General features: G+C 65.8%; 105 protein-coding genes, 1 tRNA gene and 1 riboswitch (1 of these 107 running past the window's edge). Of the genes, 61 read left to right on the top strand and 45 right to left on the bottom strand.

Going from position 1 to position 109,726, the window contains the following annotated elements; translation table 11 throughout:
- The 4 genes from ACN0V4_RS18395 to ACN0V4_RS18410 all read right to left on the bottom strand — a co-directional run.
- A protein-coding gene (locus ACN0V4_RS18395) for a class I adenylate-forming enzyme family protein (protein ID WP_417678805.1) crosses the window boundary here: on the bottom strand, window positions 1-127 show its start. The gene continues 1,442 nt to the left of window position 1, outside the view; only the first 127 of its 1,569 coding nucleotides appear in the window; its start codon is at window positions 125-127; its stop codon lies beyond the left edge, outside the window.
- Window positions 128-189: 62 nt separating this feature from the next.
- Window positions 190-981, bottom strand: a complete 792-nt coding sequence (locus ACN0V4_RS18400; protein WP_417678806.1) for a TIGR03084 family metal-binding protein — start codon at window positions 979-981, stop codon at window positions 190-192.
- Entirely contained in the window at window positions 982-1,794 is an 813-nt protein-coding gene (locus tag ACN0V4_RS18405) for an enoyl-CoA hydratase/isomerase family protein (protein ID WP_417678808.1), read from the bottom strand.
- 13 nt (window positions 1,795-1,807) lie between these two features.
- Entirely contained in the window at window positions 1,808-3,583 is a 1,776-nt protein-coding gene (locus tag ACN0V4_RS18410; RefSeq protein WP_417678810.1) for an acyclic terpene utilization AtuA family protein, read from the bottom strand.
- 132 nt (window positions 3,584-3,715) lie between these two features.
- Here ACN0V4_RS18410 and ACN0V4_RS18415 point away from each other — a divergent pair, with 132 nt between their 5' ends.
- Window positions 3,716-4,336, top strand: a complete 621-nt coding sequence (locus tag ACN0V4_RS18415; RefSeq protein WP_417678812.1) for a TetR/AcrR family transcriptional regulator — start codon at window positions 3,716-3,718, stop codon at window positions 4,334-4,336.
- 31 nt (window positions 4,337-4,367) lie between these two features.
- Complete coding sequence (locus ACN0V4_RS18420; RefSeq protein ID WP_417678814.1) at window positions 4,368-5,525, top strand: acyl-CoA dehydrogenase family protein; 1,158 nt, start codon at window positions 4,368-4,370, stop codon at window positions 5,523-5,525.
- 40 nt (window positions 5,526-5,565) lie between these two features.
- Here the strand turns inward: ACN0V4_RS18420 and ACN0V4_RS18425 are convergent, their stop codons facing one another.
- The 4 genes from ACN0V4_RS18425 to ACN0V4_RS18440 all read right to left on the bottom strand — a co-directional run bounded on the left by ACN0V4_RS18425 (window position 5,566) and on the right by ACN0V4_RS18440 (window position 11,045).
- A complete protein-coding gene (locus tag ACN0V4_RS18425; protein WP_417678816.1) occupies window positions 5,566-5,973 on the bottom strand; it encodes a GFA family protein in 408 nt (135 codons plus the stop codon).
- Between the two features lie 164 nt (window positions 5,974-6,137).
- Window positions 6,138-7,259 carry an ABC transporter permease gene (locus ACN0V4_RS18430; protein ID WP_417678818.1) on the bottom strand — a complete coding sequence of 374 codons (1,122 nt, stop codon included), beginning with the start codon at window positions 7,257-7,259 and terminating at the stop codon, window positions 6,138-6,140.
- Between the two features lie 3 nt (window positions 7,260-7,262).
- Window positions 7,263-10,016, bottom strand: coding sequence for a ribosome-associated ATPase/putative transporter RbbA (gene rbbA / locus ACN0V4_RS18435; RefSeq protein ID WP_417678820.1), 2,754 nt, complete (start codon window positions 10,014-10,016; stop codon window positions 7,263-7,265).
- Window positions 10,017-10,025: 9 nt separating this feature from the next.
- Entirely contained in the window at window positions 10,026-11,045 is a 1,020-nt protein-coding gene (locus ACN0V4_RS18440) for an HlyD family secretion protein (protein ID WP_417678822.1), read from the bottom strand.
- 474 nt (window positions 11,046-11,519) lie between these two features.
- Here ACN0V4_RS18440 and ACN0V4_RS18445 point away from each other — a divergent pair, with 474 nt between their 5' ends.
- From ACN0V4_RS18445 to ACN0V4_RS18460, 4 genes are all read left to right on the top strand, one after another.
- Window positions 11,520-12,269 (top strand): TetR/AcrR family transcriptional regulator, encoded by a 750-nt coding sequence (locus tag ACN0V4_RS18445; protein WP_417678824.1) that lies wholly within the window; start codon window positions 11,520-11,522, stop codon window positions 12,267-12,269.
- Between the two features lie 131 nt (window positions 12,270-12,400).
- Entirely contained in the window at window positions 12,401-13,480 is a 1,080-nt protein-coding gene (locus ACN0V4_RS18450) for an efflux RND transporter periplasmic adaptor subunit (protein WP_417678826.1), read from the top strand.
- A complete protein-coding gene (locus ACN0V4_RS18455; RefSeq protein WP_417678828.1) occupies window positions 13,477-14,559 on the top strand; it encodes an efflux RND transporter periplasmic adaptor subunit in 1,083 nt (360 codons plus the stop codon). Before ACN0V4_RS18450 ends, ACN0V4_RS18455 begins: the two co-directional genes overlap by 4 nt.
- The gene (locus tag ACN0V4_RS18460; RefSeq protein ID WP_417678830.1) at window positions 14,556-17,603 is read left to right on the top strand and encodes an efflux RND transporter permease subunit; all 3,048 of its coding nucleotides are present in this window, start codon (window positions 14,556-14,558) and stop codon (window positions 17,601-17,603) included. Before ACN0V4_RS18455 ends, ACN0V4_RS18460 begins: the two co-directional genes overlap by 4 nt.
- A 382-nt stretch (window positions 17,604-17,985) precedes the next feature.
- Here ACN0V4_RS18460 and ACN0V4_RS18465 read toward each other — a convergent pair whose 3' ends face one another.
- Window positions 17,986-18,603: a response regulator transcription factor gene (locus ACN0V4_RS18465; RefSeq protein ID WP_417678832.1), complete on the bottom strand. Its 618-nt coding sequence runs from the start codon at window positions 18,601-18,603 to the stop codon at window positions 17,986-17,988.
- Window positions 18,604-18,895: 292 nt separating this feature from the next.
- On the opposite strand from ACN0V4_RS18465, the gene ACN0V4_RS18470 reads away from it, so the two are divergent.
- The 10 genes from ACN0V4_RS18470 (at window position 18,896) to ACN0V4_RS18515 (ending at window position 30,515) form a co-directional block, all read left to right on the top strand.
- On the top strand, window positions 18,896-19,426 hold the full coding sequence (locus ACN0V4_RS18470; protein ID WP_417678834.1) for an oxidoreductase: 531 nt from the start codon (window positions 18,896-18,898) through the stop codon (window positions 19,424-19,426).
- A 26-nt stretch (window positions 19,427-19,452) separates the two neighbouring features.
- Window positions 19,453-22,026, top strand: a complete 2,574-nt coding sequence (locus tag ACN0V4_RS18475; protein ID WP_417678836.1) for an ATP-binding protein — start codon at window positions 19,453-19,455, stop codon at window positions 22,024-22,026.
- A gap of 315 nt (window positions 22,027-22,341) precedes the next feature.
- Window positions 22,342-23,259, top strand: coding sequence for a glycosyltransferase family 2 protein (locus tag ACN0V4_RS18480; RefSeq protein ID WP_417678838.1), 918 nt, complete (start codon window positions 22,342-22,344; stop codon window positions 23,257-23,259).
- Window positions 23,260-23,658: 399 nt separating this feature from the next.
- On the top strand, window positions 23,659-24,750 hold the full coding sequence (locus ACN0V4_RS18485; RefSeq protein WP_417678840.1) for a BMP family ABC transporter substrate-binding protein: 1,092 nt from the start codon (window positions 23,659-23,661) through the stop codon (window positions 24,748-24,750).
- Window positions 24,751-24,903: 153 nt separating this feature from the next.
- Window positions 24,904-26,328 (top strand): ABC transporter ATP-binding protein, encoded by a 1,425-nt coding sequence (locus ACN0V4_RS18490; protein ID WP_417678842.1) that lies wholly within the window; start codon window positions 24,904-24,906, stop codon window positions 26,326-26,328.
- The gene (locus ACN0V4_RS18495) at window positions 26,321-27,433 is read left to right on the top strand and encodes an ABC transporter permease (protein WP_417678844.1); all 1,113 of its coding nucleotides are present in this window, start codon (window positions 26,321-26,323) and stop codon (window positions 27,431-27,433) included. Before ACN0V4_RS18490 ends, ACN0V4_RS18495 begins: the two co-directional genes overlap by 8 nt.
- Window positions 27,430-28,320: an ABC transporter permease gene (locus tag ACN0V4_RS18500; protein ID WP_417678846.1), complete on the top strand. Its 891-nt coding sequence runs from the start codon at window positions 27,430-27,432 to the stop codon at window positions 28,318-28,320. Before ACN0V4_RS18495 ends, ACN0V4_RS18500 begins: the two co-directional genes overlap by 4 nt.
- Before the next feature lie 42 nt (window positions 28,321-28,362).
- Entirely contained in the window at window positions 28,363-29,352 is a 990-nt protein-coding gene (locus ACN0V4_RS18505) for an isopenicillin N synthase family dioxygenase (RefSeq protein ID WP_417678848.1), read from the top strand.
- Between the two features lie 36 nt (window positions 29,353-29,388).
- Entirely contained in the window at window positions 29,389-29,778 is a 390-nt protein-coding gene (locus ACN0V4_RS18510; protein WP_417678850.1) for a VOC family protein, read from the top strand.
- A 53-nt stretch (window positions 29,779-29,831) separates the two neighbouring features.
- The gene (locus ACN0V4_RS18515; RefSeq protein WP_417678852.1) at window positions 29,832-30,515 is read left to right on the top strand and encodes a cysteine hydrolase family protein; all 684 of its coding nucleotides are present in this window, start codon (window positions 29,832-29,834) and stop codon (window positions 30,513-30,515) included.
- Between the two features lie 9 nt (window positions 30,516-30,524).
- Here the strand turns inward: ACN0V4_RS18515 and ACN0V4_RS18520 are convergent, their stop codons facing one another.
- The gene (locus tag ACN0V4_RS18520) at window positions 30,525-31,208 is read right to left on the bottom strand and encodes a GntR family transcriptional regulator (protein WP_417678854.1); all 684 of its coding nucleotides are present in this window, start codon (window positions 31,206-31,208) and stop codon (window positions 30,525-30,527) included.
- A 173-nt stretch (window positions 31,209-31,381) separates the two neighbouring features.
- Between ACN0V4_RS18520 and dctP the strand changes: the two genes are divergently transcribed.
- The 5 genes from dctP to ACN0V4_RS18545 all read left to right on the top strand — a co-directional run bounded on the left by dctP (window position 31,382) and on the right by ACN0V4_RS18545 (window position 35,545).
- Window positions 31,382-32,368 (top strand): TRAP transporter substrate-binding protein DctP, encoded by a 987-nt coding sequence (dctP, locus tag ACN0V4_RS18525; protein WP_417678856.1) that lies wholly within the window; start codon window positions 31,382-31,384, stop codon window positions 32,366-32,368.
- 86 nt (window positions 32,369-32,454) lie between these two features.
- Window positions 32,455-32,970, top strand: a complete 516-nt coding sequence (locus tag ACN0V4_RS18530) for a TRAP transporter small permease (RefSeq protein WP_417678858.1) — start codon at window positions 32,455-32,457, stop codon at window positions 32,968-32,970.
- Entirely contained in the window at window positions 32,967-34,259 is a 1,293-nt protein-coding gene (locus ACN0V4_RS18535; protein ID WP_417678860.1) for a TRAP transporter large permease, read from the top strand. The genes ACN0V4_RS18530 and ACN0V4_RS18535 overlap by 4 nt, the downstream gene beginning before the upstream one ends.
- Window positions 34,260-34,313: 54 nt before the next feature.
- Window positions 34,314-35,171: an alpha/beta hydrolase gene (locus ACN0V4_RS18540; RefSeq protein WP_417678862.1), complete on the top strand. Its 858-nt coding sequence runs from the start codon at window positions 34,314-34,316 to the stop codon at window positions 35,169-35,171.
- Window positions 35,168-35,545: a RidA family protein gene (locus tag ACN0V4_RS18545; protein WP_417678864.1), complete on the top strand. Its 378-nt coding sequence runs from the start codon at window positions 35,168-35,170 to the stop codon at window positions 35,543-35,545. The genes ACN0V4_RS18540 and ACN0V4_RS18545 overlap by 4 nt, the downstream gene beginning before the upstream one ends.
- Window positions 35,546-35,637: 92 nt before the next feature.
- Here the strand turns inward: ACN0V4_RS18545 and ACN0V4_RS18550 are convergent, their stop codons facing one another.
- The 6 genes from ACN0V4_RS18550 to ACN0V4_RS18575 all read right to left on the bottom strand — a co-directional run bounded on the left by ACN0V4_RS18550 (window position 35,638) and on the right by ACN0V4_RS18575 (window position 45,356).
- On the bottom strand, window positions 35,638-38,709 hold the full coding sequence (locus ACN0V4_RS18550; RefSeq protein WP_417678866.1) for a molybdopterin dinucleotide binding domain-containing protein: 3,072 nt from the start codon (window positions 38,707-38,709) through the stop codon (window positions 35,638-35,640).
- Between the two features lie 12 nt (window positions 38,710-38,721).
- On the bottom strand, window positions 38,722-39,846 hold the full coding sequence (gene nrfD / locus ACN0V4_RS18555; protein ID WP_417678868.1) for an NrfD/PsrC family molybdoenzyme membrane anchor subunit: 1,125 nt from the start codon (window positions 39,844-39,846) through the stop codon (window positions 38,722-38,724).
- 2 nt (window positions 39,847-39,848) lie between these two features.
- Window positions 39,849-40,598: a sulfate reduction electron transfer complex DsrMKJOP subunit DsrO gene (dsrO, locus tag ACN0V4_RS18560; protein ID WP_417678870.1), complete on the bottom strand. Its 750-nt coding sequence runs from the start codon at window positions 40,596-40,598 to the stop codon at window positions 39,849-39,851.
- Between the two features lie 435 nt (window positions 40,599-41,033).
- A complete protein-coding gene (locus ACN0V4_RS18565; RefSeq protein ID WP_417678872.1) occupies window positions 41,034-42,497 on the bottom strand; it encodes a hypothetical protein in 1,464 nt (487 codons plus the stop codon).
- A 451-nt stretch (window positions 42,498-42,948) separates the two neighbouring features.
- Window positions 42,949-43,563: a response regulator transcription factor gene (locus tag ACN0V4_RS18570; RefSeq protein WP_417678874.1), complete on the bottom strand. Its 615-nt coding sequence runs from the start codon at window positions 43,561-43,563 to the stop codon at window positions 42,949-42,951.
- Window positions 43,560-45,356, bottom strand: a complete 1,797-nt coding sequence (locus ACN0V4_RS18575; RefSeq protein ID WP_417678876.1) for a sensor histidine kinase — start codon at window positions 45,354-45,356, stop codon at window positions 43,560-43,562. Before ACN0V4_RS18575 ends, ACN0V4_RS18570 begins: the two co-directional genes overlap by 4 nt.
- Before the next feature lie 213 nt (window positions 45,357-45,569).
- Here ACN0V4_RS18575 and ACN0V4_RS18580 point away from each other — a divergent pair, with 213 nt between their 5' ends.
- Window positions 45,570-45,887, top strand: a complete 318-nt coding sequence (locus tag ACN0V4_RS18580) for a hypothetical protein (RefSeq protein ID WP_417678878.1) — start codon at window positions 45,570-45,572, stop codon at window positions 45,885-45,887.
- A gap of 125 nt (window positions 45,888-46,012) precedes the next feature.
- Here the strand turns inward: ACN0V4_RS18580 and ACN0V4_RS18585 are convergent, their stop codons facing one another.
- Window positions 46,013-47,092, bottom strand: coding sequence for a calcium-binding protein (locus tag ACN0V4_RS18585; protein ID WP_417678880.1), 1,080 nt, complete (start codon window positions 47,090-47,092; stop codon window positions 46,013-46,015).
- A 915-nt stretch (window positions 47,093-48,007) separates the two neighbouring features.
- Window positions 48,008-48,083: transfer RNA gene (locus ACN0V4_RS18590), tRNA-Thr, on the bottom strand.
- A 230-nt stretch (window positions 48,084-48,313) separates the two neighbouring features.
- Between ACN0V4_RS18590 and ACN0V4_RS18595 the strand changes: the two genes are divergently transcribed.
- From ACN0V4_RS18595 to ACN0V4_RS18620, 6 genes are all read left to right on the top strand, one after another.
- Entirely contained in the window at window positions 48,314-49,201 is an 888-nt protein-coding gene (locus ACN0V4_RS18595; protein ID WP_417678882.1) for a hypothetical protein, read from the top strand.
- A gap of 24 nt (window positions 49,202-49,225) precedes the next feature.
- Window positions 49,226-49,618 (top strand): winged helix-turn-helix domain-containing protein, encoded by a 393-nt coding sequence (locus tag ACN0V4_RS18600; RefSeq protein WP_417678884.1) that lies wholly within the window; start codon window positions 49,226-49,228, stop codon window positions 49,616-49,618.
- A 77-nt stretch (window positions 49,619-49,695) separates the two neighbouring features.
- Window positions 49,696-50,487, top strand: a complete 792-nt coding sequence (gene modA, locus ACN0V4_RS18605) for a molybdate ABC transporter substrate-binding protein (protein ID WP_417678886.1) — start codon at window positions 49,696-49,698, stop codon at window positions 50,485-50,487.
- A 3-nt stretch (window positions 50,488-50,490) separates the two neighbouring features.
- Window positions 50,491-51,189, top strand: a complete 699-nt coding sequence (gene modB, locus ACN0V4_RS18610; RefSeq protein ID WP_417678888.1) for a molybdate ABC transporter permease subunit — start codon at window positions 50,491-50,493, stop codon at window positions 51,187-51,189.
- Complete coding sequence (modC, locus tag ACN0V4_RS18615; protein ID WP_417678890.1) at window positions 51,186-52,274, top strand: molybdenum ABC transporter ATP-binding protein; 1,089 nt, start codon at window positions 51,186-51,188, stop codon at window positions 52,272-52,274. Before modB ends, modC begins: the two co-directional genes overlap by 4 nt.
- Before the next feature lie 893 nt (window positions 52,275-53,167).
- Window positions 53,168-54,076, top strand: coding sequence for a LysR family transcriptional regulator (locus ACN0V4_RS18620; RefSeq protein ID WP_417678892.1), 909 nt, complete (start codon window positions 53,168-53,170; stop codon window positions 54,074-54,076).
- A 72-nt stretch (window positions 54,077-54,148) separates the two neighbouring features.
- Here ACN0V4_RS18620 and ACN0V4_RS18625 read toward each other — a convergent pair whose 3' ends face one another.
- Entirely contained in the window at window positions 54,149-54,418 is a 270-nt protein-coding gene (locus ACN0V4_RS18625; RefSeq protein WP_417678894.1) for a DUF2312 domain-containing protein, read from the bottom strand.
- A 137-nt stretch (window positions 54,419-54,555) separates the two neighbouring features.
- Window positions 54,556-54,771: riboswitch (cobalamin riboswitch) on the top strand.
- Between the two features lie 140 nt (window positions 54,772-54,911).
- On the opposite strand from ACN0V4_RS18625, the gene ACN0V4_RS18630 reads away from it, so the two are divergent.
- From ACN0V4_RS18630 to ACN0V4_RS18655, 6 genes are all read left to right on the top strand, one after another.
- Complete coding sequence (locus ACN0V4_RS18630; RefSeq protein WP_417678896.1) at window positions 54,912-56,753, top strand: TonB-dependent receptor plug domain-containing protein; 1,842 nt, start codon at window positions 54,912-54,914, stop codon at window positions 56,751-56,753.
- Window positions 56,728-57,594 carry an ABC transporter substrate-binding protein gene (locus tag ACN0V4_RS18635; protein WP_417678898.1) on the top strand — a complete coding sequence of 289 codons (867 nt, stop codon included), beginning with the start codon at window positions 56,728-56,730 and terminating at the stop codon, window positions 57,592-57,594. Before ACN0V4_RS18630 ends, ACN0V4_RS18635 begins: the two co-directional genes overlap by 26 nt.
- Window positions 57,591-58,571: a FecCD family ABC transporter permease gene (locus ACN0V4_RS18640; RefSeq protein ID WP_417678900.1), complete on the top strand. Its 981-nt coding sequence runs from the start codon at window positions 57,591-57,593 to the stop codon at window positions 58,569-58,571. The genes ACN0V4_RS18635 and ACN0V4_RS18640 overlap by 4 nt, the downstream gene beginning before the upstream one ends.
- A complete protein-coding gene (locus ACN0V4_RS18645) occupies window positions 58,568-59,329 on the top strand; it encodes an ABC transporter ATP-binding protein (RefSeq protein WP_417678902.1) in 762 nt (253 codons plus the stop codon). The genes ACN0V4_RS18640 and ACN0V4_RS18645 overlap by 4 nt, the downstream gene beginning before the upstream one ends.
- Window positions 59,326-59,979 carry an adenosylcobinamide amidohydrolase gene (locus ACN0V4_RS18650; RefSeq protein ID WP_417678904.1) on the top strand — a complete coding sequence of 218 codons (654 nt, stop codon included), beginning with the start codon at window positions 59,326-59,328 and terminating at the stop codon, window positions 59,977-59,979. Before ACN0V4_RS18645 ends, ACN0V4_RS18650 begins: the two co-directional genes overlap by 4 nt.
- A gap of 72 nt (window positions 59,980-60,051) precedes the next feature.
- Entirely contained in the window at window positions 60,052-60,279 is a 228-nt protein-coding gene (locus ACN0V4_RS18655) for a hypothetical protein (RefSeq protein WP_417678906.1), read from the top strand.
- Window positions 60,280-60,365: 86 nt separating this feature from the next.
- On the opposite strand, the gene ACN0V4_RS18660 is transcribed toward ACN0V4_RS18655, so the two are convergent.
- Window positions 60,366-60,587: a hypothetical protein gene (locus ACN0V4_RS18660; protein WP_417678908.1), complete on the bottom strand. Its 222-nt coding sequence runs from the start codon at window positions 60,585-60,587 to the stop codon at window positions 60,366-60,368.
- A gap of 211 nt (window positions 60,588-60,798) precedes the next feature.
- Here ACN0V4_RS18660 and ACN0V4_RS18665 point away from each other — a divergent pair, with 211 nt between their 5' ends.
- The 4 genes from ACN0V4_RS18665 to ACN0V4_RS18680 all read left to right on the top strand — a co-directional run bounded on the left by ACN0V4_RS18665 (window position 60,799) and on the right by ACN0V4_RS18680 (window position 63,082).
- The gene (locus ACN0V4_RS18665; protein WP_417678910.1) at window positions 60,799-61,662 is read left to right on the top strand and encodes an MBL fold metallo-hydrolase; all 864 of its coding nucleotides are present in this window, start codon (window positions 60,799-60,801) and stop codon (window positions 61,660-61,662) included.
- A 117-nt stretch (window positions 61,663-61,779) separates the two neighbouring features.
- On the top strand, window positions 61,780-62,208 hold the full coding sequence (locus tag ACN0V4_RS18670; protein WP_417678912.1) for a YeeE/YedE family protein: 429 nt from the start codon (window positions 61,780-61,782) through the stop codon (window positions 62,206-62,208).
- A complete protein-coding gene (locus ACN0V4_RS18675) occupies window positions 62,208-62,639 on the top strand; it encodes a DUF6691 family protein (RefSeq protein WP_417678914.1) in 432 nt (143 codons plus the stop codon). The genes ACN0V4_RS18670 and ACN0V4_RS18675 overlap by 1 nt, the downstream gene beginning before the upstream one ends.
- An 11-nt stretch (window positions 62,640-62,650) precedes the next feature.
- Window positions 62,651-63,082, top strand: coding sequence for a TIGR01244 family sulfur transferase (locus ACN0V4_RS18680; RefSeq protein WP_417678916.1), 432 nt, complete (start codon window positions 62,651-62,653; stop codon window positions 63,080-63,082).
- Window positions 63,083-63,127: 45 nt separating this feature from the next.
- Here ACN0V4_RS18680 and ACN0V4_RS18685 read toward each other — a convergent pair whose 3' ends face one another.
- The 4 genes from ACN0V4_RS18685 to ACN0V4_RS18700 all read right to left on the bottom strand — a co-directional run bounded on the left by ACN0V4_RS18685 (window position 63,128) and on the right by ACN0V4_RS18700 (window position 67,969).
- Complete coding sequence (locus ACN0V4_RS18685; protein ID WP_417678918.1) at window positions 63,128-65,818, bottom strand: ATP-binding protein; 2,691 nt, start codon at window positions 65,816-65,818, stop codon at window positions 63,128-63,130.
- A gap of 13 nt (window positions 65,819-65,831) precedes the next feature.
- On the bottom strand, window positions 65,832-66,167 hold the full coding sequence (locus tag ACN0V4_RS18690) for a hypothetical protein (RefSeq protein ID WP_417678920.1): 336 nt from the start codon (window positions 66,165-66,167) through the stop codon (window positions 65,832-65,834).
- Window positions 66,164-66,544: a response regulator transcription factor gene (locus tag ACN0V4_RS18695; RefSeq protein ID WP_417678922.1), complete on the bottom strand. Its 381-nt coding sequence runs from the start codon at window positions 66,542-66,544 to the stop codon at window positions 66,164-66,166. Before ACN0V4_RS18695 ends, ACN0V4_RS18690 begins: the two co-directional genes overlap by 4 nt.
- 123 nt (window positions 66,545-66,667) lie before the next feature.
- Entirely contained in the window at window positions 66,668-67,969 is a 1,302-nt protein-coding gene (locus tag ACN0V4_RS18700; RefSeq protein ID WP_417678924.1) for a helix-turn-helix domain-containing protein, read from the bottom strand.
- Between the two features lie 229 nt (window positions 67,970-68,198).
- Here ACN0V4_RS18700 and ACN0V4_RS18705 point away from each other — a divergent pair, with 229 nt between their 5' ends.
- The 10 genes from ACN0V4_RS18705 to aat all read left to right on the top strand — a co-directional run bounded on the left by ACN0V4_RS18705 (window position 68,199) and on the right by aat (window position 77,731).
- Window positions 68,199-69,590, top strand: coding sequence for an ABC transporter substrate-binding protein (locus ACN0V4_RS18705; RefSeq protein WP_417678926.1), 1,392 nt, complete (start codon window positions 68,199-68,201; stop codon window positions 69,588-69,590).
- 133 nt (window positions 69,591-69,723) lie between these two features.
- Window positions 69,724-70,755, top strand: coding sequence for a branched-chain amino acid ABC transporter permease (locus ACN0V4_RS18710; protein ID WP_417678928.1), 1,032 nt, complete (start codon window positions 69,724-69,726; stop codon window positions 70,753-70,755).
- Window positions 70,756-70,758: 3 nt separating this feature from the next.
- Entirely contained in the window at window positions 70,759-71,955 is a 1,197-nt protein-coding gene (locus ACN0V4_RS18715) for a branched-chain amino acid ABC transporter permease (RefSeq protein ID WP_417678930.1), read from the top strand.
- Window positions 71,956-71,965: 10 nt separating this feature from the next.
- Window positions 71,966-72,721, top strand: a complete 756-nt coding sequence (locus tag ACN0V4_RS18720) for an ABC transporter ATP-binding protein (protein WP_417678932.1) — start codon at window positions 71,966-71,968, stop codon at window positions 72,719-72,721.
- Window positions 72,722-72,735: 14 nt separating this feature from the next.
- A complete protein-coding gene (locus tag ACN0V4_RS18725) occupies window positions 72,736-73,491 on the top strand; it encodes an ABC transporter ATP-binding protein (RefSeq protein ID WP_417678934.1) in 756 nt (251 codons plus the stop codon).
- A 129-nt stretch (window positions 73,492-73,620) separates the two neighbouring features.
- Window positions 73,621-74,487, top strand: a complete 867-nt coding sequence (locus ACN0V4_RS18730) for a glycosyltransferase family 2 protein (RefSeq protein ID WP_417678936.1) — start codon at window positions 73,621-73,623, stop codon at window positions 74,485-74,487.
- 42 nt (window positions 74,488-74,529) lie between these two features.
- A complete protein-coding gene (locus ACN0V4_RS18735) occupies window positions 74,530-75,069 on the top strand; it encodes a LuxR C-terminal-related transcriptional regulator (RefSeq protein WP_417678938.1) in 540 nt (179 codons plus the stop codon).
- Between the two features lie 144 nt (window positions 75,070-75,213).
- A complete protein-coding gene (gene accB / locus ACN0V4_RS18740; protein ID WP_417678940.1) occupies window positions 75,214-75,711 on the top strand; it encodes an acetyl-CoA carboxylase biotin carboxyl carrier protein in 498 nt (165 codons plus the stop codon).
- Window positions 75,712-75,720: 9 nt separating this feature from the next.
- Complete coding sequence (gene accC, locus ACN0V4_RS18745; RefSeq protein ID WP_417678942.1) at window positions 75,721-77,070, top strand: acetyl-CoA carboxylase biotin carboxylase subunit; 1,350 nt, start codon at window positions 75,721-75,723, stop codon at window positions 77,068-77,070.
- Window positions 77,071-77,098: 28 nt separating this feature from the next.
- Window positions 77,099-77,731, top strand: coding sequence for a leucyl/phenylalanyl-tRNA--protein transferase (gene aat / locus ACN0V4_RS18750; RefSeq protein WP_417678944.1), 633 nt, complete (start codon window positions 77,099-77,101; stop codon window positions 77,729-77,731).
- Here the strand turns inward: aat and ACN0V4_RS18755 are convergent.
- The 7 genes from ACN0V4_RS18755 to ACN0V4_RS18785 all read right to left on the bottom strand — a co-directional run bounded on the left by ACN0V4_RS18755 (window position 77,695) and on the right by ACN0V4_RS18785 (window position 83,832).
- A complete protein-coding gene (locus ACN0V4_RS18755) occupies window positions 77,695-78,066 on the bottom strand; it encodes a DUF2155 domain-containing protein (RefSeq protein WP_417679014.1) in 372 nt (123 codons plus the stop codon). The two genes, aat and ACN0V4_RS18755, sit on opposite strands and share 37 nt — an antisense overlap.
- A complete protein-coding gene (gene mlaD / locus ACN0V4_RS18760; protein WP_417678946.1) occupies window positions 78,066-78,563 on the bottom strand; it encodes an outer membrane lipid asymmetry maintenance protein MlaD in 498 nt (165 codons plus the stop codon). Before mlaD ends, ACN0V4_RS18755 begins: the two co-directional genes overlap by 1 nt.
- A 46-nt stretch (window positions 78,564-78,609) precedes the next feature.
- Complete coding sequence (locus ACN0V4_RS18765) at window positions 78,610-78,993, bottom strand: NADH:ubiquinone oxidoreductase subunit NDUFA12 (protein ID WP_417678948.1); 384 nt, start codon at window positions 78,991-78,993, stop codon at window positions 78,610-78,612.
- 145 nt (window positions 78,994-79,138) lie between these two features.
- Entirely contained in the window at window positions 79,139-80,767 is a 1,629-nt protein-coding gene (locus ACN0V4_RS18770; protein WP_417678950.1) for a PQQ-binding-like beta-propeller repeat protein, read from the bottom strand.
- A 112-nt stretch (window positions 80,768-80,879) separates the two neighbouring features.
- Window positions 80,880-81,239, bottom strand: coding sequence for a RidA family protein (locus ACN0V4_RS18775; RefSeq protein WP_417678952.1), 360 nt, complete (start codon window positions 81,237-81,239; stop codon window positions 80,880-80,882).
- Window positions 81,240-81,788: 549 nt separating this feature from the next.
- Window positions 81,789-83,057 carry an ATP-dependent Clp protease ATP-binding subunit ClpX gene (gene clpX, locus ACN0V4_RS18780; protein WP_417678954.1) on the bottom strand — a complete coding sequence of 423 codons (1,269 nt, stop codon included), beginning with the start codon at window positions 83,055-83,057 and terminating at the stop codon, window positions 81,789-81,791.
- A 142-nt stretch (window positions 83,058-83,199) separates the two neighbouring features.
- The gene (locus tag ACN0V4_RS18785) at window positions 83,200-83,832 is read right to left on the bottom strand and encodes an ATP-dependent Clp protease proteolytic subunit (protein WP_417678956.1); all 633 of its coding nucleotides are present in this window, start codon (window positions 83,830-83,832) and stop codon (window positions 83,200-83,202) included.
- Window positions 83,833-84,241: 409 nt separating this feature from the next.
- Here ACN0V4_RS18785 and ACN0V4_RS18790 point away from each other — a divergent pair, with 409 nt between their 5' ends.
- Window positions 84,242-84,589: an ArsR/SmtB family transcription factor gene (locus tag ACN0V4_RS18790; protein WP_417678958.1), complete on the top strand. Its 348-nt coding sequence runs from the start codon at window positions 84,242-84,244 to the stop codon at window positions 84,587-84,589.
- Window positions 84,590-84,688: 99 nt separating this feature from the next.
- Here ACN0V4_RS18790 and ACN0V4_RS18795 read toward each other — a convergent pair whose 3' ends face one another.
- The gene (locus tag ACN0V4_RS18795) at window positions 84,689-85,711 is read right to left on the bottom strand and encodes a zinc ABC transporter substrate-binding protein (RefSeq protein WP_417678960.1); all 1,023 of its coding nucleotides are present in this window, start codon (window positions 85,709-85,711) and stop codon (window positions 84,689-84,691) included.
- 114 nt (window positions 85,712-85,825) lie between these two features.
- Between ACN0V4_RS18795 and ACN0V4_RS18800 the strand changes: the two genes are divergently transcribed.
- From ACN0V4_RS18800 to ACN0V4_RS18810, 3 genes are read left to right on the top strand one after another with little or no spacing between them, the layout of a single operon-like run.
- The gene (locus ACN0V4_RS18800) at window positions 85,826-86,305 is read left to right on the top strand and encodes a Fur family transcriptional regulator (protein ID WP_417678962.1); all 480 of its coding nucleotides are present in this window, start codon (window positions 85,826-85,828) and stop codon (window positions 86,303-86,305) included.
- Window positions 86,302-87,096, top strand: a complete 795-nt coding sequence (locus ACN0V4_RS18805) for a metal ABC transporter ATP-binding protein (protein WP_417678964.1) — start codon at window positions 86,302-86,304, stop codon at window positions 87,094-87,096. Before ACN0V4_RS18800 ends, ACN0V4_RS18805 begins: the two co-directional genes overlap by 4 nt.
- Complete coding sequence (locus ACN0V4_RS18810) at window positions 87,093-87,893, top strand: metal ABC transporter permease (protein ID WP_417678966.1); 801 nt, start codon at window positions 87,093-87,095, stop codon at window positions 87,891-87,893. The genes ACN0V4_RS18805 and ACN0V4_RS18810 overlap by 4 nt, the downstream gene beginning before the upstream one ends.
- 8 nt (window positions 87,894-87,901) lie before the next feature.
- Here the strand turns inward: ACN0V4_RS18810 and ACN0V4_RS18815 are convergent, their stop codons facing one another.
- Window positions 87,902-88,084, bottom strand: coding sequence for a CTP synthetase (locus ACN0V4_RS18815; RefSeq protein WP_417678968.1), 183 nt, complete (start codon window positions 88,082-88,084; stop codon window positions 87,902-87,904).
- A 44-nt stretch (window positions 88,085-88,128) separates the two neighbouring features.
- Complete coding sequence (locus ACN0V4_RS18820; protein WP_417678970.1) at window positions 88,129-88,611, bottom strand: cytochrome b; 483 nt, start codon at window positions 88,609-88,611, stop codon at window positions 88,129-88,131.
- Window positions 88,612-88,779: 168 nt separating this feature from the next.
- Here ACN0V4_RS18820 and ACN0V4_RS18825 point away from each other — a divergent pair, with 168 nt between their 5' ends.
- Window positions 88,780-88,917: an entericidin A/B family lipoprotein gene (locus ACN0V4_RS18825; RefSeq protein WP_417678972.1), complete on the top strand. Its 138-nt coding sequence runs from the start codon at window positions 88,780-88,782 to the stop codon at window positions 88,915-88,917.
- A gap of 15 nt (window positions 88,918-88,932) precedes the next feature.
- On the opposite strand, the gene ACN0V4_RS18830 is transcribed toward ACN0V4_RS18825, so the two are convergent.
- Window positions 88,933-89,442 carry a PhnA domain-containing protein gene (locus ACN0V4_RS18830; protein WP_417678974.1) on the bottom strand — a complete coding sequence of 170 codons (510 nt, stop codon included), beginning with the start codon at window positions 89,440-89,442 and terminating at the stop codon, window positions 88,933-88,935.
- 289 nt (window positions 89,443-89,731) lie between these two features.
- The gene (lepA, locus tag ACN0V4_RS18835; RefSeq protein ID WP_417678976.1) at window positions 89,732-91,531 is read right to left on the bottom strand and encodes a translation elongation factor 4; all 1,800 of its coding nucleotides are present in this window, start codon (window positions 91,529-91,531) and stop codon (window positions 89,732-89,734) included.
- A 359-nt stretch (window positions 91,532-91,890) separates the two neighbouring features.
- Between lepA and ACN0V4_RS18840 the strand changes: the two genes are divergently transcribed.
- Window positions 91,891-92,202 (top strand): hypothetical protein, encoded by a 312-nt coding sequence (locus ACN0V4_RS18840; protein WP_417678978.1) that lies wholly within the window; start codon window positions 91,891-91,893, stop codon window positions 92,200-92,202.
- A gap of 42 nt (window positions 92,203-92,244) precedes the next feature.
- Here the strand turns inward: ACN0V4_RS18840 and hisD are convergent, their stop codons facing one another.
- Window positions 92,245-93,552, bottom strand: a complete 1,308-nt coding sequence (gene hisD, locus ACN0V4_RS18845) for a histidinol dehydrogenase (protein WP_417678980.1) — start codon at window positions 93,550-93,552, stop codon at window positions 92,245-92,247.
- 91 nt (window positions 93,553-93,643) lie between these two features.
- On the opposite strand from hisD, the gene ACN0V4_RS18850 reads away from it, so the two are divergent.
- Window positions 93,644-94,609 carry a LysR family transcriptional regulator gene (locus ACN0V4_RS18850; RefSeq protein WP_417678982.1) on the top strand — a complete coding sequence of 322 codons (966 nt, stop codon included), beginning with the start codon at window positions 93,644-93,646 and terminating at the stop codon, window positions 94,607-94,609.
- A gap of 159 nt (window positions 94,610-94,768) precedes the next feature.
- Here the strand turns inward: ACN0V4_RS18850 and ACN0V4_RS18855 are convergent, their stop codons facing one another.
- Window positions 94,769-95,218 (bottom strand): low molecular weight protein-tyrosine-phosphatase, encoded by a 450-nt coding sequence (locus tag ACN0V4_RS18855; protein ID WP_417678984.1) that lies wholly within the window; start codon window positions 95,216-95,218, stop codon window positions 94,769-94,771.
- Between the two features lie 53 nt (window positions 95,219-95,271).
- On the opposite strand from ACN0V4_RS18855, the gene ACN0V4_RS18860 reads away from it, so the two are divergent.
- On the top strand, window positions 95,272-95,964 hold the full coding sequence (locus ACN0V4_RS18860) for an NAD-dependent deacylase (protein ID WP_417678986.1): 693 nt from the start codon (window positions 95,272-95,274) through the stop codon (window positions 95,962-95,964).
- A gap of 88 nt (window positions 95,965-96,052) precedes the next feature.
- Here the strand turns inward: ACN0V4_RS18860 and ACN0V4_RS18865 are convergent, their stop codons facing one another.
- The 4 genes from ACN0V4_RS18865 to meaB all read right to left on the bottom strand — a co-directional run bounded on the left by ACN0V4_RS18865 (window position 96,053) and on the right by meaB (window position 98,525).
- On the bottom strand, window positions 96,053-96,550 hold the full coding sequence (locus ACN0V4_RS18865; protein ID WP_417678988.1) for a copper chaperone PCu(A)C: 498 nt from the start codon (window positions 96,548-96,550) through the stop codon (window positions 96,053-96,055).
- Between the two features lie 56 nt (window positions 96,551-96,606).
- Window positions 96,607-96,957 carry a hypothetical protein gene (locus tag ACN0V4_RS18870; RefSeq protein WP_417678990.1) on the bottom strand — a complete coding sequence of 117 codons (351 nt, stop codon included), beginning with the start codon at window positions 96,955-96,957 and terminating at the stop codon, window positions 96,607-96,609.
- Between the two features lie 121 nt (window positions 96,958-97,078).
- Window positions 97,079-97,372, bottom strand: a complete 294-nt coding sequence (gene rpmB / locus ACN0V4_RS18875; RefSeq protein WP_417678992.1) for a 50S ribosomal protein L28 — start codon at window positions 97,370-97,372, stop codon at window positions 97,079-97,081.
- A gap of 175 nt (window positions 97,373-97,547) precedes the next feature.
- Entirely contained in the window at window positions 97,548-98,525 is a 978-nt protein-coding gene (gene meaB / locus ACN0V4_RS18880) for a methylmalonyl Co-A mutase-associated GTPase MeaB (RefSeq protein WP_417678994.1), read from the bottom strand.
- 76 nt (window positions 98,526-98,601) lie between these two features.
- Between meaB and ACN0V4_RS18885 the strand changes: the two genes are divergently transcribed.
- A complete protein-coding gene (locus tag ACN0V4_RS18885; protein ID WP_417678996.1) occupies window positions 98,602-99,291 on the top strand; it encodes a DUF3108 domain-containing protein in 690 nt (229 codons plus the stop codon).
- Between the two features lie 32 nt (window positions 99,292-99,323).
- A complete protein-coding gene (hrpB, locus tag ACN0V4_RS18890) occupies window positions 99,324-101,792 on the top strand; it encodes an ATP-dependent helicase HrpB (protein WP_417678998.1) in 2,469 nt (822 codons plus the stop codon).
- Window positions 101,793-101,918: 126 nt separating this feature from the next.
- Here the strand turns inward: hrpB and argF are convergent, their stop codons facing one another.
- Both argF and ACN0V4_RS18900 read right to left on the bottom strand, forming a co-directional pair.
- A complete protein-coding gene (gene argF / locus ACN0V4_RS18895; protein ID WP_417679000.1) occupies window positions 101,919-102,845 on the bottom strand; it encodes an ornithine carbamoyltransferase in 927 nt (308 codons plus the stop codon).
- Between the two features lie 67 nt (window positions 102,846-102,912).
- Window positions 102,913-104,103 carry an aspartate aminotransferase family protein gene (locus tag ACN0V4_RS18900; protein WP_417679002.1) on the bottom strand — a complete coding sequence of 397 codons (1,191 nt, stop codon included), beginning with the start codon at window positions 104,101-104,103 and terminating at the stop codon, window positions 102,913-102,915.
- A gap of 504 nt (window positions 104,104-104,607) precedes the next feature.
- Between ACN0V4_RS18900 and ACN0V4_RS18905 the strand changes: the two genes are divergently transcribed.
- Window positions 104,608-105,198, top strand: a complete 591-nt coding sequence (locus ACN0V4_RS18905; protein WP_417679004.1) for a GcrA family cell cycle regulator — start codon at window positions 104,608-104,610, stop codon at window positions 105,196-105,198.
- A gap of 157 nt (window positions 105,199-105,355) precedes the next feature.
- A complete protein-coding gene (gene yghU, locus ACN0V4_RS18910) occupies window positions 105,356-106,222 on the top strand; it encodes a glutathione-dependent disulfide-bond oxidoreductase (RefSeq protein WP_417679006.1) in 867 nt (288 codons plus the stop codon).
- A 79-nt stretch (window positions 106,223-106,301) separates the two neighbouring features.
- Here the strand turns inward: yghU and ACN0V4_RS18915 are convergent, their stop codons facing one another.
- The gene (locus ACN0V4_RS18915; protein WP_417679008.1) at window positions 106,302-107,510 is read right to left on the bottom strand and encodes a pyridoxal-phosphate-dependent aminotransferase family protein; all 1,209 of its coding nucleotides are present in this window, start codon (window positions 107,508-107,510) and stop codon (window positions 106,302-106,304) included.
- Between the two features lie 169 nt (window positions 107,511-107,679).
- Between ACN0V4_RS18915 and ACN0V4_RS18920 the strand changes: the two genes are divergently transcribed.
- A complete protein-coding gene (locus ACN0V4_RS18920) occupies window positions 107,680-109,536 on the top strand; it encodes an ABC transporter ATP-binding protein (protein ID WP_417679010.1) in 1,857 nt (618 codons plus the stop codon).
- The last annotated feature ends 190 nt before the right edge of the window (window positions 109,537-109,726 follow it).

A 109,726-nucleotide genomic window follows, 5' to 3' on the forward strand; every position in this document is an offset into this window, starting at 1 on the left:
AGCTCAGCCGTGTGTCGCCGCAGACCACGGCCTCTTGCCGCGCCTTGTCGCGCGCCGCGGCGCGCACCATGTCGACGACGGACACATGGGCTTGGCCCTCCTCCGACGGGCGTTCGAATTCGATCATGGAAAGCTCCTCCCTGCTCCTCCGAGCGCGATCCTAGGGCGCGCTGCGCGCGAAACGCAAGATCACTGCGCGGTAAATCGCGTGCCCGGGGCGGGCGGAGCCTCCTTCCCGCCCGCAAAACATTGTGCGGTCGCCATCCAGCGGCTGGCCACGGGTCCGGAGACCACCAGGGCGGTGTCGCCGATGTTGCGGGTCTGGGTGACGACTCGGGCGAAATCCACCGCCGGGCCTTCGATCAGATCGGAGGCCTCCGGATCGCCGAAGTCCCAGATCGCGCCAGAGGGCGCGACCAGTCGCAGGCGCGGCATATGATCCGGCACCTCGAGCCCCTGCACCCTGTGCGACCAGCCGAAGGTATTGACGCCGAGGATCACGATATTGCCGATCCGATCCTGATCCTCCCGTTCCACCCCCAGCAGATCGAAGATCTCCTGCCCATGCGCCCAGGTCTCCATCTGCCGCGCGGTGATGGAGGAGCGGGCCGACATGTCGGGGCCCGCCCATTTCAACCGCAGCTTGGGATCGACGTCGGCCCAGCGGACGGCCATGTCGCGGAACTGCTCACGCCAGAGGTCATAAAGCGCCCGCCCCCGCTCCGGGATCGCGGCATTTTCCACCGCGCGCATGCCCTCGGCCATCATCCGGGGAAAGGCGGCGCCAATCCGCGCGGTGAAGCCGTCGGGATCGGTCAGCGACAGATCCGCCGCCCGGTTCCAGAACAGCAGATGCACGATCACATCGTTCACCGTCCAGCCCTTGAACTGGGTGGGACGGACCCAATCGGCCTCGGGCACATCCTTCAGCACCGCGGCCAAAGCTTCGCTTTCGGCCAGAAAATCCTGAACCTGCTGCATCTAATCGTCCTCTCCCTGGGCCCAGGCGGGCTTTCTCTTTTCGAAAAACGCGGCGATCCCCTCGCGCCCCTCCGCCGAGAGCATGCGATCCGCGAAGCTGTCGGCGGCGAAGGTGGCACGCTCTTCCGGCGTCTGTCCCGGCAAAAGCGCAAGCTGCGCCTTGATCGCGGCGACCGCGCCGGGGGCGGCGGCGGCCAGATCGGCGCGGGTGCGGACCAGCGCCGCCGCGATCCCCGCTTCGCCCTCAACCACCTCGTCGACCAGCCCCAGCGCCTGCGCCCGGGGCGCATCCATCATCGTGCCTGTCAGCATCAGGCGCCGCGCCACCACCATGCCGAGCCGGGCCACCAGATGCGGCGCGATCTGCGCCGGGGTCAGACCGATCCGGGTTTCCGACAGGGAGAATCGCGCGCCGGCCTCGGCGATCACCAGATCGCCGGTGGCGGCCAGCCCCAGCCCGCCGGCCATGGCGGCGCCCTCGATCACCATCACGGTGAATTGCGGCAACCGCGCCAGGGCGTTGAACATGGCACCGCCCTCAAGACTGGCGCGGCGCACCGCCTCGCGATCGGCCTGGCCCTGAAAGGCGGCTTGAAAGGCCTTGAGATCGCCACCGGCCGAGAACACCCCACCGCGGCCGCGAAAGACCACGCCCCGGATATCACGCCGGTCGGCCAGATGGCCGGCCAGCGCCAAAAGCTCGGCCGTGCGGGCGGCGGTCAGCGGGTTGCGCCGGGCCGGATCGTTGAACCAGACGGTGAGCCAGCGATCGGCCAGCTCCAGATCCAGCGTGTCGAATGCGGGCAGCTCCATCATCCCCTCCCCCTCAAGCGACATCGTTGACGATCAGCCCCGCCGGCAGGCGCACCGGCGTGGCCAGCAGCTTTTGGGCGAAGCCCTTGCCCTGCGCGTCGTTGCGCAGGCTGGCGATGCCACCACCGCCAAGCGCATTGTGCATCAGGATGTTCATCGCCCCGGTGCCGGGCAGGAAGAACCGGTCGATCCGCCCCCGGTTTTCCGCCGCGAAGACCTCGGCCACCCGCTCCGGCGTCAGCGCCGCCCAGATCCAGGGCAGATAGGCCGGATGGCGGGCGATCACCCCGATGTTGGAGGCATCGCCCTTGTCGCCAGATCGCGCCCAGGCCAGCTCAAGCAACGGTCGCGTGATCATCTGTTGATCCATCGGATCGGGTACTGCAGGCTCAGGCATCACCGGCAAGACGTCAGGGATCACCGGCGGACGCGCCGGGGTGAAGGGCACCGGCGCCCCCTCCAGCGTCACCTGAATACCCAAGTCTGCAGCATCGACGAGGAAGGAGAACAGCGCCACCACCGGCGAGGGTTTCGGCCGCCCCGCCCCGGTGAAGAAATGCAGCCCCGGCGGCGTCGCCAGACCCATCCCCACCGCCTCGCGCAGGAAGAGACCCACGGCGCGCGGATCGTCATGGCGCACGGCCAGCTTCAGCGCGATCTCCTGATACTCCCCCTCGCCCGACCGGCCGCCGAAGGTCTCGACCAGCGTCTCGCGGAAATCGGCTGCGCCCATCTTGCCAAGCATGCCGCCGACCCGCTCCAGCACCGCACCCGCATAGGCGCGCGCCTTCGCCTCGGCCTCCATCCCGTTGAAGAACAACACATGCCCGCCGCGCCAACCATCCTGCCAGGTGACCGAGACCTTGAGCCGCCCGCTGGGTGCCCGCCCCTTGGCGCCGGTGACGCGCACCCGATCCGGCGCGTCCTGCACCAGCTCCACACCGGAGAAATCGCAGGTGACATCGGGCAGCAGATAGGCGCGCGGATCGCCGATTTCATAAAGCATCTGCTCCCCCACCGTCGCGGGGGTAACAAGGCCGGTAGTGCCCACGGGCTTGGTCAGGGTGAAACTGCCGTCGCGCGTCATCTCCACCACCGGATAGCCGATCCGGGCGATATCGCCGGCCTGCCGCCAGTCGGTGAAATTGCCGCCGCTCGCCTGCGGGCCGCATTCGATCAGATGCCCGGCAAGCGATCCGGCCGCCAGCAGGTCGACCTCCTCCGGCCCCCAGCCGAACCAGGCCATTGCCGCTGCCAGCGTCAGCGCGCTGTCGGCGCAGCGCCCGGTGATGACGATATCCGCCCCCGCCCGCAGCGCCGCCGCCACCGGCCCGGCACCCAGATAGGCATTGGCCGAAACGATCCTGTCCGCTGCCGGCATCGGCGCGCCGCTGAACATCTCGGGACAGCCGGCATATTCGCCGATCCGCGGCAGCAGATCGTCGCCCTCGACCACCGCGACCTTCAGCGCCAGCCCGGCCTTGGCAATCTCGGCCCTGAGCGCGGCGGCGCAGGCCATCGGGTTCACCCCGCCGGCGTTCGACAGGATCTTCACCCCGGCCTCGGCGATCCGCCCCAGGTTGGGCGCCATCGCCTGGGTGACGAAATCGGTGGCATAGCCAAGCGCCGCGTCCTTCTGCCGGGCGCGTGCCAGGATCGACATGGTGATTTCGGCCAGATAGTCATAGACCAGCGCGTCGAGCCCCGGCACCCCCAGCAATTGCGCGGTGGCCTGCGGGCTCTCCCCCCAAAACCCGCAGGCCCCGCCGATCCGCAGGACATCCTCCATCAGCCTCTCCTCCCCGTGGTGGCCGTCCCGCGGCCTCTCCTCCCAATTCGGACTTTACAGACCGAACGTTCTGTTTGTAAGTGAGTCCAGACGGCCCGGTCAACCGGGGATTTGCGCGAAGGGAAACCGCCGATGCCGGCCCAGGAGAAAGACAGCCCCAACCGGCAGGACCAGCGGTCTGAGGCGACGCGCAAGCGCATCTGCAAGGCGACGATCGCCTGCCTGGATCGCCATGGCTATGCCGAGACCAGCTTTGCCCGGGTACAGGAACAGGCCGGCCTGTCGCGCGGCGCCATCACCCACCATTTCCCCAGCAAGGAATCGCTGGTCGCCGCCACCGCGATGGAGCTTTTGGCCAATGCGCTGGAGCCGGTGGAACAGCGCCGGACCCAGGCCGCGCCGACGCCGGTGCGCGACCTGATCCTGCAGGCCTGGGACCGGGTGGTGAACTCCTCCGGCGGGCGGGCGATGGTGGAAATCCTAGTGGCTTGTCGCAGCGACCGCGCCCTGCATGCCCAGCTGGAGGACCAGCTGCACGACTGGGACCGACAGAGCCGCGCCTCGATCACCCGCAATTACATCGGCGAGGATGCCGAGGACGCCGAACTTCTGTGGTCGATCACCCGCAACTTCCTGCGCGGGCTGATCCTGCACGAACAGTTCACCGGCGATCCCGCCTATCTGGCGCGGATGGTCGACCGCTTCGCCCGGATGATGGAGGCCGAGCTGCACCCCCTGCCCCCGGACAAATGACTTCACCCCGCGAGATGGAGGAGATCGCGACGTGACCCTGAATTCCCCTTTCATGACCCCGGAACGCGCCGAGTTCCGCGCCAATCTGGAGCGGTTCTTCGCCGCCGAAGTCCGCCCCAATGTCGAGGCCTGGGAGGCGGACCGCCATGTGCCCCACGACATCCACGAAAAGCTGGGTGCGCTTGGCGTCTTCGGCTTCGGCGTGCCCGAGGAATATGGCGGGCTCGGCTTCGACGACCCTTTCCTGCGCTGCGATTATGGCGAGATTTCCTCGGGCTGCGGCGCCTCGGGCTTCGCGGCGGCGGTGGGCGGCCGGGTGATCTCGGTCGGGCCGATGGTGCGGTTTGCCCCCGAGGCCTTCAAGCGCGAGGTTCTGCCCGAGATCGTTGCCGGCCGCATCGGCTCGGCGCTGGCGATCACCGAACCGGGCGGCGGGTCGGATGTGGCCAACCTGCAGACCCGGGCGGAGCGGCGCGGCAAGGGCTGGGTGTTGAACGGCTGCAAGACCTTCATCACCGGCGGGATGGAGGCCGACTGGTTCGTCGTCGGCGCCCGCACCGGTGGCCCGGGGCTTGCCGGTATCTCGTTGTTTCTGGTGCCGGCGGATGCGCCCGGCTTCACCCGCGCCTCGATCGGCGACAAGATGGGCTGGCATTGCTCGGATCAGGCGACGCTCTATTTCGATGATTGCGAATTGCCGGCCGAGGCGCTGATCGGCCCGGAAAACAAGGGCTTCATCGCCATCATGGGCAATTTCAACTATGAACGGCTGGGGATGACGGCGGGTTGCCTCGGCATGATGCGGCTTTGCTTCACCTCCGCGCTCGATTGGGCGCGGGAGCGGCGGACCTTCGGCAAGCGGCTGATCGAGCATCAGGTGATCGCCCATAAGTTCGCCGAAATCTCTGCCCGGGTCGACCTGACCGAGGCCTATCTGGAACGCATCTGCTGGAGCATGACGCAGGGGGATATGCCGGTGGCCGAGATCTGCAAGGCCAAGGTGCAGGCCACCAAGGCGCTGGAATTCGTGGCCTCCGAGGCGATGCAGATCTTCGGCGGGGCGGCCTATCTGCGCGGCAACCCGGTGGAACGGGTCTGGCGCGAGATCAAGGTGATGGCGATCGGCGGCGGGTCTGAGGAGATCCTGCGCGATCTGGCGGTGCGGCAGATGGGGTTGCTGGAGGCCTGAGCGCCGGGGCGGCGGGTCACCCCCGCCCCCGAAGGGCCCCCTAGCCCGGGCGGCAGTCCAGCTGTTGCACCCGTTCCAGATGGTCGTCCCAATCCGCGCGGCTCTCGCAGAAGATATGCGCGTTCGGCCGGATGCTCACACTGCTGTCGAGCGATCCGGCGGGCACCATCATGCCAGCGCCATTGTCCCGAACCCCTGGCAGAGCGGAGCCGCATTCCATGCAGAAGCTCTTTTCAAATCGTGTCCCGGCGACCTTGAAGGTCTTGATCCGGTCCTCCCCCGACAGCCAGGTGAGGGTTGCCGTGGAGGAGAACAGATTGGCCGCATGGGCCGATCCGGTGGCCTTGCGACACCTCGAGCAGTGACACAGGAAGAACTTCTCGAAGTCACCCGAAATCTGAAACTCGACCGCGCCGCACAGGCAGCTCCCCGTCGTCAAATCTGTCATGAGCCAGCCCTTCCTTTCCGCAATGCAAAACTGAATGCCGCGCAAGCGTCGGGACTGAATAGGATCTCACGCCCGTTTCGGCAATCGAAGAACATGCCGACCCCGCGCTCCCTGGCGCGACGGGGGCAAGGCGCCACCTGCCCGCCCCCAAAGATGAGCCAAGATCAGTTCGCCAGCACCTTGCGGAACCGCGCGATCACCACGACCAGGAACACCACCCCCATCCCCGCCATTGCCGCCATGCTGCCCGCCACCAGGGAAAATCCACTGCCGCGATAAAGCACCGACTGCGCGAATTCCACGTAATGCGGTGAGGGGCTGATGATCTTCATCGTCAATCTCAGCCAGGCGGGCATCGATTCCATCGGGGTGATGCCGCCCGACAGCAGGAACATCACGATGATCACCGGGATCACCAGCAGGCCGAACTGGCCCATGTTCTGGGTGAAGCTTGCCAGCAACAGACCCAGGCTGCCCACCGAGATGACATAGATCGCCGCGCCGCAGACATAGAGCAGCGGCGAGCCCGCCACCGGCACCCCCATGCCCCATTGCACCACGAAGAACAGGCTCGCCACCGAGGAGGCGAGAATGACGATGCCGGTTGCGAGGATCTTGGAAAACACGATCTCATGCGGGCGCACCGGCATCACCAGCACATGTTCGATGGTGCCATGCTCGCGCTCCCGGATCAGCGAGGAGCCGGCAAGGATCAGCGTCAGGATGGTGACCGAGTTCATCAACTGCATCACCGAGGTGAACCATTTCGAGGTGAGGTTCGGATTGAAGCGGTTGCGCATCACCACATCGACCAGCGACGCGCTGGTCGCCGACGGATAGAAGAACTTGGTGATCTCATCGGCCAGGAGCTGCTGCATATAGGCCGCCCCATTGCCCGCCTGGGCCACCGCCGTGGCGTCGATCAGCAGCATCAGCGACACGTCCTTGCCTGAGCGCAGGTCGTATTCGAACTTCGGCGGGATCGAGACCACCAGCACATAGTCGCCATTGGTCTGCGCCTCGGCCGCGCGTTGCGGGGTGATCACGGCCGGGCTGGTGAACAACGGCGGCCGGATCGCCTCGATCAGCCGGCGCGACAGCGGGCTGTGATCCTCGTCCACCACCGCGACGGAAAGATCCCTGATCTCGGTCGAACCGGCATCCGACACCATCCAGGTCGCCACGGTGAAGACATAGAAGATCAGCACCAGCATGATCTTGTCGCCGCGGATCGCGCGCAGCTCCTTCACCGTCAGGCGCATCGTATTGAGGAAGGATTGCAGCATCGTTCAGGCCTCCTGCTTGCGGGTGGCGAGAACCGCGAGCGCCAGATAGAGCAGGGCAAAGCCCGCGATCACCAGCGCGTTGACCGTCAGATCGGACCAGCCGAAGCCCTTGACGAACGACCCGACGCTGGCCGGCTGATACCAGGCCCCGGGGAACGACAGCCCCAGCATCCGCCCGCCCCATTGCAGCGAGGAGACCGGCACGATCAGCCCGGAGAAGTTCACCGTGGGGATGATCGCGATCACCGCCGTCGCGAAGACCGCCGAAACCTGGGTGCGGGTGAAAGACGATATCAATTGGCCAAAGCCGGTGCTGGCGCAGACATAGATCAGCGAAATCGCCGCCAGCACCGGCAGGCTGCCGGTGAAGGGCACGCCGAAGACCCAGCGCCCCATCGCCGTCAGCATCCAGAAACTGCCCCAGGCGATGACGATATAGGGCAATTGCTTGCCGACCAGAAACTCGGGCCGCGTCACCGGGGTCGAGCGGAAGTTGGCGATGGTGCCGGTCTCCTTCTCGCGCACGACGCTGATCGCCGACATGATCGCCGGGATCAGCATCAGGATCAGCATCATCATCGACGGCACCATGGCGTTGGCACTCTTGAACGCCTGGTTGAACAGATAGCGCGTCTCGATATCGACCGAGACGGTGCCGCTGGTGCCAAGCTCGGCCTTCACCTCGTCCGAGAACTGGTTCAACAGCCCCAGCGCATAGCTGCGCGCGGTCTGGGCGCGGAACGGCATGGCGCCATCGACCCAGAGCAGCACCTCGGGGTTCTGCCCCTGGCGCAGCTTGCGACCGAAGCCATCGGGAATGTCGAGCGCGATGGCGATCTCTCCCGTGCTCATCCGCCGGTCGAGATCGGCGGGCGCCATGATCTCGGGCCTTTCGCTGAACTGCTTGATCGAGGTGAACTGTTCGGCCAGCAGCCGGCTTTCCGGCGTGCGGTCCTGATCGAAGACGGCAAAGCTCAGCTTGTCGACGTCGAAGGAAATGCCATAGCCCATGGTCAGCATCAGGATCAGCGGCCCGACGATCGCGAAGAACAGGCGGATCGGGTCGCGCAACAGCTCCAGCGTCTCGCGCCAGCAATAGGCCCAGAGCCGCGTTGCCGACCGGGCCAGCGCGCCCTGCCCGCTGCGCTCCCGGTCATAGGCCGACAGATCGGCCGGTGCGCTGACCGCCTCCTCCGGCTGCTCGGCCTGAAGACAGTCGATAAAGGCCTCTTCCAGCGTCGCCTTGCCGCGCCTCTCGACGATCTCGGCCGGCGCGCCGACCTCCAGCACCCGACCGGCATGCATCAGCGAAATGCGGTCGCAGCGCTCTGCCTCGTTCATGAAGTGGGTCGAGATGAAGATCGTCACGCCGCGGTCCCGCGACATCCTGATCAGCGCCCGCCAGAAGGCATCCCGCGCCACCGGATCCACCCCCGAGGTGGGTTCATCGAGGATCAGGATGCGCGGCTCGTGAATGGTCGCCACCGCAAGTTGCAGCCGCTGCCGGATCCCCAGCGGCAGGCTCTCGGGCATCGATTGGGCGACCTCTGTCAGCTCGAATTCCTCCAGCACCGCGGCCACCCGGGCGGCACGGCGCTGCGGCGGAATTTCGTAAAGCTCCGCATGCAGCTCAAGGTTCTGCGTCACCGTCAGTTCGGTATAGAGCGAGAAGCTCTGTGACATATAGCCGATGCGCAGCCGGCTTTTCATGTCCGAGGCGCGCAGCGGTTCGCCGAACAGCCGGGTCTCCCCCTCGGTGGGGTCGAGCAGCCCGGTCATCATCTTCATCGTGGTCGACTTGCCGCAGCCGTTCGAGCCGAGAAAGCCGAAGATCTCGCCTTCGGGAATCACGAAGCTGACGTTATCCACGGCGGTGAACTTGCCGAACCGCTTGGTCAGGTTGCGCGCCTCGATCGCCGGCAGGCCATCGCCGTCGGCAGGGCGCGGCGGCAGCACCACCGGGCCTTGATCCTCGCCCCGATCCTCCGGCGGCAACAGGCTGACAAAGGCCTGCTCCAGCGTCGCGGCGCCGGTCTGGCTGCGCAACTCGGCCGGGCTGCCCGAGGCGATCACCTTGCCGTCGTTCATCGCGGCGAGCCAGTTGAAGCGCTCGGCCTCCTCCATATAGGCGGTGGCGACGATCACGCTCATGTTCGGCATCCGCGCGCGCAGGGTGTCGATCAGTTCCCAGAACTGACGGCGCGACAGCGGGTCCACCCCGGTGGTGGGCTCGTCCAGGATCAACAGATCGGGGTCATGGATCAGCGCCGAACAAAGGCTCAGCTTCTGCTTCATCCCGCCCGACAGCTTGCCGGCCGGCCGATCCGGGAAGGGCGCGAGGCCAGTGGCCTCGAGCAGCATCTCGATCCGCGCGGCGCGCTCCTCGGCCTTTTGGCCGAAGAGGCGGCCGAAGAAATCGAGGTTCTCGCGCACCGTCAGGGTCTGCGACAGGTTTCGCCCCAGCCCCTGCGGCATATAGGCAACCTGCGGGGCATTCGCGCGCCGGGCAGCAGAATTGGCGATATCCTGGCCCAGCACCTGGATATGGCCCGCCTGCAACCGCCGCACCCCGGCGATCAACGCCAGCAGGGTGGATTTGCCCACCCCATCCGGCCCGATCAGCCCGGCCATGCAACCCGCAGGCACCTTCAGCGTCACATCACTGAGCGCATGGACCGCGCCATACCGATGGGTGACGCCCGACAGTTCGGCGATCCAGGAGCCGGCGGCTCCAGCGCGGGGGGTGTCAGCACTCATCCCGGTGCCTTACTTGGGCAGCTTGATCTGAAGATCGGCAGGCCACGGGGCCTCGGGATCGGTGCGGACAAAGCCCAGCCCCCGCACGCCGACCTTCACCTGATCTTCGAATTTCTCCAGCAGTTCACGCGGAATCGTCAATTTGACGCGGAACACCAGCTCTTCACGCTCCTCCTGCGTCTCGACCGCCTTGGGGGTGAACTGCGATTCCGGCGCGATGAAGGTGACCCGGGCCGGGATCACATACTCCGGCACCGGATCAAGGATCAGCCGCGCCTCGTCATTCACCGCCAGCGGCCCGACCACCGGCGCGGTCAGATAGATGTTCATATAGACCTGCGTGAGGTCCAGCATGGTGAAGATCGAGCTGCCCGCGGCCACCACCTCGCCCGGCTCATGCAGACGATAGAGCACCCGCCCCTTCAGCGGCGCCCGGATCGTCAAATCGTCGAGCGAGACGTTCAGCCGCTCCACATCTGCCTCGCTGGCGGCGATCATGGCATCAGCGTCGGCAATCTGGGCCTTGGCCGAGGCAAGCGACGCCTCTGCCGCCTTCAGCGTATTGGTGGCATCGTCCAGCACGCTGTCGGCGGCATGGCCGTCAGCGTTCAACTGGCTGATCCGCTTGTAATTGGTCTGCGCCACCGACAGCGCACTTTCGGCCTGCATCACCGCCGCCTCGGCGATCTGCTTAGACGCCCGCGCGCGCAGCACCGTCGCCTTGGCGGCGTTGAGCTGCGCCTGCGTGTCGCGATCGTCGATCCGCGCCATGACCGCGCCGGCCTCGACGATATCGCCCTCATGGGCGATCACCTCGGTCAGCCGGCCGGCGTATTTGGTGGCGACATCGACGCTCTGCGCCTCGAGCCGACCGTTCGAGCTGGCGATATTGTCATAGCGGTCCTTGCCGCCGAAGCGATGCAGCAGCTTCTCAAAGCTCGATTCCGCCCGGAGCGGCACCGCCTGAAACACCAGTGCGCCCCCCAGAAGAGCGATGCCGAGAATGCGGCTGAAAGTCATTCGTGCCATGTGGGATTTTCCTTCATGCGGGTCGCGCAGGGATCATGTGCCAAAAGGGGGACGGGGACAGTGCGGCCTTCCGCCGCTGGACGGCTCAGGACCAAGCGCTCGCCCGTGCCGCAACCGGGCAAAAGACAGTGGGCAAAGCAACCTCGACATCCGACAAGCTACCATCAAACACTGCCTCATCCCGATGAGAGCTCGGCTGCTCCCCCCGTGCTTTTCGCCATGGTAACGCGCCTCTTCCAGCAAAGTCGATCCTTGGCGGCCACTTTCGAACATGCGTTTTAAATGAAAGTGAAAACAATAGGAAAAGGTCTTGGATTGCCACTCCGAACCGCACGTCACAGAGTACCGAACTGCCCATCAAACCGACAAACCTGCAAGACGCGCCATCCCCTCGAGTAATCCATATTGACACTATTGTCACCATGACGCATTCGTCGCGATGAAACAAGCAACAACTCCAGATCTGACGTCTCCATGCCCGACACCTTCCGGCATCCGGCCACTTTGTGCTATACGGATGCCCTGCCCGAACCCGACGCGACCATGATCCCGGCGGAGGACCATCGCACCCGCACCGCCGCCCGCCGACGCGAGACCATGCGCCGGCGGCTGCTGGAAAGCGCCATGCTCGTTTTCGCCGAAAAGGGCGTCGACGCCTCGGTGATCGACGATGTGATCTCGACCGCCGGCGTGTCACGCGGCACCTTCTACAAATACTTCAAGTCGAACCGCGACCTGATGGTCGCCGCCAACGAGGAACTGGGAAAAGAACTGCTGACCCAGGTTCTCGACCGGGTGGCCGGGCTGAGCGATCCGGCCGAGCGGCTGGCGCTCGGGGTGCGGCTGTTCATCGAGACCGCGCTCGCCTATCCGCTGTTCGCCCATTTCACCCGCTCTGCCGGGATGGCCAGTGTCGGGCCGCGGTCGCTGCTGCTGGACTATCTGCCCGATCACATTCGCGACGCCACCGATCAGGGCCGTTTCTGCCCGATGCCGCTCGAGGTGTCGCTCGATCTGATCTCGGGCGGGGTGCTGTTCTGCATCGCGCACAGCATCGAGGGCTCGGGCGACGATCTGCAAAGCCGGCACATGGTCGCGGCACTGATGCGCGGTCTCGGTGTTCCCGCCGACGAGGCCTGGCGGCTTGCCGACCGCGAGGTGGCGCCGATGGAGCTGCCCGAAGACAGCCTGCTGTGTCAGTCGAACCTGCGGTACCGACCGTAGGGTACCGGAGGCTGCGACGTAAAATGAGTGCCGAGCGGACCCGAAAGGCTGCTCCCCCCGAACCGGAATGCTACTGTGAAAGATAATTTCAGAAGGTCGGATTCGTCCGCCGCCAACCGCGGGAGACACCCATGAACCGAATGACCGCGCTGCCTCTGGCGCTGTGGCTGGGCATGGGGCTTGTCCTCATGACGCCGCCGGCCGGCGCCGAACAGCCGCTGCCCATCGAAACCGCCACTGCCCACGCCGCCCCGCTGGTCCTCAAGTTCGAAATCTCCGGCACCATCGAGGCGACCGAGAATGTGCCGGTCAGCTTCCGCAGCGGCGGCCGGGTGATCGCGATCAACGTGCAGGTCGGCGATCACGTCGATGCGGGCGAAATCCTCGCCACAGTCGACCCGACCCAGGCCGAGGCCTCCGAGCGCTCCGCCGAGGCGCAGCTTGCCGCCGCCATCGCCTCGCTCAACCAGGCCCAACTGGCCTATGACCGGGCCAAGGGTCTGGCCGAACGCGGCGCCGGAACCCGCGCCGATCTGGACGCCGCCAATCAGACGCTGCTGGCCGCGATCTCGTCGCGCGATCAGGCCGAGGCGACGCTCTCCAAGGCCCGCCAGGCAGTCAGGGACACGATCATCCACGCCCCGGCCGCCGGTATCGTCACCGACCGTTCGGCCGAACCCGGTCAGGTCGTCAGCGCCGCCCAGCAGGTCCTGACCCTGGCCCGCGACGGCCTGCGCGAAGCGGTGTTCTATATCCCCGACCTGCCTGAGATCGACGGTTTCATGGGGCAAAAGCTGCAGTTGCGCACCCTCGACGGGCCCGAGCGTGTCTTTGGCGCCACCGTCTCGGAAGTGTCGCCCCTGGCCGACGAGAACACCGGAACGGTCGAACTGAAGGCCAAGCTCGACGACAGCGAAACACAGCCGGGGCTTGGCGTCGCGGTTTCCTCCACCTTCGAAATCGCCGATGCGGTCTCGATCAGCCTGCCGTGGTCGGCGCTGGCGGTCAAGGACAGGGCGCCAGCCGTCTGGGTGATCGACCCGGACAGCCACACGGCCAGCCTGCAGCCGGTGACGATCCTAACCTATACCTCTTCGACCATCGAGCTGCAGAGCGGCCTGGCAGACGGCACCGTCGTCGCCACCGCCGGGTCGAATCTGCTCTATCCCGGGCGCGTCGTGCGCTCGCTCCCGTCAGGAGAGACCGAATGACCCGCAGATGGTTTGTCACCACGGCACTGTCGCTGGCGCTGGTGGGGCTGAACCTGCCCTCTGCCGGTGCGGCCGAGGAGGTTGCCGCGACCGCGACCGCCCGCCCGGTGGTGACCGAGATCGTCGCCAGCGAGGCCACCCGCCTGCGCAGCTTTCCCGGTGTGATCAAGGCGACGGTGGAGACCACCCTGGCGTTCCAGACCTCGGGACGGATCGCCACCCGCCCGGCAGAGCTGGGCGATGTGGTCAAGGCCGGAGAGGTGCTGGCGACGCTCGACCAGATCACCCTGGCCGAGGACGTGACCAGCGCCGAGGCTGCCCTCAAGGCCGCGCAGGCGGAGGCAGAGCTGGCAGCCCAAAGCCTGGCCCGCGCCGAAGAGCTGAGCCGCCGCGGCGTCGCCTCGACCGCGCAGCTTGAATCCGCCACCGCCCAGCGCGACGCCACCGCCGCCAGCGTGCGCGCCGCCGAGGCCGAGCTCAGCAGCGCCGAGGATGCCGAACGCTATGGCACCCTGCGCGCGCCCGCCGACGGCGTGGTGATCAAGGTCGAGGCCGACCCCGGCACCACCGTGTCGCAGGGCACCCCGGTTCTGACCCTGGCCACCGAGGCCGGGCGCGAGGCGGTGATTGACGTGCCGACCGAGGTCTTGGCGCTCCTGCAGCCGAACGCCCGCTTCTCGATCCACGCGCGCAGTCCGAACGGCCCGCCGGTGCCCGGCAAGTTGCGGCTGATCGAACCGGTCGCCGACAGCTCGACCCGCAGCCACCGGCTGCGCATCACCATCGAGGGCGACGCCCCGAGCCTGCGGCTGGGGTCGCTGGTCACCGCCACGCTCGACGTGCCGACCGCCCCCATGCTCACCGTTTCGAAAAGCGCATTGTTCGAAGGGGCCACGGGCCCGACGGTCTGGCGCGTCGGCCCGAACCGGACCGCCGAATCCGTTCCGGTCACCCTGGGCGCCGACCTTGGCGGCCGTGTCATTGTTACCGCGGGCCTCACCGCCGGGGACGAGGTGCTGATCCGCGGCATCCACTCGGTTCAGGCCGGCCAGACCCTTGGAAAGAGGATCGAAGAATGAAGGGGTTCAACCTCTCCGACTGGGCGCTGAAGCATCGCTCTCTGGTCTGGTTCATGATCATCGTCTCGCTGATCGCGGGAACGTTTTCCTATATGAACCTCGGCCGCGAGGAGGATCCCTCCTTCACCATCAAGGTGATGGTGGTCAACGCCTTTCTGCCCGGCGCCACCGCCGAGGAGACCCGTGAACAGGTCACCGACCGGATCGAGAAGAAGCTGCAGGAACTGCCGAACCTGAAATACACCCGGTCGGAGACCTTCCCGGGCAGCGCCGTGGTCTATGTCGAGTTGCAGCCCGAGGTGCGCGGCCAGGAGGTCACCCAGACCTGGCTGAAGATCCGCAACATGATGAACGACATCAAATCCGATTTCCCCTCGGAATTCGCGGGCTTCGCCTTCAACGACGGCTTTGGCGACGTCTACGGCAGCATCTATGCCTTCACCTATGACGGCTTCTCGCCGCAGGAGGTCAAGGATAGGGTCGAAGATGTCCGGTCGGCGATCCTCACCTTGAAGGACACCGGCAAGGTGGAGCTTGTGGGCACCCAGGCGCCCGAGGTCCATGTCGAATTCTCCACTCGCAAACTGGCGGCGCTGGGGCTCGACCGCGCCTCGGTGCTCGATACGCTGGCGGCGCAGAACGCCATCGTGCCCTCGGGCGTGATCCAGACCGAGGACGAGCAGATCGCCGTGCGCGTCAGTGGCCGGTTCGCCTCGGCCGAGGAGCTGGCCAATGCGCCGCTCAGGGTCGGCGATACCTTCTTCACCCTCTCGGACGTGGCGACCGTCACCGCCGGCTATGCCGATCCGCCCAGCGCCCTGTTCCGCTATGACGGCCAGAATGCGGTGGCGCTGATCGTCGGCATGCGCCAGGGCGCCAATATCCTGCAGTTCGGCGAGGAACTGGACGGGATGATGGAAAAGGTCGCCCGAGACCTGCCCCTGGGCATCGAGCTGCACAAGGTCGCCGACCAGCCCAAGGTGGTCGAGGAATCGGTCGATCACTTCCTGCGCGCCCTGATCGAGGCGGTGGTGATCGTTCTGGCGGTCAGCTTCGTGTCACTGGGGCTGCGGGCCGGGCTGGTGGTCAGTATGGCGATCCCGCTGGTGCTGGCGATGACCTTCGTGATCCTGGAAATCATGGGGGTGACGCTGCAGCGGATTTCGCTGGGCGCGCTGATCATCGCCCTGGGGCTGCTGGTCGATGACGCCATGATCTCGATCGAGACGATGATCTCGCGGCTGGAAATGGGCGAGAGCCTGACCAAGGCGGCCTCCTATGCCTGGACCTCGATCGCCTTCCCGATGCTGTCGGGCACGCTGGTGACCGTGGCGGGCTTCATCCCGATCGGACTGAACTCCTCCCAGGCGGGGGAATATACCATTTCGCTGTTCTACGTGATCGCCATCTCGCTGATCCTGTCCTGGATCGTCGCGGTACTGTTCGCGCCGCTCTTGGGGGCGACCTTCCTGCCGGCGAAGTGGAAGCATCACGAGGTCAAGGCCGGCCGGCTGCGGCGTGGCTTTCACCTGGTGCTGCGCGCCGCGATGCGGGCGAAATGGCTGACCATCGTGATCACCATGGCGCTTTTCGGCCTGTCGATCTGGAGCATGCGCTTTGTCGAACAGCAGTTCTTCCCGGCCTCCGACCGGCCTGAGCTGCTGGTCGACATCAACCTGCGCCAGAACAGCAGCATCGAGGCCACCAACCTCGCCATGACCGATCTGGACCATTGGCTGGCCGGGCGGCCCGAGGTGGACTTCTGGTCGACCTATGTCGGCCGGTCGGCGCCGCGCTTCCTGCTGTCGCTCGATGCGCCGACGCCGGCGCCCTACATGGGCCAGATCGTGATCATGTCCAAAGGGATCGCCGAGCGGAACGCCCTGCGCGACGCGATCAACGCCTATGCGGCGGATCGGCCGGGGATCGACATCTATCCCAAGCTGATCGAACTGGGGCCGCCGGTCGGCAAGCCGGTGCAGTATCGCGTCTCGGGGCCGGATCGCTCGGTCGTGCTGGATCAATCGCGCACGCTGGCGGCGTTGATCTCGCAGGACGAGCGGCTTGGCAATATCACCCTCGACGAGGGCGAACCGGTCCGGGTGGCCCGGGTGGTGCTGGATCAGGAGCGGCTGCGCAAGCTCAGCCTGACCCAGACCGATGTCGCCCAGGCGCTGGCCATGCTCTACAGCGGCAGCAGCATCACCGAACTGCGCGACGGCCAGACCCTGATCGACGTGATCGCCCGCGGCAGTGCGACCGATCGCGCCTCGGTCGCGGCGCTGGAATCGCTGCAGCTCAGCGGTTCTGACGGCACCCCGGTGCCGCTGACCGCCTTCGCCCGGCTGGAGTGGGAAAATGAACCGCCGGTGATCCACCAGCGCGACCGGCTGCCGACGATCACCGTCAAGGCCGCGGTGTTGACCAAGGATCAGCCGCCGACCCTGGTGGCCGCCCTGGCGCCCGAGGTGGAGGCCTTCGCCGCCACCCTGCCCGCCGGCTACAAGATCGTCACCGCCGGGGTCGCCGAATCGAGTTCGGAAAGCCAGGAGCCGATCGCTGCGGTGGTGCCGCTGATGCTGCTGATCATGCTGTCGCTGGTGATGATCCAGATGCAGAGCTTCCGGCTGATGTTCATCGTGCTGGCGGTGGCGCCCCTGGGGTTGATCGGGGTGGTCGCGGCGCTGGTGCCCTCGGGCGCGCCGCTGGGCTTCGTGGCGATCCTGGGCGTGCTGGCGCTGGTCGGCATCCTGATCCGAAACTCGATCATCCTGGTGGAGGAAATCCAGGTGCTGATCGAGAAGGGCCGCTCGCGCTGGGACGCGGTGTTCGAGGCCTCGGACAGCCGGGCGCGGCCGATCCTGCTGACGGCGGCGGCGGCCTCGCTGGCGCTGATCCCGATCTCGCGGCAGGTGTTCTGGGGGCCGATGGCCTATGCGATGATGGGTGGTATCATCGCCGGCACGCTGATCACCCTGCTGTTCGCTCCGGCGCTCTATTGCGCGGTCTTCCGGGTCAAGCACGGCCCCGAAGACCAGCACTGACAAAGGCTGGCCCCGGCGTGGCAAAACGCGCCGGGGCCGGTCGCAGACCGGCCCGACGGGCACGCCTCGTCCTCCTTCCCGACAGATACTGAGAAATTCGCCCGGTCCGGCGCCGTTACACGGGTAAGGGTTCAACTTGGGCACATCGGCCCCGAACCGGGCGTGAGGTCGTCGTCTCCGGTTCCCGGGCCCGGAGCGATCGACCTCTGCTAATCTGCGGCGCTCGCTTGGGATCGGGACCGCAGGGGACACCGACAAGCTGCGATCCGCCGGTCTCCCTGTCAGCACCCTAGCAATCCAGGCCAAGACGCGCAGCCGCGCGAAGGGATGACCCGACGCCCCACCAGGACAGCCCCCCTATCCTTTCGGAGAGGGCGAAGGCTCAGAACAGCCCTTGATCCTTGGCGATCATCGCCGCCTGGGTCCGGTTCGCGGCGCCGATCTTGCGATAGAGCGTCTTGACGTGCAGCTTCACCGTCGGTTCGCGAATATCGAGATCGCGGGCGATCTCCTTGTTGGACTTGCCCTGGGTCAGCCCCTCCAGCACCTCCAGCTCGCGCGAGGAGAGCAGTTCAGCCAGCGGATGCGCCGGCGTCTCCTCCTCTGCCGGGCGCAGGAAATCGAGCGGCGCGTATTGTTCGCCCAGCGCCATGAACCGCACCGCATTGACCAGAGACCGCGCCGACAACGTCTTTGGCAGGAACCCCGCCGCCCCCGCAGCCAGGGCCTGTTCGGCCACCTCGCGGTTGGCGGTGCCCGAGATGATGGCGACGCGGTGGTGGCCCGGGATCTGCATCATCCTGGTCAGCCCTGACAGCCCGTTCATTCCCGGCATGGAGAAATCCAGCAGAACCAGATCGAACCCGTCCCCCTCACGCAGCATGCGCTCGGCCTCGTCGAAATCGGCGGCGGTGGCGGTCTCGATCCCCTCCTCGTTCTGGAAATAGAGAACCAGCGTATCGCGCAACAGCATGTGATCGTCGGCAATCAGTATTCGCATGCCTTCCCCTCCTGTCGGCGCATCCTGCGGCACCGGATCGTTCCTGGGATCAGTCCCGAGATCAATCCCCAGCCCACCCTGAGCAGCCATCTTCTCAGCCGCCGCGCTCATGCGTCAATCGAAACAATCGCCCTCCGCGGCGGCGCCTGTCGCCAGTGAACCGTGGAAAAACGGCAGAAGAAGGGCGACCGCGAAAACCTCCTATCCGTTTGGATAGGGGCCCTCTGCCGATGCCCCACCAATGGCGGTGCATTCCATGTTATGATCCCTCCTAAGTTGTACGGAGTTTAAGATGCCCCATCGCCCCTTTCAGGTCATGCTTGCCCTGCTGCCCCGCCTCATTCTTGTCATGGCGCTCTCTCTCCCCCTCCGCGCCGTGGCGCAGGATCTCGCCCCCCCGCGGGGCGAGGTCCTGCTCACCATCTCCGGGGCGATCTCTCAGACCAATGTCGGGGGGACCGCCCAATTCGACGAAGCCCTGCTGGAGACCTTGGGGCCAGTGACCATTGAAACCTCCACCATCTGGACCGATGGCGTGCAGCGGTTCACCGGGGTGCCGCTGGCCCGGCTGATGCAGGCGGTTGGCGCCACCGGCAAGACTCTCAAGGCCACGGCGATCAACGATTATGCGATCGACATCCCCAAATCCGACTGGGTCGAGGATGGGCCGATCGTGGCCTATCTGCGCAATGACAAGCCGATGTCGGTGCGCGAGAAGGGGCCGTTGTGGATCGTTTACCCTTATGACACCAATCCCGCCTATCAAGGCGAAGTCACCTATTCGCGCAGCATCTGGCAACTGGACCGCATCACCGTGGAATAGGAAAGTCACCAGCCCGGGATGACAATATGATCCCCCCCACCATCTCCCAGGGCAGAGCATCACGGACGCGCAACAGTGCGGTGGCGCTGGTGCTCGTGTTCTGCATCGCGCTGATCGGCGGCATGTCCTGGATGGTACTGCGCGAGCTGGATTCGCTGTCGCAAGCCAATTCGGACAATCTGCAATGGAGTCTCGCCCAGGCAGATGTGGAGTTCCTGCAATTCCGGCTGGAGCTGGAGCAGGCGCGGACCGATCCCGCCCGGCTCGATCAATTGCGCCGGCGCTTTGACATCTTCTATAGCCGAATGGCGACGCTGGAAAATGGCCAGGTGTTCCGCACGCTGCGCGCGGATCCGACCTATGATTTGCCGCGCAGCCGCGTGCGCAGCTATCTCGACCAGACGATTCCCCTGATCGACGGGCCGGACGAGGTGCTTTTTGCAGCGCTGCCGCGGCTGGCCCAGGAATCGCACGGGATCGCGGAGGATGTGCGCGACTTCTCGCTAAAAGGGCTGTCCTCTTTCGCGCAGATCACGGACGAGCGCCGCAAGAACCTGATCCGGACCCTGCTAACGATCGCAACGGTTCTGGCGGTGCTGCTGGCGGTTCTGGTGCTGCTGACGATTTCCTTTTTCCGGCTGGCTCGACTGGCACAGACCCGCGCGAAAGAGGTGCAGCGCACCGCCGGCAGGCTCAGGACCATCGTGGAAACCGCCCTCGACGCCATCGTGGTGACGGATACCTGGGGCATCATCCGGGAATTCAACCCCGCCGCCCAGCGCATCTTCGGCTATTCGCGCGAGGAGGCGCGCGGCCAAAACGCCATTGATCTGCTGTTTCCCTCCGAGCTGGCTGAAAGCCTGCGCCGAGGCGAATTGCGCTTCCTCGATCGGGAGCGCGCACCCGAAGCGCATGAAAAACAACTTGAGATCACCGCCATGGACAGGTCCGGCCGTCGCTTTCCGGCTGAAATCTCGATCGACCGGGCGGAGGCGGATACCGAGCGGCTGTTCGTCGCCTATCTGCGCGACATCTCGCGCCGGAAGGCGGCGGAAGAGGGGCTGACCATCGCCCGCGACCGCGCCCTGGCCGGCGAACGGGCCAAGGCGGAATTCCTCGCCGTCATGAGCCACGAGATGCGCACGCCGCTCAACGGGCTGCTGGGCTCGATGCAGCTGATGCGCGATCACAGCCTCACCGAACAGCAGAGCGCGCTGCTCGACCGGATGCAATCCTCGGGTCGGCAGCTTCTGGGGCTGGTCAACGACGTGCTCGATCTGGCCAAGTACGAGGCCGGAAAGATGCGCCCCGAACACCGGCCATTCTCGCTTCCCCAGTTGCTGAACGGGGTGGTGGAGACCGCGGCGCCAATGGCGGCGCAAAACCGCAACAGCCTGAGCTGGCGCCCGATCGGCCCGATGTTGGAGGGCGCGATCGGTGACGCCAGGCGGCTCAGGCAAGTCCTGCTGAACCTGGCCGGCAATGCGGTGAAATTCACCCGCGACGGCACCGTCGAGATCGAGGTGGAGACGCTGAGCGACGGCCACACCGTCGAATTCCGGGTGATCGACAGCGGCATCGGCATCGCCGAGGCGGATCTGGAGCGGATTTTCCACGACTTCGAGACGCTCGATTCCTCCTATGCCCGTCAGGCCGGCGGCACCGGGTTGGGGCTGGGCATCGCCCGCCGGCTGGCACAGATGCTGGGCGGCGAGATCGGCGCCGAAAGCGAGCCCGGCGAAGGCAGCCTGTTCTGGCTGCGGGTGCCCCTGAAGCCAGCCGAAGTCCCGGAGGACACCGCCCAGGCCGCCCCTCCCCCGGTCAGGCCCGCTCTGCCGCCGCTTGACGTACTGCTGGTCGAGGACAATGAGATCAACCGCTTCGTCGCGCGCGCGATGCTGGAGGCCGATGGCCATCGGGTGACCGAAGCCGCTGACGGCCGCGTCGGTGTCGAACTGGCGGGCCGCCGGCGCTTTGATGCGATCTTGATGGATATCTCCATGCCGGTGCTGGACGGCACCCAGGCGACACGCCAGATCCGGGCCGGCAGCGGCCCTTCGGCACGGGCGCCGATCATCGCGGTAACGGCCCATGCCCTCCCCGAGGAGATCGCCCGCTTCCAGGACGCCGGCATGACCCATTGCATCGCCAAACCGCTCGACCGCGATGAGCTGGCCGATGTCCTCGCCCGCGCCACCGCCGGAGAGCTGCCGGCACCGGTCGCGCCGCCGCCCAGCCCCGGCGATGGCGCGCTTCTGGATACCGATCAGATCGCCACCCTCTGGGCCGGGCTTGGAGCCGAGGGCGGCAGCCATCTCTATCGGCGCTTCCTGGCCGAAACCGACCAGATCATCGCCGCATTGAGCCGTCCCCATCCGGATCGACCGAGCCGGGCAGAGCTGACCGAACTGGCGGAGATCGCGCATAAGTGCGCCGGCTCCTGCAGCACCTTCGGGGCGCAGGCCCTGCGTCAGGCGCTGCAGCGGATCGAACTGCTGGCGCGGCGCGGTGAGCCGGTCCCACCCGAGGATCTGACCGCGCTGGTCGAACTCTGGACGCGCAGCCGCCAGGCGCTCGAATCCTGGCGCCGCGCCGCCTGAGCCCTTTTCGGGCCAAGATCGGACAAGGGCCATATCCTTTCGGATAGGAAACCGACCACTTGCGCCCTTCTCCTCTCCCCCCGCGCAGAGGAAACCGGCGCCGCCCCGGGGTAAAAGGGACCATGCCGAATGAACGGCACCACCCCAAGGACAGCGACTGCCATGATGACCTGTGATCGCCTCAGCCCCCTCGACCGCCTTCCGGCGGTCTCCGGCCTGCCCGCAGCGGCAGACCGGACGAGGAGACATCCGGCCATCGCGGCAGTCGCCCCTTGGGCTGGCTTCCCCTTTTCCCTTTCGCAAGGATGATCTGAAATGCAGACCCTGCCCTTCACCATCGTCATCCCCTGTTTCAATGACGCCGCAACGCTGGAACGCACGCTGAAAAGCATCCGCTTTCAGACCCACCCGGATTGGGAAGCGCTGATCATTGACGATGGGTCGACCGACGCCAGCCGGGACATCGCCGCCGCTTACGTCGATCGCGACTGCCGCTTCCACCTGCTCCGCCACGCCGGCGCCGGCAAATCCCACGCCGTCAACGTCGCCCTGACCCAGGCGCGCGGCGAGCTGATCGCCTTCTGCGCCCCTGGTGACATCTGGGAGGCCAGCAAGCTGGCGCGAATGGAACGGATCTTTGCCGATCCCAGCATTGATGCGGCCTATGCCCGGGTGGTCTTCTTCGATGGGCCGCTGCCGCGCGGCCTGTCCAAGGCCGAGGAAGACGATCTGACCGTTCAGATGCTGCTGACCGAAGACCCGGTGGCGACCCTGTCGAACATCGTGGTGCGCCGCGCGGTCTTCGCCGCCACCGGCGGTTTCGACACCCTGCTGCCCGAGGGCGAGGATATGGAATGGCTGATCCGCCTGTGCGGCTACGGGTTCAGGGTGGTCGGCACGAAGGACACGCTGGTGCATTGCCCGATCGAGACCCGGGAATTCTCGGACCACCTGATCGCCCTGCGCGCCGGGCGCGAGGCGGCGCTGGACACCGCGCGGCGCTTCGGCCATCCCCCCAATCCCCGCGGCGAGGCGATCCATCTGCGCTATCTCGCGCGGCGGGCGCTCAGGAACGGGGCCCCGGTGCGCGATGTGCTGCAGTTGGCGCTGGCCGGCATCGGTGCCAGCCCGGCCGGGTTCTTTTCCGACCTGCGGCGCGGCCTGCTGACCTTGACCGGCGCGCTGACTGCGCCGCTGCTGCCGCCGGCCCTGCGCCGCACGCTCTTCGCCTGACCCTCTCCCTTCCCTGCGCCCGTCCCGGGGCGCGGGACCGCCCCCCAGGGCTCAAGGACCGCTCGCCCCCAGTCGAGCGGTCCTGATGGTCTTCCGCCGCCACCTGTGCGATCAGACGGCAACCTTCCCCGAATCCGATTCTCCGATCCCTCCCCGCCCTGCCGCCGGCAAGGAGGAAGGCGCCCGGCGCTCATTTTTTGACCGATTGGAAAAAATGTTAATGATCAGGGGGCGCAAAGCCCCGCGATTCATTTGACGTATAAAGAGCTCTTGGCTGAGGTCAGCGGGCCGGGTCCGGAAAGACCGGCCATCCAGTCACCCCAACCGCATCAGCAGGATGCGGAGCCAATACGCGCGGCCGATGCCGCGCGCCCAACGATATATCGCAGGGATAGCTCTATGACCATCTTTCGTTCCGTCCTGAAGCTTGCCACGGTCGGCGCCCTCGCCACCGCGCAGCTCGCCGGCGTGGCCCAGGCCAACGACTTCGCCGCCACCGGCAACCCGAAACCCGCCGTCATCCTGTTCGGCCCGAGCAATGACGGCGGTTGGTCACAATCGATCGACGAGGCGCGCAAGAAGCTTGAGAAAGATCTGGGCATGCGCATCCCGCAGGCCGAGGAAATCCCCGAATCGGCAACCGCCATCCGCCCGGCGGCCGAGCTGTTCATCGAGCGCGGCTCGAACATCATCATCGGCTCCGCCTTCGGCTATTCCGACACCTTCAAGGAACTGGCCGAACAATATCCCGATATCGTCTTCATCAATCCGGCCGGCACCACCAACGGGCCGAACCTGAAAAGCGTCTACGGCCGCACCTATGAGACGCAATATCTCTGCGGCATGGTGGCCGGCGGGCTGACCAAGTCGAACAAGATCGGCTTTGTTGCCGCCAACCCCTTCGGCCTGGTGAACTGGACCGTCAACGCCTATCTGCTGGGCGCCCGCCAGGTGAACCCCGAGGCACAGCTGAGCGTCGTCTTCACCGGCGCCTGGGGCGACCCGGTCAAGGAACGCGCCGCCACCGAGGCGCTGATCGAACAGGGTGTCGATGTCGTTGGCCAGCACGTCGACACCCCCACCCCGCAGATCGTCGCCGCCGAACATGGCATCTATGGCACCGGCCACCACCGCGACCTGTCGGAATTCAGCAAGGCCACGCAATGTTCCTCGGTCTGGACCTGGGATCGCTTCCTGAAGCCCGAGATTGAAAAGATCTCGGCCGGCAATTTCGAACCGGCGCCCTATGGCGCCTTCCTGTCGATCGCCGAGGGCGGCGGTGACATCGCCTGCTGCGGCGACGCGGTCTCGGCCGAGCTGAAGGACAAGGTCATGGCCGAGCGTGACGCCATCATCGCCGGCAAACAGATCTTCGCAGGCCCGCTGAAGGACCGCGACGGCAAGCTGCGCGTCGAAGAGGGTGCAGTGCTGGGCGATGCCGATCTCTGGGCGATGGACTGGTTCGTCGATGGCGTGACCGGCGGGAAGTAATCCCCGCAGTCCCCGAAACGATCAAGCAGACCCGGCCCGCATCGCGCCTTTGATGCGGGCCAGACCTATAACGAAAGTACGCCTGAGATGACCAACGCGTTGAGCCTGCGCTCCGTGTCAAAAAGTTTCGGGGGGTTCAAAGCCCTCGACGGCGTGGATTTTTCCGTCGCGCCGGGCGAGGTGCACGCGCTTCTGGGCGAGAACGGCGCCGGCAAATCCACCCTGATGAACATCGCCTGCGGGCTCTATGCGCCCGACGACGGGCAGATCGAACTGGACGGCCGACCGGTCACCATCTCCGGCGCGCGCGATGCGGCGGCCAAGGGGATCGGCATGGTGCACCAGCATTTCAAGCTGGTCCCGGCCTTCACGGTTCTGGAGAACCTCCTTCTTTTCAACCCCGGGCGCCCGCCCGCCGAGGTCGCGCAGCAGGCGCTGGATCTGGCCGGGCGCATGGGGTTCCAGATCGACCTTGAGGCGCGCGTCGGCACGCTCGGGGTTTCGGAACAGCAGCGGCTCGAGATCCTCAAGGTTCTGGTCGCCGGCGCCCGCATCGTCATCCTGGACGAACCCACCGCGGTTCTGGGCGAAGACGACGGTCGCGCGCTGATGCAGTTGATGCGCGGGCTGGCGGAAAGCGGCAGCGCGGTGATCCTGGTCACCCACAAGCTGCACGAGGCGCTTTATCACTCCGACCGGATCACCGTGATGCGGCAGGGCCGCAAGATCGCCGAGACCCTGCCCAAGGACATGGACCCGGCCCGGCTGACCACGCTGATCGTCGGCGAGACCATCGTCGAGGAACCCGAACCCTCGCCCCATGTCGGCGGATCGCGTATCCGGCTCAATGAGGTGAAGATGGCCGGCGACGGTGGCCGCAAGGGGCTGATCGACGTCAGTTTCGAGGTCAAGGACGGCGAAATCTATGGCATCGCCGGCGTGTCCGGCAACGGCCAGAACGAACTGGCCGAGGTGCTGATGGGTCTGGGCCTGCCCGAGGCGGGCTCGATCGAGATCGCCGGCCATGGCGATGTCACCCACGCAGGTCCGGCGCACCGGCGCCGCAACGGGCTCGCCTGCATTCCGGTTGACCGCTATCGCCACGGGCTGGCCGGCGGGGTCAGCATCGCCGACAATTACGCCGTCAACGGCGCTCTCGCCGGCCGCTATGGCAATTGGTTGTGGTTCAACCGCCCCAAGGCGCGGGCCGAGGCGCGCGCGGCGATCAAGGCCTTCGACGTGCAGGGCGTGCGCAGCCTCGGGCAGAAGGCGGCGCTCCTGTCGGGCGGCAATGCGCAGAAGCTGGTGATCGCGCGGGAATTCCAGGGCCACCCCAAGGTGGTTCTGGCCCATAGCCCGTCGCGCGGGCTTGATGTGCGGGCCGGTGCCGCGGTGCACGACCGGCTGCGCGCGGCCCGCGACGGCGGCGCGGCGGTGATCCTGATCAGCGAGGATCTGGATGAAATCCTGCTGCTGTCGGACCGCATCGGCGTGCTTGCCGGTGGCCGGCTGGTGGCCGAATTCAAGGCCCCGGCGAACCGCGCGGAAATCGGCGCGGCGATGGTGACCCATGACTGATACCCAGATGACCGCCCCCGTCCCCCCGGCACCGAAGACCCGCCTGCGGCTGGTGCCGCTGCTCGAGCCGCGCCAGAGCATCGCCGAACGGTTGCGGATCGGCGTCTATGTCGGCAGCCTGCTGTTGGCGACTCTGATTTCCGTGCTGCTGCTGGCCGGCGCCGGCGTGCCGCCCGGCGATCTGGGCACCGAGATCATGAACACCGCCTTTTCCAGCCCGCGCGCACTGGGATCGGTACTGGCGCAGATGGCGCCGCTGGTGGTCGCGGGGCTTGCCACCGCCATCGCCTTTCGCGCCAATTTCTGGAACATCGGGCTTGAGGGGCAGATGATCCTTGGCTCGATCTTCGCCTCCTATGTCGCGATCCACAACATCGGCCCGGCGGAAACGCGGCTGCTGCTGATGGCGGTGGCGGCGGCGCTTGGCGGCATGATCTGGGTCGCCGGCCCCGGTCTTCTGAAGATCAAGCTCGGCGTCAACGAGGTGATCACCACACTCCTGCTGAACTACGTCGCCTTCAACCTGCTGCTGCACCTGCTTTACGGCCCGTGGAAAGACCCGGTCAGCGCCTTCCCCCATACCGAGCAATACGAGGCCTTCGAGAAGCTGCCGCAGCTCGGCTGGATGAACCTGACCTGGGCGCTGCCGCTGTCGGGGCTGCTGGCGCTGGTGTTGTGGTGGGTCTATTCGGCCTCGCGGCTGGGCTATCTGATCGACCTGATGCGCTCGAACGCCACCATGGCGCGCGCTGTCGGCGTTCCGGTCCTCGGCCTCTCGGTCGCCTCGATCCTCGGCTCGGGCGCGGTGGGCGGGCTCACCGGCTTTGCCATCTCGGCCGGGATCGAAGGGCGGATGACCCAGGATTTCTTCGTGGGCTATCTGTTCTCCGGCGTGCTGATCGCCTTTCTGGGCCGCAACCACCCGCTGGGCGTGGTCATCGTCGCCTTCTTCATGGCGGTGCTGATGCTTTTGGGCCAGAGCCTTCAGGTCTTCTTCGGCGTGCCCTCGGCGCTGGTGCAACTGGTGCAGGCGATCTTCATCATCTGCGTCGCCGGCTCGGAATTCTTCCTGACCTATCGCATGAACTGGCGGAGCGCGGCATGAGTGACTTTCTGCTCAACTGGCTGATCAATATCCCCGGCTTTGCCGCCCCCTTCGCGATTGCCGCGCTGGGGCTGATCATCACCGAACGCGCCGGCGTTCTGAACCTAGCCGCCGAAGGCCTGATGCTGGCCGGCGCCCTGGCCGGCGTCGGGTTGATGATCCATGGCGCCAATCCCTTGCTGGCGCTTGGCGGCTCGATGCTCGCCGGCATGGCGATGGGGCTGATCTTCGCCATCATGGTGGCGAGCTTCCGGATCAACCACGTGATCTCGGGCCTCGCCCTGGTGTTCTTCGCCGAGGCGCTGACCAGCTATATCGCCTCGGCCGAGCGCTGGACCAACAAGGCGATCCAGGGGCTGGAGCCGATCTTTTTGGGCCAGGACGTGATCGTCTATGTCACCCTTGTGCTTTGCGCCCTGACCGTCTGGATGCTGAACAAGACCCGCTTCGGCCTGACCCTGCGCGCCGTGGGTGAAAATCCCGGCGCGGCGGACGCCGCCGGCATCGACGTGACCGCCACCCGCTTCGCCGCCATCCTGATCGGTGCCGCGCTGATCGGGCTTGCCGGCGGATACCTGACGGTCGCCGTCTCGCGCATCTGGGTCGACGGCGTGGTCGGCGGCCGTGGCTGGATCGCCATCGCACTGGTGATCTTCGCCCGCTGGCAGCCCTGGCGCGCGCTCCTTGGCGCCATTCTCTTCGGCTGTATCGAGGCGCTGATCCCCCGCATCGCCGCCGCCGGCTTCGATGTGCCCCGCTACTTCCTGCAAATGACCCCCTATCTCGCAACCCTGGCCGTCATGATCTGGGCTGCCGCTCGCGGTCGTGACCGCTGGTCACAGCCGGCTGCCCTTGGCCAACACCACATAAGGGAGGAGCGGGGCTGATCCTCCCGCCCCTCCCCCACCAACACGGAGAAGGAAACACCCATGATCATCTACGAACCCCCGCACGCGGCGACGGAAATCCCGCTGATCGACCTGACTGACAGCTTTTCCGACGATCTGGAAAAGCGCAAGGCGGTGGCCTGGGAAATCCACAAGGCCTGCGTCGACACCGGCTTTTTCTACATCAAGAACCACGGCATCCCGCAGGAGGTGATGGACGCCCAGCTCAAGCTGGCGGCCCAGTTCTTCGACTTGCCGATGGAAGAGAAGATGAAGCTCGATTCCGTCCAGCAGCACTCCACCCGCGGCTACGAGCCGATGGCGGCGCAGACCCTCGACGAAGGTTCGCCGCCCGACCTGAAGGAGGGCTATATGTCCTCGGTCGAGGCGGGCCCCGATCACCGCTATACCAAGCTGGAAGTCCCCGGCACCGGCGCGAACCAATGGCCGAACGAGGCCTTCCCCGAGTTCCGCCCGCAGTATGAGGCCTATGTCGAGCGGGTGCTTGATCTCGGCCGTCATCTGGCCCGGATGGTGGCGCTGTCGCTGGAGCTGCCCGAGGATTACTTCGACCAGGCGCTGGAAGAACCGCTGCACTATTGCCGCATCCTGAAATACCCGCCGATGCCGAAAGATGCGGCCGCCAATCAGCTCGGCGCCGGCGCGCATACCGATTGGGGCCTGCTGACGCTGCTCTTGCAGGATGACATCGGTGGGCTCGAGGTGCGCAATGCCGACGGCCAATGGATCTCGGCCCCGCCGATCCCGGGCGCCTATATCATCAACCTCGGTGAAATGCTGCCGGTGATCACCAACGACCGCTACAAGGCCACCTATCACCGGGTGCTGAACAACAAGACCGACAAGACCCGCTATTCCAGCCCGACCTTCTGCGATCCGGAGTATTTCTACAAAGTGGAATGCGCCCCCACGATCCTGGAACACGATGGCTATGCCAAATACCCGGCGATGACGGCGGGCGAGCATCTGCGGGCGCAGTTCGAAAAGAGCTTCGGCATCGCCGCGAAATAAGCCTGAGCCCCAATAAGCCTGAGCAAGGAAAGACCAATGAACCTTCTGATGCAGGTCAGCCTGTTTTCCGAAAACTTCATCGAACTGTCGGAGTTCTATCGCGACTGCTTCGATCTGACCGAGAACGAGGGGCTGCGCTCCGACGTCTTCCGGGGCTACATGTCCGGGGAGTGTATGGTGGGCTTCAGCGCGCTGGCGGCCTATGAAATGCTGGGGCTGGAGCCGCGCAAGCCGGGCGACGGCGACCAGACCGCCTTCACCTTCAAATGCGACAGCAAGGAGGCGCTCGACGCCATCGTCGAGAAAGCCAAGGGGCTGGGCGCCACCATGGTGCAGGAACAGTTCATGACCTATTACCACTGGTACATGGCCGTGATGCGCGACCCCGATGGCAACGCCATCCGGCTGGCCTGCACCGAGGTGTAACGCGACCGGGGGCGGGCCATCGGCGCGCCCCCTCTCCCCGAAAGGACAAGATGATGAAGGCCCTCGTCTACGGCACCGAGAAAGAGATCCCCGATGATGTCTTCTCAGAATGGGTATCGCGCCCGGATACGGCGGTGATCTCCATCGACATGCACGAGGGGCATCTCTCGACCGATCCGATGTGCCCCTGCCCGGCGCCGCGCGGGCGCGAGATCATCGAACCGGTGAATGCCTTTCACCGCGCCGCCCGGGCGCTGGGGGTGCCGGTGATCCATGTGCGTTCCGTCCTGCGCGCGACCGGAGAGGACGATCTGAAAGGCGCTCATCCCGCGGCCTGGCGCACCCTCTTCCCCCTGACGGTGGGCGAGATCCCCGGCATCGACCAGCACGCCATCCAAGGCACCCGCTGGAACGACTTTTCGACCGAGGTGCTCGACACCGACCTGATCGTCGAGACCAAGCGGCGGCTGTCGCCCTTCTATCCCACCGATCTGGATTTCCTGCTGCGTTCGATGGGCGTCAAGCGCGTCGTGCTGAACGGTGGCATGACCGATTGCTGTGTGCTGAACGCCACCTTCGACGCCTCGAACATCGGCTATCGCGTCTGCGTCGCCGCCGATCTGGTGCGCGGCACCAACGAGGAGATGGAACAGGCCGCGCTCAAGATCATCTCGTTGCACACCGGGCTGGTGATGCAGTCGGAGGACATCCTGCGGGTCTGGGACGCCACCGCCTGAACGGAGGCCCTAGCCTCCCACAGTCTCCATCTGCGCCAGCATCAGCCGTTCCACCGCCGCCATGGTGCGCGACAGGTGATCGGTCATCAGCGCCAGGGCGCGCGTCTCGTCGCGGGCGATCACCGCGCGGGCGATCTCGGCATGTTCGGCGTTGATGTCGCGCACGTCCGCCTCGGACCGGCGGAAATTCAGCAGTCGCAGGTTGCGGTAGCGTTCGGAATGATCCATCAGCATGTCCCAGATCCGCAGCTTCCACTCCGAGCCACAGGCGGCGACCAGAGTGCGGTGGAACTGACGATGCAACCGCTCCCAGCGGATCGCGGTCTCCATATCCTCTGAGCTGACCGGCATCGACGCCCGCGCAAGCAGGTGTTCGGCGCGCAGAATCTCGGCCTCCCATTCCTCGTCGCCGCGCTGCATCGCCCGCGACAGGCACCAGCGTTCCACATCCAGCCGGGTTTCCAGCAGATCGTGCAATTCCTCCATCGAGGCGTCGCGCACCCGGGCGCCGCGATTGGCCTCGGACAGCACCAGCCCTTCGGAACTGAGCCGCACCAGCGCCTCGCGGATCGGGGTCAGCCCCAGCTTGTAGCGCGCATTCAGATCGGCCACCCGCAACCGCTGCCCGGGGGCAAGCCTGCCCATCAGGATTTCGGTTCTGAGCATTTCATAGGCGCTGGCTGGCTGCGGCATCTGACCCATTCAGATTTTGTGTTGACTCATAGATTTTATAAAATCATACATTTTCGATGTAAAGAACGAACATTCGGGAAATCACCGATTCCAACGAGAACGAAGGGCGCCGAAGGCTCACACCGACCGCGCCCCTTCGCGACCATCCAACCCAACCCGGAGGATAGATCCCCATGCCCCCCTTCAAGAAAATCACCGCCCTCGCGGCCGCAGCCGTGATCGGCCTCGCCGCCCCGGCGCTGGCCGAGATCAAGATCCGCATCTCGACCGCCGGGCCGGGCGGGGCGCCGCTGACCACCATGTTCGAAGAAATCAAATCCGGCATGGAAAGCCAGTTTCCGGGCGACTTCGACATTTCGGTCCACCACTCCAGTTCCCTGTTCAAACAGGGGACCGAGCTGCCGGCGCTGATGCGCGGCAACCTCGAAATGGCCTCTCCGGTCACCTTCGAGATCGAACAGCAACTGCCGGAATACGGGCTGCTCGGCGCCGCCTATCTGTTCCGTGACAGCGATCACATGCTGGAGGTTTTCCGCGGCCCGATCGGCGACAAGTTCTATCACGACGTGGAGGACAAGACCGGCGTGGTGATCCTGGACACCGCCTATCTGGGCACCCGCACCGTCAACCTGCGCAAGCTGCGCGACGTGAAGGGCCCCGAGGATCTGAAGGGCGTCAAGATGCGCATGCCGCCGGGACCGGCGTTCCAGACGCTGGCCAAGGCGCTGGGGGCCACCCCGGTCTCGATGCCCATCACCGAGGTCTATCTGGCGCTGAAGACAGGTTCGATCGACGGTCAGGACAACCCCACCAACCTGACCCGCGACTGGAAGTTCCAGGAACAGACCGAACAGGTGATCCTGACCAAGCACCTGGTGCAGCCGGTTTTCGTCGCCATTTCGAAAAAGACCTGGGACCAGATGACGCCCGAACAGCAGGATGTGATGCGCAAGGTCACCAGCGCCGCCGTTCAGAAAGAGATCGAGGCGACCCTCGCCGACGAGGCCAGCGCGGTCGAGACCTTCAAGGCGGATGGGCTGACCATCACCGAAGTCGACACCGAAGCCTTCCGCAAGGCGGTCTGGGCCGAATACGAGAAGGAAGGGCTGACCAAGAACTGGGTGCCCGGCCTCGCCGAGGACATCGCAGCGGTCAAGTGATCGCGCCCTGAGCAGTGACGGGCCCGGAGCCATCCTCCGGGCCCGATCCGTCCGCGCCTCTCGCAGTTACCGGAGCCCCGCCCGCCATGATCAAATCCCTTTCAACCCGCCTGTCGCGGCTCGCCTCGGGCCTGGCGACGCTGGCCATGGTGGCGATGTTCGCCATGTTCATCTATGGCGTCACCATGCGGCATCTGTTCGGCCAGCCGCAAACCTGGGTGGACGAGGCCGTCACCCTCACCGCCACCTGGCTGGTGTTCTGGGCCGGCGCCTTCGTGCTGAAATGGCCTGAATATATCTCTTTCGACGTGGTCTATCGGCTGGTGCCGCCCGCCGGGCAACGCGCCATGGTGATGCTGGGCGCCGCCGGTTTCGTCGCGGTCATCGCCGTGTCGATCTATGGCATCGTCGATTACGTGATGTTCATGAAGATCTCGACCACCGACATGATGGGTCTCAGGCTCGACCGGGTCTATTCGATCTTCGTGGTGTTCCTGGTCGCCATCGCGATCCGCCTGCTGATCCTGCTGGTGCGCCTCTGCTTCGGCGACTGGCGCGCGGTGCTGAGCAATCTCGACGCGACGCCGGAGGAGGTGCTGTGACCTACGGGCTTTGGATTCTCGCCGGCTGCTTCGTGCTGGGCGCGGTGCTACGGCTGCCGCTGGCATTGTCGATGTTCGCCGCCGGCGCCGTCTATTTCCTGGCGACGGGTCAGGATGTCGGGCTGCTGGCCGATCAGGTGATGGGGCAGATGACCGGAATTTACGTGCTGGTCGCCATCCCGATGTTCATCCTCGCCGCCAATGTGATGAACATGAGCGGCATCAGCGAAAGGCTCTGGGCGGCGGCCGATGCCATCATGGGCCGGTTTCGCGGCGGCACCGGTCATGTCACCGTTCTGGTCAGCATCATCTTTTCCTCGATGAGCGGATCGGCCGTCACCGATGCCGCCGGCCCCGGCATCGTGTCGATCCGGATGATGCGCCAGATCGGCAAGTTTCCCGGTGAGCTGGCGGTCGCCGTCGCCGCCGCTGGTTCGGTGATCGCCTCGGTCATCCCGCCGTCGATCCCGCTGGTGATCTATGCCATGCTGTCGGGCTCCTCGGTCGGCGCGCTGTTTCTGGCCGGGATCGTGCCCGGGCTGCTGATGGGCGGCGTCATCATGCTGACGGTAGCCGCCGTCGCCAACCGCCACGGGCTGCCACAGGGCCAGAAGGTCACCCTGCCCGAGGCGCTGCCGCGGTTCGGCCGCGCCGCCATCCCGATGACCCTGCCCGTGGTGCTGTTGGGCGGCATCTGGAGCGGCTGGTTCAGCCCGACCGAGGCGGCCGCCGTCGCGGCGCTCTGGGCGATGGTCCTGGGGGTGGCGGTGCTGCGCAGCCTGAAGGCAGGGCAGCTCAAGGCCTCGTTCGAGGAATCCGTCCGCCAGACCGCCGCGACCATGCTGCTGATCGCCTCGGCCTTCGTGGTGAACTATGCCATCGCCAACGAAGGTCTGGCCGAGGCGCTGGTGACGCTGATCGAAGGCCTTGAGATGTCGCAGCTCCAGTTCATGCTGCTGGTCAACCTGATCCTGCTGGTGCTGGGCTGCTTCCTGGACGGATCGGTGATCCTGCTGGTGATCATCCCGCTGCTGCTGCCGACGGCGCGGGCGCTGGGGATCGACCTGACCTATTTCGGCGTGGTGGCGATCATCAACTTCATGATCGGGCTGATCACCCCGCCCTACGGGTTGGTGCTCTTCGTGCTCGCCTCGCTGACCGGGGTGCCGATCCAGAAGATCTTCCGCGCGGTGGTCCCCTTCTTCCTGGCGCTGATCGCGCTGCTCGCGGTGCTGATCCTGGTGCCCGAGATCGTGCTCTTCCTGCCGCAGGCCTTCGGCTATCACTGACCGCCTGCCGGGCGGTCTCCGCCCGGCAGCAAGATCCAAGAAAAGAACAAGATCATGACATTCGACCTGATGCCGCAACCGCCGCTGCCCTTCCCCGCGGCCGAGCTTTACGCCGCCCAGGCGCTGGCGGCCTCCACCGGCCCCTGGCCCGGTGTCACCGCCCATCGCGATATCACCTTTGGCCCGGAACCCTGGCAGCGGTTCGATGTCTTCGCCCCCGAGGCGGCTGGCCCGCTCGACGTGATCGTCTTCCTGCATGGCGGCGGCTGGACCAATGGCTACAAGGAATGGTGCGGGCTGATGGCGCCGGGAGTGGTGGCGCAGCAGGCGATTCTTGTCGCCCCCACCTATCGGCTGGCGCCCGACCATCGGATGCCGGTGATCCTGGCCGATGTCGCCACCGCCTTGCGCGAAATCCACGCGCGCATCGCCCAATTCGGAGGCAACCCGGCCCGCATTTTCCTGGCCGGCCATTCCGCCGGCGGCCATCTGGCGGCAGAAATCGCCCTGCGGCCCACGCTCTGCATCGCTCATGGGTTCGACCATGGCGCGCTGAAAGCCTGCCTGCCGGTCAGCGGTATCCTCGATCTGCGCGGCGACAGCCCCACCCCCGGCAGCCTTGAGGCGCGGGTCTATGAGATGGTGCTCGACGCCCCCGCCGACGATTGGGAGGCAAGCCCGCTCGCCTGGATCGACCAGATCGCCCTGCCGATGCATTTCACCTGGGGGAAACGGGACAGTGCCAGGGTCCGGGCCTCGAACGACAAAGCGCGGCAGCTCTTGCAGTCCCGCCCCGAAGTTGCCAGCTTCGCCGAGGATGACACCGACCATTTCGGCACCCACCTGGCGCTGATCGACCCGGCGCACCGCTGGTATGGGGTGCTGAAACAACTGAGAGAGAGCTGCGCATGAAACAGATCCTGACCGGCGGCCTGCCCGAACCCGGCCAGCCCTTCACCTGGGGGGTGAAATCCGGCGACATGGTCTATACCAATCACGGCCCCGTCCAGCAGGACGGCAGCATTCTGCAAGCCGGGATCGAGGAGCAGGCGGAGCTGACCATCCAGAACCTCAAGGCGGTTCTGGCCGAGGCCGGCGGCACCCTGGACCATGTGTTGCAGGTGCAGATCTTCCTGATCGAAGGTGAGGACATGAAGACCGTCGATCAGGTCTATCGCCGTCACTTCACCGCGCCCTATCCCAACCGCGCCACCGTGGTGGTCAAGGAACTGGTGGCGCCCGGCATGCGGATCGAGATGATGGCCACCGCCGATCTGACCGCCTGAGCCACAAGCCATCCCCGCCCCCTCTCCTTCCGGGGGCAGGTCGCAGGCGCGGCGCGCGATCCCCTCGCGCGTCGCGCCACTTGTTTTGGGGCTCAGATCCGTTCGATCCGCGCCGGCAGCCCCTGCCGCACCGCCGTGCCCGAAACCGGATCAACCCAGACGCCGGTCATCGCACGGGTCGGATCGACCATCCCCATGTCGTTCAGCAACACCCCGGAGGCGAGCCGCGGATCGGCCGGCCAGACATCATCGTCGATCGTGATGTCCTGGGCGCCGAACCCCTTGTGACCATAGCCATGTTCGATCGCCACGGTGTCGGGGGCGATGCCGTCGCGCACCACCGCCACGCTTTCCAGGCTGCCGCCCGGCGTGGTCAGCCGCACCATGTCGCCATTGGCGATGCCATGCGCCTCGGCCAGGGCGCGCCCCACCACCACGGGGTTGGAGGCGACGATCCTGAGCAGCGCCTTGGCCCCCACCGAATAGGAGTTCTGCAAGGGGGACTTGAAGCTCATCACCTTCACCGGCCAGTCGGCGGCGGGATAATGATCGGCCACCTTCGAGCCATCGGCGAATTCCGCCTCGAACCAGATGGGCGCGCCGGACATCCGCTTGCCGGTGGTGGCGCGGCGGAAGCTGCCCAGCCCCTCGTTCCAGACCTGCATCGCCGCACCGAAGGCATAGGTCGCCTTGTCCCCCTGGTAGGAGCGTTCGATATTCTCGTAGCGCCCGCCCTTGGCATAGATGGTCGCCGCCCGGCGCCATTCCTCGGGTTTCAGCACCGCCTCAAGATCGGCGCGGATGCGGGCGACGTTCGACAGCGCCAGATCCTCGTCGGTCGCCTCGGGCACCGGCGTCTTGCCGATCATCGCCACATTGGCGGCGCCGCGCAGATACCAATCCTCGGCCCGGTTCAGCGGGTGCAGGGTGCCATCGGCATCCGGGATCGCCTGATCGCCGAAGCCCGGCAGCCCCATCTGCTTGGCGGTGCCGATCAGGAAGGTCTCGAGCCCCACCCGCTGGCCTTCGGCGTTCTTCTCCATCTTCGGTTCGATCACCGGCCAACGCGCCGTCGTCGCCTTGGTCGCCACCCCGCCCCAGGGCTTGGTGAAGCCCCAGGTTTCATACATCACCGAATCCGGCACGATGTAATCCGAGATCGCCGAGCTTTCGTTGATGAAGGGGTCGATCGAGATGATCAGCGGCACCACCTTCGGGTCTTTCAGCTTGTCCACCACATGCGAGATGCCGGGGACGCCATAGACCGGGTTGGTATTGCGGAAGATCAGCGCCTCCGCCCCATAGGGGTAGTGGTTGACCATCGAGCTGATCCACTCGGTCGCCAGCCCCGGCGCCTGCGGATACCAGGGGCCATCGGCGGGATAGGCCTTGCCCGCCTCTTTCTTGGCCTTGAATTCGCTGGTCTTCTCATAAGGCACGTTGCGCCCGATCGGCAGGCCCTTGGGCGTCACCATGCCGGGGAACTCGGCCAGATCATAGGCCGGCCCCTTGTTGTCGGGGAACCAGCCGCCGGCGATCATGGTGCCGCCCTTCCAGTTCAGGTTGCCGATCAGCGTGTTGATCATCATCAGCGCATAGGTGTTGTAAAAGCCCGAGCCCGACATCATCCCGCCGTGGGAGTTCACCGCGGCCTTGCGGCCGTGGCTGGTCAGCTCGCTCGCCAGCCCCTCGATGGTGGCGACGGGGATGCCGCAGGCCTCGGAATACTCGGCCAGCGTGCGGCTCGCCGCCGCCTCGCGCAGCAGGGTCAGAGAGGTCTTGACCGCCACCGGCCCCTTGGCCGTCTCGACCATGCCGTCGAAGAACAGGGGCGCCGCCTCGGCCCCCGCCGGCACCGGGCCGGCAGCGGAGGCGATCAGGAAGGGATCGGCATCGGAATAGGCGTCGCCCTCCACCGCCAGCCCGATGTCGGAGCCGCGCAGGAAGCGGCCATAGCGGGGATGGCCCTCCTCGACGATCACCAGATGGGTAGCGTTGGTCCAGTTCACCTCTCCGGCGGCCTCGGCCGCGGCGGCACCGGGCTGGGCGAGATAAGCGTGGTTGATCCGGTCGTGATCGAACATCCAGCCGATGATCGCCATGGCGAGCGCCCCATCGGTGCCCGGCTTGATCGGCACCCAGCGCGACCGCTCGCCCGAGGGCCCGTTCTGCGCGTTGTTCAGCACCGGGTCGACCACCACATAGTCGAGCTTGCCATCAGAGCGCGCCTTGGCGATCAGATTGCCCACCCGCTTGAACGGGTTGCCGGCATTGCCCGGGGCGGTGCCCACGAACATCACGAATTCGGCCTCGAGGAAATCCGGCTTGGCATGGGGCATTCCCTTGACGTCGCCGAACATCGCCCCCGATCCCGACCGATAGGCGCCGCCGCAATAGGCGCCATGGCGGACGAAGTTGGTCGAGCCATAGCTTTGCTTCAGCCAGCGCAGCAGCAGGTTGTCGCGGCCGTCATCGACGCAGTTCATCACCACCAGCCCATTGGCGCGCGGCCCGAACTCGGGCGCGCCGGCCTTGATCGGAGTGTCGAGATCGCGGATCTCGCGCAGCCCGGCGACAGGACCTTCCCCGAAGAGATCGCCCCCCTCGACCACCTCCTCGACCAATTGTTCGAAGCTGATCGTCTGCCATTTGCCCGACCCGCGCGGCCCGACCCGTTTCAGCGGCTTCAACACCCGGCGCGGATTGTCGACCTGCTGCAGCACCGCATTGCCCCGGCCGCAGGCGGTGGAGCGGTTGGTGAGCCCCTCGCCCTTGCCGGTCTGCGCCATCGCCAGGAAGCTGTCCTTGACCGAGGAGTCATAGGGGATGAAAGGATCGGTGCTCATCGGGCTATAGGGGTTGCCGGTGACCCGCAGCACCTTGTTCTGCGCCTTGTCGACCTTGACCCGCACGCCGCACATGGTGGTGCAGCCGATGCACATCGTATAGCTCATGGCGATATCGGGGTTCATCGCCAGATCGCCGGTGTCGGGGTCGATGACATATTCGGGCGTCAGCGAATTGCCGGTCAGCGCGGCCTTGGGCACCTCGCCCGACCATTTGCCCTTGGCCAGTTTCTTCAGCGTCTCGGCATAGCCGGCCCCGAAGGTGCCGAGGGCACCGGCAGCGGCTGCGCCTTTCAGGATATTTCGGCGAGTGGACATGATGGTGTCTCCTCAGACAGAGCGGACGGGATGTCCGGGGGCCTTGGCGCCGCGCCCGTCGTCGGGCTGGCCGGCCTCGGCCCAGGGAATGAAGGTGGTGTAGGCGATGATCAGGAAGAGCCAGAGGCCGAAGGTGCCGATCACCCCCATCAGCCCGGCGATGCCGGTGGGCATCAGCGCGTCATAGAGGCCCGATCCGACCTTGGGCACCGCCTGGCCGCCCATGAAAACGGTCCAGCGGAACATCCAGGCGGCATGGATGGCGATCAGCCCGGTGATCCAGCCGCTGTTGCGCGGCAGGACCAGCGCCAGCCCGAAGGGCACCGCGATCGACAGCGCCCCCCAGGCGGCGATCTTCTGCCAGACCGGGAAGCCCGCGACCGAGGCCAGCGCCTCGGAATGCTTGGGCGACAGACCCGAGATCGCCAGCGCGAACCAGGCGATCCCCAGCGCCCCCACAACGGCGAGCGCGGCGGCGAGGGTGCGGTTCAGCCGCGCCTCGAGCGCGCCATCGCGGCTCAGCACCCGCTCCAGCACCAGCATCGCCCCCAGCGCGCCGACAAAGCCGGTGGCGGCGAATTGCAGCGGCAGGAAGGGGGTGTTCCACAGCGGCCGAGCCCGCACGATGGTCACCTCCATCCCGGTATAGACCAGGATGCCCAGCGCCGCGACGCCGGCGGCCATCCCCAGCGGGCGGGCAAACCAATTGGCCTCTCCCCCCAGGCTGAGCAGGCGGAACAGCCAAGCGAACCGCCAGTCCTGCGTGCCCCAGCGATGGAAGGCGGGGCGATGGATCGCCCAGGCGAAGAGGATCAGCAGCCCGACATAGGAGGGCACCACCCAGGCGCCCCAGGCCATCCAGGAGGTCTTGTGGGTATAGATGAAGAATTCCCAGAACCGCCCCGGCTGGTGCAGGTCGGCCAGAAGCGCGATCGGCGCGGTGATGCCGGTGGTGACCGCCACCATCAGCGCCAGCCGCGCCTTGGGCAGCGCCGCCTGCCGCCCGAAGACGAAGCCCGGCAATGCCAGCAGCAGCGCGGTGACCGACATGGCGATCAGAAAGAAATACTGCACCGCCCAGGGCAACCAGGCTGCCTCATGCACGGCACCGACGAGTTCGTGGATTTGCACGTCCATCTTCAAAGACCCTCCCCATGGGTGGCGTGGGCCTCGCCGGTCAGCGGCGGGCGATAGGCGGCCTCACCGGCCACCCGCCCGTCGAGAATGTCGTCAAGGCCGATGTAATAGACATTCGGATTGGTGTGCATCTCGGGGCGCAGCACCGAAACCTCGTTCTCGCGCAGCATGCGGGCGACTTCGCTGTCCGGATCGTTCAGATCACCGAAGTTGCGCGCCCCGCCGACGCAGGTTTCCACGCAGGCCGGCAACAGGCCGACACTGGTGCGGTGGAAACAGAAGGTGCATTTGTCGGCCACCTGCGTCTCGTGGTTGATGAAGCGCGCGTCATAGGGGCAGGCCTGCACGCAATAGGCGCAGCCGACGCATTTGCTGGCATCGACCAGAACCTCGCCGCTCTCGGCCTTGAAGGTTGCCTCGACCGGGCAGACCGGCAGGCAGGGCGGGGTATCGCAGTGATTGCAGAGCCGCGGCAGCATCACCATCGCCGGATCCTGGCCGTCCTTGACCAGCTCGTAGACCGAGACATGGGTGCGGAAGGCATCCTCGGGCACGTCGTTTTCCATGATGCAGGCGACGGTGCAGGCCTGACAGCCGATGCATTTGCGCAGATCGACCACCATGCCCCAATGGGTCTTGTGATCGGGCTCGGTGGCGGCTGTGGCGGATTGGCCGGCGCCGGCCACCGTGGCCGCGGCGCCGATCGAGACCCGACCCATCGCGCCCAGAAAGCCGCGGCGGTTGGTGTCCATGTGGCTGATCCTTTCCTTCTTCGGTCAGCCGGAGTTTAGGTCTGGGACGGCCCCCGCGATATCGGCGGAAACCCGGGGCGGCTAGGGGTTATCCCTGAGGCCGGGGATGACATGGATCAAGGCGGGGCTGACGGTTGGTGCCGGAGCGTGGACGCAGGACGCAGATGCGGGGATCAAAGTTGTGAAGTGGCGACTGTCGTCGCGTTCGGTATGGTGATCTCGGCCCACTGCGGACGGTCGAGCCTGGCGCCGGGCAACGCAGTGCTCAGTCATGAGCGCGCATTTATACTTCGCCCGAAAAACTAGCGCTCGCAGTATTTTCCGGATAGTTAGCCAGTTCTCTAATATAGCATCATAACTGTCTTGACTCCACGCGCAGAAAATTTCCCGGAAGGACACTCTCCACCAAAGCAAGTTGGGAAAATGGATACAAGTCTATTTTATGAATCCGATTGCCTTTCCGTAAACTTCAAGCTTTTTTAGTGTGTAGTTCGCAATATCAGCCCTTCCAGTCTTCGTTCGCCACATCATTTCTATACGAGCTTTTCCGAATTTTCCGGTTACCGACATGTCGGAGCGCACAGCGTAAGCTCCCGGAAGGGGAACTTCTATGTCGAACGAATCGATCAGTCCAGCGGCCAATAACGCATTCCCAATCGCGCGATTCACAGATGCATCATCTTGTTGGGCAACACTTGCCACCTTCTCGAAAGAAGTAATGCTCTTGTCTCCAAGCTTTTTCCCTCGAACAAGCGTCTTCTGCTTTCCAAGCTGGAATATAGAGCCTAGCTCACATTGTTGAAGCCTAGATATGGCTTCGTCTGGTTTTTTCGGTGACAGAGCAAAATCTTCTTTTTTTAGCTTCTCTTGTAGTTTTTCATCTGAAAAGGCGCGGACCGATGCTGTTGCCGCCAACACGGGAAGATGCAAGATTTTCGCATTCAAAACGGTAGCTAAGAGCCCCAACTTTTCGGGCGTCTTTTTCAAATCTTGCACGATGTTGGCTTCAGTCGAAGTCATGAGACGGTCCATATCAACTAATGATAAGTTGCCCCGTGTCAGCCCGGCCACCTCTCCGTCGGGTTCATTGCCCGCGACTACCACCACCCAAACATTTGGATGTTCCTTCTCCAACAAGCCGGAAACGGATTTCTGTTTTTCGATAATTTCGTCACGTAGGTCTCCAAGGAAATCGCCTACCGTATCCGACTCTTTTGCCAAAGATTCGATATCACCAGACGTGAGGCCAAAATCTGATAAACCAGCTCCTTGATTAAGCACTGCTAAGGTTCTACTCGCAATTTCAGTGTAGGTGCTCTTGCCGGGCCCAGAAAAGAAAATCGCATCCTCTCTCCGCCCAAGAAGGGCTTTACCACCAATTGTCAACGAGAGTGCCACCAAACGGTCTTTCAGCTTGTCACTGTTGCATGGCCATACAACTAGGGTATTTTTCCCTTTTTCACTTCTGATGAAACCGTTGACTGCGTGCAGCCAGCTCTCCAGCTCCTCTTCTGTGAACGATAGGGCGGCCTCTCGCTCCTCTAGAACAATGACCTCCATTGACAAATCTCTGGGGGGGATATGTGTGCGCAGGAAGCCGGGGACATCGTCGCCTCCCGAAATGGAAATGGTCGATACATTTTCACGATAGAGGTCGAGAGTGTGGAGAAAAGTAGTTTTGCCAGCCCCAGAGTCACCTCTTAGGATCATGAATACGCCTCGCCCAGACGATTTCATGGTTTTGTGAAGCGAGTCAATTTCGATAAGCATATCGGGCACCGGCACAACTATCGTGCCGAGATTATCCATACCCAAGCGAGAAAGGGCCTCGAACCTGTCAGGAATTATCACATCATCAAGCTGCGAAGCACCCATGCTGGGGGAATTGAACTGGTTCATTTATCTGATCTCACCGCTGATGCAGCCGAAGGCAAACAGCACACAATAGTATTGTGCAGTCTCTTCGATCACTAAGTGATCTTGCCATCTATGTCACGCATCTTAAGACTGCTTGCAGGTTATTCCCTGCGTCCGAAGTGGTCAGCTTGCAGGGGAACACTTGGCTCGAATGTGTCGGCGGAAACATTCATCCCTGCGTCTCCATCGCGCGCACGATCACAGCTTTTCCATTGGTAGTCCTTCCGCGTTCCAGCCTTGCCTAGGGAAAGTGATGATCGCCGAAGCATCTTCGTGGCTGTATTCATGGACTGTCCTGCAAATCTCCGCTTCCCTCCCTGGCCCCCAATGGGGCCTCCCGCCTCGACCGTCCGCTTTCCCGATGTGCCGCGACTGCAGTGCCGCACCACCAACAGTCAGCTCTCCGCCCCTCCGCCCAACCCAAACCAGCCCGCTACCCCTCCCACCCCGCCGCCACCAGCAGGCGGACCAGGTCGGCGGCGCTGCTTGCCCCCATCTTCTCCATCGCGTTGTGGCGGTGGATTTCCACCGTCTTCTGGCTGATCCCCAGTTCATGGGCGATCTGCTTGTTCAAAAGCCCGCGCAGCACGGCGCGGGCGACTTCGGCCTCGCGCGCGGTCAGGCTGTCGATGCGGCGGCCAAGCTGGGCCTTCTCGCGTTCGCTCCCGGCGCGGGCGCGGCTCAGTTCCAGCGCCTCCTTGATACGCTCGACCAGGGCCATGCCGTTCACCGGTTTTTCAAAGAAATCGACCGCCCCGGCGCGCATCGCCCGAACCGCCATCGGCACGTCGCCATGGCCGGTGATCATGATCACCGGCAGCGGGCAGCCGCGGCGGCCAAGCTCGTCCAACAGCTCCAGCCCGCTCATCCCCGGCATCCGCACATCGGCGAGGATGCAGCCCTCGGTCTGGTCCTCGATCGCCGCCAGCAGCGCCGCCGCGCCGGCATAGGCCCGCGCCTCGAGCCCCAGCGAGGACAGCAGGAACACCAGCCCCTCGCGCGCGGCGCGGTCATCGTCGACGATATGGATCACCGCCCGGTCGGTCATGCGTTGGGCTCCTGTGGCAGCCAGATCGAGATGTTCAGCCCGGGGCCATCGCCCGGCGCCTCGGCCCGCATCCAGCCGCCATGCGCCTCGACGATCGAGCGTGACAGCGCCAGCCCCAGCCCGATGCCCTCGGGCTTGGTGGTATAGAAGGCCTCGGCGAAATGATCCATGGCGGTGGCGTCCATGCCATGGCCACGGTCGCGCACCGACAGGCAGACGCCGGCGCCATGGTCGGGATCGCCACGGCGTTCGGCGCGGATGGTGATGCGCCGCGCCTCGGCCGGGGTGTCAAGCATCGCATCGACCGCATTCTGCACCAGGTTCAGCATCACCTGCTGCAGCTGGATGCGATCGCCCAGAACCTTCGGCAGCCCGTCGTCACAGATCACCTCGTCCTCGACCCCGGCGCGATGGACCGGCGCGGCATAGAGGCTGGCGCATTCCTCGAGGAAATCGCAGATATCGACCGGCGCCATCTGGCTTTCGCGCTTGCGCACAAAGGCGCGGATGCGGCGGATCACGGTGGCGGCCCGGGTGGCCTGATCGGCGATCTCGCCGGCGGCGCGCCGCATCTCCTCCGGCTCTGCCCGGCCCGAGCTCAGCCGCAGCAGCATGCCTTGGGCATAGGTCGAGATCGCCGAGAGCGGCTGGTTCAGCTCATGCGCGATGCTCGAGGCCATCTCGCCCAGGATCGAGAGCCGCGCCACATGCTCCAGCTCGCGGCGGTTCTGCCGCTCCGCCTCCTCGGCGCGGCGGCGCTCGGCCATCTCGCGGACAAGCTGGGCGTTGCTGTCGTTCAGCGCTCGGGTACGGCGCCGCACGAGGGTTTCGATCCGCACCGAATAGATCGCCCAGAAGGCCAGGGCGACGGCCAGGGCGATCAACCAGTCGCGGTAATCGGCCACGAATTCCCGCACCGACACCGGCCCCTTGCGCACATAGGGGCCGATCTGCAGCTTGCGCATCAGCTCGTGCACCGGCTGGTAATCAAGCGGCACCGTCCAGAGGGTGTCGCCCCCCATGCTGAGCAGCGCCACCGCCACCTTCTTGGCGAGTTCCGGCGGCGTGGCCCGCGTCTTGGCAAACGGCCAGCCGGGGAACACCGGGCTGGAGAGGGCGCAATCACTGCCCTGCCCCGGCTTCAGGGCAAAGGCATGAAGCGGCGCGTAACGCTGGGGATCGGCCGCCTTCAGCTCCTCCAGCATACAGGCGCGCAGCACGGCGGCATCGGCGCGACCGTCCAGCACCGCCTCGGCCGCCTGTTGCATCGGATAGCCGGTCAGCACCAGTTCCACCCGCCCGGGCAGGCCGCTGTCGGCATCGGCCATTTCCGCCCAGATCAGTTGGAAGCCCCCGAAGGCCTCGGGCGAGACGATGGCAAGCCTGCGCCCCCCAAGATCGGAGAGTTTTTCCAGATCGCCGGCGGTGACGAGGGTCGAAGCCACCGGCTGATCGCCCTCGGCAGTGGCGATCCGGCTGATGTGATAGAGATATTCAAGTTCGGCATAATTGCCGGGGTTGGTGATGACGAAATCCAGCAGGTCGGCCTCCAGCGCGGCGGCAAGCTGCCGGAGGTCCAGCGCCTCGAGGCGAAAATTATACTCAGGCAGGGCCGCGTTCAGAGCCGCCTCGGTCGCCGCCCAATGGCCGAGCGAATGCTCGGAGCCGAGATAGTCGAGCACGCCGATCCGCAGCGCCTCCGCCCCCCGCGCCGCGGGGGCGACAGACAGCGCCAGCAACAGCAGGGCACCCTGGCAAAGACGGGAGAGAACAGCGGGGAAACGCTCTGTCACTTTGGACATCCGGACTAAGGATCGGTGAAGCCGCCCGCAGGGACCGCACCCTGACAGATGACCAGATCGCGGGGCCGAGGTCAAACGCCGGTGGCGCCCTGCAGTTTTCGAAAAATTCCGCAAGATATTCTGCGCGAGACCTCGGCGCGCCGCTGTACCTCGCCGCGACTTTGGCCGAGACTGTGGCAGCTATGCCCCCGGAAGGAGACCGTCATGACGCTCGTCACCCCCCTGCCCCGGCTCGCGGCCCTCGCCGTCTGCCTGCTGGCCTCGCCCGCCCTGGCCGCGCTCTCCCCCTATTACGACAGCGCCGAGCAGATCGGCACGATCCTGAGCGATGCGCGGATTGCCGATGCGCTGGGTCAGGCGCCGATCGGGGCGATCTCCAACACCGGCACCCGGGACGATGGCGCCGCCGAATGGACCATCCGGGTGCAGGCCTGTGATCTTAAAGTCTATCTTCGGCCCGTTCCTCCCAAGGGTTTGGGCAAGACCACCTATGAGGTCGACACCATCGGTCGCTGCGACTGAAACACCTGCGCCGGAAAACCACACCGGCCATGGGATAGTCCCTGCCGGTTTCAGTCCGCCGTTGCCTGCAGTCTTTCGTCGAACGCGGCGCAACCTGAATGCGCCGCGTTTTGTGAGAAGTCGGGTTAAAGCAGGAAGTCGGCGTCCACCAAGGTGAACAGGCCTTCCAGCTTGATCTGGAAGTCGGCCTTGCCGTCGCCGTCCACGTCACCCGCGATGAAGGTATTGCCTTTGCTGGTCCAGGCGCGCAGCTCTCCGGCGGTGCCGGAAAAGCCGGTGTCGCCGATCAGGTCAAAGGCCTGATCGCCCCGTTGGCCGGTGTCGGCGTCGATCTTGCTGAGGTTGATCACATCGCCCTCGGCCCGGTGGAAATCGGTGATCTTGTCGCCCTGCGCCTGTTTGGCGGAGGAGAAGATGAAGATATCGGCGCCCTTGCCACCGGTCAGCGTATCGGCCCCGCTGCCACCATCGAGCCTGTCCTTGCCGGCGCCACCGTTGAGGATGTCATCGTCGGCCCCGCCCAGCAACCTGTCGTTGCCGGCATCGCCGAACAGGGAATCCTTGCCATTGCCGCCGTTGAGCAGATCGGCGCCGCGTCCGCCCTTCAGCGTATCGGCATCCCCCAGCCCCTTCAGCGTGTCGTTGCCGCCAAGACCCGAGATGATGTTCTGGCCGGAATCGCCGATCAGCGTGTTGGCGCGTCCGTTGCCGTTCAGAATGGACGGCCCGATGCGCATCAGCGTGATGGTATAGCCGAAATCGGCGACGCTGCCAGAGAGCTGCTTGTCGTAGGGGACCGAGAAGTTGACCGAGAAATAATGCGCCCCGGTCTCGGAGATTTCGAACACATCGGAATAGAGTGATCCGTCGATATAGGTCGAGGTGCTGCCGATCACGTTCATGAGCAGCTCGACGTCCGTGCCGCTGGCGTCCTGCACCCAGGCGATCTCGTTGGAATAGAAGTTTTCCTCAACGTCGGGGGTCAGCACCAGCCGGTATTGCTCTCCCACCGTCAGATTGGCCTGATAGGTGTCATAATCCCAAAAGGCAGACGCGCCATTCACATGGGTATAACCATGCGTGGAGCCGTTGACCGCGACGCTGCCAATATTCGCGCCGGGAATCGAGAGAAGATCGTCGATCGGCGTATAGTAATATTTGTTACCCGAAGTGTCTTTGTCCGGGGTTTCCGTAATGATACTCATAATTCCTCCAATAACGGAACTCTCCGAAGGCCGATGAGAACAGAAATTTGTTGGCCTTCAGCCGGTTAGATGTCACGAGGAGACGAGATGTCGTCAAGACTGCGATTCCTGACTTGGCCGAGTTTTGCCGACGGCTGAGCGATCGGGCCCGAAGGATGGAGCGTCGTCTTCCCCCAGCACCACCAATCCGCCGACGGCGATCAGATCATATGTTCGCGCCCATCCTGCCTCGGATCGAAAGCATCACGATCGGCGCTCCATCCCGCCCCCTTCGGCAGGCAACCAGCACCAGACCGGCGCGCGAGGCACCCCAGTGGCCAGGAATGCGATCTCACAAAAGCACCCGACGCACGCATGCGATGAACGATCGCCCCTGCATTCGGCTGCGACCGCAATACCGCAATCGAGCCCGGTCCCGTGACGTCGTTCACAGCCAGGCAGATAACGGCCCTGAGTTCGTCGCTCGGGATGTGCGGGACTAGATTGGTGCGGGGTAGGAGCGAAGACTGCTTGCATCGAGCCAAGATCACCTTGGGCGAACCGTAATTGCGAGCGCTTCAGCGCCAGACTCAAGGCGGCAACTGCTGGATGGAGAGTTCTCTCCTCTCTTCGCGACACGCAGATCATCAAGGGTGGCGCAGGCACCGCACCACGGAGCGGCCGCACAGCGCCCTATCCGAGCCACCTAGAAGGGACTGCCGGGTCGCGCTTACCGCGGCCCTGCAGCAAAACCGAAGTTTGAAACGCAGAACACTTGGCCCCGCAAGGACTGTTCCAAAGGCGGCGCTCAGGCAAAAGGAACGGTACACGCCAGGCGACGCGTCGCGGCGCTTGCGCCCCAAAGTGCCCCACGACCAACCAATGCGGGAGAACACTACGATAAAACGCGATATTTTCAATATATTAGAAATGATATGGTGCCCCCACACGGACTCGAACCGCGGACCTACTGATTACAAATCAGTTGCTCTACCAGCTGAGCTATAGGGGCAATCAGGACGGCTCTGGCCAAGCCTGATCTGTCTGGTGACATTTATGTCTCCCTACCCGAAGGTGAAAAGCACCGCAAGCATCTCGAATGCAGGCAGGTGACGAAAGCGCGGGCCCGCCCGATCGTGCCAGAAAGCTGGCCATGGCTGGAAACGGGCGATGCCAAAGCCGTTTGACGGACGGGGCCTGAAACGATAACCCGAGGACTGCCAGAGCGAGGAGGTCGCGCACGTGACAGACAAGCTGCAGATCATTTTCCACACCGGCGCTCATTTCACCGATGAGGACCGGTTGCTGAGGTGCCTACTGCGCAACAAGGAAACCCTGTCCGCGCAGGGCATTGCGGTGCCCGGCCCCGGCAAGTACCGCACCCTGCTGAAAGAGACCTTCAAGGCGATGGAGTCCGCCGCCGCCTCTCCCGGGGCGCGGGATGTGCTGATCGATGCCATTCTCGACGACGAGGTCGCCCAGCGGATGATCCTGTCGAACGAGCATTTCTTCGGCTCGCAGCGCGTTGCGGTCAGCGACGGCATGTTCTATCCCGAGGCGCCCGAGCGCATCGCCAGCCTCAAGCATCTGTTCCAGCAGGACGATGTCGAGGTCTTCATGGCGATCCGCAATCCGGCCACCTTCCTGCCGGCCGTGCTGCAGAAGGCGCCGCCCCAGCGCATCGCCGAGACGCTGGGGCAATGCGACCCGCGGCACCTGCGCTGGTCCGATCTTTTCCTGCGGATCCTCGAAGCCGCTCCGGACGTGAAACTCACCGTCTGGTGCAACGAGGATCTGCCGCTGATCTGGGGCGAACTGGTGCGCACCCTCGCCGGGCTCGACATGGATGCCAAGATCGCCGGCAATTTCGACATGCTGTCCGAGATCATGGACCGGGAGGGCATGCAGCGGTTCCGCGCCTATCTGCATCAGAACCCCGACCTGACGATCGACCAGCGCCGCCGGGTGATCATGGCCTTTCTCGACAAATACGCCATGGACGAGGAACTGGTCGAAGAGATCGACCTGCCCGGCTGGTCCGAGACGCTGGTCGATGAGGTGACGGCCGCCTATGAGGCCGATATCGCGCATATCGCCAGCCTGTCGGGCCTCCGCTTCCTCGCCCCCTGATCCCCGCCCGCACCGGAGGCGCCCATGCCGGACGACAGCCACACCGATGATCTGCCGAAGCTGCGGTTACGGGTGGTTTTCGCCCCAGGACGCATGCTGGGGCCCGGCAAGGCCGATCTGCTGGAACTGATCCAGCGGAGCGGGTCGATCTCGGCCGCCGGACGCGAGATGGGGATGAGCTACAAGCGCGCCTGGTCCCTGGTCGAAGAGATGAACGCCATGTTTCGCGCGCCTCTGGTCCAGAGCGTGCGGGGGGGCGCCAAGGGAGGCGGCGCGCAGCTCACCGAAACCGGGATCACCGTGCTGGAGCAATACCGCGCGCTGGAGCGGGCCGCGGCCCAGGGCGGCCGGGCCGAGCTTGCCGCGTTACAGACGCTCTGCGCCGATCCGCCGTCCCCCGACGATATGTCCGGATGAAAACAACGCTTGCAAACCCGGAGACCGCTCGCGATATTCCCGAACAGATATATCGCCATCTGACCGGAGGTTTCCGCATGTCCCGTCCCCTGTCCCGCGCTTTGCGCACCGCCGTCGCCTCGGCCGCCTTCGCCGCCCTTGGCGCGGTTTCTGCGCTGCAGGCGGGCACCACCACCGTCTTCGCCGCCGCCAGCCTGAAGAACGCGCTGGACGAGATCGCGGCAGATTACAAGACCGAGACCGGGAACGAAATCCTGCCCTCCTACGCCGGCAGCTCCAAGCTCGCCCGCCAGATTCAGGAAGGGGCGCCGGCGCAGATCTTCATCTCGGCCAACCCGGGCTGGATGGACACGCTGGAAAAGGACGGGCTGCTGGCTGACGGCACCCGGGTCGACCTGCTGCTGAACTCGATCGTGCTGGTCGCCGGCCCCGGTGCACCCGCCGACCTGAGCGTCAAGATCGGGCCCGACACCGATCTCGCCGCCCTGCTGGGTGACGGCCGGCTGGCGATGGCCCTGGTCGACGCGGTGCCCGCCGGCATCTACGGCAAGGCGGCGCTGACCTCGCTCGGGCTTTGGGACACAGTCGAACCGAAGGTCGCCCAGGCTGACAACGTGCGCGCCGCGCTGCGGCTGGTCGGCTCGGGCGAGGCGCCCATGGGCATCGTCTATGCCACCGACGCCGCTGCCGATACCGAGGTTCGCGTGCTCGACACCTTCCCCGCCGACAGCCACCCGGCGATCGTCTATCCGGCCGCGATCCTGAAGGAGGGCGACAGCGACGAAACCCGCGCCGTCTTCGCCTTTCTGACCGGTGATACCGCGCGCGAGATCTTCAAGCGCCACGGCTTCGGCATCGCGGGCGAATAACGGATGACGGATTGGCTCGGTCCGGCGGAATGGCAGGCGGTCGCACTTTCGCTGAAAGTCTCGCTCTGGGCCATCGGGCTGAGCCTTCCGATCGGTATCCTCGCCGCCTATGCGCTGGCGCGCTGGGAGTTTCCGGGCAAGCAGCTGCTGAACGGCGTCATCCACCTGCCCTTGATCCTGCCGCCCGTCGTCACCGGCTATCTGCTGCTGCTCAGCTTCGGACGGCGCGGGCCGGTCGGCGGCCTTCTCTATGACTGGTTCGGGTTGATCTTCGCCTTTCGCTGGACCGGCGCCGCGCTGGCGGCCTCGATCATGGCCTTCCCGCTGATGGTGCGCTCGATCCGGCTGGCGGTGGAAGCGGTCGATCCGAAGCTGGAACAGGCCGCCGCGACACTCGGGGCGCCGAAGCTCTGGGTGTTCTTCACCGTCACCCTGCCGCTGATCCTGCCCGGGGTGATCGCCGGCGCCATCCTCGGCTTTGCCAAGGCGATGGGCGAATTCGGCGCCACCATCACCTTTGTCTCCAACATCCCCGGCCAGACCCAGACGCTGCCTTCGGCGATCTATACCTTCCTGCAGGTGCCGGGCGGCGAGGTCCAGGCGATGCGGCTGGTCCTCGTCTCGGTCATCGTCGCCATGGGGGCGCTGGCGATTTCCGAAGTGCTGGCGCGCCGCGCCGCCAAGCGGGTCTCGGGCGCATGAGCCTGAGCGTCGATATCACCCATCCGCTCGCCGGTTTCGACCTGAGGGTCGCCTTCGAGGCGCCCGAAGGGGTGACCGCGCTCTTCGGTCGGTCCGGCGCCGGCAAGACCACGGTGATCAACGCGGTCTCCGGCCTGCTGAAACCGCAGCAGGGGCGCATCCTGCTGGGGGGCGAGACCCTGTTCGATGCCAAGGCCCGGGTGAACCTGCCGGTCCACCGCCGGCGGCTGGGCTATGTGTTTCAGGACGGGCGGCTGTTCCCACATATGTCGGTGCGGCAGAACCTGATGTACGGCCGCCGATTTGCCCCCCGGGGCAGCAGCGGCCCCGGGCTGGAAGAGGTCGCCGATCTTCTCGGCCTCGCCGAGATGCTCGACCGCCGCCCCGGCGCGCTTTCGGGCGGGGAAAAGCAGCGCGTCGCCATCGGCCGGGCGCTGCTGTCCTGGCCGCGCATGCTGTTGATGGACGAACCCCTCGCCGCGCTCGACGCCGCGCGGAAGGAAGAGATCCTGCCCTATCTCGAACGGCTGCGCGACCGCGCCGGCCTGCCGATCCTCTATGTCAGCCATTCGGTGGCCGAGGTCGCCCGGCTGGCAACCTCGGTCGTGCTGCTCGAAGCCGGGCAAGTGGTGCGGGCCGGGCCGGCCGAACAAGTGCTGTCCGATCCGGCGCTGGTGCATCAGATCGGCCTGCGCGAGGCCGGCGCGCTGCTGTCCGCGACCGTGGCGCATCATCACGACGACGGGCTGACCGAACTATCTGTCTCCGGCGGCCGGCTGTTCCTGCCGCATCTTGACGTGGCGCCAGGCAGCCAGACGCGGGTGCGCATCCTGGCGCAGGATGTGATGCTGGCGCTGGAGCCCCCCAACGGCATTTCCGCGTTGAACATCCTGCGCGGCGAAATCGTCACCCTGCGCGAGGGCAACGGCCCCGGGGTGATCGTTCAGATCCAGTCGGGTGAGGATCGGCTCCTGTCCCGCATCACCCGCCGCTCGGCCGAGGCGCTGCACCTCAGCCCCGGGCAAAGGGTCTATGCGGTGATCAAATCCGTCGCCATCGCCCGCAGCGATATCGGCGCCGGCTGAGGCACAACCACGGCCCGTGAAAAGACCCGAGGCCGCGATCGGGCGCAGACAGCGCACCGACGACATGTGGGCCCGCGTCGACAAGAGGACCGGATCCCGGGCGGGCGAGACACAGGGCGGCGGCCCCATCATGCCGCCCTTGCACATGTCACAATCGACCCAGATGCAATCCCGGTGCCGCGAGACGCCGAGGAAGGTGGTATCGACGAAGCCGCTGGACACTTCCGGACGCCCGGGACGGGGTATGGAGCATTCGGAATTGCGCCATGTCGCGCCGCGTGCTGGTGACAACCTCGGGCCTCCGCCCACTGCCGTAGGGCGACAAGCGCATCTGCGGCGGCTGCACCTCGCGCGGGGTTTCCCGCCAGTCGCCTTGGGGAAGACCGATGCCAGACAGGCACGAGGGGCGATCGCATTGGGGCGTGTTTCGTCATTCTCCCCGCAATCAGGCCGGGGGCGCATGTCCGGCAGGCTGCGGATGCGCTCTCCTGCCGACATTGAGGGGGCTCGCAAAGCTGTCGGCCTTTCCATCTGCCCCCACAGATGTCACGCAATCTTCCGCTGCCGGGGTTCCTGCGCATAGCACAGGCCCCAGCAACGGAAGATCCGTCATGAGCCATACCGCCCGCACTCGGAAACCGAACAAACCCTGGCTGCTCCCCCAAACAGCGCAACACATATGGGCGCAAGCGTAAGCCTGGCCCCCTGGCGCACGTGCGCCCGGATCAGTCGCGCGGGACCAAGCACGCGGGGCGTCATCCCCTCTCGGCCTACCGGTGTCCCGCCACAGCAGCACATACCAAAGCTGAAGTGCTTCATTCAGTCAAATTAAAGTATTGGATAAAAATGATAGATATCTTGAATAGTATGCCCCTCTCGTGGGACATACCGGCATGTTTAATCTCAAACCCTTGCATCACTTCGTCCTGCTGGCGGAAACGCGCAACTTCAGTGTCGCGGCCGCACGCGCAAACCTGTCGCAGCCGGCGCTGTCGAATTCGATCAAGACCCTTGAGGCGCAGCTGGGCTTCAAGCTGTTCCAGCGCGACGAACGCCCAGTGAAGCTGACCGCCGAAGGGCGCGAGCTCTACCCCCGCGCCAAGAACATCCTGTTCGAGGCCGGCAACCTGGATCGGCAGATCCTGGCCCTGAAGGCGGGCGATACCGGCCATGTCCGGATCGGCCTGGTGCCCACCTTCGCGGCCAGTCTGGGCGGCCGGATTCTGGCCGCCTGCCATCGGCAGGCCCCGGGGTTGAGCTTTGATGTCGAGATTTTGCAGACCAGCGGGCTGCTGCGACTGCTTGAGGCGGAAGAGCTGGAGCTGATGGTCTGCGACCTGCGCGAGATCGCCGATCCCTCAGGCCTGCAGATCACGCCGCTGATGCGCCATGGCGGCGCCTGCTATTGCCGTCCAGGTCATCCGCTGCTGTCGGGTCCCACACCGTCGCTGCATGCGATCTTCGACTATGGGCTCGGCTCGATCCACATGCCGAAACTGCTGCTGCAGGAGCTGGCGAAACAATTCGTGCCCGCCGGCGACAAGCGGCCGTTTCTGCAACTGGCATGCGACAACGTCATGCTGCTGTGTGATCTGGCGCAGCAAAGCGATCTGGTGCTGATCACCACCCATTCCAGCGTCGAACCGGCGGTGCGGCGGGGCCTGCTGCAACGGGTCGGCCCGGATCTTGAGGGATCGACCGACTGGGCGATCGCAACGCTCATGGGGCGCGCGCCGCACCCGGGCGCACCACGGGTGATCGAGGAGATCCTCGCCAGCACCGGCGCAGCACCCGATGCCTGAAACCGGTCCCGGGGCCTGAAACCGGTCCGGGCGGGCGCCGCGGCCTGTCGCGTCCCGCCCCGGCCCTGCGGCTCAGTTCATGCCGAGCGCTTCTTTGTACATTTCCAAAATCGCCTCTTCCTCGGCGATATCGTCCTTGTCGCGCTTGCGCAGCGAGATCACCTTGCGCATCACCTTGGTGTCGTAACCGCGCGCCTTGGCCTCGGCCATCACCTCTTTCTGCTGGTCGGCAATGTCCTTCTTTTCCATCTCGAGGCGCTCGAACCGCTCGATGAACTGGCGCAACTCGCCAGCGGTGACGCGGTAGTTGGCTTCGGCCGTGCTGTCGTCAATAGGATCCATGGAAAGCTCCGCTCGATCGTCTGTTTGGGATCACCTGCCGGGATAGCCGCCCCGCCCCGGGCCCGCAAGGCGGGATTGAATGTCACAGCGCCGCAAAACCGGCCCCGATCGCCCTTGCGCGAAAAGTCGCGACCTCGTATGCCGAAAATCGCTTTGGTTCGGCGCCCTTCAGGGACGCCGTGAAAAGGGAACTGCGGTGCGCCCCCGTGACAGGGGCAAATCCGTGACTGCCCCCGCAACTGTAAGCGGAGAGCGGGGCCGGCAAATACCACTGAACCCGAACGGGTTCGGGAAGGTCCGGTCCACGCGTTGACCCGCAAGTCAGGAGACCTGCCAAGGCAATCACCTTCATTTGGCGCGGGGCGCGTCAAATGGGCGGCGTTCGAACCGTAGGGGTGATGCTCAGACTCACCGTTTGCGGAGGAGCGCGGCCAGACCGTGCCTTTCCAAACAGTCAATGACAGGACGAAAGGCCCGCAGAGGACCAGAACAGATGAAGACATTCCTTACCACCATATCCACCCTTGCGGTTTGCGCCGCATCGCCCGCGCTGGCGCAGGAGGCCTTTGAACTGGACGAGATCACCGTCACGGCGAACAAGTCCGGCGCGGCGACGCCGTTGAACCGCACCGGCGCCACCGTCGAGGTGATCACCCAGGAAGACCTGAAGAACGCCGGCGAGACCACGATCGCCGAATACCTCGCCCGCGAACCCGGCATCACCCTGAGCAGCAACGGCGGGCTTGGGTCCTCGAGCACCCTGCGCATCCGCGGGCTTGGGGGCAGCTACGTCAAGGTGCTGATCAACGGCATCGACGTGACGGATCCGTCTTCGACCCAGATCCAGTATAACTGGGGCGACATGACCACCGACAACATCGAGCGGATCGAGATCCTCAAGGGCTCCAGCTCGGCGCTCTACGGCTCGCGCGCGGTGGCGGGCGTTGTCAGCATCACCACCCTCGCCCGTCCCGAGGAGCCCGGCCAGAAGACGACCATGAGCGTCGAGGGCGGCAGCAACGACACCTGGCGCGGCTCGGCCACCTATGGTTACAGCGGCACCCGTGGCGGCATGGCGATCGGCATCGACCGGATCATCACCGACGGGTTTTCGTCCAGCGCCGGCGGCACCGAGCCCGACGGCTATCAGGGCACCCAGCTCACCTTCTCGGCCGACGTGATGGCCTCCGAGGCGCTGAAACTGGGGCTGACCGCCTATTCGCTCGAGGCCCGCGGCCATTTCGACGAATACGGCAGCGACGGCACCCCGCCCTATAACGAATACACCACCACCCGAACCCGTGCCGCCCGCGCCTATGGTCAGCTCGACCTCGGCGCCTGGCAGCACGAATTCTCGGCCAGCTACTATCGAAACGACCGGCTCAGCAGTTCGAACGGGCTCGACACCCCCTTCCTCGGCAAGCGCAAGCGTCTCGATTACACCGGCAGCTATTCGGTGTCGGACATGCTGGGGCTGACCTTCGGCACCGATTGGGAGGAGCAGAGCTATGATTCCGGTTCGGACACCGGCAAGACCCGCACCACCGGCCTGTTCGGCGAGGCGCAATATGCCGCGACCAGCGCGCTCGATCTGTCGGCCTCGCTCCGCTACGATCACCACTCCGACTTTGGCGATCATGTCACCGGACGGCTGGCGGCAGCCTATCGGCTGACCGGCGCCACCACCCTGCGCGCCACCGCCGCCACCGGCTTCCGCGCCCCCTCGCTCTACGAGCTGAACAACACGCTCTATGGCAACCCGGCGCTGAAGCCCGAGGAAAGCACCAGTTACGAACTGGGCATCGAGCATGATTTCGGCGCCGGCCGTCTGGTCAAGGCGACCGCCTTCTATACCGAGATCGACAATCTGATCGACTTCCGCTCGCTCTATGATGCGGCGGGGAACTGGATCGGCGGCCAGTATCAGACGATCCCGGGCACCTCGACCTCGCAGGGGATCGAGCTGTCGGGGCAATGGGCGATCAACGACCAACTCGGCCTCTATGCCAACTATACCTATACCGATGCCGAGGACGCCGCCGGCGCCCGGCTGCTGCGGGTGCCGCGCAACGACGTCAATGTCGGCCTCACCGCCGATCTGAGCGGCGGCTGGTCCGGCCAGGTGAATGTGCGCTATGTCGCCGACCGTCCCGCCGAATATGGCGTGGTGATGGGCGATTACACCGTGGTCAACCTGGGCGTGGCCTATGCGATCACCGATCAGGCCGAGGCCTATCTGCGGGTCGAGAACCTGTTCGATGAGGAGTATCAGACCGCGGCCGGCTTCAACACCCAAGGCCAGGCGGTCTATGTGGGGCTGCGTGCGTCCTTCTGATCTGAAACCTTGGCTTGCCGCGCTGGTGCTGACCGGCGCGGCGGCCCTGTCGGCCCCCGCCGGGGCCGATCCCCGCCCCGCCCGGGTGGTGTCGATCAACCTGTGCACCGACCAGCTTGCGCTGATGCTGGCCGACCCGGGGCAGCTGGTCTCGGTCTCCAGACTGGCGCATGATCCCTCCAGTTCTTCGATGGCCGAGGCTGCAAAGGCCTATCCCACCAACGGATCGGGGGCGGAGGAAGCCTATCTGCTGAGACCCGATCTGGTGCTGGGCGGCACCTTTACCTCTCCGGCAACGGTCTCCATGCTGGAAAAACTCGGCATCCGGGTCGAGCTTTTCGCGCCTGCGCGCTCGCTCGCCGATGTGCCGAAACGGTTGGAACAGATGGGCAAGGCACTGGGACAGGAAGACAAGGCGGCCGACATGATCGCGCGTTTCGAAACCGATCTGGCGGCGCTCAGCACCGCACCCGACCACCGACCGCGCGCGGCGCTCTATTACGTCAACAGCTATACCGTCGGCGACCAGACGCTCGCCGGCGACATCCTGCGCGCCGGCGGCTTTGACAATGTCGCGGTCGAGGCGGGGCTGAGCCAGGGCGGCACGCTGGCCCTAGAAAAACTGATCCTGCTGGACCCCGAGGTGGTCATCGAGGGCCGGGATTACCCCGGCCAGTCGCGCGCCGAGGATGTCCTGCACCATCCGGCGCTGCATGCGCTGACCGGCACCCGTGTCGCCGGCACGGTGACCGACCGCGACTGGATCTGCGGCACGCCGCTGGTGCTGTCGGCGCTGCGCAACATCCGCGATCTGCGGCTGTCGCTGGAGGCCGGGGAATGAAGCTCGCCTCAGGTCTGGTCCTGCTGGTCGCGGCGCTCTTCGTGGTCTCGCTGGTGGTCGGCGTGGCGGTGGTGCCCGCCGGGCAGAGCCTGCGTGCGCTGATCTGGGACGATGGCACGCCGCTGGCGGTGGTGATGCGTGAAATCCGCCTGCCCCGCGCCATCCTCGCGGCCTTGATCGGCGCGGCGCTGGGGCTGTCGGGGGCGGCGATGCAGGGCTATCTGCGCAATCCGCTGGCCGAACCCGGGCTGATCGGCGTCTCGGGCGCCGCGGCGCTTGGCGCCGTGCTATCGCTGCAAACCGGGCTGAACCTGCTGTTCCCGCTGGCGCTTCCCTTCGCGGCGCTGGCGATGGCCACGCTGGCGGTGCTGCTGATCCTGGTCCTCGCCGGGCCGCGCGGCTCGTCGATCACGCTGATCCTGGCCGGGATCGCGATTTCGGCGCTGACCGGCGCCCTGACCTCGCTGACGCTGAACCTGTCGCCCAACCCCTTCGCCGCCGCCGATATCGTGTTCTGGATGATGGGCTCGCTGGCCGACCGGTCCTTTGTCCATGTCTGGCTGGCGGCCCCCTTCATCGCCATCGGCGCCGCGCTGCTGTTCAGCATCGGCCGGGGGCTCGACGCGCTGACGCTGGGCGAGGACGCGGCAGAGGCGATGGGGATCGGCCTCAGGGGGGTGCGCCTGCGGCTGATCCTCGGCACCGCCGCCGCCGTGGGGGCCGCCACCGCCGTCGCCGGCGCCATCGGCTTCGTCGGCCTGGTGGTGCCGCATCTGCTGCGCCGGGCGGTGGGGGCGCGACCCTCGGCGCTGCTCTGGGCCTCGGCGCTTGGCGGCGCGGCGATGGTGCTGGCCGCCGATATCGCGGTGCGGCTGATCCTGCCCGACCGCGATCTGAAGCTTGGCGTGCTGATGGCGCTGGTTGGCGCGCCCTTGTTCCTGCATCTGATCTTCCGCACCCGGAAGGAGATGGCATGAGCCCGCTTCTGACCCTGCGCGATCTGAGCGTGCTGCGCGGTGCCTGCCCCGTGATCGATCACGTCAGCCTGTCGGTTGCCCCCGGCGAATGCATCGGGCTGATCGGCCCCAACGGCGCCGGCAAGACCACGCTCTTGCGCGGCGCGCTGGGGCTGCTGCCCGCCACGGGAGAAAGCTCCCTCGCCGCCCTGCCCGCCCGCGACCGCGCCCGCGCCGTCGCCTGGATGCCGCAGGCGCGCGAAATCGCCTGGCCGGTGACGGTGGAGCGGCTGATCGCCCTGGGACGCATCCCGCATCTGCCGCGCGGCGCCGGGCTTGGCCCCACCGACCACGCGGCGGTCGAGGATGCCATCGCCCGGATGGGGCTGGAGAGCTATCGCCCCCGCACCGCCACCCAGCTTTCTGGCGGCGAACAGGCGCAGGTTCTGATCGCCCGCGCCCTGGCGCAGGAGACGCCGCTGCTGATCGCCGATGAACCCACCGCCGGGCTCGACCCCGCGCATCAGATCGCCACCATGGAGGTCTTTGCCGGCCTCGCCGCCGAGGGCCGATCGGTCATCGTGTCGCTGCACGATCTGGGGCTGGCGGCGCGGCATTGCAGCCGGCTCCTCATGCTCAACCGTGGCCAATTGGTCGCCGACGGCCCGCCCGCCGAGGTGCTGACCCCCACCCGGGTGGCCGAGGTCTTCGGCATCACCGCGTTTTATCAGGAAACCAGCGATGGCCCGGTGTTCCAGCCGATGCGGGTGACGCGGTGAGGCTGACGCTCGATCACCCCTGGCTGGAACTTGACCTCGGCACCCCGCAGCGGGTGCTGAGCTGGTCGCTGACCAACCCCGGCTTCGTCACCGCCCGCAAAATCCTCTGGCGCGAGGTGCGCAACGCCGATCTGCCGCAGGATCTGGACGTGCTTGAGTGGTATCGCGCCGAACTGGCCGCCCGCGGAGATGCCGATGCCGTGGCGATGCTGACCTCCCGCACGCTCGACGCCTATGAGGTCGCGGAGGCGGAGGTCGAGGGCATCCGCGCCTTCTGCGTCGCCACCGTCGGGCTCAGCAATGCCGAACGGATCGGCCACCGGCTGGACCGCAGCGGCCATGACTGGGGCACGATCAACGTGGCGCTGCATCTTGATCTGGGGCTGACCGAGGCGGCGCTGCTGGAAACCCTGTCGATGGTCACCCAGGCCCGCACCGCGGCGGTGATGGACGCCGGGCTCGACCTGCCGGACGGGCGTGCCACCGGGACCGGCACCGATTGCATCGCCGTCGCCGCCCCCGTGGGCCCCACCCCCTATGCCGGACTTCACACCCCGCAGGGCGAGGCGGCGGGCCGCGCCGTCTATGAGGCGGTGAAGCGCGGGGCGGACATCTGGATGCGCCACGTGCGCCGCCCCGGGGTGATCTGATCTCCCCTCCCCTTGCACCACCGGCCACGATCCGCTACCCGGCAGGCGCAAAGGGAAAACGGGGAAGAGCGAATGTTCGACGTCTATGACATCATGATCTGGGTCGGCGTGCTGATGTCGCTGGCCGGCCTCTTCGGGCTGATCTGGTGCATCTTCCGCGTGCTGCGTGCCAAACGCGCCAAACTGCCCGACGAAGAGCTGCGCAAGGTGCTGCAATCCATCGTGCCGATCAACCTCGGCGCGCTGATGCTGTCGATCTTCGGGCTGATCCTAGTGGCGCTCGGCGCCTATCTGGGCTGATCCCCGCAGCCCGAAAAAACTGAGCGGCGAAGGTCTCCTGCCTCCGCCGCCCCGGGGCCGCTACATTGGGACGGCCCCTGCCGAAATCAGATCGGCATATTGTCGAACTGCGCTTCGAGCGCCTCATCGGTCAGCGCCCGCTCCAGCCGCCGCAGCCGCGTGGGAACATCCTGCCCCTTTTCCTGCAAACGGCTGAGCACCTGGCTAAATTCGGGCTGCAATCTGAGCCGCGTCTTCGCACAGGCGCCAGTCAGGTTCTTTTCCAGCCGCTCTGCAGCCTGAACCAGGTCATGAATACTGGTGGTCATTGGTTTCCTCCTTCTCCCCCCGAATCTCTCGCATCAGCTTGTAACATCCACGCGAAATTTCAAAACGGTTCACAACCATTGGAAGTTTATCATGCCAATGCCGGCAAAGCTCTGCGACATGCTGCCCTGATCCCACGTCAATCCGGGCGAAGCCCTTGCAACATATTCAGATCAAAATATATGTATCCCGCAAAGACCAATGGAGATCCCAATGACCCCCTTTGTGAAAGCCTTTTTTGACGAGGGCACTTTCACCGTGTCCTATGTTGTCCGCGAACCGCATGGCAAAGCCTGCGCGATCATCGACAGCGTGCTGGACTTCGATCACGCCTCGGGGCGGACCGATACCCGCTCGGCGGACAAGATCATCGCCTATGTGCAGGAAGAGGGCCTGAACGTCGAGTGGATCCTGGAAAGCCACGTCCACGCCGACCACCTGTCGGCGGCGCCCTATATCCAGGACAAGGTCGGCGGCAAGATCGGCATCGGCGATCACATCACCGTCGTGCAGGACACCTTCGGCAAGGTGTTCAACGAAGGCACCGAATTCCAGCGGGACGGCAGCCAGTTCGACGCCCTGTTCAAAGAGGGCGACAGCTTCATGATCGGGCAGATGCGCGGCGACGTGCTGCACACGCCCGGTCACACCCCGGCCTGCCTGACCTATGTGATCGGCGACGCGGCCTTTGTCGGCGATACGCTGTTCATGCCTGATTTCGGCACCGCCCGCTGCGACTTCCCCGGCGGCTCGTCCACCACCCTCTATCAGTCGATCCAGAAGATCCTGGCGCTGCCGGACGAGACCCGCATCTTCGTCGGCCACGACTACAAGGCGCCCGGTCGCGACGAATACGCCTGGGAGACCACGGTCGGCGAACAGAAGGCGCTGAACATCCATGTCGGCGCCGGCAAGAGCATCGAGGACTTCGTGTCGATGCGCGATGCCCGCGACGCCACGCTGGCGATGCCGCGGCTGATCCTGCCGTCGCTGCAGGTGAACATGCGGGCTGGCCAGATGCCGCCGGCGGACGAACAGGGCAACGTCTTTCTCAAGCTTCCGGTGAACAAGCTCTGAACGGCTGACACCAGAGACAGGCCCGCGGACCGGAACCGGCCCGCGCGGCCGCCACGCATCGGCGCCGGGTCCGCACAGCCTGGCGCCAGAAAACGCGCGAACGATAGGGAACACTTCATGGAAACAGATTGGATCTGGGGCCTGGTCGGCGGTGGGCTGATCGGGATGGGCGGCGCTGTCTATCTGCTCGGCAACGGGCGGATCATGGGCGCTTCGGGCATCATCGGCGGATTGGTGGACGGCAGCGGCTGGTCCACCCTGTGGGAGCGTCTGGCGTTTCTCGCCGGCGTGATCCTGATGCCGCTTGTCCTCTGGCCGCTCTACAAGGTCGACATCAGCACGCATCTGACCTCGAACTGGTGGGTGATCATCGGTGCCGGCCTGCTGGTCGGCCTCGGCACCCGGATCGCCAATGGCTGCACCTCGGGGCACGGCGTCTGCGGCATCTCGCGGCTGTCGTTGCGCGGCATCGTCGCCACCGTCTTCTATATTCTGGCCGGCGGGCTGACGCTGGCGCTGTTCCGTCATGTGCTGGGGGTGATCTGATGCGCATTCTTCTGTCCCTGATCGCCGGCGGCCTGTTCGGTGCCGGGCTCTTCATCTCGGGCATGACCGACACCACCAAGGTGCAGGGCTGGCTCGACGTCTTCGGCAATTGGGATCCGACGCTGGCCTTCGTCATGGGCGGCGCCATCATCCCGATGTTCTTCGCCTGGCAGCTGACCCGCGGCCGCCACCCGCTGGTCGGCGGCGATTTCCCCGCCCTGCCCCGGCCCGAGCTGGATCACCGGCTGATCGTTGGCTCGATCCTCTTCGGGATGGGTTGGGGACTGGCCGGCATCTGTCCCGGACCGGCGATCGCCTCGATCACCTATAACGGCATCGGCGGGCTGGTCTTCGTCGCCGCCATGCTGATCGGCATGGGCGCCGCCCCGGCGGTGGGACGCGGACTGGACAGGGTTGCGGCAGCAGCGTAAGGACTCGGGCCATGGATATTCGCACACTCACCCCCGGCTATGCCGTTTCGCCGCAGATTTCGGTGGAAGATATGCCCGTCCTCGCCGAGGCCGGCTTTACCACGGTGATCTGCAACCGCCCGGACTCCGAAGTCGGGCCTGAACAAAGCAGCGCCGCCCTGCGCGACGCGGCTGAAGCGGTGGGGATCACCTTTATCCCGCTGCCGCTGGATCAGACCACGCTGACGCCGGAGAACGGCCTCCGCCAGGTCGAGGCCATCGCCGACGCCACCGGCCCGGTGCTGGGCTATTGCCGCACCGGCACCCGCAGCACGGTGATCTGGGCACTGGGTCAGGCCGGCACGCTGCCGGTCGACGAGATCCTCGAAAAGGCATCGGCCGCAGGCTATCAGCTCGACCACCTGCGCCCGGCACTTGAAGCGCTCGCCGCCAGCCGCGGCTGAGGCACCGGCAGAACCACGACAAAAGCGGCCTTTCCGGGCCGCTTTTTATTTATGGTTTTGCCCGACCAGCCCCGGCTCCTCCAACGGCAGGCTGATCCGGAAGGCGCCGCCCGTGTGCCCTTGCAGATAGACGATATCGCCGCCCAGCCGCTGCATGATCTCCTTCGAGATCGCCAGCCCCAGCCCGGCGCCACCGGCCTTTTCGGCATTCACCCGGAAGAATTTCTCGAACACCGTCGATTGCACCTCGGTCGGCACGCCGCTGCCGTTGTCGATGAAATCGACCACCACCTGCCCACCGACATCATGCACCGCGATCGTCAGCTCGGGCTGCGGCGCATCGCAGTATTTCTGCGCGTTTGAGATCAGGTTGATGAAGACCTGGGCCAGCCGATCGAGATCGGTGGTAAGCCAGATCGCCTCGTCCCCCCGCCGGCGTCGCACCACCAGCGAGCCCTCCGCCCCCGCCAGCGCGGTGGAAACGGCGCGATCCAGCATCTCCGACAACAGACCCCTGCGCATGTTCAACGTGACCTGACCATTCTCAAGCACGCTCAGGTCCAGCAGGTCGTTCAGCAACCGGGTCAGCCGCAACGCCTCGTCATGGATGATACCGGCATAGCGGCTCTTCTCCTCCTCGCTCAACCCACCCTCATCGCGCAGGATTTCCGAAAAGGCGCGGATCGAGGTCATCGGAGTGCGCAATTCATGGCTGATCTGGCCCAGAAAGGCATCCTTCTGCAGCGAAATCTGCGTCAGCTTTTCATTCGCCTCGCGAAGCTGCCGGGCGGTGCGGGCCAGCTCCGAGGATTTCGCCTCGAGCCGGCCGGAATATTCCATCAGCTGCGCGCTCTCATCCGCCACCGCCAGCAGATCCTCGACCGAAACCGACGATCCCCCGACGATCTGGCCGATCATCGCATGGGCCGCCGCCGCCCCCACCGACCCGCTGAGTTCGCGCTCCAGCCGCTCAAGAAACAACGGCGTCGGTTCCGGCAGATGGCCGCGGCCGCCCTGCAGCGCCGCCTCGCGCTGGAACAGCGCCTGCGCCTCCCGCGCGCCGAGGATGCGCTGGGTCATGATCATCAGATCCTCGCTCTGCGCCACCGATCCGGTCCAGCCGCGCGGGCCGGCGGAATGGTCGAAGACATTGACGAATTGCGCGCCCTGCAATCGCTCCAGCGGGCTGGGAAAGCTCAGCATCGAGCCGAGACAGAAGGCCCCGACATTTAGCACCATGCTCCACATCACCGAATGCACGATGGGATCGAGCCCCTCGATCCCGAAGAGCGCCTCGGGACGCAGCCAGGACAGACCGAAGAGCCCCTGCTCCAGCACCGATTGCGGCAGGATGCCGGCGCCGAGCTGCGGCAGCAGCAACGTATAGAGCCAGAGCACGAAGCCCACCGTCAGCCCCGCCAGGGCACCGATCCGGGTGGCGCCGCGCCAGAACAGCCCGCCGACCATCGCCGGCAGGATCTGGGCGATGCCGGCGAAGGAGATCAGCCCGATCGAGGCCAGCGCCGATCCGCCCCCCGACAGCCGGAAATAGAAATAGCCCAGCGCCATGATCGCCCCGATGGAAATCCGCCGCGCCAAGAGCACCACATTGCGCACATCGCCCGAGACCGAGGCCCGGTCGCCCTGCGCCGACAGCCAGATCGGCATCACCAGATGGTTCGACACCATGGTCGACAGCGCCATCGCCGCCACGATCACCATCGAGGTGGCCGAGGAGAACCCGCCCAGGAAGGACAGCATCGCCAATGCCGCCTTGCCCTGTGCCAGGGGCACCGTCAGCACGAACATGTCCGGATTGGCCCCCGCCGGCATCACCTCGAGCCCCACCGCCGCGATCGGCACCACGAAGAGGCTGATCAGCAGCAGATAGAGCGGAAAGGCCCAGGCCGCTGTCCGCAGGTGACGTTCGTCGTCGTTTTCGACCACCATCACCTGGAACATCCGCGGCAGGCAGACGAAGGCCGCGACCGCCAGGAAGGTGATCGTCGCCCAGCGGCTGCCGTTCACCTGCCATTCCCCGATGGGAGAGGCGTCGATCCGCGCCAGCGTCTCGGCAACGCCGCCCGACAGGCCCCAGACCACGAAAATGCCCACCGCCAGCAGCGCCACCAGCTTCACCACCGCCTCGAGCGCGATGGCGGTCACCACCCCGTGGTGGCGTTCGTTGGCGTCGAGGTTGCGGGTGCCGAAGAGGATGGCGAAGACGGCCAGCCCGACCGCCACCCAGAACACCACCGAGGCATCGCTGTAGCTGCCGACCGGCGCCTCCTCGAAGAAGATCGAGAAGGAGAGCGTGATGGATTGCAGTTGCAGCGCGATATAGGGGGTGATGCCGATGACGGCGAGCACGGTGACCGCGATCGCCAGCAGGTTCGACTTGCCATAGCGCGACGAGATCAGGTCGGCGACCGAGGTCACCCGCTGGCTGCGCCCGACCCGCACCAGCTTGCGCAGACCCCACCACCAGCCCATCATCACCAGGGTCGGCCCGAGATAGATGGTAACGAACTCCAGCCCGGAGCGCGCCGCATAGCCCACCGCACCATAGAAGGTCCAGGCGGTGCAATAGATCGACAGCGACAGCGTATAGATCAGCGGCGAACGCAACCAGGTGCTGCGCCCGGTGGCGGCGAAGCGGTCGGCGGCGAAGGCGACGATGAACAGCAGCGCCACATAGGCCAGGCAGACCAGCACCATGAGGTTGAGGGTTGCCATCGCGTGCCCCGTCTCAGCCCGGCGGCGGGGCCGGCTCGACCTCGCGCGCGGGGCCGGCCGGATCGCCGGGTCCGGCGCCGGACCAGCCGCGCGTCAGCCGCCCGAACCAGAGGTTGCCAAGGATCAGCGCCGCCCAGACGGTGAAGATATAGATCACCGCGTCAGAACTTTTCACCGCGCCCGGCTGGCCGGCACGCGGCCAGATCAGCGGCACCGCGAAGAGCAACGCGCCAAGCACCGGCAACAGCCGCGCCGCATCCATCAGCCGTCGCCGGCGATAGCTCTGCCGCTCCAGGAAGACCGAGGGCGTCTTCGTGGCCCGCTCGGGCGCCTCGACCGGATCGGTCATCGCTGCGCGGCCCGGGCATAGAGATCGCGGACCGCCTCCAACACCTCGGCGTTCGAGAAGGGCTTGGTCATGAACCGGCTGACCCCGGCGCGTTCGGCCATGTCACGGTCGCGCGATTGCCCACGGGCGGTCAGCATCAGCACCGGAAGATCGCGGAACGCGTTGATTTCACGCAGTTCCCGCAGGATATCAAAGCCGCTGCGGCCGGGCAGCATGACATCGAGGATCACCAGATCGGGGGCGATGCGGCGCACCACCTCGACCGCGTCGGAGCCATCGGCATGGGTGTCCACCCGCCAGCCATCCCGGGTCAGCAGAAAGCGGATCGCCTCGGTGATATTGGCTTCGTCTTCGATCAGCAGCACATGACGTGTCATGCCGCCCTCCTCCCCCTGAGCCTCTTGTCCCGGCGCCGGCCGGTTCCGCCGCGGCCCGGGTGGGCCGATTTATTGGTTTTGGGCAGGATATCCAATGCGGCGGGACAGAGTCAAAACTCTTCGTCAGAACCCGTCGCTGAGGATCGAGGGTTCACGCCGGGCTTCGCAATCCTCGCGGGGGCAGACCCGGCAACTGCTGCCGACCGGCTGCGCCTGGGTGGCGCCGCTGTCGAGAACCGGCAAGATCAGCATGATCGAATGATAGACCGGATCGACATCGAAGCGCGGCTGGCCCAGCGGCCAGGCGATGGCGAAACATTCGAACTGCGCCGCGGTGCGACCAAGCTGCGACACCCGCCGCCGGATCGGCACCAACGGCCGGTTGAGCGCCGAGAACAGCGGCCAGAGTGGGCAGGATTCCCCGTGCCGCGGCAGCGCGAACCCGGTCAGCGGCTTGCGGAACAGGATCGAGCCCGAGGCATCGCAGATCACCAGCCCGACCTCCTCGGGCAACGCGCCGGGCGGCATCGCCGCCAGCCGCCGGAACACCGCCGGCAGATCGACCGCGAAGACCGCCGCCAGGGCGAGCGGGTCGATCCCGTGCCGCGCCACCGCCTCGCGGAAGGGGACGAGCGGCATCGCGGCGGCATCGGCCCGGTATTGCGCCAGCACCGCCTGCCCCACCGTCCGCGCCGCGCGCGAGGTCAGCTCCGGCGCCGTCTCGACCAGCTCCTCGGCAGCGACCCGGCCCTCTTCCAGATCGGGAAAGGAATGGCCATGAGCGGCCATGAAGGCCTCGACCTCCTCCTGCGGCGCGCCCCGGGTGTCCTGCGCCGCCTCGCTGTCGTCGAGATAGGCGACCAGCGCCTTCGAGCTGTCGGCGAGCCGCGCGCTGTCCTCGTTGAGGTTGCGGTGAAACCGGTCACGCCACTCTGGCTCAAGCTCTCCGGTCTCGGCCAGGATCGAGGCGGTGGAACGGATCGAAGCCGCGGTCGACAGCACCTCGTGCAGCGAGGCGGCGAGCCGCGGATCATGGGTCAGCCGGTCCGACAGCGTCTCGACCGTACGTTCGAGCGAGGCGATGCGGCGATGCGACCAGGCCAGCACCTCGGCCCAGCCGGGAAAGCGACCGGCAAGTTCATCGGCGCGGTCGGTTTCGACCAGCGGCGTACCGGCATCCGCCGCCGCCTCGCGCAGCGCCGCGAGCAGCGCCGCCTCGGCCCCCTCGCTCAGCATCGAGGGTTCGACCCCCAGAACCTGGGCGATGTCGATCAGCAGCTTGCCGCCGATTCTGCGCCGATTGTGCTCGATCAGATTGAGATATGAGGCGGAGATTCCCACCCTGCGCGCCAGATCGGCCTGACGCAGCCCCTTGATCGCCCGCCTTTCGCGAATGCGGCTGCCTGTCAGCGTATCGCGTGCCATTTTGCCCCCTCCCCTTTATGCCGGCTTTTCAAGGCCTTTCCGCGGCGCGGCATAATGATTTTAACAATTATACCCATATACGTGTTCAGTTGTTGACAAAAATATTCTTCCCATCAAGGGGGTTATTGCGAAATTTTCCGAGCCACCCGCATACTTGATTTGCACAATCGTGCTTGCGCCACCCCCGGGAAGAGGAGCCCGGCGGCGCAAACCGAAACGGGAGGAACAAATGACCAAGACCACTGTCACGCGTCGCGGCGTGCTCAGGACAGGTGCCGTTGCAGGCGCCGGGCTGGCACTACCGACGATCTTCACCGCCTCATCGGCCTCGGCCTATATGAACGAACCCACCGGCGCCACTGTGACGCTGGGCTTCAACGTCCCCCAGAGCGGCCCCTATGCCGACGAGGGTGCCGACGAGCTGCGCGCCTATCAGCTTGCCGTCGAGCATCTGAACGGCGACGGCGATGGCGGCATGCTGAACACCTTCAGTTCCAAGGCGCTGCAGGGCAACGGCATCCTGGGCAAGAAGGTGCAATTCGTCACCGGCGACACCCAGACCAAATCCGACGCCGCCCGCGCCAGCGCCAAGTCGATGATCGAAAAGGACGGCGCCATCATGATCACCGGCGGCTCGTCCTCGGGCGTGGCGGTCGCGGTGCAGGGCCTGTGCCAGGAGGCCGGCGTGGTCTTCATGGCGGGTCTGACCCATTCCAACGACACCACCGGCAAGGACAAGAAGGCCAACGGCTTCCGCCATTTCTTCAACGCCTATATGTCGGGGGCAGCGCTGGCGCCGGTGCTGGCGGCGCAATACGGCAAGGACCGCAAGGCCTATCACCTGACCGCCGATTACACCTGGGGCTGGACCCAGGAGGAATCGATCAAGGCTGCGACAGAGGCCCTGGGCTGGACCACGGTGAACACGGTGAAGACGCCGCTCGCCGCGACGGATTTCAGCTCCTACATCGCCCCGGTGCTGAACTCGGGCGCCGATGTTCTGATCCTGAACCACTACGGCGGCAACATGGTCAACTCGCTGACCAACGCGGTGCAATTCGGTCTGCGCGACAAGATGGTCAACGGCAAGAAGTTCGAAATCGTCGTGCCGCTCTATTCCCGGCTGATGGCCAAGGGCGCCGGCGAGAACGTCAAGGGTATCCTGGGATCGACCAACTGGCACTGGTCGCTGCAGGACGAGGCATCGAAGACCTTCGTCAAGAGCTTCGGCACCAAATACGGCTTCCCGCCCAGCCAGGCCGCGCATACCTGCTATTGCCAGACGCTGCTTTATGCCGATGCGGTGCAGCGCGCGGGATCGTTCGACCCCTGCGCGGTGGAAGAGGCGCTGACCGGCGGCGACAGCTCGCTGCCCGGGATCAGCTCCGAGGCCAACAAGGGCTTCCTGTTCGACGGGCTGGGCAATGGCCAGACGCTCTATCGCGGCGCGGATCACCAGTGCTTCAAGGACGTCCTGGTGGTGCGCGGGAAAGAGAACCCGACCAGCGAGTTCGACCTGCTGGAAGTGGTTCAGGTGACCCCGACCGCGCAGGTCTGGTACGAGCCGGATCACCCGATGTTCGCCGGCGGCAACCTGGGACAATGCAACCCGGGCGCCTGACCGGCCGCTGAACCGGTTCCGGAATTTTCCAGAAATTCCGGGCCGTTTTCCGGATCGGAAAACGGTCGCCCCACCTGTCGGATGCCTTCGGCCTGGCCGGAGGCATCCCCCTATCCCTTCCGGAGGCGGGACGATGGACGCATTCCTTCTGCAAATTCTCAACGGCCTCGACAAGGGATCGGCCTATGCGCTGATCGCCCTGGGGCTGACCCTGATCTTCGGCACGCTCGGCGTGGTCAATTTCGCCCATGGCGCGCTCTTCATGATCGGCGCCTTCTGCGCGGTGACGCTCGAACGGCTGCTCACCCTCTCGTTCGAGACGATCGACCCGACCAAGACCGACTTTCTCGGCAATCCGCTGAAGATCAAGACCCCCTATGTCGAGGCCTGGTTCGGTCCCGAGACCGGAGCGGCGATCATCGACTGGTCGGTGCCGCTGGCGCTGATCTTCGCGATCCCGGTGATGCTGGCCATCGGCTATGCGATGGAGCGCGGGCTGATCAAGCATTTCTACAAGCGCCCCCACGCGGATCAGATCCTGGTCACCTTCGGGCTCGCCATCGTGCTGCAGGAGGTGGTGAAATACTTCTTCGGCGCCAACCCGATCCAGACCCCGCCGCCCGAGGCGATGCGCGGATCGGTCGATCTGGGCCAGATGATCGGCTTTCAGGCCAATGCGATCATCTATCCGATCTGGCGGCTGATCTATTTCTTCTTCGCCGTAGTGGTGATCGGCGGCGTCTTCGCCTTCCTGCAGTTCACCACCTTCGGCATGGTGGTCCGCGCCGGCATGGCCGACCGCGAGACCGTCGGGCTTCTGGGCATCAACATCGACCGCCGCTTTACCATCATGTTCGCCATCGCCGCCGCGGTGGCGGGGCTGGCCGGGGTGATGTACGGCCCGCTCAACCCGCCGAACTATCACATGGGCATGGATTTCCTGGTGCTCAGCTTCGTGGTGGTCGTGGTCGGCGGCATGGGGTCACTGCCCGGCGCGGTGCTGGCCGGCTTCCTGCTGGGGATCCTCGAAAGCTTCGCCTCGACCACCTGGGCCACCACCACCCTTCCGGGCATCAACCAGATCATCATCTATCTGGTCGCCATCATCATTCTGCTGACGCGTCCGCGCGGCCTAATGGGCCGCAAGGGCGTGATGGAGGAGTAACCCATGCTGGGACTGGGCAAGAAAGACACCACCCTCCTGCTCGTCGTTGCGGTGCTGACGCTCTGCGCGCCGTTCATCCTGAACCCCTTCCCCGCCGGCAGCGCCATGGCGCAGTTCAACGCGGGCTACCCTGACCTGATGCAGCGCTTCGTGATCTTCGGCATCTTCGCGGTGGGCTTCAACATCCTGTTCGGACTGACCGGATACCTGTCCTTTGGCCATGCCGCCTTTCTGGGGGTGGGAAGCTATTCGGCGGTCTGGATCTTCAAGCTCTTCACCTACAACGTGCTGCCGGCCGTCGCGCTCAGCGTCGTGGTGGCCGGGCTCTTCTCGCTTCTTATCGGCTTCATCAGCCTGCGCCGGTCGGGCATCTATTTCTCGATCCTGACGCTGGCCTTCGCGCAGATGTCCTTCGCCCTGGCCTATTCGGTGCTGTCGAACCCCAAGTTCAACCTGACCAATGGCGAAACCGGGCTGCAGGTCTATGCCGACGACCCGCAATGGTTCCACAGCGACAAGCTGCCCGATCTGCCGCATCTGTTCGGCCTGTCGATGCGGGCTACCCACACCATGCATGTCGGCGGCTGGACCTTCGATTTCAACGCCGGCTACTACCTCTGCGCCGCGGTGATGCTGGCCGCCTTCTACCTGGCGATCCGCATCTTCCGCTCTCCCTTCGGAATGATGCTGAGGGCGGTGAAGTCGAACCAGCAGCGGATGAATTACACCGGGCTGAACACTCGCCCTTATACGCTGGCGGCCTTCGTGATCTCGGGCATGTATGCCGGGCTTGCCGGCGGGCTGATGGCGGCGATGGATCCGCTGGCCGGCGCCGAGCGGATGCAATGGACCGCGAGCGGCGAGGTGGTGCTGATGAACATCCTCGGCGGCACCGGCACGCTGATCGGCCCGGTGCTGGGCGCGGGCTTCATCAAATACTTCGAGAACATCTTCTCGAAGATCAACGACACCGTGCTGCATGGTTGGTTCGGCTTTCTGCCCGACTGGCTGGAGGATGTGCTGGTCTTCATCGTGCATCCCTTCATCGGCAAGGGCTGGCACCTGACGCTGGGCCTGCTGTTCATGCTGGTGGTGATCTTCCTGCCCGGCGGGCTGGTCGAAGGTGGCCAGAGGCTGGCGCGCTGGATCAGGGGCCGGCGCGCCGGAAACACCAGCCGCAAGACCGAACCGGCGGAATAGGGAGGCAGCCATGGGTATTCTCGAAGTCAAGAACGTCTCGAAGAACTTCGGCGGCCTCAAGGCGCTGAGCGACGTGAACCTCGATGTGCGGGAAAATACCGTGCATGCGATCATCGGGCCCAACGGGGCCGGCAAATCCACCCTGTTGAACTGCCTGGTGGGCAAGCTGATCCCCGACACCGGATCGGTCATGTTCGACGGCCAGTCGGTGCTGGGCCGCAAGCCCTATGAGATCAACCAGATGGGCATCTCCCGCGTGTTCCAGACACCCGAGATCTTCGGCGATCTGACAGTGATGGAAAACATGATGATCCCGATCTTCGCCCGCCGCGACGGCGCCTTCAGCATGCATGCCTTCGAAACCGTGACCAACGAACGCGACGTGGTCGAACAAGCCGAAAAGATGCTGATCGACATGAAGATGATCGACAAGCGTCAGATGCACGCGGCCTTGATGTCACGCGGCGACAAGCGGCGGCTGGAGATCGGCATGTGCCTGAGCCAGGAGCCACGGCTGTTGCTGCTGGACGAACCCACCGCCGGCATGGCGCGGGCCGATACCAACAACACCATCGACCTGCTCAAGCAGATCAAGGCGGAACGCGACATCACCATCGTGATCATCGAACACGACATGCATGTGGTGTTCTCGCTGGCCGACCGGATCACCGTACTGGCGCAGGGCACGCCCCTGGTCGAGGACGAGCCGCAGAACATCCGCGGCAACCCCAAGGTGCGCGAAGCTTACCTGGGCGAAACGGCGTAACGGAGGGCCGCGCAATGAACGTCAAACCCGACTTTTCCAAGAACGCCAATCAGGCCCAGACCGCCCCGGCCTTTCTGTCGGTCTGGGACATGCATGCCTATTACGGCGAGAGCTATATCGTGCAGGGCATCAACTTCAACGTCCACGAAGGGGAGATTCTGGCGCTCCTGGGGCGCAATGGGGCCGGCAAGACCTCGACCCTGCGCGCCATTGCCCGAACCGGCAGCCCGCAGGTGACGCGCGGGGAAATCTGGCTGGATCACAAACCGCTGCACACCATGACCTCTTACGAGGCGGCAACCTCTGGTCTTGGCCTGGTGCCCGAGGATCGTCGCATCATCCCCGGGCTGACGGTCGAGGAGAACCTGCAACTGGCCCAGATCGCGCCGCCCGTCGGCTGGTCGATCGACCGGCTTTACGAGCTGTTCCCGCGCTTGGGCGAACGGCGCAAGCAGGAGGGGATCACCCTGTCGGGCGGCGAACAGCAGATGCTGGCGATCGCCCGGGCGTTGGCGCGTGACATCAAGGTCCTGCTGCTGGACGAACCCTATGAGGGGCTGGCGCCGGTGATCGTGGACGAGATCGAAAAGACCCTCGTCCACATCAAGGAACAGGGGATGACCACCATCCTCGTGGAACAGAATGCGGTGCGCGCGCTGCAACTGGCGGATCGGGCGATCATCCTCGACACCGGGTCGATCGTCTTCGACGGCACCGCCGCCGAGGTGCTGGAAAACGCCGAGCTGCGCGCCGAATATCTGGCGATCTGACAAGCTCCCTGCCGCGAGGTCGCAAGACCTCGTGTCCGGAACGGGCCGCCCGGACGGGGGCGGCCCGTTCTTTTGCCTGCCCCCCAACTTCCGCTTGTTCCATACCCCGGCGCCCCACAAGATGAGCCCATGAAAATCTGCGCGATCACGATGGTTTATCTCGACCATTGGGCCCTGACCCAGTGGTATGGCCATTACGTTCGCCACCTGGGGGCGGAAAACCTGTTCATTGTCGCCCATGGCGCTGACCCGATGGTGTCAAAGCTCTGCCCCCGGGCGAATATCCTGACCGTGCCGCGCGACCGGCTGGACGGGTTCGACAACCTGCGCGACAATATCCTGAACGGGTTTCAGGCCCGGCTCGGCGCCGTCTATGACTGGGTGATCCGCACCGATGCGGACGAGCTGGTCTGCCTCGATCCCGACATTCACCCGAGTTTCGCCGATTTGTTGGCGAGCCAGCAGGCCGATGCGGTCTTCGCCCTGGGGCTGAACGTGGTCGAACGCCGGGGCGATCCCAGGATCGGCGCGGGCAAGCCCGCGCTGCCGCGGCGCCCCGCCGTCTCCTTCTCGGGCCATTATTCCAAGGCCTGGGCGGCACGCAACGGCATGGCGCTGGCCCGCCACGGCATCGCCCTGCCCCCCGCGCGGGTGGCGGCCTATCCCTTCACGGTGCCGTCGGGCGTCTATCTGGCGCATCTGAAATATGCCAGCCGCAAGGCGCTGACCGTGGCAAACGCCCATCGGCGCGAGATCGCCTCGGGCCCCGGCAAGGCCCTGCCCGGCTCGGCCTGGGCAAAACCGAAGCTGACCGCGCGCAAGTTCTATGCCAGTTTCGAAGCACTGCCCGAAGCCCCCTGGGAGGAGGCCGAGACCCTGGCCATGGCCCAGATCGGCACGGACCCCTACCGCGATCTGAAAAAGGGGCTGCTGCGCGCCCAGAACATCCGTCCCGAAAACCGTACCATCCTGCCCGAACGCATCCGCAGCTTCTGACGGGCCTTCTCTTCCCCCGGGAAACCCGGCAATTTGGCGGGCATGAGCAGCGATATCGCCTTTCAGCACGCCCCCGTCGGCCTGGTCGAGATGGAAAACCGCATCATCCGGCGCGCCAACCTGCGATTCATCCGCATCTTTGGCGGTACGGTCGAGGATTACTGGAACCGCCCCCTGCGCGATTTCTATCCCTCGCAGGCGGAATTCGAACGGATCGGCGCCCGCGGGCTGGATGCGATGCGACGGACCGGGGACTATCACGACGAAAGGATCATGCGCCGCTCGGACGGAGAGCTGTTCTGGTGCCGGGTGCGTGGCCAGTCGCTGACGCCGGACAACCCGTTTCGACATGGAATCTGGTCCTTCGCCGATATCTCGGACGAACGGCCGCTGGTGCGGTTGACCCCACGGGAACGTGATGTGGCGATCCTGACTTGCCAGGGCTTATCGGCCAAGGAGGTGGGGGTGGAACTGAAGCTGTCCTTCCGCACGGTCGAGGCGCATCGTGCGCGCCTCCTTGAAAAATTCGGCGCCCGCAAGCTGCCCGAACTGGTCGCCAAGCTGTCCGGCATGCCGTTATGACTGGCACAGCCGCGGATTGACGTGGCGGAAGAGGAAACGGGGATGGGCGCTTTTCACCCTTTGCCCCATAGCCTATAAGCGCGCATGATTTGCATGCCGCGCCCGCGAAGCGGGGCCTGCGGAGGTAACCGGTCGAGGATAGACATGACGAATAAAACCACCGACGCGGATGTGGCTTTCATCAAGGCGCTTGCGGAACTGCTGCAAGAAAACGACCTGACCGAGCTCGAAGTCAAACGCGAATACAGCGAAGACAACAGCCTGAACGTGCGCGTCAGCCGGGCCATGCCGATGGCCGCGCCGATGGCGATGGCCGCCCCGGTCATCGCGGCCGCCGCGCCGGTCGCTGCCGCCCCTGCGGCAGCCGCAGAAGCGCCCGCCGCCGCGATTGAGGATCCCGCCGCCCATCCCGGCGCCGTGACCTCGCCGATGGTCGGCACCATCTACCTGCAGGCCGAACCCGGCGCCGCCCCCTTCATCAAGGTGGGCACCCAGGTCAGCGAGGGCGACACGCTGCTGATCGTCGAGGCGATGAAAACCATGAACCACATTCACGCGCCGCGCGCCGGCACCGTGAAACGCATCCTGGTCGATGACGGGGCGGCAGTCGAATTCGGCACCCCCCTAGTGATCATCGAGTAAGGGGCGGAGATGTTCGACAAGATCCTGATTGCCAACCGGGGCGAGATCGCCCTGCGCGTGGTCCGCGCCGCGCGCGAGATGGGGATTGCCACCGTGGCGGTGCATTCCACCGCCGATGCGGATGCCATGCATGTGCGCATGGCCGACGAATCCGTCTGCATCGGCCCGCCGCCCAGCCCGCAAAGCTATCTGAACATGCCGGCGATCCTCTCGGCCTGCGAGATCACCGGGGCCCAGGCGATCCACCCGGGCTATGGCTTCCTGTCGGAAAACGCCAATTTCGTGCAGATCGTCGAGGATCACGGCCTGACCTTCATCGGCCCTTCGGCGGCGCATATCCGGCTGATGGGTGACAAGATCACCGCCAAGGAAACCATGCGGTCGCTGGGGGTTCCCTGCGTGCCCGGCTCGGACGGCGGCGTGCCGGATGTGGACAGCGCCAAGCGGATCGCAGGCGAGATCGGCTATCCGGTGATCATCAAGGCGACCGCCGGCGGCGGTGGCCGCGGCATGAAGGTGGCGCTGACCGAGAACGACATCGAGGGCGCCTTTCACACCGCCCGCGCCGAGGCCAAGGCCGCCTTTGGCAACGATGAGGTCTATATCGAGAAATACCTCAGCACGCCGCGGCATATCGAGATCCAGATCTTCGGCGACGGCAAGGGCGGCGCGGTGCATCTGGGCGAGCGCGACTGTTCGCTGCAGCGGCGTCACCAGAAGGTGCTGGAAGAGGCCCCCGGCCCCGTTATCACCCCGGAAGAACGTGCCAGGATCGGCAAGGTCTGCGCCGATGCCATCGCCAAGATCCAGTACAGCGGCGCCGGTACCATCGAGTTCCTCTATGAAAACGGCGAGTTCTATTTCATCGAGATGAACACCCGGCTGCAGGTGGAACACCCGGTGACCGAGGCGATCTTTGGGGTCGATCTGGTGCGCGAGCAGATCCGCGTCGCCGCCGGTGAGCCGATGTCCTTCACCCAGAAGGATCTGACGATCAACGGCCATGCCATCGAGGTGCGGATCAACGCCGAACGGCTGCCGAACTTCGCGCCCTGCCCCGGCCGCATCACCCATTACCACGCCCCCGGCGGGCTGGGGGTGCGGATGGATTCGGCGCTTTACGACGGCTATATGATCCCGCCCTATTACGACAGCCTGATCGCCAAGCTGATCGTCCATGGCCGCGACCGACCCGAGGCGCTGGCGCGCCTGAGCCGCGCCCTGGGTGAGCTGATCGTCGATGGCGTCGACACCACGGTGCCGCTGTTCAGCGCCCTGCTGAACGAACCGGATATCCTGAACGGCGCCTATAACATCCATTGGCTGGAAAAGTGGCTTGAGGATCACCTGGGCGACTGACCGAACACGCGGGCTCGGGGGCTGATCCATGTCGATCACCCCCGAGCTTTTGCTGCACGCCTATTCCATCGGGGTCTTTCCGATGGCCGAGCATCGTGACGATCCGGACATCTTCTGGGTCGATCCCAAGCGCCGCGGGATCTTTCCGCTGGAGAGCTTCCATATCTCTCGCTCGCTCGCCCGACGGATGCGGCGGGGTGGCTATACCGTCACCATCGACCGCGACTTCGAAGGCGTGCTCGATGGCTGCGCCGACCGGGCCGAGACCTGGATCAATGCCGAAATCCGCGACCTCTACCTGACGCTCTTCCGCCTGCGGCAGGCCCATTCCCTCGAGGTCTGGGAGGGCGATGAGCTGGTCGGCGGCGTCTATGGCGTGGTGCTGGGGGCGGCCTATTTCGGCGAAAGCATGTTCTCGCGCCGGACCGACGCGTCAAAGATCGCGCTGGCCTATCTGGTCGACCGACTGCGGCAGGCGGGTTTCCAGCTGTTCGACACCCAGTTCCTGACTGACCATCTGGCCAGTCTCGGGGCGATCGAAATCCCGCGGGCCGAGTATCATCGCAGGCTGCACGATGCGATCGAATATGAGGCGAATTTCACCGCCCCGCCGGGACCGACGGCTCAGGAAGTGATACAGCGCAACACCCAGACGTCGTAACGCGGGTGATCCAGCGCGTTCAGCGCCGGGGCGGAGGCGATCATCCACCCCTCGAAGAGCGAGTTCCGCTCGCCGTGGTTCCAGACCGTAAGATAGGCGAAAGCATCCCCCGTGGGGTTTTCCGTGGGATAGCGGCATTCGGCCAGCGCCACGTCGAGGCCGAAAATCTCGCCCGAGGTGCCGTTCTTCAATTCGACATCAACCGTCTGGCCACTGACCTTGTCGAGCCCGCGCAGCAGCGCCCCCTGCCCCAGGCTCGCCGGCACCCGATCCTGCGCCGAGAGCGGCGCGGCGAGGCTCAGCGCGGTGAGGGCCGCGGCGGCGAGCGCCCTGATCACTCTGTCGCCCCGCTGTCGCTGGAGGAGGAAGAGGAAGAGGAAGAGGAAGAGGAGCCGCCGCCGGAGACGAATTTCAGCAGCAGCGAAATCAGGCTGACCGACCCCTGGGTGTCGATGATCTCGGAGCCGGGGTTGAAATTCTCGGGCGATCCGCCGGGCATGATCTCGACGAAATTGCCGCCCAGCAGCCCTTCGGAGGAAACCACGGCGGAACTGTCGTCGGGAATTTCGATCCCCTTCAGGATCGAAAGCGTGGTGTCGGCGCGATAGGTCTGCGGGTTCAGTTCCATATCGGTGACGGTGCCGATCTTGACACCCGCCAGCCGCACATCCGTGCCCACCGTCACCCCTTCGAGCGACCGGAAGGAGGCGGTCAGCGGATAGCCACCGCCACCGCGCCCGAACCCGGTGGTCTGCCCGGCGTAAACGGCGAAACTGATGGCCGCGGCCAGAACCACGCCCCCGACCAGAACTTCGGTGGTGTTATGCGACATGCGACGCTCCGTCCGCTAGAGTTCCCAGACCTATGCGACGCCCGGATTATTCCGGGCTCCAGGCCTCGTAATCGCGGCGTTCGACCGGCTGGGCGTGCAGGATCGAGCCCGCGGGCGCATAGGCCTGCGGCGTGCCGGTCAGGTTTTCCTGATGCGGCTTTTCCCAGGGCTTGTGCACCATCGGCCGTTCGGTCGGGGCCTCTTTGAAGGTGTGGTGCAGCCAGCCGTGCCAATCGGGATCGACCCGACTCGCCTCGATCTCGCCATTGAAGATCACCCAGCGGCGGCTACCATCGGCATTGCGATAGAAGATATTGCCCTGATTGTCCTCACCGACCTTGATACCCTTGCGCCAGGTATAGATCTGGGTGTTGATCGTCTGCCCGTGCCACCAGGTCGCCGCGCGCAGAAGAGTATTGAGGATTCCCATGTAAGCCTCCGGCCTTGTGCTGGAGGCAGGTATGGACCAAGCGCGCGCCAAGGTCCAGATCAGAGCCCGAAGATTCCGTTCCGACGGCAGCGCTGCGCCGATGGAAGGGGCGGCCATCGCACCGAAGGCCACCCCAAAGTCGCGATTACTGCGGCGTCAGCCGGTAGATCGCGTTTTCAAGATCCGAACTGACATAGATCGCGCCGTTCTGACCCACCGCAATGCCGGTCGGCACATAGGTCGGCGGCATGCCGGCGGCGGCGGCCATGCCGATCGGCAGCCCTTCCGCCACGACCGTGACCGCGCCTGAGGCCGGATCGACGGCGATCACCCGCTGCGCCCCCACCTCGGCCAGCACCAGTCGCCCATCGGGTGCGCGGTCCAGCCCTTCGGGCATCTTCAGATCGCGCGCCACCACGGCCTTTTCGCCATTGCTCAGGTCGATCCGCGACAGGGTGCCGGCGCCGGCCTCGGTCACATAGACCCCGCCCTGCCCGTCCAGCACCAGCCCCACCGGCAGGACCAGCCCTTCGGCCACGACCTCGCGCGTCTCGCCCTCGGAACCGGTGACGCGCAGCAGCTTGCCGGTGGCAAGCTCGGCCACCAGCAGGCTGCCGTCCGACAGCTCCACCGCGTCCTGCGGCGCGGCAAAACCATGCAACATGCGCAGGCTCTCACCGTTCTTGCGATCCATCACCTGCACCGTGCCGGTGAACCAGCTCGACAGCAGGACATGATCGGCATTGGCCCGGGCGCTGAACGGATATTCCAGATGATCGGCCTGCATCCGCGCGACATCGCTCACCTGACCGGTTGCCGCATCCACCGTGCGATAGGCGAAGCCGTCGGCGAGATAGAGCGTCTCCCGCCCGTCCTCGGCGATCAACGCCAGCCCGCCGGGCATCGACAGCGCCCCCTTGACCACCTGCCGCACCGCGCCGGTGGCGGGGTCGACCTCCTGAATGCCGTTGTCGGCCATATTGGAGACGAAGATGCGGTCCTGCCCGTCGATCGCCAGGTTGTCGAGCGAGGTGCTCAGATGCGCGATCACCTCCTTGGCTGCGCCGTCGGGGCTGATCCGCACCAATTGGCCGCGGGCAGTATCGACCACCCAGATATTGCCCTTGGAATCGAGGTTGACCGCGGCCGGCACCTTGAAGCCATCGGCGATCACCTCGATGTCGCCGCTGTCGACGTCGATCCGCACCACCTGCCCCTTGAACCACAGCGGCCCGTAAAGCTTGCCGTCCGGCCCGAACTGAAAGCCGTTCAGGCCGCCCATGCCCTCCATGATCTTGCGGGCGGGCTTTTCGCCCTTGGTGTCGATCTCGTAAAGCGCGTCCCCCAGGAAGACCTGGGTGGCGAACAGCCGCCCGTCCGGGCTGTAGGCCAGCGAGTTGATCCCCGGCAGGCCGCTCGCAAGCGTCCGGATCTGCCCGTCCGCCCCGCGGGCATAGAGATCGCCCAGCAGAAAGGCGGTCCAGGCGAGGGTGCCATCCGGCCCGATCACCAGATCGTCGGCCATGCCCTTGGGCGCGGGGATTTCCACCGCCACATCGCCGGTTGCCGCATCGACGCGATAGAGCTGCTGACCGATGACCGAGCCGGCATAGATATGTCCCGCATCATCCGTCGCCAGCCCGTGGACGCCGTGAAAGGCCGATCCCGGCACCAATGTTTCCAGCTTGTAGCCCCCGGCCATCGCCGGCCCCGCCAGCCCGACGGCAAGCGCCAGGGCCGATGCGGCTCGCATCGCCCGATTGAGTTTTGTCATGATGTCCTCCCTACAGACCATCGCGCGCCGGCTCCTCTTCCGACGAGCGATGACCCAACATAGGCACAACCGCAGATCGCAGGCACGACCCGCGATCTTCAGTGACGCCACGTCAGGGCAGAAGCGCGGTCAGCTCGATCTCGATCCGGTACTTCGGGTCGATCAAGCCGCATTCGACCATTGTCGCCACCGGCGGATTGTCTCCGAAGGTCTCGGCCAGGAGCGGCCAGCAGGGTTCGAACTCTGTCCGGTCGGGGAGATAGTAGGTCACCCGCACCGCATCGGCGAAACTGGCGCCGGCCTGTTCCAGCGCCTTGCCGATGACGGCCAGGGCCGAGCGGCATTGATCCACCACGGTGTCGCCCTGTCCCACGGTGCCGGCCACATGCACGAAGCCGCCAGCCACCACGGCGCGGCAATAGCCGATCTTGGCTTCGAACTCACCGCCGGAATGAATGCGTTTGATGGTCATTGCGATACCTCTCAGCTGTTACTCTCCGACCCGGATACGTGCGGCGATGCGCTGAGGCAATGAAGAGATGTGGAGCGTCTCGCCCACAGGGCCACGCAGGCACCACCTGCCTTGAGTGGACGAGGCCTGCCGCAACCGCGCATCGGTTTCCTCATCGAAGTAGCGAGAGCAAAACAGAAACGCGCGGCGGATCGTTTCATGCAATTCCGGTTCCGGAGTCGCGTTCCAGTCACCACCGAATCGATATTGCCACCCCTTGGTCGCATCGGACCAAGTTGGGGGGGGCGCTGGCGCCGCCTCTGCCAAGGTCGCGATGGCATGGGGGCACTCCCAAGATGGTCCGCCCCTTGGGGTCCACTTTCATGACGCCAGGCTCTTGGCGACTGGAAGGTACCCAGCAAACAGCCCGGCTGCACGATGGGGGCGTCAGTGTGGCGAAGCCTCTCGGCCCGTCCGCCCCCCACCATCCACAAAATAGAAAAAGGCCAACGCGAGTAGAGCGTTGGCCAATTCCTTGAGAAATACGAGACGCGATCTCGGTAAATCCGCTCAGCTTGCGCTGGCTTCTTCCTTCTGGGCGTCGGCATAGATCTTCAGCGGCTGCGCGTCCGAGGTCACCGCCTCTTCATTCACCACCACCTTGGTGACGTTATGCATGCTGGGCAGTTCGAACATGGTATCCAGCAGGATATCCTCCATGATCGAACGCAGCCCACGAGCACCGGTCTTGCGTTCGATGGCGCGCTTGGCGATCGAGGTCAACGCGTCCTCGGTGAACTGAAGCTCGGTATCCTCCAGCTCGAACAGGCGCTGATACTGCTTGACCAGAGCGTTCTTCGGCTTGGTCAGGATGGTGACCAGCGCGTCCTCGTCCAGATCCTCCAGCGTCGCGATCACCGGCAGACGGCCGACGAATTCCGGGATCAGGCCGAATTTCAGCAGATCCTCGGGCTCCAGATCCTTGAAGATCTCGCCCACGCCGCGCGCATCGACATCCCGCACATCGGCGCCGAAGCCCATGGCCGAGCCCTTGCCGCGCTGCGCGATGATCCGGTCGAGCCCGGCGAAGGCGCCGCCGCAGATGAACAGGATGTTGGTGGTATCCACCTGCAGGAATTCCTGCTGCGGATGCTTGCGCCCGCCCTGCGGCGGCACAGAGGCCACGGTGCCTTCCATCAGCTTCAGCAGCGCCTGCTGCACCCCCTCGCCCGAGACGTCGCGGGTGATCGAGGGGTTTTCCGACTTGCGGGTGATCTTGTCGACTTCGTCGATATAGACGATGCCGCGCTGCGCCCGCTCGACATTGTATTCCGAGGCCTGCAGCAGCTTGAGAATGATATTCTCGACATCCTCACCGACATAACCGGCTTCGGTCAGCGTGGTGGCATCGGCCATGGTGAAGGGCACGTCGAGGATGCGCGCCAGCGTCTGCGCCAACAGCGTCTTGCCGCAGCCGGTCGGGCCGATCAGCAGGATGTTCGACTTCGACAGTTCGATGTCGTTGCCAGCCTTCTGCGAATGGTTCAGCCGCTTGTAGTGGTTGTGCACGGCAACCGAGAGCACCCGCTTGGCGCGCGCCTGACCGATCACGTAATCGTCCAGCACGGCACAGATGTCCTTGGGCGTGGGCACCCCATCGGTGGACTTCAGCCCAGAGGCCTTGGTCTCCTCGCGGATGATGTCCATGCACAGCTCGACGCATTCGTCGCAGATGAACACGGTCGGGCCGGCGATCAGCTTGCGCACCTCATGCTGGCTCTTGCCGCAGAAGCTGCAGTAAAGCGTGTTCTTGCTGTCGCCGCTTGAGTTCGTTGCCATAATTTACCTTTCGGCTTCGATTGATGCGCCACCCCGCCGCCGGGAAGAAGTTCTGCCCGACCAGCTTAGGGCAGCGTTTCGGGCATCACAATCGCAAATTGCCCGACCTTCCACGCCATGGGCGCACCGGCAGGATCCGGCCTTATTTCCCGTCATCGCCCGCTTTCACGCGGCTTTCGACGATCTCGTCAATGTGACCCCATTCCTTGGCCTCTTCCGGCGACATGAAATTGTCACGATCCAGCGCCTTTTCAACCGCCTTCTTGGTCTGGCCGGTATGCTTGACGTAAATGTCATACAGCCGGTCCTTCAGCTTCTGGGTCTCGGCCGCGTGAATCATGATGTCGCTGGCCTGGCCCTGGAACCCGCCGGAGGGCTGGTGCACCATGATCCGGCTGTTGGGCAGCGAGAACCGCATCCCGTGCTCGCCGCCGGCCAGCAGGACCGAGCCCATCGAGGCCGCCTGGCCGATCACCAGGGTCGAACATTTCGGCTTGATGTACTGCATGGTGTCATAGATCGACAGACCCGAAGTCACCACGCCGCCGGGCGAGTTGATGTAGATGCTGATTTCCTTGTTGGGATTCTCCGCTTCGAGGTGCAGCAGCTGCGCCACGATCAGATGGCTCATCCCGTCATGGATCGGACCGTTGATGAAGATGATCCGCTCCTTCAGCAGGCGCGAGAAGATGTCATAGGCCCGCTCGCCACGGCTCGTCTGTTCGACGACCATCGGGACCAGGGTGTTCGTATAGGTGTCAATCGGATCGAACATGTGATCTGCCTGCCTTCTTGAAGGATCGGGACAATACCCGCGCTTACGTTACAAGAGTCTTAGTGTCGCTACCGGAGCCCTGCAAGGGGGCGCGGCCCCCGAGCGGCACCGAGGCGCCCCGTCCCTTTCCTCATGCCTCGAATATTCCCGCCGACGGCCAGGCCCTGGCAAGCGGCCCGGCCCCACGTCGCCCGCGGCATCGCGGCACAGCGCTTGAACCATGGCCTGCGCCTAATTATCTTGAGGTCCGGAACCACCCCGGGCCGTTGCCCGGGCGCGGCACGCAAAGCGTGCGAAATGATCAAGGACAGTCCGGAAACTGGGGGGAATTGGCCGATGCCGGAGCGGCCGGCTGACAGCGGGCGGGTCTTGCGATAAGACCTTCCCCAGGATGACGAGGACGATAGCCATGGCGCTTGCGCAATTTGCCCCCGACAGGTCGGAGGATCAGCTCGACAAAGTCGTCGATAAGGTCGTCGACAACGTGGCCGAAGCCTCGTCCTTTCTCAAGGCGCTCAGCCACGAGGGACGCATGCGGATCCTCTGCCATCTGGTCTCCGGCGAGAAATCGGTGACCGAGCTTGAGGAGCTTCTCGGCGCCCGCCAGGCAGCGGTATCGCAGCAGCTTTCCCGGCTCAGGCTCGAAGGGCTGGTCATGCCCCGACGCGAGGGCAAGGCGATCTATTACCGGCTGGCCGACGACAAGCCGCGCCGGGTGCTGGAAGTGGTCTATTCGCTGTTCTGCAACGACGACTGATCGCACCGGCAGCCCCTCCCCGGTCAATCGCCGCCGGCCGGCACCCGAGCGCCGGCCAGTGGCAGAAGAGGCCCTGCGCCGGCAAGGCCTCTCGGGGGATCACTTCAGAATCGCCGCGCAGGTCGCGAAGGAGGCGCCGACATCCTCCAGCAGCAGCGGATAGAGATCCGGGCCCGCCTCGTGGTTGCGGCCCAGCGGGTCGAGTTCGATGATCGGGATATCGCGCCCCGCGACCGCCGCCTTCAGCAGCCGGGTGTCGAACTGCGGCTCGGTAAAGGCACAGCGCACCCCCAACTCGTCCAGACGGTCGCGAAGCTGCGCCAGATGCGCCGGGCTCGGGTCAGACGCATCGCTGGCGGTGACCCGACCGACCAGGGTCAGACCATAGTGCAGCTCGAAATACTGGAAGGCGTCGTGGTAGGAGACGAAAGGCACCCCCGCCATCGGCGCCACCTCGGTCGCGATGTCCTGTTCCACCGCGTCGATCCGGGCCTGACCGGCGGCGGCATTGGCGCGATAGATCTCGGCATGTTCGGGGTCGAGCGCGGCCAGCTTGTCGGCGATCAGCCCCAGCCAGACCTTGCCGTTCTCGGGGTCGAGCCAGGCATGCGGATCGGGGCCGTTGTGATCGTGGTGGTGGCCGTCATCATCCGCGGCATGATCATCCGCATGATCGTGGTCATGACCGGCCTCGGCCGCGTGATCATGGCCCGCCTCAACCTCATGGTCGTGCTCCGCCGCGTGATCGTGATCGGCCTCCGCCAGGACATCGGCAGCACCGCGATAGGGGCGTTCGATCGTCCCCTCGCCCTCGATCAGCTCCAGCTTGTCGGCCTTGGTTGCCAATGCCTCAAGCGGCTTTTCCAGCCAGGGCGTCAGCGGATGACCGACCCAGACCACCAGCCCGGCCTGTTCCAGCGCCTTGGCCTGCGACGGGCGCAGCGCATAGCTGTGCGGCGACTGGCCGGGGGCGACCAACAGCACCGGCTCCCCCACCCCTTTCATCACCTGGGCGGTCAGCGAATGAACCGGGGCGATATCGGTGACGACGCGCGGCACCTCGGCCAGCGCCGGAGCGGCGGCGAGTATCGCCGCGGCAACAATCAGGGGGAATTTGGACATCAGGGCCTCGAACGTTATATCATAACATGTGATGTGGCTTGATATAGGCCCTGTTATCTTATATCAACCCCCGATCGTCACCGGATCGCCCTCAGACCCGCGAGGCCGCAGAACATGACCAACATCGGATTCCAACAGCACGACCACAGCCATTGCATCGCCGAGGCCATCGCCGCGGCCGAGGATCGCTGCCGCGAGGAAAAGCTGCAATTCACCCCGGCGCGCCGCCGGGTGCTGGAAATCCTGCTGGAACAGCACCGCGCCATGGGCGCCTACGAGATCCTCGACATCCTCGCCGCCGAGGGGTTGGGGTCGCAACCCCCGGTGGTCTATCGCGCGCTGGATTTCCTTGTGAGCAACGGTTTCGTGCACCGGATCGAACGGATGAACGCCTATACCGCCTGCACCCACCCGGGCCAGGATCACGTGCCGGCCTTCCTGATCTGCCGCCTCTGCAAGGCGGTGGCCGAGGCCGAAACCGTGCTGGACGGCGGCCGACTGGGGAAAGCGGCGCGCGACACCGGCTTTACCATCGAAAAAGTCGTGGTCGAGGCCGAGGGCCTTTGCCCCGCCTGTGCGGAGACCGCCGCGTGAGCACCGCCCTGATCACCACCCATGATCTGACGATTCAGCGGGGCGAGCATGTCATTCTCGACCACGTCAACGTCGAGATCTGCGCCGGCGAGATCGTCACCGTCGTCGGCCCCAACGGGTCAGGCAAGTCAACCTTCCTGCGCGCCCTGATCGGCGCCATCCGCCCCAGCTCCGGCAGCATCGAACGCGCTCCGGGGCTCAGGATCGGATATGTGCCGCAGAAGCTCGCCATCGACCATTCGCTGCCCTTGACGGTGCGGCGGTTCCTGGGCCTGCCGCATCGCATCGGCCGCGCCCAGGCGGATCAGATCCTGATCCAGGCCGGCGCCGAGAAACTGGCCGACCGGCAGATGATCGACCTGTCCGGCGGCCAGTTCCAGCGCGTGCTGCTGGCCCGCGCCCTGCTGGAGCGGCCGCAAATCCTGCTGCTGGACGAGGCGACGCAAGGTCTCGACCAACCCGGCGCCGCCGCCTTCTACCGCCGGATCGAAGAGGTCCGGCAGGAACTGGGCTGCGCCATCGTCATGGTCAGCCACGATCTGCATGTGGTCATGGCGGCCTCGGACCGGGTGATCTGCCTGAACGGTCACATCTGCTGTCAGGGCACCCCCGAGATCGTCGCCGACGCGCCGGAATACCGGGCGCTTTTCGGCACCGGCACCAAGGGGGCGCTGGCGCTTTACCGCCACGAGCACACCCATGACCACGATCATGACCATGGGCCCGATCATGGCACCGACCCGCACCATCTCCACTCCCCCGATCCCGCCCATGAGGACGCCGGCGCATGAGCCTTCTTGACGATTTCCTGGTCCGCGCAGCACTGGCCGGGCTGGGCGTGGCGCTGGCCGCCGCGCCGTTGGGCTGTTTCGTGGTCTGGCGCCGCATGGCCTATTTCGGCGAGGCGACGGCGCATGCCGCCGTCCTTGGCGTCGCGCTGGCGCTGGGGCTGGGGCTGTCGGTGATGCCCTCGGTACTGGCTGCCGCCCTGCTGATGGCGCTGCTGGTCTCGGCCATGACCGGGCGGGGCTTTGCCATGGATACCGCGCTCGGGGTGATGTCACATACCGCGCTCGCCGCGGGCCTGGTGGCGGTGACCCTGCTTGCCGACGTGCGGCTGGACCTGATGGCTTACCTCTTCGGCGACATCCTCGCCGTCACGCAATCCGACCTCGCGGTGATCTGGGGCGGTGCGGCACTGGTGCTGGGGCTGACGCTCTGGCGCTGGTCGGGGCTGCTGCTGTCGACGCTGAACCCCGATCTGGCCCGCGCCAGCGGCATCGACCCGCGGCGCGAAGAACTGGTGCTGACCCTGGCGCTTGCCGTGGTGGTCGCGGTGGCGATCAAGGTGGTGGGCGTGCTGCTGATCGCCTCGCTGCTGGTGATCCCGCCGGCCGCCGCCCGGCCACTGGCCCGCACCCCCGAGGCGATGGCGCTTGGCGCCGTCGCGATCGGTGCGCTTTCGGCGCTTGGCGGGCTCTGGGCCGCCTATCATTTCGATACGCCGACCGGCCCCAGCATCGTCTGCACCGCCGCCCTGCTGTTCGTGGTGACGAGCGCCGCCGGCGCCCTGCGTCGCCACGCCTGAGGCGGGGATCACTCCCCTCCCATTGCCCGCGCCACCAGCTTCGCCGCCGGAAACCCCAGCAGGAACCCGCCGAGCACCGCTCCGATCAGCGGCCAGAGGCCGTCGATCCCGGCAACCAGAACGATGACGAGCGCCACCCCCGACAGGGTGGCGCCAATGAACAGATGCAGGATCAGGACAAGCAGGCTCATGCGCCTTCTCTATCCGCGCCGCAGCCGGCGAACCTTGATCCGGATCATCCCGCCCGCGTCATCCGGCCGATGATATTCGTCTTCAGCACGAACTGCTGATAGAACACCCCGAGGATGTGCAGGATCACCAGGATGAACAGCGCCTGAAACAGCGCCTCATGCACCTCTCCCAGGTCGGAGATGCCGCCGAACCAGGCCAGCGCCCCCGTGACAGGCAGCGCCAGGATCAGCAGATAGAGCAGCAGATGCGTCGCATTGGCGACGAATTTCAGCAGCGCCGGCTCCTTCTCCGGCAGCGGCGGCGCGCCACGGCGCAGCCGCACCACCAGCCGCCAGATCGCCAGGGCCAGAATGGCCAGCCCGAGGAACACATGCAACGCGGCGAGCGGCTCGAACGGTGGGGTTCCCCCCTGTTCCATCTGGCGCCAAACGCCGGCGATGGTCTCGTGAAACAGGAATTGCACCACGATGGCGAGGAAGATCAGCCAATGCAGGGCGATCTGGGTGCGGGAATAATGGCTGGGCATCTTGGCCTCCGGCTGTCAGGGATTCTCTGGCGATACCCTACAACGTGAAGCTGCAGGCGCAGCCGGAAAATCGCCTCGAACAAGCGACTTGCCCCGGCGCTCAAGCGGCTTGCCCCAGAGGGGCGCCTGCGCCTATATCGAAGGAATCGAGCAAGACGGAGACCCCAAATGACCCGAGCAATCCTGATTGGCCTGGCCCTGATGGCCCTTACCGCCTGCGAAACCGCCAAGGGCGCCGGCCGTGACATCAACAAGGCCGGCACCGCGATCGAAAACGCGGCCGAAGACGTTCAACAGAAGATGTAACGCCGACCCCGAGGGTCAGCGCTTCTTGACGAACTCGGTCAGGATAACGATGCGCTGACCCTCGACCCGGCCCTCGATCTGGCCCGGATTGTCCTGAACCAGCGAAATGCCGCGCACCGCCGTGCCGCGCTTGGCGGTGAAATTGGCGCCCTTCACCGGCAAATCCTTGATCAGCACCACGGTGTCGCCCTGCGCCAGGGGAACGCCGTTGCTGTCCTTGTGGCCGGTGTCCTGCGGCACGTTCTCGACCCAGGCACGGGTGTCATCGTCGAGCCAGAGCTGCTCGGCCAGATCGCGCGCCCAGTCCTGATCCGCCAACCGGTTCAACATCCGCGCCGACAGCACCTGAACCGCCGGCTCCTCAGACCACATCGACGACGACAGACAGCGCCAATGGTTCGCATCCGCCTCGCCCTCGATCTGGGCGATGCAGGTGTCGCAGAGATCGGCCGTGGCGCCAGCAGGGCCACCCGTGACAGCATAGGCGGTAAGGGGCGCGTCGGCGGAACAGAGGGCGCAGGGCATCGGGTATCTCCGGAAATGTGGGTGTTGGGAGCGCTATAGGGGGTCACAACCGGAAGGGGAAGCCAAAAGCCCAATGACGTTGGGGGCATATCCCCAAGGTTTTTCCCCACACGAAGGGCGGCGCCCGGCCCGGCGGGGTGGGCGGCGAAGCGCCCGCCCCGTGGGGGGCGGGCCGGGCGCTGCCCGGGCTGACGCCCGGGCCGGCCTTGGGTCAAAGGCACATCCTGAAATGAAAACGGCCCCGCTAGGGGCCGCCTGTCTCAGAACCGCCGGCAGATTGCCCTGCCCCTCAGCTGTCCATCTTCAGCGCCGAGATGAACGCCTCCTGCGGGATGTCGACCTTGCCGAACTGGCGCATCTTCTTCTTGCCCGCCTTCTGCTTGTCCAGAAGCTTGCGCTTCCGGGTGGCGTCGCCGCCATAGCATTTGGCGGTCACGTCCTTGCGCAGCGCCGACAGCGTCTCGCGGGCGATCACCTTGCCGCCCACCGCCGCCTGGATCGGGATCTTGAACATGTGGCGCGGGATCAGGTCCTTGAGCTTTTCGACCATCGCCCGGCCGCGCATCTCGGCCCGGTCGCGGTGAACCATGGTCGACAGCGCATCCACCGGCTCGTCGTTCACCAGGATCTGCATCTTGACCAGATAGTCCTGGCGATAGCCCATCATCTGATAGTCGAAGCTGGCATAGCCCTTGGTCACCGATTTCAGCCGGTCGTAGAAGTCAAAGACCACCTCGTTCAGCGGCAGGTCATAGACCACCATGGCGCGGGACCCGGCGTAAGACAGATCCTCCTGAATGCCGCGGCGGTCCTGGCAGAGCTTCAGCACATCGCCCAGGTATTCATCGGGCACCAGGATGGTGGCCTTGATCCGCGGCTCCTCGATATGATCGACAAGGGTCAGATCGGGCATGTCGGCGGGGTTGTGCAGCTCGCGCATGGTGCCGTCGCGCATGTAGACGTGATAGACCACCGAGGGCGCGGTGGTGATCAGCTCGATATTATATTCCCGTTCGATCCGGTCGCGGATCACCTCGAGGTGCAAAAGCCCGAGGAAGCCACAGCGGAAGCCGAAGCCGAGCGCGGCCGAGGTTTCCATCTCGAAGGAGAAGCTGGCGTCGTTCAGCGCCAGCTTGTCGATGGCGTCGCGCAGATCCTCGAACTCGGAACTGTCCACCGGGAAGAGACCGCAGAACACCACCGGAACCGACGGCTTGAAGCCCGGCAGGGCGGTGTCGCAGCCCTTCTTCTCGTGCGTGATGGTATCGCCGACGCGGGTGTCGCGCACCTGCTTGATCTGGGCGGTGAGAAAGCCGATCTCGCCCGGGCCCAGCTGGTCGACCGGCTGCATCTGCGGCCGGAACACGCCGATGCGGTCCACCAGATGGGTGCTGCCGTTCTGCATCATCTTGATGCGGTCGCCCTTTTTCAGGACGCCATCCATGATGCGGACCAGAACCACCACGCCCAGATAGGAATCGTACCAGCTATCCACCAGCATCGCCTTGAGCGGCGCGTCGCGGGTGCCCTGCGGCGCCGGCAGATGGTGGACGATGGCCTCAAGCACCTCATGGATGCCGACGCCCGTCTTGGCGGACACCGCGATGGCGCCCGAGGCGTCGATGCCGATCACATCCTCGACCTGCTCCGCCACGCGGGAGACGTCGGAGGCCGGCAGGTCGATCTTGTTGAACACCGGCACGATCTCGTGCCCGGCGTCGATCGCCTGATAGACGTTGGCCAGCGTCTGCGCCTCGACCCCTTGGGTCGAATCGACCACCAGCAGCGAGCCCTCGACCGCGCGCATCGAGCGGGAGACCTCATAGGCGAAGTCGACGTGGCCGGGCGTGTCGATCAGATTGAGGATATAGGTCTCGCCATCGTCGGCCTTGTAGTCAAGGCGAACGGTGTTCGCCTTGATGGTGATGCCGCGCTCGCGCTCGATATCCATCGCGTCAAGCAGCTGCTCTTTCATGTCACGGTCCTGCACCGTCCCGGTCTCCTGGATCAGGCGGTCTGCAAGCGTGGATTTCCCATGGTCGATATGGGCGACGATGGAGAAGTTGCGGATGTGCGAAAGCTCGGTCATAAGCTGCGATATGTATGGGAACGCGATGCCCGTCAAGCGGACAGACGTGGCGCGCGCGATGTGCCACGCTTTCGCCACCGATTCCTTAATTTTGCCACAATCCGCCGCCATTGAACCTGCCATGGAAACAACCTGCACGGTAGAGGCAGGATCGAGGCAAGAGCAGTGATCCCCGGGACGTCCGGATATCAATCGAATACTCTCCAGGTAGGGGGCGGATCTTTGATCCGTCCCCTTTCCGATGGGGTGCGACAGCGTTGCGATTGCCCGAGAGCAACGAGTCAGACATAGTGCTGCGCAAACAGCACTGAGCCAGAAGGCCAGAAGCACGGGACGAAACCCCGGAACGAGGAAGAGCGATGAAATACCTGCTGACCGTAACACTTTGCGCCGGCGCCCTGGGATGGATGGCCCCCGCCCCGACCGAAGCCGGCTCCATCGAACGCGCCTGCCGCCAATCGAACCGCACGGCCGCCTCACCCGAGCTGTGCAGCTGCATCCAGCGCGTCGCCAACACCAGCCTCAGCGCCTCGGAACGGCGTAAGGTGGCCCGCTGGTTCGACAACCCGCACCAGGCGCAGGAAGTCCGCCAGTCCAGCCGCAGCGGCGATGCCAAGCTGTGGCAACGTTACCGTGCCTTCGGCGACCGCGCTGCCGAGGTCTGCGGCTGAAGCCCTTTGGTCAGGGCGACGCCACAGGCGTCGCCGTTCTGATCAGCCCATCCCACCAACCGCCAGCCTGAGCGGCGGATGTACCCGCGCCAGACGCAGATCGGCGCTGCGGGCGTGGCCCTCCATGCCCTCGGCCCGGCTGATGATCGCCGTCGCCCGCGCCAGATCGGGCAGCGCCGCCTCGGTGACGCGCTGCCAGGTCACCGTCTTCAGGAACTTGTGCACGCTGAGCCCGCCGGTATAGCGCGCCGCCCGCGCCGTCGGCAGCACATGGTTCGGCCCCGCCGCCTTGTCGCCGAAGGCGACCGTCGTCTCTGCCCCCAGAAACAGCGAACCATAGGCGCCAAGCCGCCCGCGCCACCAATCCAGATCCTCCGCCTGCACATGCAGATGCTCAGGCGCATAGCGATCGGCCAATGCCGCCATCTCGTCGCGCGAGGCACAGAGCGTGATTTCTCCCAACGCCTCCCAGGCCGCTCGGGCGGCGCTGGCGTTCGGCTCGGGCAGCTCGTCGAAACAGCCGGGCAGCAGCCGCAGCACCGCCTCGGCCAGCGGCCGGTGATCGGTGACCAGCCAGACCGGAGAGGTCGCCCCATGTTCAGCCTGTGCCGCCAGATCCCAGGCCACGGTGCGGGGATCGGCGCTGCGATCCGCCACGATCAGCAGATCGGTGGGGCCGGCGAACATGTCGATACCGACCGGGCCGAACAATTGCCGCTTGGCCTCGGCCACGAAGGCATTGCCGGGGCCCACCAGGATATCGGCGGGCGGCGCTCCGAACATCCCCTGCGCCATCGCCGCCACCCCCTGCACGCCCCCCAGCACCAGAACCCGGTCGACCCCGGCCAGCGACATGGCGTAAAGCAGCGCCGGCGGCACCCCCTCGCCCCCTCGCGGCGGCGTACAGGCGGTGACATCCGCAACCCCCGCCGCCCGCGCCGTGGCGATCGTCATCAGGGCCGAGGCGATATGGGCATAGCGCCCGCCGGGCACATAGCAGCCGGCGGCGGCAAGCGGGATCTGCCGCTGCCCGGCCAGCAGGCCCGGGCGCAGCTCGACCTCGAACTCCTGCGCCGAGGCGCGCTGTGCCTCGGCAAACCGGCGGATGTTCTCATGCGCATAGCCGATCGCCAGCTTCAACGCCTCGGGCACCTGATCGGCTGCCGCGCGCATCTCCGCCACGGACACCACCACCGGCCCCTCCCAGCCGTCGAGCCTCTGGGCATAGTCCAGCGCCACCGCCTCGCCACCAGCGGCCAGCCGCGCCAGCATGATCGCCACGCTGTCGGCCACTTCGCCCCCCGCAGCGACGGCCAAGGTTTGGGCAGCTTTCAAAACTTCAATGGGCATGATGGCTCCTCACTGGCGCGGCCACGTTGTGGAGGGCTTGACCGGCGCGATGGCTATATTCACAAAAGACAAAACTACGAGGAAACGCGACATGCTCATGAAAGGCGTCACGCTGCGCGGGCTCGAAGTCTTCGCGGCACTGGGAGCCACCGGCTCGGTGGCCCAGGCGGCCGAGATGACCGGCCTCAGCCAACCCGCCGTCAGCCAGCAGCTCCGCAACCTGGAAACCGCACTTGGGGCGGAGCTGGTCGATCATGGCCGCCGCCCGATGGTGCTGACCCCGGCCGGTCGCAGCTTTCTGGCGCGGACCGAGGCGGTGCTGTCGGAACTGCGGCTGGCGCAGAGCGAGCTGACGGTGATGGACCTCAGCGAACTGACCACCCTGTCCTTCGGGATCATCGACGATTTCGACAATGATCTGACGCCGCGGCTGGTCACCATCCTGGCCGAAAGCCTGACCCGCTGCCGGTTCAAGATGATCACCGCCCCCAGCCATGAGATCAACGAGGCGCTGGAGGACCGCCGGCTGCATATCGCCGTCGCCGCCAGCACCGGAGAGCTGCGCGAAGGCATCGCCGAATACCGGCTGGTGCGCGACCCCTTTGTCCTGGTGGCCCCTCGCGGCGCCGTGCAGGACCGGCACAACGTCATGGAATCGCTCACCACCCTGCCTTTCCTGCGCTATGCCAAGGAACAGATGATCTCGCGCCAGATCGAGGCGCAGCTGGCGCGCCAGCGGCTGCATTTCGAGGAGCGGTTCGAGATCGGCAGTCACCTGGCGCTGATGGCCATGGTGTCGCGGCGGATCGGCTGGGCGCTGACCACCCCCTTGGGCTATATGCGCGCCGGTCGCTTTCACGATGACCTCGACGTCTTCCCGCTGCCCTTCCCGGCCTTTTCGCGCACCATTTCGCTCTTTGCCGCGGCCGACTGGGCCGACCGGGTACCGCGCGACGTGGCCCAGACCATGCGCCGGCTGGTCCGCAGCCAGATGATAGACCCAGTGGTCAACCGGCTGCCCTGGCTGGCCGGCCAGCTTCGGGTGATCGAGGAATAGGACCGTCGAGAAAGGGTGATCGGGCGACATGGGCAAGGGCTCGGAACCGGGACGCCCTATCCCACCGCCGCGCCGCTCACCGGGCAAGAGCCGCCGGGCAAGATTTCACATCATCAGACGGCAGATTTGACTTCGCTTAATCTTGACCGCGAAACAGCCTCAAGCTTCGGCAGAAAGATGACGCCTCAGCCCCTCGGCCGCCGCCTCGATCAGATCAAGCGCAGCGTCTAAATCGCGGGTATAATAGGGGTCGGGCACGTGATCGGCGCCGGTCTCCGGCGCGTAATCGGTGAACAGCCGCACCGGCGTCGCCCGACCCGCCGGGCGCAGCGCCTCGATCTCGCGCAGGTTATTGCCATCCATCGCCAGGATCAGATCGAACCGGTCGAAATCCGCCGCCTCGAACTGCCGCGCGCGCAGATCGCCAAGCTCGATCCCTCGCGCCCGCGCCGCCGCCTGCATCGGGCCATAGGGCGGCTCCCCCACATGCCAATCCGAGGTGCCGGCGCTGTCGATCCGATGGCCCGGCAGCAGGCTGCGCGCCACCCCTTCCGCCGCCGGCGAGCGGCAGATATTGCCAAGGCAGACAAAGAGAATACGGCTGGTCATCGGGCACTCCTTCCGCCACCCTGATAGGACAGCCAACGCGCAGGGAAAAGCCCATGGAAAAGATCGTCATCCTGACCGGCGCCGGCATCTCGGCCGAAAGCGGCCTCGGCACCTTCCGCGACGAGGGCGGCCTCTGGGCCCAGCACCGCATCGAGGATGTGGCGACGCCGGAAGGCTTCGCCCGCGACCCCGCCCTGGTGCAGGAGTTTTATAACATGCGCCGCATCCAGGCGGCCGAGGCCCGCCCCAATGCCGCCCATGCGGCGCTGGCAGAGCTGCAAAGAACGTTTCCCGGCGAGGTGGTGATCGTCACCCAGAATGTCGACGACCTGCACGAAAAGGCCGGCGCCACCGGGGTTCTGCACATGCACGGCCAGCTCGACCAGGCGCTCTGCGCCGCCTGCGGCCATCGCTGGCGGGCGCCGATGCGGATGGCAAAGGGGGAACCCTGCCCCGCCTGTCAAAATCCCACCGCGCGCCCGGACATCGTCTGGTTCGGCGAGATGCCCTATTACATGGACCAGATCTTCGACCATCTGATGAACGCGGATATCTTCGCGGCCATCGGCACCTCGGGTCAGGTCTATCCCGCCGCAGGCTTCGTGCAGGAGGCCAGCGCCGCCGGCGCCCGAACGATCGAGTTGAACCTCGCCCCCTCCGCCGTGGTCTCGCAATTCGACGACACCCGCTTCGGCCCGGCCACCCGGACCGTCCCCGCCTGGGTGGCAGAGCTGTTGGCGCGCTGAGCCCTCCCCCGCGGCGGGCTTTGGCGCCAGGGCAACGAAAAGGGCCGCACCCGAAGATGCGGCCCGATGACTGGCGGGCTACGCCCGATCAGTTGCTCATCTTCATCTGGCCGTGCTGATGCTGCATCTGCATAGCACCCTCAGGGGCGCGCTCCAGATCCACCGGCACCTCGACGGTCATCTCGCCGGCCTTCTCGAACGTCAGGGTGATCTTGATGACCTCGCCCTGCACCAGCGGGTGAGTGAGCCCCATCAGCATTACATGATCGCCGCCACGCGCCAGCGCATGGCTGCCATGGGCGGGGATCGGAAAGCCTTCCTCGACCTTCACCATGCTCATGACACCCTGGCCGTTGTCCTTGTGGGTGTGCAGTTCGACCCGCATGGCGACGTCCGAGCTGGCGCCGATCAGCCGATCGTCCTGGTCGCCCTCATTCATCAGCACCATGAAGGCGGCGCCAGATTTCGACATGGCGGTCGAGGCGCGGGCATAGGGATCCTGCACCATGATATCACCGGCAAGCGCCGGCAGGGCAAAGGCGAAAGCCGCGGTGGCGGCAGCGAAAAGCGTGGTCTTGACGGACATGATCTGTGTCTCCTCTTGCGATCGTCGTCTGTGTCTTCGGGTATTCTGTCGAGACGTCAGACCGCGGCGGGAGGATCGCGGGCGCAGGCGGTCAGAACCGCGGTTTCGGCGCAAAGCCCGAGGTGCCGGCTGGAGAAAGCGCGCCCCACCACCGCCAGCGGCACCGGAGCGATCGCCGGCGGGGTCACGAAGGCGAGGAAATGCAGCGCGAAGTCGGGGCAGATATGCGGCGGGCCGGTGGGTTTGCCGGTCTCGTCGACATAGACGGTCAGCGGGCCGGTGCCAGTGCAAAGCTCGATCTGCCCGGCAACGCCGGCGGCACCGCGGGCAATGGCCATGCTCTGGCTGGTCAGGGCCATCACGGCGACCAGGGCCAGGGCCAGATATGCGCGCCACCTGCGGGTCATAGCCGCAGCATATAGTCAGGCGCAGCCCCCGCCGGCAAGCGCAAAGGCGCCGCAGCGCAAAAGGCAAAACCCCGCACCAGACGGTACGGGGTTCGCGAAATCTGCGATGGATCGAAAAGGATCAGGCAGCCTTGGCAGCGGCGGCCTTGGCGATCTCTTTCTTGATCTTCAGCGCGTTATCGGACAGTTCCTCGTCCTTGGCCTTGGCCAGGAAGGCGTCCAGACCACCACGGTGGTCGACGCTGCGCAGGGCGGCAGCCGAAATCCGCAGCTTGACGCCACGGCCCAGCGTTTCCGACTGCAGCGTCACATCATTCAGGTTCGGCAGAAAACGGCGGCGGGTTCTGTTGTTGGCATGGCTGACGTTGTTGCCAGTCATGGGGCCTTTACCGGTCAGTTCGCAACGGCGCGACATGGTTTTATCCTCGTCTTTTCTCGGGCGCTGTCGCGGGGTCTTGGCACCCCTTGCTTTGGCCCTGCAAATAACAGGGGCGCCGCTTTGGCAGCGCCCGGAATCTCGTTCGCAGGCTATTACGCGCGCGATAGGGAATCGTCAAGCCCTGCCGGCAAGGGACAGGGCCCTGCCCCCCTCACTTCCCCAGATGATCGCGCAACATCTCCTCCGCCGCCACAGCGGGCGAGATGTCACCTGCGGCCACCCGGGCCGAGAGATCGGCCATCGCCGATTTCGCCGCTGCCGTCTCCAGCCGCGCCAGCAAGGCCTGACGCACCTCCTGATCGAACCAGTAGAGCGCCTGATCGGCGCGCCGACGGTCCCAGAAGCCATTCTCGCGCCGCCAGCGAATCAGCGCCTGCATCTCGACCCAGGCCTCGGTCAGCCCCGCCTCGGTCTGGGCCGAGACCATCATCGCCTTGGGAAAGCCCTCCGGATCCTGCGGCCGCTTGCGCAGCAGCCTGAGCGCGCCCGCATAGTCCGAACAGGTCCGCGTCGCCGCCGGCTTCAGATCGCCGTCGGCCTTGTTGACCAGGATGATATCGGCCATTTCCATGATGCCGCGCTTGACGCCCTGCAGCTCATCGCCGCCGGCCGGGGCCAGCAGCAGGATGAAGAGATCGGACATCTCGGCCACCACGGTTTCCGACTGGCCCACGCCCACCGTCTCGATCAGGATCACGTCGAAGCCCGCCGCCTCGCACAGCTCCACTGCCTCGCGGGTGCGGCGCGCCACACCGCCCAGATGCGACTGGCTGGGAGAGGGGCGAATGAAGGCCATCGGATCGCGGCTCAGCCGCTCCATCCGGGTCTTGTCGCCCAGGATCGAGCCGCCCGACCGCGCGGAAGAGGGATCGACCGCCAGCACCGCGACCCGCAGCCCCTGAGCGGTCAGCATCATGCCGAACGCCTCGATGAAGGTGGATTTCCCCACCCCCGGCGTGCCCGACAGACCGATCCGCACCGCCTGGCGCCCGGCCATGCGCAGATGGTCCAAGAGCGCCGCCGCCTCGGCCCGGTGATCGGCGCGGCGGCTTTCCACCAGCGTGATCGCCCGCGCCAGCGCACGCCGGTCGCCGTTCAAGATCTTGTCACCGAGGTCCTGTATCTGCATGCCCATATCCTGCCGGTCCGGCGCCCTTCATGCCTTGGCCGGACGGCCTTTGTCCAGTGCGGAGGGCTGCGGCCGCATGACCCGGTGCCTGATCTGGAGCATCCTTCTGAGCCTGGCGCCCATCTGCCTCCGGGCCGAGCCGCTGGATGCGCGCTTCGCGGTGCAGGCGCTTGGGGTGAAGGTCGGGGACCTGGTGCTGACCGGCTCGGTCGAGGCCCGGCATTATACCGCCACCTCACAGTTCCGCACCACCGGGCTCGCCGGCGCGGTGGCCCGCGTGCGGTTTGTCCTGCGGGCCAGCGGCATCCGCACCAAAGACGGTTTCCGCCCCAGGTTCTACCGGGAGGAGATGAACACTGGCCGCCGCGACTCGCAGATCGACCTGCGCTTCGACGACGGCATCGCCCCGGCGGCCCTGTCCGGCGGCGTGATCGGCCGAGATGACCGGCGCGGCGCGGTCGACCCGCTGACCGCGATCCTGATGGTGCTGCGCGACCGCGACGATCGCCCGCCCTGCGCCCTGCGCCAGCGGGTGTTCGACGGGGAACGGCTGACCGAACTGCATCTTTTCAGCGAGGAGGCCGAGGCCGATGAGGTGATCTGCATCGGCACCTATCGCCGTCTGGCCGGATACCCCGAGGCCGAGCTGAGGCAGCGGCGCGAATTTCCCCTGCGCATCCACTATCGGGCGGAGGCCGGCCGGATGCGCGCCACCCGCATCCGGGTCGAAACGATCTATGGCCCCGCCGTGCTGCTGCGCCGCTAGACCCGCCCGCCGCTTTGTCGGATAAGGCGCGGATGACCCAGAGCCTGCCTATCGACACCGCCCTGCCCGACCTGCTGGAGGCCCTGCGCCAACAGGGCCGCGCCGTGCTGCAGGCGCCACCCGGGGCAGGGAAAACCACAAGGGTGCCGCTGGCGATGCTCGACGCCGGGCTGACGACGGGGCGCATCATGATGCTGGAGCCCCGCCGCCTTGCCGCCCGCGCCGCCGCCGAGCGGATGGCCGAGACGCTGGGCGAAACGCCGGGCCAGACGGTCGGCTATCGCATCCGCGGCGAGAGCAAGGTGTCGAAAACCACCCGGATCGAGGTGGTAACCGAAGGCATCCTGACCCGCATCCTGCAATCCGATCCGGAGCTGACCGGCATCGGTGCGGTGATCTTCGACGAATTCCACGAACGTTCCCTCAACGCCGACTTCGGGCTGGCGCTCTGCCTCGAGGTCGCGGGCGCCCTGCGCGACGATCTGATCCTGCTGGCGATGTCGGCAACGCTCGACGCCGGCCCGGTGGGCGATCTGATGGCCGCGCCGGTCATCACCTCGGAGGGGCGCAGTTACCCGGTCGAAACCCGCTGGCTCGACACCCCGCTCGGCCCCCGGGCCCGGCGGGACGAGGCGCTGGCCGATCTGGTGGTGCGGGCCGAGGCCGAGACGCGGAAACTGGGCGGCGGCCTCCTGGTCTTCCTGCCCGGAGAGGGAGAGATTCGCCGCGCCGAAACCGCCCTGGCCCGCCGCCTGCCCGCAGGCTGCCAGATCCGTCCGCTCTATGGCGCGCTGCCCTTCGCCGAGCAGCGGGCGGCGATCGAGCCCGCCGCATCGGGGCGCAAGGTGGTGCTGGCGACCTCCATCGCCGAAACCTCGCTCACCATTCAGGACGTGCGGGTGGTGGTCGACATGGGGCTGGCGCGGCGCGCCCGCTTCGATCCCGGCGCCGGCATGTCGCGGCTGGTGACCGAACGGGTGACCCGGGCCGAGGCGACACAGCGCGCCGGCCGCGCCGGCCGGGTGGCCGAGGGCGTCAGCTATCGGCTCTGGTCCAAGGGAGAGGACGGCGCCCTCGCCGCCTTCCCGCCGGCCGAGATCGAGGCGGCGGATCTGACCGGCCTCGCGCTCGACCTGGCGCTCTGGGGCGCCTCGGAACAGGATCTGGCCTTCCTCACCCCGCCCCCCGCCGGTGCGCTGGCCGAGGCGCGGGCGTTGCTGCGCCTGCTTGGCGCGCTGGACGACAAGGGCCGGATCACCGATCACGGCCGGGCACTGGCGGCGCTGCCGCTGCACCCGCGTGTCGCCCATATGCTGGTGCTCGCCGGCCCCGACGCCGCCCCCCTCGCCGCCCTGATCGAGGAGCGCGACCCGCTGCGCGGCGCGCCCTCGGATCTGACCCTGCGGCTCGAGGCGCTGCGCGATCTCAAACGTTTCACCGCCGAGCGCCCCTTCGAGGTCACCCGCCCGACGCTGGAGCGCATCCGGACCGAGGCCAAGCGCCTGCGCGCGCAAGCGCCCAGGGCGAGCCTGCCCGGCCTGTCCGCCGCCGCCATGGCGGCGCTCGCCTATCCCGACCGCATCGGCCAGCGTCGCAAGGGCGATGCGCCGCGCTATGTGCTCTCAGGCGGCAAGGGCGCGGTGATGGCCGCCGGCGACCCGTTGGCCGGCGCGCCCTTCGTGGTTGCCACCGACCTCGACGGCGACCCGCGCGAGGCCAAGATCCGCATGGCGGCGCAGATCGGCGAACGCGATATCCGCGAGCTTTTCGCCGACCAGATCGGCTGGGTCGATCTCTGCGAATGGTCGAAGCGCGACCGCCGGGTGGTGGCGCGCCGACAGGAACGATTCGGAACGCTGGTGCTGGACGACCAGACCTGGAAAGACGTGCCACCCGAGGCGGTAGCGCGTGCCATGCTCGACGGCGTGCGCGATCTTGGCCTGCGTCTCGAAGGCGCCGCCGCGCGCCTCGCCGCACGGGTGGAACTCTTGCGTGCCACCGGCGCCGATCTGCCCGATTTCTCCACCGACGGGCTGATGGCAAATCTCGAAGACTGGCTGCTGCCGATGCTGGACCGCGTGAAGACGGCCGAGGACTGGAGACGCTTCGACCCCCTGCCGGCGCTGCAGGCGGCGCTGAGCTGGGACCAGCAACAGGAGCTTGACCGCCGGGTGCCCGGATCGTTCATCACGCCCTTGGGGCGCAAGGTGCCGATCGACTATTCCGGCGGTGACGGGCCTGAGATCGCCCTGCGACTGCAGGAGCTTTTCGGCGTCACCACCCACCCGACCAGCGCCGGCCAGCCGATCAAGATCACGCTCCTCTCTCCCGCGCAGCGCCCGGTGCAGGTGACCCGCGATCTGCCCGGCTTCTGGGCCGGCTCCTATGCCGATGTGCGCAAGGATATGCGGGCGCAATACCCAAAACACCCCTGGCCCGAGGATCCGACCCAGGCCGACCCCACCCTGCGCACCAAGCGGCGCGACGCCGAAAGACGCTGACCCCTACCCCTCCACGCAAGCGCAAGCTTGGGAAGCCCGGACAAGACAGGCGACCGCGCCGGAGCGAGCCAAAAGAAAGGGCGCCCGCATGGCGCCCTTCTGATGTGACGGAAGATCGAGCCGGGCTCAGACGCCGAGACACCAGCGCATGACGGCCTTTTGCGCGTGCAGCCGGTTCTCCGCCTCGTCGAAGATCACCGATTGCGGCCCGTCCATCACTCCGGAGGTCACCTCCTCCTCGCGATGCGCCGGCAGGCAGTGCATGAAGAGCGCATCCGGCTTGGCGTGCTTCATCAGTTCGGCATTCACCTGATAGGGCCGCAGCAGATTGTGCCGCCGCTCTTTCGAACTCTGGCTGTCGTGCATGCTGACCCAGGTGTCGGCCACCACCAGATCGGCGCCCTCGACCGCTTTCACTGCGTCGCGCTCGATCACCACCTTGGAGCCCTTGCCGCGCGCGAAGCCCACGAACTCTTCTTCCGGGTCGAGCTGGGCCGGACCGGTGAAGGTGAAATCGAAGCCGAACTGCCCCGCCGCATGGATGAAGGAGGCGCAGACGTTATTCCCGTCGCCGCACCAGACCACCTTCTTGCCGGCGATCGGGCCGCGATGTTCCTCAAAGGTCAGGATATCGGCCATGATCTGGCAGGGGTGAGTGCGGTCGGTCAGCCCGTTGATCACCGGCACATCGGCGTATTCGGCCATCTCGGTCAGCACGGTTTCGTCGAAGGTCCGGATCATGATCATATCGACATAGCGCGACAGCACCCGGGCGGTATCGGCGATGGTCTCGCCATGGCCAAGCTGCATGTCGCTGCCCGAGAGCACCATGGTCTGCCCGCCCATCTGCCGGACGCCGACGTCGAAGGACACCCGGGTCCGGGTCGAAGGTTTCTCGAAGATCAGCGCCACCATGCGGCCGGCCAGCGGCTGCTCGTCATCGGGCGCCCCCTTCGGGCGGCCGAGGCGCGCCTGTTTCATCTGCCCGGCCTGGTCAATCATCCCCCGCAGGGCGGCGGGGTCGGTCTTGTAGATATCCAGAAAGTTATTCATCTTGCTTGCTTTTCTTGCTTTGGGCGGCCGCGCCACCCGGTAAGGAACGCGGCCGCGCCGCGCGGTCTTAGGCGGTTTCGCCCAGCTTGGCCTCGATCGTCTCGGCGGCGGCCTCGAGCCGGGTCAGCGCCTCGGCGATCTCGTCCTCGCTGAGGTTGAGCGGCGGCAGCAGGCGGATCACGTTGTCGCCGCCCGGCACGGTGATGACCAGATTGTCATAGCCCGCGACCACCACATCGCCGTTCGGCACCTTGCATTTCAGCCCCAGCATCAGGCCAAGGCCACGCACCTCTTCGAAGACCTGCGGATGAGCGGCGACCAGCCCTTCGAGCTTTTGCCGCAGCATCCCCGCCTTGCGGTTCACCCCATGCAGGAAGGCCGGGGTGTTGATCTGATCCATCACTGCGCAGCCCACGGCGCAGCCCAGCGGGTTGCCGCCGTAGGTGGAGCCATGGGTGCCCGCGGTCATGCCCGAGGCGGCCTCTTCCGTCGCCAGCACCGCGCCCAGCGGGAAACCACCGCCGATGCCCTTGGCCACCATCATGATGTCCGGGGTGATCCCGGCCCATTCATGGGCGAACAGCCGGCCGGTGCGGCCCATGCCGCATTGCACCTCGTCCAGCACCAGGAGGCAGCCCTTTTCGTCGCAAAGCGCGCGGATCGCCTTGAGATCGGCGTCGGCGATCGGGCGAATGCCGCCCTCGCCCTGCACCGGCTCCAGCAGGATGGCACCGGTGTTCTCGTCGATCGCCGCCTCGATCGCCGCCAGGTCACCCCAGGGCAGATGCTTGAAGCCGGGCAGGATCGGGCCGAAGCCCTTGACCATCTTCTCGGATCCCGCCGCCGCGATCCCCGCCGAGGATCGGCCGTGGAACGAGCCCTCGAATGCAATGATATCGGTCTTCTCGGGCAGGCCCTTCTCGTACCAGTACTTCCGCACCATCTTCACCGCCAGCTCGCAGGCCTCGGTGCCCGAGTTGGTGAAGAAGACGGTATCGGCAAAGGTCGCCTCGACCAGCTTGTCGGCCAGCGCCTCCTGCTGCGGAATGTGATAGAGGTTCGAGACATGCCAGACCCGATGCGCCTGATCGGTCAGCGCCGCGACCAACGCCGGATGGGCATGGCCCAGCGCGTTCACCGCGATACCGGCACCGAGGTCAAGGAAACGTCGGCCATCCGTCTCGATCAGCCAGGAGCCTTCGCCCTTGGCGAAGGAAAGCGGCGCACGGTTGTAGGTCGGCAGAACGGACGGGATCATAGGATCATCCTTTGCGGGTAGCACAGGCCCAAGGGAATGCCCCGACTTGGGCGGTTGGGTCAACGATTTGAGACAGATATGAGAGAGAACTGCACCGGAATTCCAGTGCAAAAGATCGAGAGGCGCCGTTACGCGCGGGCGCGTCGGCGTCGGAGCTGAAGGATTTGAGCCAGGTCGATCATGCCGGCCGCATAGCGCGGGCGGCTGGAAAAGGAAAGTCCCAATTGCCAATACCGGCGCCCGCCTCTGCCGCGCCCGCGCCACTGCGGCATCGAAACAACAGCGCCGCCGCCGTCGCCCGGCCCCGACACTGGCCCCGACACTGGCCCCGACACTGGCCACTTCGCCGGCCTCAATCCGCCTCCCAGCAGCCCGCCAATAGCCGCCCGGCATGCCGTGCCGCCTTGTATCTCGGCCAACAGTGATTAAAATAAGCTGCAGATGGGAAATGATCGGAGCGGCCGCCTCTGCGCAGGCCGCTCTTTGAGCTTTGAAAGGCATAAGATGTCCTGGACTGACGAGCGCGTGGAACTGCTCAAGAAAATGTGGGCCGAGGGCCAGTCGGCCAGCCAGATCGCCAAGGAGTTGGGCGGGGTGACCCGCAACGCGGTGATCGGCAAGGTCCATCGTCTCGGGCTGTCGAACCGCACCACCGGGACTGCGCCGGCCAAGGCCGAAACCAAGGAAAAGCCGATCGAGGCGCCGAAGCCCGAAGTCGCCGCCAAGCCCAAGCCCGAGCCGCGCCCGGAACCGGCCCCGCGCGCCCCGGTCGAGACCAAGCCCGCCGTCGAGCAGCGCCCGACGCCGCCGGCCCGCAAGCAGATCATCCCCGCCGGGCAGCCGCTGCCGCCGCAACCCTCGGCCAATGAAGTCAGCCCGGAGGCGCTCGCCAAGGTGAACGAGGTCGAGAAGAAGTCCAAGAAGCTCACCCTGATGGAGCTGACCGAGCGCACCTGCAAATGGCCGGTCGGCGATCCGGCGACCCCCGATTTCTGGTTCTGTGGCCTGCCGACGCAAGCCGGCAAACCCTATTGCGAGGCCCATGTCGGCGTCGCCTTCCAACCGATGAGCGCCCGGCGCGATCGGCGTCGCTGATCCTTGAACATGCTGGCGGCCCCGATCGGGACCGCCGGTCTTCGTGCAGCGCTGCACACCGCGCCCTGCACCGCCCCGGCTTGGCAAAGCCCGCGCGCAGGCTTACCCCTTGTGACATCCCGCCCGACGGAAATCTGTCGCAACAGGAGGAACGCGCATGGATACCCCCTATACCCCGCCCGAGGTCTGGACTTGGGACAAGCAGAGCGGCGGCCGCTTTGCCAGCATCAACCGCCCGATCGCCGGCCCGACCCACGATCAGCCGCTGCCCCGGGGCGAACATCCCTTCCAGCTCTATTCGCTGGGCACGCCCAACGGCGTCAAGGTCACTGTCCTGTTCGAGGAGCTGCTGGCCGCAGGTCATACCGGCGCGGAATATGACGCCTGGCTGATCAAGATCGGCGACGGCGATCAATTCGGGTCAGGCTTTGTCGAGGTCAATCCGAACTCGAAAATCCCGGCGCTGATGGACTACAGCGGCGCGCAGCCGGTCCGCGTCTTCGAGTCGGGCGCGATCCTGCTGCATCTGGCCGAGAAGTTCGGCGCCTTCCTCGGTGCCCCGCAGAACCGGGCCGAGATGCTATCTTGGCTGTTCTGGCAAATGGGCAGCGCCCCCTATCTGGGCGGCGGCTTCGGCCATTTCTACGCCTATGCGCCAGAGAAATGGCAATATCCGATCGACCGCTTCGCGATGGAGGTCAAACGCCAACTCGATGTGCTGGACCGCAACCTCGCCGAGCGGACCTTTATGACCGGTGACGACTATACCATCGCCGATATCGCCATCTGGGCCTGGTATGGGCAGCTTGCGCTCGGCCGTCTCTATGACGCGGGCAAGTTCCTCGACGTCGAAAGCTATGCCCATGTGCAACGCTGGGCGAGACAGATCGACGCCCGCCCGGCAGTGCTGCGCGGCCGCATGGTCAACCGTACTTACGGCAACCCCGGGCTGCAGCTTCACGAACGCCACGACGCTTCGGATTTCGATACCAAGACTCAGGACAAGCTCGCCCCCGAGGCCTGAGTAGAACGGCCTGAGTAGAACGGGCGCCGCCAGCGGCGGCGCCCCATCCCCGATCACAGGGGGCAAGGCCCCCGCCCGATCAGCGGCCCGCGATCACCTTCGCCGCCGCCTCGATGGCGCCAGACCCATGCGGAATGTCGAGCGCGGTCATCCCCGCTTCCATCCCGCCCAGCAGGCCCAGGATCATCTGGCCGTTGACATGGCCCATATGCCCCAGCCGGAAGAACCCGTCGCCCTTGGGATCATCGGGTTCGGACATGCCCAGCCCGATCCCCAGCGTCAGCCCGATATTCTCCTGCACCCAGCGGCGCAGCTCGGTCCCATGCGGCGCGCCGATCCTGAGCGCGGTGACCGCATGCGACCGCTGCGCCGGATCGGCGACGTTCAAGCGCAGCGGACCACCCTGGCCCCAAGCCTCGCAGGCCGCCCAGACCGCCTGAGCCAGGCGCGCGTGGCGAGCCCAGACATGCTCCATCCCCTCGGCGTGGATCATGTCGAGCGCCACCCGCAGCCCATAAAGGTGATGGGTCGGCGCGGTGCCGCCGAAATACTGGAAGAACGCCTCGGGTTCGGCCCGCGGCGCCCAGTCCCAATAGCGGCTGACGCGCGGCATCTTCGCCCGGACCGCCGCCGCCCGATCGTTGAAGAAGACAAAGGCCAGCCCCGGCGGCACCATCAGCCCCTTCTGGCTGCCGGTCACCGCCACATCGGCGCCCCAGGTGTCCATCTCGAAGCGGTCGCAGCCCATCGAAGCGATGCAATCGACCATCAGCAGCGCCGGATGGCCCAGATCGTCCAGCACCCGGCGCAGCCCGGGCACATCGTTGCGAACAGAACTCGAGGTATCCACATGCACGCCGAGCACCGCCTTGATCTTGTGCCCGGTATCGGCGCGCAGCGCCTCGGCGATGCGATCGAGGTCCCAGGGCACCGAACGGCCGAAATCGAGGATCTGCGTCTCGATCCCCAAGCCTTGGGCCATATCCGCCCAGCCCATGCCGAACCGCCCGGTCGCGGGAACCAGCACCGTCTCGCCCGGGGCCACGGTGTTCGACAGCGCCGCTTCCCAGGCGCCATGGCCGTTGCAGATATAGATCGCGGCATGATGCGCCGTCTGCGCCACCTTCTTGAGATCGGGGATGATCCCCGCCACCATCTCGACCAGCGGCCCCTCGTAAATGTTCGGCGCCGGGCGGTGCATCGCCTGCAGCACCGCGTCGGGCATCACCGAGGGGCCGGGAATCGCCAGATATTCCCGCCCTTGGGCGAGACTGATAGAATTGCTCATGTTCGGATGCCTGTCCTCAAGATCACCGCGCCAGACTAGTTGTGGCGCCGCCGCCGTCAATCGCAAAGCCCCACCGCAACGCAGGCCGCTTGCGCCAAAGCGTCTTGCGGCTTAAGTCCCAGCTCATGAGATATGCATATTCCTTTACCCCGCGACGGAGCCCGCGCACATGAGCCGTCGCCCCGCCTCTTCGCGTGAACTTCTGGGCTGGCTCTGGTCCGGCTATCTGCATCCGTTTACCTGGCTGATCGCTCTGGCCGTGGTCTTCATGCTGATCGAAGGCTCCACCGTCGGCGCCGTCAGCTACATGATGCAGCCGATGTTCGACGACATCTTCGTTCAGGGCAACTCCGGCTCGCTGGTCTGGGTCAGCCTGTCCTTTCTGGCCCTGTTCTCCATACGCGGGATCGCCGGCGGCGTGCAGAAAGTGCTGCTGACCTATATTTCTCAGGCCTCCGCCGCCAATCTCCGGCGCGATCTCCTGGCCCGCATGGTGCGCCAGGACAGCGCCTTTCACCAGACCCATCCGCCCGGCTTCCTGATCCAGCGGCTGCAATCCGACGTGAGCTCGATCAATCAGGTCTGGCAGATGGTCCTGACCGGCACCGGCCGCGATCTGGTGTCGCTGGTGGTGCTTCTCGGGGTGGCGATCAATGTCGACTGGCGCTGGACCGCGGTGATGCTGATCGGCGTACCGCTCTGCCTGATCCCGATCGGAATCGCGCAGCGCTATGTCCGCAAGAAGGCGGCGCAGGCGCGCGATCTGGGCGCCGATCTCTCCACCCGGCTGGACGAGATCTTCCATGGCATCGTGCCGATCAAGCTCAACAATCTCGAAAGCTATCAGGCCGAGCGTTTCGGCCGCCATATGGACGGTTTCGTCCGCGCCGAAGTCAAATCCTCGGTCGGCAGCGCCTCGATCTCGGGGCTGATCGACATCATGGCCGGCCTCGGTTTCATGGGGGTGCTGCTCTATGGCGGCGCCGAGATCATCGACGGCGAAAAGACCGTCGGCCAGTTCATGAGCTTCTTCACCGCCATCGGCCTCGCCTTCGACCCGATGCGCCGCCTCGCCAACATGAGCGCCGCCTGGCAGGTCGCGGCCGCCGCGCTGGAACGGCTGAAGGAACTGATGGACGCCCCCATCCTGCTGCTGTCGCCGAGCACGCCGAAACCCAGCCCCAAAGGTCTGCCCGAAGTGGTTTTGAAGGATGTCACCCTGCGCTATGGCACCGCCGAAGTGCTGCGCGGGCTCACCCTCACCGCAGAACCCGGCAAGACCACCGCGCTGGTCGGCGCCTCGGGGGCAGGGAAATCCACCATCTTCAACGTGCTGACCCGGCTGGTCGACCCGCAGGCGGGCAGCGTCACGGTGGGCGGCACCGCAGTCAAGGACATGACACTGGCCGACCTGCGCGGCCTGTTCTCGGTGGTCAGCCAGGATGCGCTTCTGTTCGACGAGACGCTGAAGGAGAACATCCTGCTCGGCCGCACCGATGTGAGCGATGCGGAACTGAAGCGCGTGCTCGACGCCGCCCATGTCTCCGACTTCCTGAAGAAACTGCCCAACGGGCTTGAGACGCTGGTGGGGCCCCGCGGCTCGGCGCTCTCCGGCGGGCAGCGGCAACGGGTGGTGATCGCCCGCGCGCTGCTGCGCAATACCCCCATCCTGCTGCTGGACGAGGCCACCAGCGCGCTCGACGCGCAATCGGAACAGGTGGTGCAATCAGCGCTCGACAAGCTGTCGGGCGGGCGGACCACCCTGGTGATCGCGCACCGGCTGGCAACCATCCGCAACGCCGACAAGATCGTGGTGATGGACCGCGGCCGGGTGGTGGACCAGGGCACCCATGAAGAGCTTCTGGCGCGCGGCGGCATCTATGCCGATCTCTACCGGCTGCAATTCCAGGACGGCAAGACGGTGATCGACCCGGTGGGCACCGCCGCGCTCGCCCCCCACGCCCCGGCGCTGGAGCAGCCGCAGCCGGGCTGGCTGAAGCGCGTGGTGCAAAAGCTCTTCGGCTGAGGATCGCCGGGCGCGCCGCCCGGGCGACCTCGTCGGCGGCCCGGACGGCCTTTCCGGGGCTACGCCCGTTCGCGGCTGAAAACAGTCCACTGGACTGTTTTCCTGGCGCCTTCCCGGGGCTACGCCCGTTCGCGGCTGAAAACAGTCCACTGGACTGTTTTCCTGGCGCCTTCCCGGGGCTACGCCCGTT

It is taken from the genome of Pseudodonghicola sp. (assembly GCF_048268305.1).
GTDB lineage: Bacteria > Pseudomonadota > Alphaproteobacteria > Rhodobacterales > Rhodobacteraceae > Pseudodonghicola.

Excerpts from the sequence above, each read along its gene's own strand:
- ACN0V4_RS18480 (WP_417678838.1), top strand. The coding sequence starts at position 22,342 with ATGCAGACCCTGCCCTTCACCATCGTCATCCCCTGTTTCAATGACGCC.
- hisD (WP_417678980.1), bottom strand. The coding sequence starts at position 93,552 with ATGCCCATTGAAGTTTTGAAAGCTGCCCAAACCTTGGCCGTCGCTGCG.
- ACN0V4_RS18495 (WP_417678844.1), top strand. The coding sequence starts at position 26,321 with ATGACTGATACCCAGATGACCGCCCCCGTCCCCCCGGCACCGAAGACC.
- ACN0V4_RS18810 (WP_417678966.1), top strand. The coding sequence starts at position 87,093 with ATGAGCCTTCTTGACGATTTCCTGGTCCGCGCAGCACTGGCCGGGCTG.
- ACN0V4_RS18865 (WP_417678988.1), bottom strand. The coding sequence starts at position 96,550 with ATGTCCGTCAAGACCACGCTTTTCGCTGCCGCCACCGCGGCTTTCGCC.
- ACN0V4_RS18645 (WP_417678902.1), top strand. The coding sequence starts at position 58,568 with ATGAGCCCGCTTCTGACCCTGCGCGATCTGAGCGTGCTGCGCGGTGCC.
- ACN0V4_RS18730 (WP_417678936.1), top strand. The coding sequence starts at position 73,621 with ATGAAAATCTGCGCGATCACGATGGTTTATCTCGACCATTGGGCCCTG.
- ACN0V4_RS18670 (WP_417678912.1), top strand. The coding sequence starts at position 61,780 with ATGGAAACAGATTGGATCTGGGGCCTGGTCGGCGGTGGGCTGATCGGG.
- ACN0V4_RS18720 (WP_417678932.1), top strand. The coding sequence starts at position 71,966 with ATGGGTATTCTCGAAGTCAAGAACGTCTCGAAGAACTTCGGCGGCCTC.
- modC (WP_417678890.1), top strand. The coding sequence starts at position 51,186 with ATGAGCCTGAGCGTCGATATCACCCATCCGCTCGCCGGTTTCGACCTG.
- ACN0V4_RS18860 (WP_417678986.1), top strand. The coding sequence starts at position 95,272 with ATGGAAAAGATCGTCATCCTGACCGGCGCCGGCATCTCGGCCGAAAGC.
- rpmB (WP_417678992.1), bottom strand. The coding sequence starts at position 97,372 with ATGTCGCGCCGTTGCGAACTGACCGGTAAAGGCCCCATGACTGGCAAC.
- ACN0V4_RS18530 (WP_417678858.1), top strand. The coding sequence starts at position 32,455 with ATGATCAAATCCCTTTCAACCCGCCTGTCGCGGCTCGCCTCGGGCCTG.
- ACN0V4_RS18540 (WP_417678862.1), top strand. The coding sequence starts at position 34,314 with ATGACATTCGACCTGATGCCGCAACCGCCGCTGCCCTTCCCCGCGGCC.
- ACN0V4_RS18830 (WP_417678974.1), bottom strand. The coding sequence starts at position 89,442 with ATGCCCTGCGCCCTCTGTTCCGCCGACGCGCCCCTTACCGCCTATGCT.
- meaB (WP_417678994.1), bottom strand. The coding sequence starts at position 98,525 with ATGCAGATACAGGACCTCGGTGACAAGATCTTGAACGGCGACCGGCGT.
- ACN0V4_RS18635 (WP_417678898.1), top strand. The coding sequence starts at position 56,728 with ATGTGGGGCTGCGTGCGTCCTTCTGATCTGAAACCTTGGCTTGCCGCG.
- rbbA (WP_417678820.1), bottom strand. The coding sequence starts at position 10,016 with ATGAGTGCTGACACCCCCCGCGCTGGAGCCGCCGGCTCCTGGATCGCC.
- ACN0V4_RS18545 (WP_417678864.1), top strand. The coding sequence starts at position 35,168 with ATGAAACAGATCCTGACCGGCGGCCTGCCCGAACCCGGCCAGCCCTTC.
- ACN0V4_RS18775 (WP_417678952.1), bottom strand. The coding sequence starts at position 81,239 with ATGACCATCAAACGCATTCATTCCGGCGGTGAGTTCGAAGCCAAGATC.
- ACN0V4_RS18500 (WP_417678846.1), top strand. The coding sequence starts at position 27,430 with ATGAGTGACTTTCTGCTCAACTGGCTGATCAATATCCCCGGCTTTGCC.
- ACN0V4_RS18705 (WP_417678926.1), top strand. The coding sequence starts at position 68,199 with ATGACCAAGACCACTGTCACGCGTCGCGGCGTGCTCAGGACAGGTGCC.
- aat (WP_417678944.1), top strand. The coding sequence starts at position 77,099 with ATGTCGATCACCCCCGAGCTTTTGCTGCACGCCTATTCCATCGGGGTC.
- ACN0V4_RS18920 (WP_417679010.1), top strand. The coding sequence starts at position 107,680 with ATGAGCCGTCGCCCCGCCTCTTCGCGTGAACTTCTGGGCTGGCTCTGG.
- ACN0V4_RS18825 (WP_417678972.1), top strand. The coding sequence starts at position 88,780 with ATGACCCGAGCAATCCTGATTGGCCTGGCCCTGATGGCCCTTACCGCC.
- ACN0V4_RS18620 (WP_417678892.1), top strand. The coding sequence starts at position 53,168 with ATGTTTAATCTCAAACCCTTGCATCACTTCGTCCTGCTGGCGGAAACG.
- ACN0V4_RS18465 (WP_417678832.1), bottom strand. The coding sequence starts at position 18,603 with ATGCGAATACTGATTGCCGACGATCACATGCTGTTGCGCGATACGCTG.
- ACN0V4_RS18520 (WP_417678854.1), bottom strand. The coding sequence starts at position 31,208 with ATGCCGCAGCCAGCCAGCGCCTATGAAATGCTCAGAACCGAAATCCTG.
- ACN0V4_RS18505 (WP_417678848.1), top strand. The coding sequence starts at position 28,363 with ATGATCATCTACGAACCCCCGCACGCGGCGACGGAAATCCCGCTGATC.
- ACN0V4_RS18400 (WP_417678806.1), bottom strand. The coding sequence starts at position 981 with ATGCAGCAGGTTCAGGATTTTCTGGCCGAAAGCGAAGCTTTGGCCGCG.
- ACN0V4_RS18715 (WP_417678930.1), top strand. The coding sequence starts at position 70,759 with ATGCTGGGACTGGGCAAGAAAGACACCACCCTCCTGCTCGTCGTTGCG.
- ACN0V4_RS18710 (WP_417678928.1), top strand. The coding sequence starts at position 69,724 with ATGGACGCATTCCTTCTGCAAATTCTCAACGGCCTCGACAAGGGATCG.
- yghU (WP_417679006.1), top strand. The coding sequence starts at position 105,356 with ATGGATACCCCCTATACCCCGCCCGAGGTCTGGACTTGGGACAAGCAG.
- ACN0V4_RS18630 (WP_417678896.1), top strand. The coding sequence starts at position 54,912 with ATGAAGACATTCCTTACCACCATATCCACCCTTGCGGTTTGCGCCGCA.
- dctP (WP_417678856.1), top strand. The coding sequence starts at position 31,382 with ATGCCCCCCTTCAAGAAAATCACCGCCCTCGCGGCCGCAGCCGTGATC.
- ACN0V4_RS18690 (WP_417678920.1), bottom strand. The coding sequence starts at position 66,167 with ATGACCGATCCGGTCGAGGCGCCCGAGCGGGCCACGAAGACGCCCTCG.
- ACN0V4_RS18565 (WP_417678872.1), bottom strand. The coding sequence starts at position 42,497 with ATGAACCAGTTCAATTCCCCCAGCATGGGTGCTTCGCAGCTTGATGAT.
- ACN0V4_RS18450 (WP_417678826.1), top strand. The coding sequence starts at position 12,401 with ATGAACCGAATGACCGCGCTGCCTCTGGCGCTGTGGCTGGGCATGGGG.
- ACN0V4_RS18405 (WP_417678808.1), bottom strand. The coding sequence starts at position 1,794 with ATGGAGCTGCCCGCATTCGACACGCTGGATCTGGAGCTGGCCGATCGC.
- ACN0V4_RS18425 (WP_417678816.1), bottom strand. The coding sequence starts at position 5,973 with ATGACAGATTTGACGACGGGGAGCTGCCTGTGCGGCGCGGTCGAGTTT.
- modB (WP_417678888.1), top strand. The coding sequence starts at position 50,491 with ATGACGGATTGGCTCGGTCCGGCGGAATGGCAGGCGGTCGCACTTTCG.
- ACN0V4_RS18515 (WP_417678852.1), top strand. The coding sequence starts at position 29,832 with ATGAAGGCCCTCGTCTACGGCACCGAGAAAGAGATCCCCGATGATGTC.
- ACN0V4_RS18885 (WP_417678996.1), top strand. The coding sequence starts at position 98,602 with ATGACCCGGTGCCTGATCTGGAGCATCCTTCTGAGCCTGGCGCCCATC.
- ACN0V4_RS18735 (WP_417678938.1), top strand. The coding sequence starts at position 74,530 with ATGAGCAGCGATATCGCCTTTCAGCACGCCCCCGTCGGCCTGGTCGAG.
- ACN0V4_RS18455 (WP_417678828.1), top strand. The coding sequence starts at position 13,477 with ATGACCCGCAGATGGTTTGTCACCACGGCACTGTCGCTGGCGCTGGTG.
- mlaD (WP_417678946.1), bottom strand. The coding sequence starts at position 78,563 with ATGTCGCATAACACCACCGAAGTTCTGGTCGGGGGCGTGGTTCTGGCC.
- dsrO (WP_417678870.1), bottom strand. The coding sequence starts at position 40,598 with ATGGACACCAACCGCCGCGGCTTTCTGGGCGCGATGGGTCGGGTCTCG.
- ACN0V4_RS18790 (WP_417678958.1), top strand. The coding sequence starts at position 84,242 with ATGGCGCTTGCGCAATTTGCCCCCGACAGGTCGGAGGATCAGCTCGAC.
- ACN0V4_RS18695 (WP_417678922.1), bottom strand. The coding sequence starts at position 66,544 with ATGACACGTCATGTGCTGCTGATCGAAGACGAAGCCAATATCACCGAG.
- ACN0V4_RS18585 (WP_417678880.1), bottom strand. The coding sequence starts at position 47,092 with ATGAGTATCATTACGGAAACCCCGGACAAAGACACTTCGGGTAACAAA.
- ACN0V4_RS18415 (WP_417678812.1), top strand. The coding sequence starts at position 3,716 with ATGCCGGCCCAGGAGAAAGACAGCCCCAACCGGCAGGACCAGCGGTCT.
- ACN0V4_RS18640 (WP_417678900.1), top strand. The coding sequence starts at position 57,591 with ATGAAGCTCGCCTCAGGTCTGGTCCTGCTGGTCGCGGCGCTCTTCGTG.
- ACN0V4_RS18580 (WP_417678878.1), top strand. The coding sequence starts at position 45,570 with ATGACGCTCGTCACCCCCCTGCCCCGGCTCGCGGCCCTCGCCGTCTGC.
- modA (WP_417678886.1), top strand. The coding sequence starts at position 49,696 with ATGTCCCGTCCCCTGTCCCGCGCTTTGCGCACCGCCGTCGCCTCGGCC.
- ACN0V4_RS18905 (WP_417679004.1), top strand. The coding sequence starts at position 104,608 with ATGTCCTGGACTGACGAGCGCGTGGAACTGCTCAAGAAAATGTGGGCC.
- ACN0V4_RS18675 (WP_417678914.1), top strand. The coding sequence starts at position 62,208 with ATGCGCATTCTTCTGTCCCTGATCGCCGGCGGCCTGTTCGGTGCCGGG.
- ACN0V4_RS18655 (WP_417678906.1), top strand. The coding sequence starts at position 60,052 with ATGTTCGACGTCTATGACATCATGATCTGGGTCGGCGTGCTGATGTCG.
- ACN0V4_RS18475 (WP_417678836.1), top strand. The coding sequence starts at position 19,453 with ATGATCCCCCCCACCATCTCCCAGGGCAGAGCATCACGGACGCGCAAC.
- ACN0V4_RS18870 (WP_417678990.1), bottom strand. The coding sequence starts at position 96,957 with ATGACCCGCAGGTGGCGCGCATATCTGGCCCTGGCCCTGGTCGCCGTG.
- ACN0V4_RS18570 (WP_417678874.1), bottom strand. The coding sequence starts at position 43,563 with ATGACCGACCGGGCGGTGATCCATATCGTCGACGATGACCGCGCCGCG.
- accC (WP_417678942.1), top strand. The coding sequence starts at position 75,721 with ATGTTCGACAAGATCCTGATTGCCAACCGGGGCGAGATCGCCCTGCGC.
- ACN0V4_RS18685 (WP_417678918.1), bottom strand. The coding sequence starts at position 65,818 with ATGGCAACCCTCAACCTCATGGTGCTGGTCTGCCTGGCCTATGTGGCG.
- ACN0V4_RS18700 (WP_417678924.1), bottom strand. The coding sequence starts at position 67,969 with ATGGCACGCGATACGCTGACAGGCAGCCGCATTCGCGAAAGGCGGGCG.
- nrfD (WP_417678868.1), bottom strand. The coding sequence starts at position 39,846 with ATGGACGTGCAAATCCACGAACTCGTCGGTGCCGTGCATGAGGCAGCC.
- ACN0V4_RS18915 (WP_417679008.1), bottom strand. The coding sequence starts at position 107,510 with ATGAGCAATTCTATCAGTCTCGCCCAAGGGCGGGAATATCTGGCGATT.
- clpX (WP_417678954.1), bottom strand. The coding sequence starts at position 83,057 with ATGGCAACGAACTCAAGCGGCGACAGCAAGAACACGCTTTACTGCAGC.
- ACN0V4_RS18485 (WP_417678840.1), top strand. The coding sequence starts at position 23,659 with ATGACCATCTTTCGTTCCGTCCTGAAGCTTGCCACGGTCGGCGCCCTC.
- ACN0V4_RS18815 (WP_417678968.1), bottom strand. The coding sequence starts at position 88,084 with ATGAGCCTGCTTGTCCTGATCCTGCATCTGTTCATTGGCGCCACCCTG.
- ACN0V4_RS18785 (WP_417678956.1), bottom strand. The coding sequence starts at position 83,832 with ATGTTCGATCCGATTGACACCTATACGAACACCCTGGTCCCGATGGTC.
- ACN0V4_RS18600 (WP_417678884.1), top strand. The coding sequence starts at position 49,226 with ATGCCGGACGACAGCCACACCGATGATCTGCCGAAGCTGCGGTTACGG.
- ACN0V4_RS18430 (WP_417678818.1), bottom strand. The coding sequence starts at position 7,259 with ATGCTGCAATCCTTCCTCAATACGATGCGCCTGACGGTGAAGGAGCTG.
- ACN0V4_RS18680 (WP_417678916.1), top strand. The coding sequence starts at position 62,651 with ATGGATATTCGCACACTCACCCCCGGCTATGCCGTTTCGCCGCAGATT.
- ACN0V4_RS18625 (WP_417678894.1), bottom strand. The coding sequence starts at position 54,418 with ATGGATCCTATTGACGACAGCACGGCCGAAGCCAACTACCGCGTCACC.
- ACN0V4_RS18460 (WP_417678830.1), top strand. The coding sequence starts at position 14,556 with ATGAAGGGGTTCAACCTCTCCGACTGGGCGCTGAAGCATCGCTCTCTG.
- ACN0V4_RS18820 (WP_417678970.1), bottom strand. The coding sequence starts at position 88,611 with ATGCCCAGCCATTATTCCCGCACCCAGATCGCCCTGCATTGGCTGATC.
- ACN0V4_RS18840 (WP_417678978.1), top strand. The coding sequence starts at position 91,891 with ATGAAATACCTGCTGACCGTAACACTTTGCGCCGGCGCCCTGGGATGG.
- ACN0V4_RS18470 (WP_417678834.1), top strand. The coding sequence starts at position 18,896 with ATGCCCCATCGCCCCTTTCAGGTCATGCTTGCCCTGCTGCCCCGCCTC.
- ACN0V4_RS18410 (WP_417678810.1), bottom strand. The coding sequence starts at position 3,583 with ATGGAGGATGTCCTGCGGATCGGCGGGGCCTGCGGGTTTTGGGGGGAG.
- ACN0V4_RS18445 (WP_417678824.1), top strand. The coding sequence starts at position 11,520 with ATGCCCGACACCTTCCGGCATCCGGCCACTTTGTGCTATACGGATGCC.
- hrpB (WP_417678998.1), top strand. The coding sequence starts at position 99,324 with ATGACCCAGAGCCTGCCTATCGACACCGCCCTGCCCGACCTGCTGGAG.
- ACN0V4_RS18795 (WP_417678960.1), bottom strand. The coding sequence starts at position 85,711 with ATGTCCAAATTCCCCCTGATTGTTGCCGCGGCGATACTCGCCGCCGCT.
- ACN0V4_RS18800 (WP_417678962.1), top strand. The coding sequence starts at position 85,826 with ATGACCAACATCGGATTCCAACAGCACGACCACAGCCATTGCATCGCC.
- ACN0V4_RS18510 (WP_417678850.1), top strand. The coding sequence starts at position 29,389 with ATGAACCTTCTGATGCAGGTCAGCCTGTTTTCCGAAAACTTCATCGAA.
- ACN0V4_RS18660 (WP_417678908.1), bottom strand. The coding sequence starts at position 60,587 with ATGACCACCAGTATTCATGACCTGGTTCAGGCTGCAGAGCGGCTGGAA.
- ACN0V4_RS18725 (WP_417678934.1), top strand. The coding sequence starts at position 72,736 with ATGAACGTCAAACCCGACTTTTCCAAGAACGCCAATCAGGCCCAGACC.
- accB (WP_417678940.1), top strand. The coding sequence starts at position 75,214 with ATGACGAATAAAACCACCGACGCGGATGTGGCTTTCATCAAGGCGCTT.
- ACN0V4_RS18850 (WP_417678982.1), top strand. The coding sequence starts at position 93,644 with ATGCTCATGAAAGGCGTCACGCTGCGCGGGCTCGAAGTCTTCGCGGCA.
- ACN0V4_RS18550 (WP_417678866.1), bottom strand. The coding sequence starts at position 38,709 with ATGTCCACTCGCCGAAATATCCTGAAAGGCGCAGCCGCTGCCGGTGCC.
- argF (WP_417679000.1), bottom strand. The coding sequence starts at position 102,845 with ATGAATAACTTTCTGGATATCTACAAGACCGACCCCGCCGCCCTGCGG.
- lepA (WP_417678976.1), bottom strand. The coding sequence starts at position 91,531 with ATGACCGAGCTTTCGCACATCCGCAACTTCTCCATCGTCGCCCATATC.
- ACN0V4_RS18440 (WP_417678822.1), bottom strand. The coding sequence starts at position 11,045 with ATGGCACGAATGACTTTCAGCCGCATTCTCGGCATCGCTCTTCTGGGG.
- ACN0V4_RS18765 (WP_417678948.1), bottom strand. The coding sequence starts at position 78,993 with ATGGGAATCCTCAATACTCTTCTGCGCGCGGCGACCTGGTGGCACGGG.
- ACN0V4_RS18770 (WP_417678950.1), bottom strand. The coding sequence starts at position 80,767 with ATGACAAAACTCAATCGGGCGATGCGAGCCGCATCGGCCCTGGCGCTT.
- ACN0V4_RS18665 (WP_417678910.1), top strand. The coding sequence starts at position 60,799 with ATGACCCCCTTTGTGAAAGCCTTTTTTGACGAGGGCACTTTCACCGTG.
- ACN0V4_RS18900 (WP_417679002.1), bottom strand. The coding sequence starts at position 104,103 with ATGATCCCGTCCGTTCTGCCGACCTACAACCGTGCGCCGCTTTCCTTC.
- ACN0V4_RS18855 (WP_417678984.1), bottom strand. The coding sequence starts at position 95,218 with ATGACCAGCCGTATTCTCTTTGTCTGCCTTGGCAATATCTGCCGCTCG.